This is a genomic window from Campylobacter sp. LR291e, assembly GCF_008633915.1.
Lineage (GTDB): Bacteria > Campylobacterota > Campylobacteria > Campylobacterales > Campylobacteraceae > Campylobacter_D.
The window spans coordinates 1-96,735 of sequence record NZ_VJNV01000002.1; the positions used below are offsets into that span (position 1 = coordinate 1).

The 96,735-nt window shown below is 29.6% G+C and carries 92 protein-coding genes and 2 pseudogenes; 38 read left to right on the forward strand and 56 right to left on the reverse strand.

The annotated features are described in order from the left end of the window. Window positions 1-37: 37 nt before the first annotated feature. Genes FMM58_RS00655 through FMM58_RS00680 form a run of 6 tightly spaced genes read right to left on the reverse strand, consistent with a single transcriptional unit; the run spans window position 38 to window position 4,276 of the window. Window positions 38-571, reverse strand: coding sequence for a hypothetical protein (locus FMM58_RS00655; protein ID WP_150180275.1), 534 nt, complete (start codon window positions 569-571; stop codon window positions 38-40). Beyond that, on the reverse strand, window positions 572-1,093 hold the full coding sequence (locus tag FMM58_RS00660) for a hypothetical protein (RefSeq protein ID WP_150180276.1): 522 nt from the start codon (window positions 1,091-1,093) through the stop codon (window positions 572-574). It abuts the gene before it with no gap. Beyond that, a complete protein-coding gene (locus tag FMM58_RS00665; protein WP_150180277.1) occupies window positions 1,090-2,124 on the reverse strand; it encodes a clan AA aspartic protease in 1,035 nt (344 codons plus the stop codon). Before FMM58_RS00665 ends, FMM58_RS00660 begins: the two co-directional genes overlap by 4 nt. Before the next feature lies 1 nt (window position 2,125). After that, the gene (locus FMM58_RS00670; protein WP_150141780.1) at window positions 2,126-2,755 is read right to left on the reverse strand and encodes a lysophospholipid acyltransferase family protein; all 630 of its coding nucleotides are present in this window, start codon (window positions 2,753-2,755) and stop codon (window positions 2,126-2,128) included. Then, a complete protein-coding gene (miaB, locus tag FMM58_RS00675) occupies window positions 2,739-4,037 on the reverse strand; it encodes a tRNA (N6-isopentenyl adenosine(37)-C2)-methylthiotransferase MiaB (RefSeq protein WP_150141779.1) in 1,299 nt (432 codons plus the stop codon). The genes FMM58_RS00670 and miaB overlap by 17 nt, the downstream gene beginning before the upstream one ends. Continuing rightward, the gene (locus FMM58_RS00680; RefSeq protein ID WP_150141778.1) at window positions 4,034-4,276 is read right to left on the reverse strand and encodes an HP0268 family nuclease; all 243 of its coding nucleotides are present in this window, start codon (window positions 4,274-4,276) and stop codon (window positions 4,034-4,036) included. The genes miaB and FMM58_RS00680 overlap by 4 nt, the downstream gene beginning before the upstream one ends. Window positions 4,277-4,392: 116 nt before the next feature. Between FMM58_RS00680 and nusA the strand changes: the two genes are divergently transcribed. Then, a complete protein-coding gene (nusA, locus tag FMM58_RS00685) occupies window positions 4,393-5,475 on the forward strand; it encodes a transcription termination factor NusA (protein WP_150141777.1) in 1,083 nt (360 codons plus the stop codon). Here nusA and FMM58_RS00690 read toward each other — a convergent pair. The 10 genes from FMM58_RS00690 to mqnE form a co-directional block, all read right to left on the reverse strand. Next, window positions 5,472-5,762, reverse strand: a complete 291-nt coding sequence (locus FMM58_RS00690; protein ID WP_150180278.1) for an alpha-2,3-sialyltransferase — start codon at window positions 5,760-5,762, stop codon at window positions 5,472-5,474. The genes nusA and FMM58_RS00690 overlap by 4 nt on opposite strands. A gap of 20 nt (window positions 5,763-5,782) precedes the next feature. After that, complete coding sequence (locus tag FMM58_RS00695) at window positions 5,783-6,028, reverse strand: hypothetical protein (RefSeq protein WP_150141775.1); 246 nt, start codon at window positions 6,026-6,028, stop codon at window positions 5,783-5,785. Between the two features lie 290 nt (window positions 6,029-6,318). After that, window positions 6,319-6,567 (reverse strand): hypothetical protein, encoded by a 249-nt coding sequence (locus tag FMM58_RS00700; protein WP_150141774.1) that lies wholly within the window; start codon window positions 6,565-6,567, stop codon window positions 6,319-6,321. After that, complete coding sequence (locus tag FMM58_RS00705) at window positions 6,560-7,285, reverse strand: glycosyltransferase family 2 protein (RefSeq protein ID WP_150141773.1); 726 nt, start codon at window positions 7,283-7,285, stop codon at window positions 6,560-6,562. Before FMM58_RS00705 ends, FMM58_RS00700 begins: the two co-directional genes overlap by 8 nt. After that, a complete protein-coding gene (locus FMM58_RS00710) occupies window positions 7,282-8,802 on the reverse strand; it encodes a capsular biosynthesis protein (RefSeq protein WP_150180279.1) in 1,521 nt (506 codons plus the stop codon). Before FMM58_RS00710 ends, FMM58_RS00705 begins: the two co-directional genes overlap by 4 nt. After that, window positions 8,799-9,182 (reverse strand): HAD-IIIC family phosphatase, encoded by a 384-nt coding sequence (locus FMM58_RS00715; RefSeq protein WP_150141771.1) that lies wholly within the window; start codon window positions 9,180-9,182, stop codon window positions 8,799-8,801. The genes FMM58_RS00710 and FMM58_RS00715 overlap by 4 nt, the downstream gene beginning before the upstream one ends. Then, window positions 9,179-11,242, reverse strand: coding sequence for a hypothetical protein (locus FMM58_RS00720; RefSeq protein WP_150180280.1), 2,064 nt, complete (start codon window positions 11,240-11,242; stop codon window positions 9,179-9,181). The genes FMM58_RS00715 and FMM58_RS00720 overlap by 4 nt, the downstream gene beginning before the upstream one ends. 79 nt (window positions 11,243-11,321) lie before the next feature. Beyond that, window positions 11,322-11,759: a phosphoribosyltransferase gene (locus FMM58_RS00725; RefSeq protein ID WP_150141768.1), complete on the reverse strand. Its 438-nt coding sequence runs from the start codon at window positions 11,757-11,759 to the stop codon at window positions 11,322-11,324. Window positions 11,760-11,766: 7 nt separating this feature from the next. After that, a complete protein-coding gene (locus FMM58_RS00730) occupies window positions 11,767-13,083 on the reverse strand; it encodes an NCS2 family permease (RefSeq protein WP_150150965.1) in 1,317 nt (438 codons plus the stop codon). 3 nt (window positions 13,084-13,086) lie between these two features. Continuing rightward, a complete protein-coding gene (mqnE, locus tag FMM58_RS00735; protein WP_150141766.1) occupies window positions 13,087-14,151 on the reverse strand; it encodes an aminofutalosine synthase MqnE in 1,065 nt (354 codons plus the stop codon). A gap of 154 nt (window positions 14,152-14,305) precedes the next feature. Here mqnE and FMM58_RS00740 point away from each other — a divergent pair, with 154 nt between their 5' ends. Then, window positions 14,306-16,606: a nucleotidyltransferase gene (locus tag FMM58_RS00740; protein ID WP_223810289.1), complete on the forward strand. Its 2,301-nt coding sequence runs from the start codon at window positions 14,306-14,308 to the stop codon at window positions 16,604-16,606. A gap of 2 nt (window positions 16,607-16,608) precedes the next feature. Next, window positions 16,609-18,405, forward strand: coding sequence for a glutamine--fructose-6-phosphate transaminase (isomerizing) (gene glmS, locus FMM58_RS00745; RefSeq protein ID WP_150141765.1), 1,797 nt, complete (start codon window positions 16,609-16,611; stop codon window positions 18,403-18,405). An 11-nt stretch (window positions 18,406-18,416) separates the two neighbouring features. On the opposite strand, the gene FMM58_RS00750 is transcribed toward glmS, so the two are convergent. Beyond that, window positions 18,417-18,887 (reverse strand): ankyrin repeat domain-containing protein, encoded by a 471-nt coding sequence (locus tag FMM58_RS00750; protein ID WP_150141764.1) that lies wholly within the window; start codon window positions 18,885-18,887, stop codon window positions 18,417-18,419. 43 nt (window positions 18,888-18,930) lie between these two features. Then, the gene (locus FMM58_RS00755; RefSeq protein ID WP_150141763.1) at window positions 18,931-20,355 is read right to left on the reverse strand and encodes a catalase; all 1,425 of its coding nucleotides are present in this window, start codon (window positions 20,353-20,355) and stop codon (window positions 18,931-18,933) included. 411 nt (window positions 20,356-20,766) lie between these two features. On the opposite strand from FMM58_RS00755, the gene FMM58_RS00760 reads away from it, so the two are divergent. From FMM58_RS00760 to FMM58_RS00770, 3 genes are read left to right on the forward strand one after another with little or no spacing between them, the layout of a single operon-like run. Then, on the forward strand, window positions 20,767-21,432 hold the full coding sequence (locus FMM58_RS00760; RefSeq protein ID WP_150180300.1) for a VacJ family lipoprotein: 666 nt from the start codon (window positions 20,767-20,769) through the stop codon (window positions 21,430-21,432). A gap of 10 nt (window positions 21,433-21,442) precedes the next feature. Continuing rightward, window positions 21,443-22,012 carry a phospholipid-binding protein MlaC gene (locus tag FMM58_RS00765; RefSeq protein WP_150141762.1) on the forward strand — a complete coding sequence of 190 codons (570 nt, stop codon included), beginning with the start codon at window positions 21,443-21,445 and terminating at the stop codon, window positions 22,010-22,012. A 1-nt stretch (window position 22,013) separates the two neighbouring features. Then, window positions 22,014-24,440, forward strand: a complete 2,427-nt coding sequence (locus FMM58_RS00770) for an efflux RND transporter permease subunit (protein ID WP_150141761.1) — start codon at window positions 22,014-22,016, stop codon at window positions 24,438-24,440. A 76-nt stretch (window positions 24,441-24,516) separates the two neighbouring features. On the opposite strand, the gene rdgB is transcribed toward FMM58_RS00770, so the two are convergent. Continuing rightward, window positions 24,517-25,122: an RdgB/HAM1 family non-canonical purine NTP pyrophosphatase gene (rdgB, locus tag FMM58_RS00775; RefSeq protein WP_150141760.1), complete on the reverse strand. Its 606-nt coding sequence runs from the start codon at window positions 25,120-25,122 to the stop codon at window positions 24,517-24,519. Between the two features lie 109 nt (window positions 25,123-25,231). Between rdgB and FMM58_RS00780 the strand changes: the two genes are divergently transcribed. Beyond that, the gene (locus FMM58_RS00780) at window positions 25,232-26,548 is read left to right on the forward strand and encodes an MFS transporter (RefSeq protein ID WP_150141759.1); all 1,317 of its coding nucleotides are present in this window, start codon (window positions 25,232-25,234) and stop codon (window positions 26,546-26,548) included. A 1,165-nt stretch (window positions 26,549-27,713) separates the two neighbouring features. On the opposite strand, the gene FMM58_RS00785 is transcribed toward FMM58_RS00780, so the two are convergent. Further along, complete coding sequence (locus FMM58_RS00785) at window positions 27,714-28,355, reverse strand: putative metalloprotease CJM1_0395 family protein (protein ID WP_150141758.1); 642 nt, start codon at window positions 28,353-28,355, stop codon at window positions 27,714-27,716. A gap of 103 nt (window positions 28,356-28,458) precedes the next feature. Between FMM58_RS00785 and FMM58_RS00790 the strand changes: the two genes are divergently transcribed. Beyond that, window positions 28,459-28,824, forward strand: coding sequence for an HIT family protein (locus FMM58_RS00790; protein WP_150141757.1), 366 nt, complete (start codon window positions 28,459-28,461; stop codon window positions 28,822-28,824). 68 nt (window positions 28,825-28,892) lie between these two features. Then, window positions 28,893-29,459: a YceI family protein gene (locus FMM58_RS00795; RefSeq protein ID WP_150150970.1), complete on the forward strand. Its 567-nt coding sequence runs from the start codon at window positions 28,893-28,895 to the stop codon at window positions 29,457-29,459. 13 nt (window positions 29,460-29,472) lie between these two features. Here FMM58_RS00795 and FMM58_RS00800 read toward each other — a convergent pair whose 3' ends face one another. Continuing rightward, the gene (locus FMM58_RS00800) at window positions 29,473-30,414 is read right to left on the reverse strand and encodes a hypothetical protein (RefSeq protein WP_150141755.1); all 942 of its coding nucleotides are present in this window, start codon (window positions 30,412-30,414) and stop codon (window positions 29,473-29,475) included. A 95-nt stretch (window positions 30,415-30,509) separates the two neighbouring features. On the opposite strand from FMM58_RS00800, the gene FMM58_RS00805 reads away from it, so the two are divergent. Beyond that, window positions 30,510-31,301 carry an alpha/beta hydrolase gene (locus FMM58_RS00805; protein WP_150139454.1) on the forward strand — a complete coding sequence of 264 codons (792 nt, stop codon included), beginning with the start codon at window positions 30,510-30,512 and terminating at the stop codon, window positions 31,299-31,301. Here FMM58_RS00805 and FMM58_RS00810 read toward each other — a convergent pair. The 7 genes from FMM58_RS00810 to FMM58_RS00840 form a co-directional block, all read right to left on the reverse strand. Continuing rightward, a complete protein-coding gene (locus tag FMM58_RS00810) occupies window positions 31,298-31,906 on the reverse strand; it encodes a M48 family metallopeptidase (RefSeq protein WP_150180281.1) in 609 nt (202 codons plus the stop codon). The two genes, FMM58_RS00805 and FMM58_RS00810, sit on opposite strands and share 4 nt — an antisense overlap. Then, the gene (locus tag FMM58_RS00815; RefSeq protein WP_150139458.1) at window positions 31,907-33,223 is read right to left on the reverse strand and encodes an MATE family efflux transporter; all 1,317 of its coding nucleotides are present in this window, start codon (window positions 33,221-33,223) and stop codon (window positions 31,907-31,909) included. Continuing rightward, window positions 33,223-34,395, reverse strand: a complete 1,173-nt coding sequence (locus tag FMM58_RS00820; RefSeq protein ID WP_150139460.1) for a metal-dependent hydrolase — start codon at window positions 34,393-34,395, stop codon at window positions 33,223-33,225. Before FMM58_RS00820 ends, FMM58_RS00815 begins: the two co-directional genes overlap by 1 nt. Continuing rightward, window positions 34,392-35,288, reverse strand: a complete 897-nt coding sequence (locus FMM58_RS00825; protein ID WP_150180282.1) for an NAD(P)H-dependent glycerol-3-phosphate dehydrogenase — start codon at window positions 35,286-35,288, stop codon at window positions 34,392-34,394. Before FMM58_RS00825 ends, FMM58_RS00820 begins: the two co-directional genes overlap by 4 nt. Before the next feature lie 78 nt (window positions 35,289-35,366). Continuing rightward, complete coding sequence (locus FMM58_RS00830; protein ID WP_150139464.1) at window positions 35,367-36,296, reverse strand: ribose-phosphate pyrophosphokinase; 930 nt, start codon at window positions 36,294-36,296, stop codon at window positions 35,367-35,369. A 58-nt stretch (window positions 36,297-36,354) separates the two neighbouring features. Next, the gene (locus FMM58_RS00835; RefSeq protein WP_150180283.1) at window positions 36,355-37,146 is read right to left on the reverse strand and encodes a CheR family methyltransferase; all 792 of its coding nucleotides are present in this window, start codon (window positions 37,144-37,146) and stop codon (window positions 36,355-36,357) included. A gap of 1 nt (window position 37,147) precedes the next feature. Continuing rightward, complete coding sequence (locus tag FMM58_RS00840) at window positions 37,148-37,702, reverse strand: CheB methylesterase domain-containing protein (protein ID WP_150180284.1); 555 nt, start codon at window positions 37,700-37,702, stop codon at window positions 37,148-37,150. 163 nt (window positions 37,703-37,865) lie between these two features. Between FMM58_RS00840 and rpiB the strand changes: the two genes are divergently transcribed. The 10 genes from rpiB to FMM58_RS00890 all read left to right on the forward strand — a co-directional run bounded on the left by rpiB (window position 37,866) and on the right by FMM58_RS00890 (window position 48,310). Continuing rightward, entirely contained in the window at window positions 37,866-38,303 is a 438-nt protein-coding gene (gene rpiB / locus FMM58_RS00845) for a ribose 5-phosphate isomerase B (RefSeq protein ID WP_150139470.1), read from the forward strand. Next, the gene (locus FMM58_RS00850; protein ID WP_150139472.1) at window positions 38,300-38,641 is read left to right on the forward strand and encodes a coiled-coil domain-containing protein; all 342 of its coding nucleotides are present in this window, start codon (window positions 38,300-38,302) and stop codon (window positions 38,639-38,641) included. Before rpiB ends, FMM58_RS00850 begins: the two co-directional genes overlap by 4 nt. Further along, entirely contained in the window at window positions 38,638-39,186 is a 549-nt protein-coding gene (locus FMM58_RS00855) for an adenine phosphoribosyltransferase (RefSeq protein WP_150139474.1), read from the forward strand. The genes FMM58_RS00850 and FMM58_RS00855 overlap by 4 nt, the downstream gene beginning before the upstream one ends. A 49-nt stretch (window positions 39,187-39,235) precedes the next feature. Beyond that, the gene (locus tag FMM58_RS00860) at window positions 39,236-39,880 is read left to right on the forward strand and encodes a DedA family protein (protein ID WP_223810132.1); all 645 of its coding nucleotides are present in this window, start codon (window positions 39,236-39,238) and stop codon (window positions 39,878-39,880) included. Then, window positions 39,870-41,321, forward strand: coding sequence for a leucyl aminopeptidase (locus FMM58_RS00865; protein WP_150139478.1), 1,452 nt, complete (start codon window positions 39,870-39,872; stop codon window positions 41,319-41,321). Before FMM58_RS00860 ends, FMM58_RS00865 begins: the two co-directional genes overlap by 11 nt. Then, window positions 41,318-42,421 (forward strand): redox-regulated ATPase YchF, encoded by a 1,104-nt coding sequence (gene ychF / locus FMM58_RS00870; RefSeq protein WP_150139480.1) that lies wholly within the window; start codon window positions 41,318-41,320, stop codon window positions 42,419-42,421. The genes FMM58_RS00865 and ychF overlap by 4 nt, the downstream gene beginning before the upstream one ends. Beyond that, window positions 42,418-43,791, forward strand: coding sequence for a cation:dicarboxylate symporter family transporter (locus FMM58_RS00875; protein WP_223810133.1), 1,374 nt, complete (start codon window positions 42,418-42,420; stop codon window positions 43,789-43,791). Before ychF ends, FMM58_RS00875 begins: the two co-directional genes overlap by 4 nt. A 53-nt stretch (window positions 43,792-43,844) precedes the next feature. After that, window positions 43,845-47,366: an acyl-[ACP]--phospholipid O-acyltransferase gene (locus tag FMM58_RS00880; protein ID WP_150139484.1), complete on the forward strand. Its 3,522-nt coding sequence runs from the start codon at window positions 43,845-43,847 to the stop codon at window positions 47,364-47,366. Window positions 47,367-47,378: 12 nt separating this feature from the next. Then, window positions 47,379-47,792, forward strand: a complete 414-nt coding sequence (locus FMM58_RS00885; RefSeq protein ID WP_150150976.1) for a cyclophilin-like fold protein — start codon at window positions 47,379-47,381, stop codon at window positions 47,790-47,792. 248 nt (window positions 47,793-48,040) lie between these two features. Further along, on the forward strand, window positions 48,041-48,310 hold the full coding sequence (locus tag FMM58_RS00890) for a zeta toxin family protein (protein ID WP_150180285.1): 270 nt from the start codon (window positions 48,041-48,043) through the stop codon (window positions 48,308-48,310). On the opposite strand, the gene FMM58_RS00895 is transcribed toward FMM58_RS00890, so the two are convergent. The 5 genes from FMM58_RS00895 to hemH all read right to left on the reverse strand — a co-directional run bounded on the left by FMM58_RS00895 (window position 48,271) and on the right by hemH (window position 50,394). Continuing rightward, window positions 48,271-48,489: a hypothetical protein gene (locus tag FMM58_RS00895; RefSeq protein ID WP_150180286.1), complete on the reverse strand. Its 219-nt coding sequence runs from the start codon at window positions 48,487-48,489 to the stop codon at window positions 48,271-48,273. The genes FMM58_RS00890 and FMM58_RS00895 overlap by 40 nt on opposite strands. 13 nt (window positions 48,490-48,502) lie before the next feature. Beyond that, complete coding sequence (locus FMM58_RS08585) at window positions 48,503-48,661, reverse strand: hypothetical protein (protein ID WP_190317914.1); 159 nt, start codon at window positions 48,659-48,661, stop codon at window positions 48,503-48,505. A 212-nt stretch (window positions 48,662-48,873) separates the two neighbouring features. Further along, window positions 48,874-49,074, reverse strand: a complete 201-nt coding sequence (locus FMM58_RS00900) for a hypothetical protein (RefSeq protein WP_150180287.1) — start codon at window positions 49,072-49,074, stop codon at window positions 48,874-48,876. A 1-nt stretch (window position 49,075) separates the two neighbouring features. Next, entirely contained in the window at window positions 49,076-49,261 is a 186-nt protein-coding gene (locus tag FMM58_RS00905; protein WP_150180288.1) for a hypothetical protein, read from the reverse strand. 233 nt (window positions 49,262-49,494) lie between these two features. Continuing rightward, window positions 49,495-50,394: a ferrochelatase gene (hemH, locus tag FMM58_RS00910; protein WP_150139495.1), complete on the reverse strand. Its 900-nt coding sequence runs from the start codon at window positions 50,392-50,394 to the stop codon at window positions 49,495-49,497. A gap of 128 nt (window positions 50,395-50,522) precedes the next feature. Here hemH and alaS point away from each other — a divergent pair, with 128 nt between their 5' ends. From alaS to FMM58_RS00925, 3 genes are read left to right on the forward strand one after another with little or no spacing between them, the layout of a single operon-like run. Further along, on the forward strand, window positions 50,523-53,069 hold the full coding sequence (alaS, locus tag FMM58_RS00915) for an alanine--tRNA ligase (protein ID WP_150180289.1): 2,547 nt from the start codon (window positions 50,523-50,525) through the stop codon (window positions 53,067-53,069). Continuing rightward, window positions 53,066-54,997, forward strand: coding sequence for a penicillin-binding protein 1A (locus tag FMM58_RS00920; RefSeq protein WP_150139499.1), 1,932 nt, complete (start codon window positions 53,066-53,068; stop codon window positions 54,995-54,997). Before alaS ends, FMM58_RS00920 begins: the two co-directional genes overlap by 4 nt. Further along, window positions 54,994-56,130 (forward strand): hypothetical protein, encoded by a 1,137-nt coding sequence (locus FMM58_RS00925; protein WP_150180290.1) that lies wholly within the window; start codon window positions 54,994-54,996, stop codon window positions 56,128-56,130. The genes FMM58_RS00920 and FMM58_RS00925 overlap by 4 nt, the downstream gene beginning before the upstream one ends. A 58-nt stretch (window positions 56,131-56,188) precedes the next feature. On the opposite strand, the gene FMM58_RS00930 is transcribed toward FMM58_RS00925, so the two are convergent. The 4 genes from FMM58_RS00930 to FMM58_RS00945 form a co-directional block, all read right to left on the reverse strand. Next, window positions 56,189-56,497, reverse strand: coding sequence for a hypothetical protein (locus FMM58_RS00930; RefSeq protein ID WP_150180291.1), 309 nt, complete (start codon window positions 56,495-56,497; stop codon window positions 56,189-56,191). A gap of 118 nt (window positions 56,498-56,615) precedes the next feature. Further along, entirely contained in the window at window positions 56,616-58,103 is a 1,488-nt protein-coding gene (locus tag FMM58_RS00935; RefSeq protein WP_150180292.1) for a DASS family sodium-coupled anion symporter, read from the reverse strand. A gap of 224 nt (window positions 58,104-58,327) precedes the next feature. Further along, window positions 58,328-58,864, reverse strand: a complete 537-nt coding sequence (locus tag FMM58_RS00940; protein WP_150139505.1) for an iron transporter — start codon at window positions 58,862-58,864, stop codon at window positions 58,328-58,330. Continuing rightward, complete coding sequence (locus tag FMM58_RS00945) at window positions 58,861-60,939, reverse strand: FTR1 family protein (RefSeq protein ID WP_150180293.1); 2,079 nt, start codon at window positions 60,937-60,939, stop codon at window positions 58,861-58,863. The genes FMM58_RS00940 and FMM58_RS00945 overlap by 4 nt, the downstream gene beginning before the upstream one ends. A gap of 246 nt (window positions 60,940-61,185) precedes the next feature. On the opposite strand from FMM58_RS00945, the gene FMM58_RS00950 reads away from it, so the two are divergent. Beyond that, on the forward strand, window positions 61,186-61,461 hold the full coding sequence (locus FMM58_RS00950; protein ID WP_150139508.1) for a hypothetical protein: 276 nt from the start codon (window positions 61,186-61,188) through the stop codon (window positions 61,459-61,461). 34 nt (window positions 61,462-61,495) lie between these two features. Here FMM58_RS00950 and FMM58_RS00955 read toward each other — a convergent pair whose 3' ends face one another. From FMM58_RS00955 to ciaB, 9 genes are all read right to left on the reverse strand, one after another. Beyond that, window positions 61,496-62,368 carry an N-carbamoylputrescine amidohydrolase gene (locus FMM58_RS00955; protein ID WP_150180294.1) on the reverse strand — a complete coding sequence of 291 codons (873 nt, stop codon included), beginning with the start codon at window positions 62,366-62,368 and terminating at the stop codon, window positions 61,496-61,498. Next, on the reverse strand, window positions 62,365-63,252 hold the full coding sequence (locus tag FMM58_RS00960; RefSeq protein ID WP_150180295.1) for a cation diffusion facilitator family transporter: 888 nt from the start codon (window positions 63,250-63,252) through the stop codon (window positions 62,365-62,367). Before FMM58_RS00960 ends, FMM58_RS00955 begins: the two co-directional genes overlap by 4 nt. After that, a complete protein-coding gene (locus FMM58_RS00965) occupies window positions 63,249-64,226 on the reverse strand; it encodes an agmatine deiminase family protein (RefSeq protein ID WP_150180296.1) in 978 nt (325 codons plus the stop codon). The genes FMM58_RS00960 and FMM58_RS00965 overlap by 4 nt, the downstream gene beginning before the upstream one ends. A gap of 86 nt (window positions 64,227-64,312) precedes the next feature. After that, a complete protein-coding gene (locus FMM58_RS00970) occupies window positions 64,313-64,504 on the reverse strand; it encodes a hypothetical protein (RefSeq protein ID WP_150180297.1) in 192 nt (63 codons plus the stop codon). Further along, on the reverse strand, window positions 64,501-65,181 hold the full coding sequence (locus FMM58_RS00975) for a F0F1 ATP synthase subunit A (RefSeq protein WP_150180298.1): 681 nt from the start codon (window positions 65,179-65,181) through the stop codon (window positions 64,501-64,503). Before FMM58_RS00975 ends, FMM58_RS00970 begins: the two co-directional genes overlap by 4 nt. Before the next feature lie 157 nt (window positions 65,182-65,338). Continuing rightward, window positions 65,339-66,403, reverse strand: a complete 1,065-nt coding sequence (locus FMM58_RS00980; RefSeq protein ID WP_150180299.1) for an NAD(P)-dependent alcohol dehydrogenase — start codon at window positions 66,401-66,403, stop codon at window positions 65,339-65,341. Between the two features lie 129 nt (window positions 66,404-66,532). After that, entirely contained in the window at window positions 66,533-67,435 is a 903-nt protein-coding gene (cysK, locus tag FMM58_RS00985; protein WP_150139521.1) for a cysteine synthase A, read from the reverse strand. A 90-nt stretch (window positions 67,436-67,525) separates the two neighbouring features. Next, window positions 67,526-67,816: an HU family DNA-binding protein gene (locus tag FMM58_RS00990; RefSeq protein ID WP_150139523.1), complete on the reverse strand. Its 291-nt coding sequence runs from the start codon at window positions 67,814-67,816 to the stop codon at window positions 67,526-67,528. A gap of 99 nt (window positions 67,817-67,915) precedes the next feature. Then, a complete protein-coding gene (gene ciaB / locus FMM58_RS00995) occupies window positions 67,916-69,754 on the reverse strand; it encodes an invasion protein CiaB (protein WP_150139525.1) in 1,839 nt (612 codons plus the stop codon). Window positions 69,755-69,810: 56 nt separating this feature from the next. On the opposite strand from ciaB, the gene FMM58_RS01000 reads away from it, so the two are divergent. From FMM58_RS01000 to argH, 5 genes are all read left to right on the forward strand, one after another. Further along, entirely contained in the window at window positions 69,811-70,218 is a 408-nt protein-coding gene (locus FMM58_RS01000; protein WP_150139527.1) for an acyl-CoA thioesterase, read from the forward strand. Between the two features lie 112 nt (window positions 70,219-70,330). Then, window positions 70,331-71,674: a sodium-dependent transporter gene (locus FMM58_RS01005; protein ID WP_150139529.1), complete on the forward strand. Its 1,344-nt coding sequence runs from the start codon at window positions 70,331-70,333 to the stop codon at window positions 71,672-71,674. 86 nt (window positions 71,675-71,760) lie between these two features. Further along, window positions 71,761-73,542, forward strand: a complete 1,782-nt coding sequence (locus FMM58_RS01010) for a biotin/lipoyl-containing protein (RefSeq protein ID WP_150150991.1) — start codon at window positions 71,761-71,763, stop codon at window positions 73,540-73,542. Between the two features lie 2 nt (window positions 73,543-73,544). Beyond that, window positions 73,545-75,119 (forward strand): phosphoenolpyruvate carboxykinase (ATP), encoded by a 1,575-nt coding sequence (pckA, locus tag FMM58_RS01015; RefSeq protein ID WP_150150994.1) that lies wholly within the window; start codon window positions 73,545-73,547, stop codon window positions 75,117-75,119. 9 nt (window positions 75,120-75,128) lie between these two features. After that, a complete protein-coding gene (argH, locus tag FMM58_RS01020; protein ID WP_150139535.1) occupies window positions 75,129-76,517 on the forward strand; it encodes an argininosuccinate lyase in 1,389 nt (462 codons plus the stop codon). Between the two features lie 111 nt (window positions 76,518-76,628). Here the strand turns inward: argH and FMM58_RS01025 are convergent, their stop codons facing one another. Together FMM58_RS01025 and FMM58_RS01030 are read right to left on the reverse strand one after the other, a co-directional pair. After that, window positions 76,629-76,862, reverse strand: coding sequence for a hypothetical protein (locus tag FMM58_RS01025; RefSeq protein ID WP_150139536.1), 234 nt, complete (start codon window positions 76,860-76,862; stop codon window positions 76,629-76,631). A gap of 111 nt (window positions 76,863-76,973) precedes the next feature. After that, window positions 76,974-77,597, reverse strand: coding sequence for an antibiotic acetyltransferase (locus FMM58_RS01030; protein WP_150139538.1), 624 nt, complete (start codon window positions 77,595-77,597; stop codon window positions 76,974-76,976). A gap of 264 nt (window positions 77,598-77,861) precedes the next feature. Between FMM58_RS01030 and FMM58_RS01035 the strand changes: the two genes are divergently transcribed. The 6 genes from FMM58_RS01035 (at window position 77,862) to der (ending at window position 85,864) form a co-directional block, all read left to right on the forward strand. Beyond that, the gene (locus tag FMM58_RS01035) at window positions 77,862-78,365 is read left to right on the forward strand and encodes a ubiquinol-cytochrome c reductase iron-sulfur subunit (RefSeq protein WP_150139540.1); all 504 of its coding nucleotides are present in this window, start codon (window positions 77,862-77,864) and stop codon (window positions 78,363-78,365) included. Window position 78,366: 1 nt separating this feature from the next. Then, window positions 78,367-79,617, forward strand: a complete 1,251-nt coding sequence (locus FMM58_RS01040; RefSeq protein ID WP_150139542.1) for a cytochrome b — start codon at window positions 78,367-78,369, stop codon at window positions 79,615-79,617. Further along, window positions 79,617-80,741: a c-type cytochrome gene (locus FMM58_RS01045; protein ID WP_150139544.1), complete on the forward strand. Its 1,125-nt coding sequence runs from the start codon at window positions 79,617-79,619 to the stop codon at window positions 80,739-80,741. The genes FMM58_RS01040 and FMM58_RS01045 overlap by 1 nt, the downstream gene beginning before the upstream one ends. 121 nt (window positions 80,742-80,862) lie before the next feature. Continuing rightward, window positions 80,863-81,648, forward strand: a complete 786-nt coding sequence (locus tag FMM58_RS01050; protein WP_150139546.1) for a sulfite exporter TauE/SafE family protein — start codon at window positions 80,863-80,865, stop codon at window positions 81,646-81,648. Between the two features lie 44 nt (window positions 81,649-81,692). Next, window positions 81,693-84,509, forward strand: a complete 2,817-nt coding sequence (gene uvrA / locus FMM58_RS01055) for an excinuclease ABC subunit UvrA (protein WP_150139547.1) — start codon at window positions 81,693-81,695, stop codon at window positions 84,507-84,509. After that, entirely contained in the window at window positions 84,506-85,864 is a 1,359-nt protein-coding gene (der, locus tag FMM58_RS01060) for a ribosome biogenesis GTPase Der (protein ID WP_150139549.1), read from the forward strand. The genes uvrA and der overlap by 4 nt, the downstream gene beginning before the upstream one ends. Window positions 85,865-86,229: 365 nt before the next feature. Here der and FMM58_RS01065 read toward each other — a convergent pair whose 3' ends face one another. From FMM58_RS01065 to FMM58_RS01095, 7 genes and pseudogenes are all read right to left on the reverse strand, one after another. After that, entirely contained in the window at window positions 86,230-86,601 is a 372-nt protein-coding gene (locus FMM58_RS01065) for a hypothetical protein (RefSeq protein ID WP_150139551.1), read from the reverse strand. A gap of 220 nt (window positions 86,602-86,821) precedes the next feature. Beyond that, a complete protein-coding gene (locus FMM58_RS01070) occupies window positions 86,822-87,100 on the reverse strand; it encodes a hypothetical protein (protein WP_150139552.1) in 279 nt (92 codons plus the stop codon). Beyond that, window positions 87,093-87,859, reverse strand: a pseudogene (locus FMM58_RS01075) (site-specific DNA-methyltransferase). The gene FMM58_RS01070 and the pseudogene FMM58_RS01075 overlap by 8 nt, the downstream one beginning before the upstream one ends. Continuing rightward, window positions 87,849-88,685, reverse strand: a pseudogene (locus tag FMM58_RS01080) (DNA-methyltransferase). Before FMM58_RS01080 ends, FMM58_RS01075 begins: the two co-directional pseudogenes overlap by 11 nt. A gap of 132 nt (window positions 88,686-88,817) precedes the next feature. After that, entirely contained in the window at window positions 88,818-89,933 is a 1,116-nt protein-coding gene (gene ftsZ, locus FMM58_RS01085) for a cell division protein FtsZ (protein ID WP_150139554.1), read from the reverse strand. Between the two features lie 12 nt (window positions 89,934-89,945). Further along, window positions 89,946-91,334 (reverse strand): cell division protein FtsA, encoded by a 1,389-nt coding sequence (gene ftsA, locus FMM58_RS01090; protein ID WP_150139555.1) that lies wholly within the window; start codon window positions 91,332-91,334, stop codon window positions 89,946-89,948. Beyond that, complete coding sequence (locus tag FMM58_RS01095) at window positions 91,328-92,833, reverse strand: peptidylprolyl isomerase (RefSeq protein ID WP_150139557.1); 1,506 nt, start codon at window positions 92,831-92,833, stop codon at window positions 91,328-91,330. The genes ftsA and FMM58_RS01095 overlap by 7 nt, the downstream gene beginning before the upstream one ends. 167 nt (window positions 92,834-93,000) lie before the next feature. On the opposite strand from FMM58_RS01095, the gene rsmH reads away from it, so the two are divergent. Both rsmH and FMM58_RS01105 read left to right on the forward strand, forming a co-directional pair. Beyond that, on the forward strand, window positions 93,001-93,930 hold the full coding sequence (gene rsmH / locus FMM58_RS01100) for a 16S rRNA (cytosine(1402)-N(4))-methyltransferase RsmH (RefSeq protein WP_150139559.1): 930 nt from the start codon (window positions 93,001-93,003) through the stop codon (window positions 93,928-93,930). Next, on the forward strand, window positions 93,924-94,877 hold the full coding sequence (locus FMM58_RS01105) for a hypothetical protein (protein WP_150139561.1): 954 nt from the start codon (window positions 93,924-93,926) through the stop codon (window positions 94,875-94,877). The genes rsmH and FMM58_RS01105 overlap by 7 nt, the downstream gene beginning before the upstream one ends. On the opposite strand, the gene FMM58_RS01110 is transcribed toward FMM58_RS01105, so the two are convergent. Then, complete coding sequence (locus tag FMM58_RS01110) at window positions 94,865-95,365, reverse strand: hypothetical protein (protein WP_150139563.1); 501 nt, start codon at window positions 95,363-95,365, stop codon at window positions 94,865-94,867. The two genes, FMM58_RS01105 and FMM58_RS01110, sit on opposite strands and share 13 nt — an antisense overlap. Window positions 95,366-95,461: 96 nt before the next feature. Between FMM58_RS01110 and FMM58_RS01115 the strand changes: the two genes are divergently transcribed. Then, on the forward strand, window positions 95,462-96,325 hold the full coding sequence (locus FMM58_RS01115; RefSeq protein ID WP_150139565.1) for a D-amino acid aminotransferase: 864 nt from the start codon (window positions 95,462-95,464) through the stop codon (window positions 96,323-96,325). The last annotated feature ends 410 nt before the right edge of the window (window positions 96,326-96,735 follow it).

Genomic DNA, 96,735 nt, shown 5'->3' on the forward strand with positions numbered 1-96,735 from the left:
AAAATGTATTATTAAAGCTTAGAAAAGTTTTTTTAATTTATTTTATGGCTGAGTAAACCTTTGCATTAAAATGTATGCTAGTTGTAGTTTTTTGAGCTTTCATAATAAGAGGTGGGCTTATCTTAACTAGACTTTCAAAATTTTTTAAATTATCTAAAAAATCGTATAAATTTTGTGGTTTATCCATACTTGCATCAATGCTTATATTATTTGTTAAATAAAGTTCGTTTGTATTTTCAAGCTCTTTCATAACTACATTTTGAAAATATTTTTCTAAGAATTCTCTAAAATGCACAGGGTTAAATTTTTGTTCAAATTGCGAAAAGCTATGGGCATTTGCTTCTTTTAAATCATTGATTCTTTCTTGATTAAATTGCAAATTGGCTTGTTCTTCTTGCAAGGTGGCAAGGTGGGAATTTTCTAATATATTTAATTCTTTGAAATTTTTAAGGGTAGGCAGTAATAAAAATAAAATCAAGGCAAAGCACACGGTTATAAAGCTTAAAATACAAATGATTAATTTAAGTGTATTTATATCATCAAGGCTTTTATCGTTTAATAATTCTTTCATTTAATCCTCTTCAAGTATTTGCTTTTTATTAATGCTAACAAAGCGATACCAGCCATTTGTTAGCTTATAATAACTAGTGTAAGTTTCATCAAACACACTTCTTAAAGGCGTTTCTAAAAGCAAGGAAAACATTTCTTTTGTAGGGCTTACTCCACTTAAAGTTAGGGTATTTTGCTCCCAATCAAAGCTATCAAGCTTTATAGAATCAGTTCTTATAACCATATCAAAAAGATTTTTAAGGCTATTTTTCATTATCTCATTATGTTCGTTGTATTTATTAGCTATTAAATTTTGTTCTACTAAAAGCTCGTATAAGCTTTGTGCCTTTTTAATCTCTTCTTTTGTGTGAATGGTTTCTTGTTCTTTATTGTAAATTCCATTGTGTGCAAGTCCTATTCTAATGACATAAAGCATATAAATGGCAAAAATAAAAAGTATACTAAGGCTAAATAAGAAAAACCATATCTTACCAAAAGAGGTTAAAAGTGGTTTATTTTTAGCTTTTGTAAAACTATAAGTCATTTAAGTTCCTTTTGCATAAGCTCTAAAAGCAAATCATAGGTATTTATCTCTTTTACACTTGGACTTACAAAAATTTCACCTTCTAAAAAATCAAGTGCACCTTGCAAAATAGGCTCACTTGCAAAGATTAAAAGCTTATCTATAAAGCTTCCTTGATATCTTTCATCCTTATAAAATTCTTCTAAATTTTTAATGATATTACGGCAAAATTCCATATCGTTACTAAATTGATTAAGCTCGTCAATTTCTATTTTCTCATCGCCAAAATCCACTTTTACATTGGTATCATCTTCATTTAAAACATCATCAAGTTGGTCAAGTTGTGCTAACTTATCATCTAAGGTCTCGTCAAAATTATCCAAATTTAAATCAATATCTTTTTTTTCTTCTTTTTTATCTTCGATTTTTTCATCATCAAGCCCACTTAAATCAATATCATCAAGTATTGTCCCTAAATCACCATCTTCATCAACCATTTCTAAACCGGCCTCATCTTCTATAAAATGGTATTTTCCTATTAAAATTTTTCTATCCTTGCAAATGAGTAAGGACATTATTTTTTTATGTTTAAATACATATAATATTGTTTTTCCCGGGTCAATATCACTTCTTCTAACACAATAATACAAAAGTGCCAAAGGCGAAAAGATAAAGTCAAGCTCTCCACTTTTTTCAAAAAAACTATCAAAATAATCAATATGTTCAGTAGCAGTATAAATAAAGGCATTATTCAAAGGCATAGTTTTAATGCTAATCTTTCCAACGCCAAGTTTTTCAAATTCCTTTTCATCAAGAGTCATTGCTAAGCCTTGTTCTTTGCTATCTAGCAATAAACCAGTATAATGAAAATGAAATCTCTTGCTTAAAAGTTTAAGGTGTTCTAGGAATTTATCTTCTTTATCAAAGCTTTTTTCTTCACTAGTAAGGATATTATTTGAACGAAGTTGTATGGCTTTAATAGTAAATTTTTCATCATCAAGAATAACTGCTACAAAAAGTTGAGGTAAAAATTGTCTAATAAAAGATAACATTTTATTCCTTAAAACTATCAAGTTGATAAATTTTTTTAAATTCTTTTTGTATCAACTGCTTTGCTTGTTCTTTTTCAAGCCCAGAAATATCCAAGGGCTCACTTAAACGATAAACAATCCTACTAAAAGGCTTTGGTAATATCATTTTATCCCAACTTTTAAACTGCCAAAAATTACTTGACTCATAATTTAAAAGCCTTATTTTAACATTTTTTTTAAGTGCAATCAAGACGGCCCCATCTGATATGCTATGAAAAGGACCCCTTGGTCCATCAGGAGTTATTACAAGGTCGTTTTTTTCATCTAAAATTTTAAAAGATTCTTTGATAGCTTGTTTTGCTCCCTTAAAAGTGCTACCCCTAACGCTATTTAAATCATAAAATTTTATAATATTGGCTATCCTTTGTCCATCTTTATGGTGAGAAATCATCACATAAGCCTTTTTATCTTTTATTCTAAAATGCCTAAATGCAAAGGGCATAAGGGCAAGTCGCCCATGCCAAAATAAAATAACACATGGCTTTTCATCTATTTTTTCACCCCTATAACTTTTAATGCAAGTTAAAAAAATTAACCATTGAAAAAATACTATAACTAGCGAAAGCAAGGTTTCTTTAAATGATTTGACCATAAAAAACCATACGCCCTGCTTGATTTATTTTAACTCTTTTTATCTGTCCTAAAAATTCAGTATTTTTATGTACTTGAACTAAAAAATTATTATCCGTTCGTCCTATTATATTTTCATCTTTTATCTCTTCAAAAAGCACTTCAAATTCTTTATTTTTCTTAGTAGCTACTATCTCATCTAAAATTTGAGTATGTCTATTTTGCAAAAAACTTAATCTTTGAGAGGCTATGTTTTCAGGAATTTGATTAGTCATTAAAGCAGCCTTTGTTAGTGGTCTTTTTGAGTACTTAAAAGAAAAAATTTGTTCAAAACGAATCTTTTCTAAAATATCTAGGGTTTTCATAAAATCATCATCATTTTCACCAGGAAAGGCTACTATAATATCTGTTGAAATACTAACTTTTGGGCACATTGAACGAAGTTTTAATGCCCTATCTAAGTACCATTCCCTTGTATAGCCTCTTTTCATGGCCTTTAATATAGAGTTTGAACCACTTTGCAATGGCATGTGCATACTTTTACAAATTTTATCATTTGTACTGAAGGTATGTAAAAATTTATCATCCATGTGTAAGGGGTGAGGGCTTGTAAATCTTATTCTTTTTAATTCTTCAATTTCACTTAAACTATTAAGTAAATCCGAAAAATCCATTTTTTTATGAGTATTTGCAAAGTGTTTTCCGTAATTATTTACATTTTGCCCTAACAAAAAAATTTCTTTAGCACCATTCTTGGTAGCTTTTTGTGCCTCTTTTAAGATTATTTCATAAGGGATTGAAATTTCATCTCCTCTAGTATGAGGAACTATGCAATAAGTGCAGTGTTTATCACAACCTATGGATATATTTATGTAGCTTTTATAAGGACTATTTCTAAAATCAGCAAAGGCAAATTCGCTTTCATCATAATTTATATCAACGCCCAAAAATTTAGGCGTTTTAACTGCCTTTGTAATCTTAGAAATATTTCTTGCCCCAAGTACAAAGTCAACATAAGGGGCTTTTTTAAAAATTTCAGCACCCAAATGCGAGGCCGTACAACCACAAACACCGATTTTTGCGTCCTTTTTTTTCACCTTTTCAAAGCTACCTACCTCTGAAAATAGTTTATGTACCGGCTTTTCTCTAACCGAACAAGTGTTTATAAGTATTAAGTCAGCCTCTTTGATATCTTGGGTTAAGCTATAATTTTCTTTTTGCGTTAACTCAGCTATGATATGTTCGCTATCTCTAACATTCATAGCACAACCTAAGGTTTGAATAAATAGCTTTTTAGAACTCAAAGAATATGTACCTCATACATATAATCATTTGCATCAAGCCCATACTTTACAATTCTATGATATACGCTCAATCCTTTTTTGCTAAAATGTTCGACAAGGGCAATTAATTGCTTATGTGTATTGTCCCTATCAAAATAAAAAAACTTTTGTCCTTCTTTTTCTACTGCTTCTTCAATCTTTTCTAAGCTTATAGTTTTAGGCTTTTCATTGATTAAATTTCTTGCTATTTTTAACTCCATATCATATCCTTGACTTCTTTTAAATTTGTGATTTTAGCAAATTTTACTTTTAATTAAACTTATTAAAGGTATAATTTGAATCTTCTTTTGAAAATTTCCCAAAAAGGTATCAAAATATGGAAAAAACCACAGATATCATCGAGTCTATTGCCAATGAAAAAAATTTAGACTTACAAAGTGTTAAAGAAAAGGTAATAATAGCCTTAATAAACACTGCAAAACGCATTTACGGGCAAGAATATGATTTTTTTGTTGATAAAAAGAATTTAAATTTGTATCAAAAAATCACAATTGTTGCTGATGATGATGAAAGGATTGTAAATAATCCTGAAAGTTTTATCGGTTTAAGTAAGGCTAAAAAAGAAGCTGGTGATGTTGAGATAGGGGACGAGCTTACCTATGAGTGTTCTTTGGAAAATTTAGGAAGAACTGCTGTAAATACCTTGCATAAAGAATTAGAATATCACATTCAAAGGCTTTTAGAACAAACTATTTATGATAAATATAAAAGTCGTATTGGCGAAATGGTTTTTGGCGATGTTATACGCGTTGATAGTGAAGAAAATACCTATATAGAAATTGATGAATTAAGGGCTTATTTACCTCGCAAAAATCGCATAAAGGGTGAAAAATTTAAGGTAGGAGATGTGGTTAAGGCTGTTATTAGATTTGTTTATATTGATAAGGGAATTAAGATAGAATTAAGCCGTACTAGTCCAAAATTTTTAGAAGCACTTTTAGAAGCTGAGGTGCCTGAGATTAAAGATAAAATGGTAAGCATTGTAGCAAGTGCTAGAATTCCAGGAGAAAGGGCAAAAATAGCCCTTTTAGCAAATAGTGCTAGTATTGACCCGGTTGGTGCTGCTGTTGGTGTTAAAGGCGTTAGGATAAATGCAGTTAGCAAAGAACTTCATAATGAAAATATAGATTGTATTGAATTTTCAAATGAAAAAGAAATTTTAATAGCAAGGGCACTAGCCCCTGCCATTGTATCTTCGGTAAAGATTGAAGATAATAAGGCAATAGTTAGCTTAAACACGGAACAAAAAAGCAAGGCCATAGGTAAAAATGGTATAAATATAAGACTAGCATCTATGTTAAGTGGCTATGAAATCGAGCTTGTAGAGATTAAAGCCAATCAAACAAAAAATAACGAAGAGGCCATGAAAAATTTAGAAGCCTTATTTAAGAATGTTTAGAATTTATTTTGCTTAAATTTTTTTCTTATCTTAGGCACATCGATAAGGATAAATTTGATAAGCCCCCATTTGCGTTTGCAAGCTTTTAAAAAGACATCATCAAGCAAATAGGATAAGTGTTTTCTAAGCTTTAAACCTTCTTGATAATCGCTATAATCTTGTAATTTTGGCAAGGTAAGTTTAGGATTTATTTTTATATTTGCTTGATATTTTTTATCTATTTGTTTATGTTGTAAATATATTTTTATGAGTTTAAAAGGTAGGATAAAAATATTATTATGCACCATTGCAAAGCCTAGTTTATAGCTTAACCTACTTTTAATTCTTCGCACAGCCCCATTAAATTTTTTGCCTCATATTTTGCAAGTCTGTCAAGTTGAATTAACATAAATATATTTTCACAATTAAAATATTTATAAGTTGCTATATGTCCATGATAAGGCTTATAAGTTAAATAATAATTATCTACTACAAAAAATTGAGCAGTTTCAAAGGCACCCCAAAAACTTATCAAACCTAAATCAACAAGCTTGAAATTTTTATATAAAATCAAATAATAAGCATATATTAAGTGTTCAAAATCATACCAAGTAAGTTTAGTTAAATTTTCATCGATTTTTGTTAACTTAAAAAAATGTTTTAAATGAGAAGTTTTGTAAATAAATAGGTTATGAAATCACATGTAAAGCCTAAGGTTTATATTTGCGTAGTTTTTATGTTTAATGAAGTATTTTACACAATGTGAGCTTATTTTGTGATTCCATATATTAGTTTTATTACCATATAAAATTTTTTCCTTAAAAAAGTTTTCACACATTTTTAATAAATTTATATTTTTTATAATCAAGCTTTCAGCATCTTTTTAGAAATTGCAACAGCACTTTTATGTTCTATATCAAAGCCAAATATAATGCTAATATATTTTGCATTACAATCAAATTTCTTAAAACTATCTGCTTGTTCATAGCTTGAAAATACAAAGGCTAAATCAGCTTGTTTATCTAAATTATATTTTAAAAATGAGACTATAAATTCGCCATCTTTTTTAAAATATGGGGTGGGTATAGGCATTAAAAAACATATTTTATTCATATTTATCTTTTAATTTTTCATACTCATCAGGGGTTCCACAAAATATAATCTCATCTAAATTTATTTTAAAATATCTTATATCTTTTCCCTTTTCAATGAGTTTATTATACATAGGGGCTATGTAAAATTCATTCTTTGTAGTTTCTTTATCTTTATACATTTGCTTAAAAACACTTAAAAAATCACTAGCCTTTTTAAAATAATAAAGCCCACTACTACAATAATTTGAAATTCTTTCCTTTTCTGTAGTTTTGGCTACTTTATTTGAGCTTTCATCACCTGGTAAAATAAAACTCCAATGTTCCCCACTAGCACAAAAAACTTCTAAATAGCCATCAATTTTTGATAAATTAAAATCAGGCAGGGTAAAATTTGGGCGAAAGGTATCTATATTAAAGATTAAAATTTGACCCTTAATCTTTGCTTTTTTTATGCCAAGGGCTACGGTGTGAGCTTGTCCTTTGGTAGTTTTTTTAAGTTTTACTAAACCATAGTTTAAAAGTCCTAGCTTTTTACATTCTTTTTTTATAAATTTTTCACTCTCATTAATATCTCTATAAATAAATAAAAACCTAGCTATCCCAAAATAAGCCTTAAAGCCTTCAATTACATGTGAAAAAACGCTTTTATCATCTATTAAAAGTTGATATTTTGGTAACTTATAACCAAACTTTAAAAAACGACTACTAAGCCCTGCCATAGGAAAAATAATGGTCATTTATCATCCTTTAAAAAACGCTCATACAATAAAAAGGCATTGGCTAAAAAGGCAAACTGCCTTTCTTTGCTATCACTATGAAGAGGTAACATTGATAAAAATAAATGTATCATAATGGCTAGTATTTCTTCATTTATATTAAATATTTCTTTAAAATTTTCTTGGATATCTTGTAAATCTTCATCAACTTGTATAGAAAAATTAATTTTAAAATTATCAAAACTACACTCATAAAAACCAGCTATTATAAAATCATAAAGCCCTAAAACGCTATGGGCTAGTTTTGCTAAATCGTAGTTTTTATCTCCATAACTTGTGATATTTAAATCAAAATCCATGCCTCTTGGGTCATAGGTTTTTATTAAATTGCTTCTAAAATCATACATTATATTCGAAAAGCAAAAATCTCCATGTATCAAGCTTATATCTTGCTTTGTGTTTAAAAATTTGTTTAATTTATCAATCAAAGTTAAAACACTATCATATTTTTTACCATTTATAATTAAGCTTTCATTTAGATTAAAATTATTATTCTTGGCAAAGGTGTTTAATCTTTGTAAAGTTTTTTCTTTGTAGTTAAAATTAATCTTTTTTTCACTTTTATAAGAATGAAGAGTGTTTAAAAAGGTTTTTAAAGACATAAAAATTTGTTTATAAACAAAGCTCGGTAATTTTCCGAATACAAAAATTTCAGCTAAGGTATTATTATATAAATATTCTAAAAAATACTTATCACCTCCTTTTAAAAAGCGAGGCGTGTATATTAATAATTCCTTTGGTAAATTCTTAAACCACGCACTTTCAGCCCTTATTTTTTCAAGCCATTTTGAACTTTTTTCTAGGTAGTTATTTTCAATGTGTATTGAGTTAAAACTTCTACTAGAACTAATGATTTTTTTAGAATGAAAATAACTAGTAATCAAACCAAAATCAAGCCAGGTATCATTTTGCATAAGTTTAAAGGGATATTGTTTAGAATAAGTTTTTAAGCCCTTTATAAAATTATATTCATTTTTTACTATTTCTTTAACAAGTACCCTTGGAAATTGAACAAAAAATGCCCCACATATTGCTAAATTTTTATCATAATTTTTATCTATAACGCTAAATTCATCATCTAAAAAAGTCCATTCATAATTATCCTTTGGCCGGGCTACTTGAATGGAATTTACAGGACAATCAAGGTTTTGAAAAAAGGTATCACCATGCAAGATAAGTAAATTTTCATTTAAATTATAAAATAAATTTATACAATAAACTATACTTTCTCCAAGACTTAAATTTTCATTTGCAAAGATTAAATTTATATTTAATTCTTTTAATTTTTCTTTATCATAAGGAGAAATTTTAAAATTTGAGGGCAAAGAAAGATAAATAGGCATATTAAATTTGGCTAAAAGCCTTGCTTGATACTCATAAAGCCTTTTATTGCCAAGTGGTAAAAATGAAGGAACGGTTCGTCCAAATTCTAAATTAAAATCAGAAGAAGAATATTTTGCGGAAGTAATTAATATCAATTTTTATCCTTTTTTATATCTAAAAGCTTACAAATTTCATCATAATTTAAATTTTCAAACTCACTAGGTCTTATAGCCTTATCATCCACATAAAAGCCCTCTTCGCCACACCAAGGCTTTCCAACTATTATCTCATCATAAATAATATTATTTTTTTCAAGCCATTCAATGATTAATGGCAGGGTGCTTTCTCTTATCTTTTTAATATTACCATTAAAACTTTTCATATTTCTACTTGTAAAAATGATAATCTTAAAGCCCATTTTTTTATATTCTACAAGCTTATTTGCAAGTTTTAAATTTACTCTTTTATTTTCGTATGAAACCTCTTTTTCATCTATGGTTAGGGTATTGTCTAAATCAATTAATAAATTTTTCATAGTCTTTCTTTATGTTTTTTTAAAATGTTTCTTACTTCAAATAGGAATTTTATATAACCACCCTTAAATTTATTTTTATTTGCCTTTATTAAGGCTTGACCTAATTTATAACTTAAATGTTCTTTACATTTTAAGCTCTCTTCATAGTCTTCATATTTTTCAATGGGTGTTAAATGTTTAAGTTTTGATTTTTTATGTATATCAGCAATATAGCTTAATACATAAGGCATCCTTATAAATCCCATTAAAGAATGAGAATTATCTATTATAGCTTTGCCAAGCTTATAGGAGAGTTGATTTTTAACCCTTAAAACAGCTCCCTTTGTAGTATGTAAATTTGGGTTATAAAACTTTGGGTTATAAAACTTATCAAAAGGAACTTTTGCGTTAAAGGCTAGCTCAAAAAAATCCCAAATATCCTTACGATTTTTAAGATTTTCATTTGCATTTAAAAAATCTTGCAATACTTCTTTGCTAATGTCTGGTTTTTTGATATTTTTTAAACATATGGTCCAATTTGTTGGAAGGGTCGAATATTTAAGGAAAATATCACAAATTGCTATATGCCTATACAAAATAAAATGAATTGAATCAATATTTGGAATTTCTTTGATATAGGCTAAACTTTTTGTTTTTTTAATATCATCATATAAGCTCAATGTTTTTACCATAGTCTTTCTTTGTCCAAAGAAAAAATTATCACCTACCATGCCATTAAAACAGGATGTATAAAGTTCATTTTCTTTTAACCTTAAAAGACTTTGTGTTTTTGGAATTTTTGTCACCACTATATCAGGTCTTAATCTTATAATAAAATTGTATGTTATATTATTTTCTTTTTCATAATTTAAAATTTGATTTAAGCCTTCTTTCCAGCAATAAAGCATTTTGTATATATTTAATTGTGTTTTTACATTTGAGTTTTTATATCCTTTAATTTCTTTTTCAAAAATTTCTTCTTCATTTAATATTAAGATATCTTTTATATTTTGTATTGTTTTAAATATGTTTTTATTTGTTTTTAATGGCATACTTGTAGTATCTAATTTTTTATAAGTATTTGGCATATTGTTAATTAAAAAAGAAGTTTTTTCAATGTCCTTTGGATAAACAAAACCCGTGCATATTCTACCTACCCAACTCATATGAGAATGCCTAGCATGGCAAAGCCCAGGATATTCATAATGCTTATCCCAAGTACAAACAAATGCATCAGCATTTAAGTTATCAATGAAAGTCTTATTAAATTCCTTAAAAATCTCTTCATAATTTCCTCTAATTTGCCCTGATATTAATACAGCTATTTTTAACGGCGAATTTAAGGGTTTTTGTTCTAAATTAGCATAAAGTTTTTGTTTTTGTAAATAAAGTTCGTTTAAACTAGGATAATTTTGCCTTAAATTTTCATATATGATTTTTATAAAAGGAAGTTCTATATCATTTGTATTGTTTTGGGCTATTTCTACGAATAATAAATTAAGTAAGCGAGAAAAATTATGGTCTAAAAATGCTAAGTTTTTTTGATTATAAAAATATAATAAAAGCTTTGTTAAAAAATATTGCTTTGTCAAGGTTTCAAGCTTGGTATTTGCATACATAATAATGATTTTTTTAAAAATCATTTCATCTAAGCATTTTGCCTTTATTAGTTCATTTATTGCAAAATTTAAAACCAAGGTCTTAAGACCCCCCCCATAACATAAATCAAGCTTTAAAAGCTCATTTAATGGGCTAAATTGTTTTGTTAGGGTAAGATAATATATATTTGATTCTATGTTATTTTGCAATTTATCATTTTCAATTTTTTCAAGTGTTGTTAGAAAATTTAATATATTTTTAGCTTCTTCAAAACCTATATATTTTTTGTCAATTAATGCTTGAATGTGTTCTTTGCTAAGCCTTAAAACTAGTTCTTTAAGTTCTATAATTTTGCCTGTATTTGCTAAAAAATTTATATATTCAAGTATTAAATTTTCATCTTTTTGATAGTATTTTTCATATAAATTACAAGTTTTTTCAAAATTCCATTCTTGTTTAGCCATTTTTATAGATTTTCGCATAAATATCCTTTAATTGTGAAAGCTTAATTATAATTGTAAAATCTTTAATCTATTTTAAAAAATTTCCGTTTTTTTAAATTTATGCCCTTATATCCCAGAAAAAATCTATCCATTCCTTTGTTTTTTTGACCTTAAAATCAGGCTTAATGATAGCTGCTTTTTTGTAAAAAATAGTGGCTATTTTAAATTCTATTAAGGGGTATTTTTCTTTTAATATATTATTAATTGCTACTAAACTTTCTCCACTATCTACTATATCATCGATTACTAAAACCCTTTCAAAGCCACTTAAATCAGGGATATTAAAGATTTTTATATTATCTAGTTTATTTGTATCATCATAGTGGATTGAATTTATGCAAAATAAAGAGCGGTTATTTAAAATAACAGCTAAGGAATGTGCTAAACTCATACCCCCTCTTGCAACAGCTACCAAGGCTTGAGGATTAAATTTTTTAATATCCTTTGCAAGTGTTTTAACATCCTTTTTAAATTCATTAAAGCTATAAAATTTCATATTTTTCCTAATTAAAAAATTGTAAGATAAAAACTGCTAGACAAATCAAGCTAATGATTAAAATACCAGCATTTAAGTCTTTAAATTCTCTTTTTAAAATTTTCATTATCAAATAGCCCATAAAACCAAAGGCAAAACCTGTAGTAATTGAGTAAGTTAAAGGCATCATAATTATAGTAAAAAAGGCAGATACGCTAATACTTGAATCCTTAAAATTTATGTGTTTAACTTCATCAAACATTAAAATTCCAACCACTACTAAAACAGGATAAATAGCATTTGCAGGAATAGCCTTAAAAAGAGGCAAGAAAAAAAGGCTTAATAAAAAGCAAAATCCAACTACAAATATGCTTAAACCAGTCCTAGCCCCACTTTCAACCCCCGTTGAACTTTCTATAAAAGCAGTCACCGTTGAGGTCCCCATTAATGCTCCACAAGTTGAAGCTGTTGCGTCGCTTAAAAGTGTTTTTGAAAGCTTTTTTTCGCCATTTTTACTTTCAAAAATTCCACCCCTTGCCCCAACGCTTGTAATAGTGCCTATACTATCAAAAAGCTGGGTTATAAAAAAGGTTAAAATGATAGGCAAAAAGGCTAAATTTAAAACTGATTTTATATCAAGGGCTAGAAAAATTTCACCAAGCCCACCATTTTTACTAAAATTTGGCAAGGAAAAAATTTCACTAGGCAAGCTAGCATTATTTATATTAAAGACCCAAGCTATAATAGAAGCACTAAAAATAGCTATTATAAAAGCACCCTTTAAATTTAAACTTCTAAAAAAAAGTATTAAAATAAGGCTAAAAATGCCAAATAAAACCCCGCTATCTTTAAAATCTCCAAGCCCTACTAAAACTGCATCATTTTTTACCACAATACCCATTTGTTGCAGTCCTAAAAAGGCTATAAAGGTACCAATCCCAGCACAAATTGCATATCTTAAATCAATAGGAATACTTTTAATAATCCAAAGTCTAAATTTAGTTAAAGCTAAAAGTAAAAAGATAAAACCAGAAACAAATACAGCTCCCAACGCACTTTGCCAAGGTACATTTAAGGCTAAGCACACAGAAAAGGCAAAATAAGCATTCATACCCATTCCAACACTCATAGCAATAGGGGTATTTGCGTAAAAGGCGTTAAAGATACAAGCAAGGGCAGTTATTAAAGCAGTAGCACATATTAATGCATCAAAGGGCATTCCTGCACTACTCATAATATTTGCATTAACAGGGATTATATAAAGCATGGTTAAAAAAGTGGTAATACCGGCGATAATTTCAGTTTTTACATCGCTTTGATTTTCTTTTAACTTGAAAAAATCCATTTATCAATAAACCTTCAACTCGTTATAAAGGCTATCTCTTTCAACAGGGATTAAATTTGAAGTTTTAATAAGTTCTAAAAATAGGTCTAAACTAGCCCCATTAGCACTCTTTGCTCCACCTGCACTTTGAATGCTTTCTTTTTCTATAGTGCCATCTAGGTCATTTGCTCCAAATTCTTGTGCTACCATAGCCAAATTTAAGCCCATAGTAGCCCAGTAAGCCTTGATATTTTTTATATTATCAAGCACTAGTCTAGAAATTGCTATAGTTTTTAGAATTTCTTCGCTATCCATAATTTTATTTGCCTTTAAAAAATTGTTATTACTTTGCCAAACAAGAGGTATAAAGGCATTAAAACCATTTGTTTTATCTTGCAATTTTCTAAGTCTTAATAAATGGTCGCTTCTGTGTTTTTTTTCTTCAATGTGTCCAAAAAGCATAGTAGAATTACTTTTTTTATTTTTATTATGCCAAAGTTCGTGTATTTTAAGCCAGTTATCGCTACTTACCTTACCATGACAAATTTTTTTACGAATTTCTTCATCAAAAATTTCAGCACCCCCACCAGGCATTGAATCAACACCATATTCTAGCATTTTGTCAATAACTTCTTCATAAGACATATCAAAGCGACGTTTTAAAAAATCAATCTCAGCGGCAGTCATTGCTTTAATGTGTAAATTTGGATACTTTTCTTTAATCATTTTAAAAATTTCTAAATACCATTGCCAAGAACTATCTTTGTTGTGTGCTGAAACTATATGAATTTCTTTTGTACCTCTTTTAACCGTTTCATCAACTATACTCATAATCTCTCCATAATCCATTTTATAAGGATTTGGATTTTTACGATGTGCTGAAAAAGCACAGAATTTACAAGTATCAGCACAAATATTTGTAGGATTTATGTGGCGATTTATATTAAAATAAACCTTTTTTCCGTGTAAGGCCTTTCTTTTTTCGTGGGCAAATTTAGCTAGTTCAAAAAGGTCTAAGTCCCAAAGTTTATTTACATCCTCATCTTTGATTCTCTCGCCTTTTTCAAGGGTATTTAGTAAGCTTTTCATGTATTTTTCCGTGTTAAAATGTGAAGATTTATTATAAGCTTTCTTATATAAAAAAAAGTTTATAAAAAAGTCAATTTCAAAGATAAATTCGCTAAAATAAATTTTTAAATTTTATAAAGGTTATGTTTTGATTGAAAGTATTGAAAAGTTAAAAATGGAGCTTAAACTTTATAAAGCCCAGTATTTTAAGCATTTTTTAAAACAAGGTTCTTTTGCCTTGCATCATTGTAAAGAAATGGATAATTTTATAAAAAAAGCCCTTGATATAGTGCTAATAAACTGCTTTGAAAGCTTTTTACCACCAAATGATAAAATCCCTCTTTGCATAATAGCAAATAAACAATATGCTAAATTTAGCCTTTGTGCAAATGAGGTTTTGCCATTGCTTTTCATATACAAGGATGTTGAGGCCTATCATATAAAATCAATCATTAAGGCCTTAATAGTGGTTTTAAATGATATACATTTACAAATTGATTATGTCATAATAGAACTTGATGGCTTAAAAAATATAGCTAAAAATGAACTTAAACAAAATATCATTCAAACACGTTTTATATGCGGTTGTAAGCCTTTATTTAAGGATATTAAAGAATGTTTTGAAAATGCCTTAAAAGAAGAAAAAGAACATTTTGCAAGTGAGTTGTTAAATAAGCTTAGTTTAGATGCCCTGCCTTTTTTAAAGCAAGAATTTGATATAAAAAAGGATTTTGGTGGCTTAAATACTCAAAGAAATTTGGATGATTTATTAACCTTATTTAAAAATTCGCCAAAAAATTATGCCTTAAATTTCATAGATGAAAAGGATTTAAGTGAGCTTCGTTTGGCAAGTGATTTTTTAATGTCTTTAAAATCGGCTATGAATTTACAAGCAAATAAAGATGAAAATATTTTTTTATTAAATAATATACAAGAAATAGCCCAGCTAATGTATAAAAAGGATAAAAAGAATTTAAAGGCAAGTGAAATTTTAGTACAAAAGGCCTTGCAAAGTATGCACACGGTGGCACTTTATTCTGCTTTTTTGGCCTTTAAAATACAAAATAATAATTTAAATAGTGATTATAAAAGTTTTATTGATGCCTTAAATTATTTAGTCTTGCTTGAAGATAAAGAACAAAGCTTTGATATAAATTTTGTATTTAATCTTAAAAATTTAGTTTTTCATAAAAAAGATATGCAAAAGGCTATGTCAATGTTTAAACAAATTTTATATAAAAAACATAGTTTTGATATAGTTAAATTACTACTTGATACGGGTTTTTTAAAAGAACTTTTTAAGCCCTTTATGAATGCAAGATTTTTAATAGATGAAGAAGAAGAATATAGCTTTGATATACAGGCTTTGCTTACTTTACAAGCCTTTGAACAAAGCGATGAGGGAATTTTTATCTCTTTAAAAGATGAAGAAAAATTTATTATAAAACTTGTTATTTTAATGAGTGCAATTAGTTATGAAAATGAAGTTTCTCTAGCCAGTATTTTTAGAAATTATGTAATGAAATTTAATGTAAAAAGTGAGAATTTAGAACTTGGTTTAAAGCTTTTAAAAAATTATAATGCCCTTAAAAATATGGTAGAAAAAGAAGATATTTTTAATCCTTTGATAATTTGTAATCTACTTTCAAGACTTGAAAATCAAAAAAGTTTAGAACTTTTAAATTCACTCACAAAGCTTAAAGCAAGGGTTTTAAATAAGCATATCTTTTTTTTTAAGGGCTTAACAAGATTGTTTGAAAACGCTAAACAAGGCTTTGAGGATGAAAATTTACTAGATGAAACTACAAGGCGAGTCAAAAAAGAATTAACACTAAAAAGAACGAAATTCTTTCTTGATGCAGGTGAGTATTTGCAAGATAAAATTTTACATATAAAATCAAATTTATTTATCATTAAAAATAGCTTTGAAGACATAGTAAATATAGCAAAAATAGCCAAAGAAAATGAGTTAAAATTTTGGTTTAGTAATGAACTTAACTTAAATTTGCAAGTTGTTGCAAGTAAGGGTTTTAATTTTGAAGTAATCTTACTTGCCTTATCAAATTTAAATCTTATTTTTATGAATTTCTTTGAGTTATATGATGATAAAATTTATCTAAAATTTGAGTATGATGATGTCATCAGCATAGAACAAAGAAATAAATTAGCACAGCTTTTAAATTCAAATTTAGCAAATTTTCATAAAAGAAAAATTAAAAAACCATTGATTAAAAAAGATGAATTAAAATTTGACTTAAATTATTCAAAAATTTATGCAAAATTAAATTTAAATGCTAAGGACCAGCAGGGTTTAGTGGCGTTTTTAATGAGTAATTTTAATAAATTTAATTTAATTCTTTGTGCGGCAAAGATACAAACTATACGACAAAGGACTAGAAATACCTTTATTTTTCAAAAAAATGAGGCCTTGCTAAATAATGCAAATGAGCTAATAAATTCTTTAATAAGTGAGTGAAAATGTGCGGAATCGTAGGTTACATAGGCAAAAATGAAAAAAAAGAAGTGATTTTAAATGGGCTTAAAGAACTTGAATACAGAGGTTATGATAGTGCTGGAATGGCCGTTTTAAAAGATGATGATTTAAGTTTTTTTAAGGCTGTTGGAAAGCTTGAAAATTTGGCAAATAAATGTAAAAATTTCACAAGCGATGGCTTTGGACTTGCAATAGGGCATACAAGATGGGCTACGCATGGAAAACCTACTGAGATAAATGCCCACCCTCACCTTGGGCAATATTCTTGTATTATACATAATGGTATTATAGAAAATTATAAAGAATTAAAAGAAAAACTAGAAAATAAAGGCATTAGTTTTTTAAGTCAAACAGATACTGAGATTGTCGTACAACTCTTTGAATATTATGCAAGGGAAGAAAAGGACGCATTTAAAGCATTTACAAAATGCGTTAAAGAGTTAAAAGGGGCTTTTGCTATTTTGTTAATTACTAAAAAAGATAAGGAAAAAATATTTTTTGCAAAAAATGCTGCCCCTTTGATAATAGGTAAAAAAGAAGATGAAAGATTTTTTGCCTCTGGCGATGCAGCTTTGATAGGACTTTGCGAGGAAGTTTGTTATTTAGAAGATTTAAGTTATGGTTATGTAGATAATAAAAAAATAGTACTTTTTGAAAATGACAAAGAAAAAAGTATAAGCTTTTCTAAGCTTCATTCTAATAAATTATACGCTCAAAAAGATGGCTTTCGCTTTTTTATGGAAAAAGAAATTTATGAACAAAGTCGCGTTTTAAGCGAGGTTTTAATGGGAAGAATTGATGGGGGGAAGGTTATATTTGATGAGCTTTTAAACAAGGATTTAAGCAAATTTGATGAGATTACGCTTTGTGCTTGTGGGACAAGCTATCATGCAGCCTTAACTAGCATGTATTTATTTGAAAGAATAGCTAAGATAAAGGCAAGGGTTGAAATAGCAAGTGAATTTCGCTATAGAGAGCCTTTAATAAAACAAAATAGCCTTTTTGTAGTAATTTCTCAAAGTGGAGAAACAGCTGATACCTTAGAGGCCTTAAAGATCGCAAAAAAGGCAAATGCTTTTACCCTTGCAATTTGCAATGTGGATAATTCAAGTATAGTAAGATTAGCTGATTTATCCTTGCTTACAAGGGCTGGTATTGAAAAGGGGGTTGCTTCTACAAAGGCCTTTGCTACACAAATTTTAACCCTTTGGATGTTAGCAATTTATATAGCACAAAAAAAGGATTATAAGGTAGAAAATGAAATTAATGCCCTTTTGCATACGCCAAATTGCGTTGTAGTAAAGCAAGAATTGCACGAAAAAATTCATCGCCTTAGTAAAAGATATCTTGATGGACATGGCTTTTTTTACATAGGAAGAGATATTTTTTATCCATTAGCTTTAGAAGGGGCGTTAAAGCTTAAAGAACTTTCGTATTTACATGCAGAAGGCTATCCAGCCGGTGAAATGAAACATGGACCTATAGCCTTAGTAGATTCAAAACTTTATACTATAGTTTTAATGCCTGAGCATTGTTTATACGATAAAACTCGTTCAAATGCCCAGGAACTAGTGGCACGCGATTCAACGCTTTTAACAATTTCTCCTATAGAATTTGATTTAAGCGATGATTTTATAAAGATAAATGAACAAAGTCATCAAATGTGTGAATTCTTTGAAATGATGATAATAATACAACTTCTAGCTATGGAAATTTCAATTCGCCTAGGAAACGATGTAGATATGCCTAGAAATCTTGCAAAGAGTGTCACGGTGGAGTAAAAAGTGCAAAGCTATTTTGCACTTTTTATAAGTTTTAAGAATTTTAAGGAACAAGTTTTTAAAAAGCTTTTTTTAGAATGTTTGATTAAATAATTAGCTACTTCTTTTCGCCCAAACATAATAGCAAAAGAAAAGGGCGTCATACCTAAGCCATTGTTTTCATCGATATTTGCCCCATATTCAACAAGCAGTTTTACCATATCTAAATGCCCTTTAAAGCACACACCAGCTAAGGGAGTTTGTCCTCTATCATTTTTTTCATCCACATTAGCACCCATTTGTAAAAGCATTTTAGCTACATTTAAAGCATTATTATAGGCTGCTAACATTAAAAGTGTATCGCCTTTATGAGTTTTTAAATTTATATTCAAACCAGCATCTAGCATTATTTTTAAATTTCTACTATCATCGTTTCTTGCGTAATCAAAGGCCATTGCACAAAGCTGACTAAACCTTTGTTCTTCTTGAACGCTTAAAATCATCTTTACTCCTTTTTAATTTTGCCACTAAAAAAGTGGCAAAAAATTATTTTGAAAGTGCGTCTTTAACGCCCTTTGCATAGCTTGGGTCAATTTTTTCAAAATGCCTTAAAGCCCTATCTATAATCACTCCATCAACGCCTTGCATAGAATCAGCTATATTGCTAAATAATGCTTTCTTTTGGGCTTCGTCCATGATGTTATATAACGCCCTTGGTTGTGTATAAAAATCATCATCCAAAGGGGCATATCTTTGTGCCTTATCGCCTATATTTAAATCAGGTTCAAGGTACTTTTTATCTTCTTTTGGACTTTCAGCAAAACTATTTGGCTCATAATAAGCACCACAATTTTTATATTCATCAAAATTCATAGCACCTGCTACATTATAGGTATTTATTTCAACCCTTGGGCGATTTACAGGGAGTAGGTGATAATTTGTTCCTATTCTGTATCTTTGGGCATCTGGATAGCTAAAAATTCTAGCTTGAAGCATTTTATCAGGGCTAAAACCTATACCATTTACTATATTGCTAGGACTAAATGCTGCTTGTTCTACCTCGTTGAAATAATTTTTTACATTTTTATTAAGCACCATTTCACCGATATCTATTAAAGGTACTATGCTGTGAGGCCAAGTTTTAGTTAAATCAAAAGGATTAAAACCAAGTTTATCAGTTTCATTTTCGCCTAAAATTTGAATTTGTACCTTCCATTTTGGAAAATCACCCCTTTCAATAGCTTCTACTAAATCTCTTTGATGACTTTCTCTATCCTTTGCTACTATCTTAGCTGCTTCTTCATTAGTTAAATTTTTAATGCCTTGTTGAGTTTTAAAGTGAAATTTCACCCAAAATCTTTCATTTTTAGCATTTATAAAGCTGTAAGTATGTGAACCAAAGCCGTGCATATGGCGATAACTTGCAGGGATACCTCTATCGCTCATTAAAATAGTAACCTGGTGTAAGCTTTCAGGGCAAAGTGTCCAAAAATCCCAAGCTGCATTACTTGAACGCAAATGAGTTCTTGGGTCTCTTTTTTGAGAATGTATAAAATCAGGGAATTTATAAGCATCTCTTATGAAAAAAGTAGGGGTATTGTTACCTACAAGGTCCCAGTTTCCTTCTTTTGTGTAAAATTTAATAGCAAAACCTCTAACATCTCTTTCTCCATCAGCCGCACCTGCTTCTCCAGCCACGGTTGAAAAACGTATAAATAAAGGTGTAACTTCATCTTTTTGAAAAATTTTAGCCTTAGTATAGGCTGAAATATCCTTTGTGATTTTTATCTCACCATAAGCACCACTTCCCTTAGCATGAACTGTTCTTTCAGGAATTCTTTCTCTGTTTTGATGTGCAAGTTTTTCAAGCAAAATATAATCTTGCAACAATAAAGGACCCTTATTGCCAGCACTTAACGAATTTTGATTATCCGCAACTATATTACCAAAATCATTTGTTAATGTTCTCATTTTTTCTCCTAAATAATAAAAATTATTGATTGAAAAATTATATCACTTAAAAATAAAAATAATATTAAATAATAAAAATTATTGATTATAAAAATAAATTATTTTAAATGTCATATTTTTTGTGATATTTGGCTTAAAATTATATAATTTAATATTATTTTAAAAAAGTTAGTATATAATGATTTTGCTGTTTAAACATAAATGGCTACTTTCCTTTCGTTATACATTCCTTGTATTTTAACATTGTGTGTAGTTTTATAGCTACACACTTTTTTATACTATGCTTTATTAATCAAAAATTATTATAATGTTTAGTTTTAAATTTTTAAAAGGGTAGTTTTGAAAAAAATTTATATAGCTTTTTTATGTAGTTTTGCTTTATTATTATGTGCTTGTTCTACTAAGGAAGCAATTATAGAAAATAACACAATCATAAGTGAAAATGAATTTGATGAATTTGAAGAAGAATTTGAACAATACGAGATAAACGACCCCTTAGTAGGATATAATAAAATGATGACTAGCTTTAATGTAGCCCTTTATACTTATGCTTTTCGCCCCGTTTTAAAAGGCTATGAATATGTTGCACCAAAGCCTATTAGAACAGGGGTTAGAAATTTTTTTAGTAATCTTTTAGGGCCTTTAAGAATAATCAGTCAAACCCTGCAATTTAAATTTGACAAGGCAAGTGATGAAATAAAACGTTTTTTAGCAAATACTATTTTAGGACTTGGTGGAATTTTTGACTCAGCTACTGATATGAAAATTCCAAAACACCCAGGCGACATAGGAACAGCCTTTGCAAGTTGGGGGATAAAAAGTGGTTTTCATATAGTTTTGCCTATTTTAGGACCTAGCAATTTAAGGGATTTAATAGCCTTGCCCTTTGATTGGTATCTATCGCCAACTGCTTATTTAGATGATGTTTGGTTGAGATGGGGGATTAGTGTTTATGGTTATGGTAATGAGTTGTCATTTAGAACAGATGAAATTGATGAAATTTATTATAATACGCCAAATTTATACCCATTTTTACGCGATGCTTACGAACAAAGTCGTATAGAGCTTAGCAAATAAAGGAGAAAAAATGAAAAAAATACTATTATTTTTAAGTCTTAGTTTGGTACTTTTTGGCCTAGAACTTAATAATATAGAAAGTGTTATGCAAACAAATATAGATAAAAGTTTGCAAATTTTAAAACAAACTCAAGGGGACAAAAAACAGGCTGCAAGTACAATATTTGCAATATTTGATGATATTATTGATTATAAATTAATGGCTAGACTTAGTCTTTCAAAATATTATAAAAATTTAGACTCGGTCCAGCAAGAAACCTATAATAAGGCTTTTGAAGAAAGTCTTAAAAAAAGTTTTACTGATAAACTTAGTCTTTATAAGGACCAGACTTTAAAGGTTAAAAAAGGCGAGTTAAAAAATGAAAAGAGATATTTTTTAACTAGTGCTATGGTGATTGATGGAGAAGAAAAGAATGTAGTTTTTAAATTTTATAAGGAAAATAATGATTGGTTAATTTATGATTTTGATGTTTTAGGTATTAGCATAGTTCAAACCTATCGTTCGCAATTTGGAGATATCTTAGAAAATGAAAATTTTAATGCCTTGTTAAATAAATTAAATACGATTATCATAGAATAAAATGTTAGCTCGTATCCTTAAAATTCTAATAAATAACGCAAAAATAACCTTTTTTGCGACCTTAGCACTCTGTCTTTTTTTAAGCTTTTTTGCCTTCAAATTAAGCGTTGATGCAAGTGCTGAGAGTTTACTTTTAGAAGATGATAAGGATTTAAAGGTATTTAGGGAACTTTCAAAGCATTATAAAAGTGATAATTTTTTAATGTTAGCCTTTAAGCCAAGTGATGAAAATCCATTTTCAACGCAAAGTTTAAACGAGCTTGAATCCTTGCATAAAAGCTTAGAAGAAATTTTTCAAGTTAAAAAGGTTTTAAGTATCATAAATGCACCCCTGTTGCAAAGCACAAATGAAAATGATTTAAAAGAACTTTTAAAGCATATTCCTACTATAAGGGATGAAAATATAAATTTCAAAAAGGCTAAGGATGAAATTTTAAATAGTCCTTTTTATAGATTAAATTTAATCTCAAAGGATTCTAAATTTTTGGGTTTAATTATTTATTTAGAACCTGATTTAACCTACGCAAATTTGATTGAAACAAGGGATAGTACTACAAATGAAAATGAAAAGGCAAAGTTAAGACTGGCAATTAAAAAGCATCAAGATAAACAAAGAGAACTTGACAAACAAACCCTTATAAGTATTAAAGAACTAGTTAAAAGTTATGAAAATAAAGGTCACACGCTTTATTTAGGTGGCATAAATATGATAGCTGATGATATGATTGCTTACATAAAAAGTGATTTAGCACTTTATGGATTGTCTTTAATATTCTTGCTAGGTTTTGCCTTATGGTACTTTTTCCGTTCTTTTTATTTTATAATACTGCCATTATTTATTTGCTTTATATCTTTAAGCAGTGCAAGTGGACTTTTTGCATTATTTGATTTTCAAATCACGGTTATTTCTTCAAATTATGTAGCCCTTGTTTTAATCATTACACTAAGTGTTATAGTGCATTTAATAACGCATTTTGTACAAACTTCTAGTAAGTACCCAAACGCAAAATTAAAACGCGTAGTACTTCAAACCTTATTAGCAAAGGCAAAGCCTAGTTTTTTTGCTATATTTACTACAATTATTGGCTTTTTATCTTTGATTTTTTCTAATATCCAGCCTATTATTCAACTTGGTATTATGATGAGTATAGGCATTGCTTTTTCACTTATTTTAAGTTATCTTTTTTTAGCAAGTATGCTTGTTTTATTTAATATTAGAATTTACAGATACAAAGATTTTAACGCAAATTTTTTAAATTTTTGTGCAAATGCTAGTTTAAAATATAGAAAAATGATTTTTCTACTAGCTATTATTGGCGTATTTATTGCACTTTGGGGTATTAGTTCTTTAAAGGTAGAAAATTCGTTTGTGAATTATTTTAAGGATGGCAGTGATATAAAAAAAGGCTTATTAGTCATTGATAGAAATTTAGGTGGTACCATTCCCTTAGAAGTAGTGATTAATTTTGAAGAAGAGAAAAAAGAAGATTTAAATAATGAAAATTTAGACTTTGAAAGCGAATTTAATGAACTAGCAAAGCAGGATACTTATTTTTTCAATGCTAAAAAAACGCGTATTGCAAAAAAGGTGCATGAATTCTTAGCGAATAAAGAATTTGTAGGTTCAATTTTAAGCTTAAATAGCCTTTTGGAACTTGGTAAAAAAGTAAATGATGGCAAGGAGTTAGATGATTTTGCCTTAGCTTTTTTAAATGAGAATTTGCCAGGTGAGTTTAAGCAAGAATTATTATCTTCTTATGTTAGTATTGAAAATAACGAACTTCGCTTTGTAATGAGAATAGTTGACTCAGATACTAAGCTTAGAAGAAATGAATTTTTATTAAGCTTAAATGATGAGTTAAAAGAACTTTTAAAGGATGATGGGGTTAAATTTCAATTAACAGGCATTATGCTTTTATATAATAACATGCTACAAAGCCTTTTTGCGTCGCAGTTTAATACGCTTTCCTTTGTGATTTTAGCTATTTTTGTGCTTTTCGTGCTTATTTTTAGAAATTTAAAATTAGCCCTTATTGCAATCTTAGTAAATGTTATACCTTTAAGTATAGTTTTTGCCTTAATGGGAATTTTTGAAATTCCTCTTGATATAATGAGTATAACAATAGCAGCTATTGCCATTGGAATAGGCGTTGATGATGCCTTGCATTATATTTATCGCTTTAAAGAAGAAATAAAACACAAGGGTATTAAATACTCAATTAGAACAACACATCTAGCAGTGGGCTCAGCCCTGTATTATACAAGCATAAGCATCATCTTAGGCTTTAGCGTTATGCTAACTAGCAATTTTATACCTACTATTTATTTTGGAATTTTGACTATTTTTGTAATGTTTTTGTTATTAAGTGGAAGTTTATTTTTACTTCCAAGCTTTTTATCAACCCTTACAAAGCCAAAAAGATATTAATCAAAATACATACTAAAGGCTGTTACTACAACAAAAAGCACTATTACTATAAGCATATATTTTATAAATGTAGTCATTACATATTCCTTTTTAATTTTTTAAGTATAGGCTTTGCAACCTTTATAGCACGACTTCTGTGTGAAATTTGATTTTTTTCATTTTCACTTAGCTGGGCTAGGGTTTTATCGTAATTATCAGGTATAAACATACTATCATAACCAAAGCCATTTTTACCCTTTTGCTGAGTGATTATTTTACCATAAAGAAAGCCATGAGTTGAAAAATCTCCAAATTTAGAACTAATGGCTATAGCACAACAAAAATACGCCTTACTTTCACTAAGCCCTAAGGTTTCGAGTTCTAAGGCAAGTTTTTCCTTATTAGCCTTATCATCTTTTACACCAGAAAAACGGCTTGAAAAAATTCCAGGTCTTCCATGCAAAATATCAACACAAAGCCCACTATCATCACTTAAAACGACAAATTTTTCTTTGTCTTTAGGGGTTAATAGATTAAAAATTGCCCTTGATTTTATTAAGGCATTTTCCTTAAAAGAAGTACCATTTTCTTCTATATTAAATTGCCCTGAAAGTTCGTTTAAAGAATAGCATTTATAAGACTTTAAAAGTTCTTTTAATTCTGCAAATTTGTGTGCATTATTGGTTGCTAAAATAATCTTCATTGTCTCTCCTATGAAATTTTAAATCTAATCTTAGCTAAAAAGACTTTAAATCTTAATAATGAGTTAAAGCATTTAATAGTAAACTTATATTTTTTAAATAGGACAAAAAATGTTAAAAAATATTTTCATCTTATCTTTTATAGTAGCTACTAGATTTTTTGGGCTTTTTATAGTTTTGCCTGTGCTTAGTTTATATGCTTTAAATTTAAAGGGGGCAAATGATTTTTTAATCGGTATGCTTGTTGGAATTTATGCTCTTACTCAAATGCTTTTACAAACTCCCTTTGGTATGTTAAGCGATAAAATAGGGCGTAAAAAAACTATGCTTTTTGGGCTTTTAATATTTATAATAGGTTCTTTGGTATGTTCTTTTGCAAGTGATATTTATATGATGATTTTTGGACGCTTACTTCAAGGAAGTGGAGCGATTGGGGCTGTGGCTACTGCTATGATAAGTGATTTTGTACCAGAAGAAAAAAGAGGTAAGGCAATGGCTATAATGGGCTCGTTTATAGGAATTTCCTTTGCTACCTCCATGCTTATAGCTCCTATAATGAGTGCTAAATTTGGACTTTCAAGCCTTTTTGATTTAAGTGCAATATTAAGCTTTTTATGTATAATCTTGCTTTTTGCTTTTTTACCAAAGGAAACAAAAATCATCCACCACAATGAAAAAACGCCACTTTTGCACCTTTTTAAAGATAAAAATTTAGCCCTAATGAATTTAACAAATTTTATGCAAAAAATGCTTATGAGTTTAGCTTTTTTAAGTATTCCTATAGTTTTGGTTAAGGGTTTTGGTATCTTTAAAGAAGATGAACTTTATAAGGTTTATATCTTAGCAATGCTTGCAGGTTTTTTTGCTATGGGCTTGGCTGGAAGTTTAGGTGAAAAAAGAGGGCTTAGTAAGCAAATTTTAATACTTGGCGTTTTATTTTTTATATTAAGCTATGTACTTTTTGTTGTGTGTTTATTGGCAAATTTTAGTTTAAGCATAGCAAATGGTGTTTTTATCGTTGCTGTTGTTATATTTTTTATAGGTTTTAACTTACACGAACCTATTATGCAAAGCTGTGCTTCTAAATTTTGTAAGGTTAATGAAAAGGGGGTTGCCTTAGGCATTTTTAATTCTTTTGGTTATTGTGGAAGTTTTATAGGCGGACTTTTAGGAGGGCTATTTTTTAATAATTTTGATATTTTATGTATCATACTAGCCTTTTTTTCTATCATTTGGCTTATTTTGCTTTGTTTTTTAAAAAATCCAAGCGAGTTTAAAAATCTTTATTTATCCTTAGATACTAAGTTAAATTTAAATAATCAAATTTTAGGCATAGTTGATATTTATAAAAATACAAAATATTTAGTTATAAAATTTGATAGTAAAATAATAAATGAGATCAGCTTAAAAGAAATGTTAAAAATTTAGTGCAACTAGCTTTTGTGCAAATAAAAATATAGCTTTTAATCTCTTTGAAAAAAGTATAATAAATTTCTTTTATCACGAAAAAAAATTTGCAAAAAATTATAATTAAATTATATGATAAATGGGAAAAACTAGAAATTAGTGAAAAATTAAATAATGACGATAGACAGGAAATATTATATAAACTACAAAGACAATAAGGTATAGTGACAATAAAGGTGTTTTAATTAAAAATTATGATATAAAACAATATTTTTCTCATACAACTTTGTGGAATCAAACGGATTTTGTAGATGTGGAAAATAAAATGGCTAACAATTATTATCTTGGTAATATAGGTGATGTTAAACTTGATTTTTGGGAATTAAAAGATTAAATATGAAAAAATTTTTATTGCTTTGTGTATTTTTAGTTGTTAATGCAAATGATATTAACAACACATAAAAATTTGATGAATATAATAAAATAGCTATAAAAATGGGATTTATATACAAGGTAGATAGAGAGTAATATCCATATGAGAAAAAGGTAAAACTTTCCAAAAAAATTGGTTTAGAATATTGTATAAAAGGCGATTATTTTGAAAAAGAACTTTATAATTTAAATTTGGTTTTACAACATATATATACTAATACATATATTTATTATACTAAAAAAATTGATTTTTAGATACTTAAATAAGGTATATTATGAAAATTATTTTATTAATTTTTTACACTTTTTCTTTTGCAATAGCTATTGAAACTATGAATGTGTTAGAAGAGTATAAATAACCATATGCATATGAACAACGAGTTATAGCTTTAAAAAAAAGAGGTTTTGAATATTGCTTAAAACTTATTAAAAGTAATTATTATCCATTGTTATCAGATGATATATATCAAATTAACAATTATTTTTTAATTAAACATTTTGAAACTAAAATAGGTTTAAATAATAAAGAATGGTTAAATAACGATAAAAATAAGTTTAAAAAATTTATTTGGAAATTAAGATTGTCAGTAAATATGAAAAATACATATTCTATGCAATGCCTTGATATATATAATAATTCAAAAGAATATCAAGACGAGATTGAGCGTATAGTTAAAAAATATTATAAAAATTGTAAGTAATATAAAATCTAGAAGTATATAAATAAAAAAATTTGCAAAAAACAAACAATAAACTAAGACGCTATATTTAAATTTGAGCCTATTTCTTTGTTTTGTGTATAAGCACTAAATACATAATTATTTTTTGCTAAATTTGAAATAGTATAGCTTGAAGTCGTTGAAGTGTTTATTTTTTCGGGTGTATCTACTTCAAAGCCTTCTTCTTCGTTTGAATTTTGTGTATCCTTTTTTTCCTCAAGTTCGGCCTTTTGTTCTTCATTTTTTTGAACCCTTGCCTCACTTTCCATTTTTAAGGCATCATTTGCCACCCTATAATCTTGTGGACTAGGGTCAGCCGGTGCCATGGCAGCAGCATAAATTTTTCTAGCATTTACTATAGTTTGTTCAGGTGTTCCACCTTTTTTCATACTAATAGGTACCTCACCAGCCACCGCATACATTTGATTATCAGGTCCCTTTTCATAGCTATAATTTGCACTACCAGTAAGCCCTCCACCAGCTGCTTGATGTGCTGCTTCGTGTGCTCTTACTTCTCTATCTATTTGTTGCAGTTCTTTAACCTGCCTTAACTCGCTATCATTTAACTCAACGCCGTTTATTTGCGTGGTGTCTTCTTGGTTTGTAGAATTTGTATCTTCTAAATTTTGTGAATTGTAAAAAGAAAAGGTATTATAAAGATTTGAATTAATTTGCATTTTTTCTCCTTTTCTTTGATTTTTAATCATTTTACTTTAACTTTGCTTAAAAATTTATACAATTTTTTGTAAAATATGTCAAATTTTTAACAAAGGATAAAAGATGATTTATGAAAATAATTTTTTCTACATAGAAAAAGAAGAGTCTCAAATTCCATGGCTTAAAATTTTTACAAAGAAAGAATATAAAGAACTTAGCCATTGTCCAAAAAAGGTCCAAAAAAAGCTTTTTAAGCTTGTTTTAAAAGCAGAAAAAGCAATGCTAGAATTTTATAAACCTGATAAAATCAATATAGCATCCTTTGCAAACTATGTACCAAGGGTTCATTTTCATGTAATGGCTCGCTTTAAAGATGATGCTTTTTTCCCAGAATGTATGTGGGGAAAGCAGCAAAGAGAGATTAAGTCTTTAAATTTGGCTGATTTTAATGATTTTGTATCATTTTTGCACAAAAGGCTTAAAAAATAATTTTTGTTAATTTATAATTTATATTGCAAGGTTAAAATTACATATAATTTTCAAATTAAGGAGAAAAAATGAAAAAAATTTTACTTAGTTCGCTTGTAGCGGTTAGTTTGCTTAGTACTTCGCTTTTAGCAAAGGAATATAGCCTAGATAAAACTCATACTGATGTTGGTTTTAAGATTAAACACCTTGGTATTAGTAATGTAAAGGGAAATTTTAAGGATTATTCTGCAGTTATTGATTTTGACTCAGCGAATTTTACCTTTTCAAAACTTGAAGCAAATATTAAGGTAAATTCTATTAATACAGAAAATACTTCAAGGGATAAGCACTTATTACAAGATGATTTTTTCAAAGAAAAATCTCATCCAGAAATTAAATTTGTTATGAAAAAATATGAAAAAATTAGCAATGAAAAGGGTAAGATGACAGGGACCTTAACCATGATAGGTGTTTCGAAGGATATTAGCTTAGATACTGAGATTGGTGGTGTTGCTAAGGGAAAAGATGGCAAAGAAAAAGTAGGCTTTACCCTAAATGGTAAGATTAATAAAGATGAGTTTAATCTTGCAAAAGATGCTAGTACTTTAGGTAGCGAAGTAAGCCTTAGTATAGAGGTTGAAGCTAACGAAAAATAATTTTTACAAAGACTTAAAGTCGTTGCTTTAAGTCTTTTAAACTTTGTGTTAATTCCTTTGTGTTATTGCTCCAAACTATTTTAAAATCTAGCTTAAATTTTTCATCTTCTATGCTAAACTCTTTATTTCTAAGTAAGGATTCTAAAAAAGCTAAGTGTTTTAAGGCCTTGTTTTGATTTTCAAAAACTAATACAAAATCATCATCACTTACAAAAATTTTTGTCTTAAATTTTCTTAATACCTTGCCAAGTTGCCTCAAAATAAGCCTTTTGTAAGCAGTTTGTACATAATCAAATTCATTAAAATGAAGTAGGGCAATTACAAAATTTTCTTTATTTTTTAGGTAGTATCTTAGCATTTTTTGATTGGGTAATTTTGTCATTTCATCATAAAAAAAGGCCTTATATAGCTTAAAAATCAAATACACAAAAAAGACAAAACTTGCAAATTCAAAGTACGAACAAAGGCTTAATCTTGTATATAAAAATTGAACAAAGGCTAAAATATAGGCTAGTAATAAATAATACTGCATACTTTTAATACATCTTGCAAGAACTAAAAAAGCCATTATTGAAAAGATAATAAAACCAAATTCGCTAAGTGGGGTAAAAATGCTTAAATTTATGATTTTTACCTTTGAAATTTCACTTAAAAAATTGGTATTCTTGCTTAGAAAAATGCTAATAAACATAAAGACAATCAAGCATAAAAAATTTATTAAATTTTCTTTGCAAAATATGATTTTATTTTCTTTGCTAAGGCATAAAAGTCCAAATAAAAGTGGCAAGAAAGTAAAATTAATTAAATGTGCTTGATAAATGCTCGTGTAAAGATAGGTACTTTTTGCTATTAAAAGTCCAAGGCTTATAAAAAAAATGCGAGTATAAAGAAAGTAAAAGGCTAAGCAAATAACGATAAAATCAAAAATCAAGCTAAAATTTAATACAAAATTCAAAGACTTTCCTTATAAAAAACATATTTTATAATAAAAAAGCTAATATTTTAATATTGTAATAAATTTTGCTATAATCAACTTTTTTAAGGAGAAAAATGTATAAAATTTGCTTTTGTTTAATACTTCTTTTTACTTTTTTAAATGCAAAACCAAAGCAAGTTATAGAAGAACTTTCTAAAAATGCTTTTTTGAATTTTGATATTTTAGCACCTGTAAAATTAAGTCATCATGGGCAAGATTATGAAATTTATATTGCTAAGACTAAAAAAGAGGCAAAAAATTATAAGGTATTGTATTTTACAGACGCAGATGCCTTTTTTCCAAGTTTTTTAAATTTATACGATAAAAACGATGATTTAATCTTAGTAGGCATAGGATATGGTAAAAATTTAGCCTTTCATAAACAAAAAAGAATGAAAGATTATACGCCAAAAATAAGTGGCAGCGAAGTTGGTGGAGGAGATAAGGAATTTTTAGTCTTTTTAAAAGAATTTTTAATGCCTTATATTAAAGATAATTTTGCTATAAATGAAAATTACCAAGGATTTTTTGGTCATTCTTTTGGAGGCTTATTTGCCTTAAATACCTTACTTAAAGAAAGTTCTTTATTTACTCATTATTTTATAATTAGCCCATCGCTTTGGTGGGGAGAAAGTGCTTTTTTACCCACAAAATTAAGTCTTTTAAATTGTCCAAATATCTTTTTAGCAAAGGGTAGCTTAGAAAAAAACACGCATTCTTTAAAAGATTCAAAAATAAATATTAATGATTTAGCCACAAAATTAAGGCAAGATAGTAAGTGCACAATAAATTTGCATATCTTTGAAAATGAAAGCCATGGTAGCGTTATAAAAAAGGCCATGAAATTTAGCCTAGATAATTTTTAAAATTCCTTTTCAATTTGTCTGTATTCTGGCATAAAATTTTCTATAAAGGCATAAAATTCTTTGCTGTGATTTGGAAATTTAATATGGGTTAATTCGTGTAAAATAACATATTCTATACATTTTAGGCTCTTTTGCATAAGCTTAATATTTAAATTTATATAGCCTTTTTTGTGATTACAAGAACCCCAGCGAGTTTTCATTGTTTTAATGCTTAAATGCGTGTAGTTTAAATTAGTCAATCTAGCATATTTTTTAAGATAAAAAGAAAAAATAAGTCTTGCATTCATTTTTAAAAATGCGTTTAAATGCCTTTTAGATGGGCTATTTATGCAAGTTTTATTAAAAAAAGTTTTTTTAAAAGAAGGGTTAAAATTTAATTCATAGCACTTATTTAAAAAATAAAAATTTTCATCCTTTTTATAATTTTTTTCTACATTTTCAAGCCAAGTTTTATTTTTATCTAAAAAATTATAAACTAATTTTTGAGAGGTTTTTTTAGGGATACTTAGATAAAAAAAGCCCTCGTTAAATTTCAAATGCAAATACTTAATAGGCTTGATTTTATAGTAAAACACTCGCCCTTCATAAAAAAAACTTTCTAGCATTTATACAAGAACCTTTCCTTGCCATTTTTTACTTTTCCAACGATAAGAATTTGCAAGTCCTCTAAAAAATTCATCAGCACAAAAACCTATCCAAATGCCTAAAATTCCAAGATTCATATTAAAGCATAAGAAAAAGCCAAGTGGCAATGAAACTCCTATCATAAAGATTAAGCCACTAAAAAATGGAAATTTTGCATCCCCGCTTGCCCTTAGGGCATTTACCATTATGATATTAAAGGTCCTTGATAATTCTAAAAAGATTGAGAGTGCAAAAAGTGGTATCATAATCTTTCGTAAAGTCTCATCAAGTTTTAATAAATCCATAGTAAAATCTTGTAAAGCAAAATTAAGCACAGCCACAACTCCACTTGCTAACAAGCTTAAATACAAGGCCATCCAGGTATGTTTATAAGCTATCTCATTGTATCTTGCCCCTACTAATTTTCCTATTATTATCTCATTTGCTATGCTAATTGCTTGACCTATTAACATTATAAGCATAGAAATTTGAAAATATATAGTTTGAACGCTTAAATTTTCTTTTCCTAAACTTGCTACAAAGCTAAAAGCTATGGTGTATTGGACTATCCATATAAGATTTTCACCAGCTGAAAAGCCACCTATATTAAAGATTTTTTTAAGAATTTCTTTTTCAAAGGCTATCATTTCTTTAAATTTAAGATAAATTTTAAGTTTAAAAATAAGTATTAAAAGTAGTAAACTTACTACCACAATTCGCCCTGCTATGTTTGCTAGGCCAACCCCAAAGAGTTCTAAATTTGTATAGTGAAGTACGAAAAAATTGCCAATAACAATTACTATATCCATTAAAAAGCCAACGCACATAACCCAGTAAGCAAGATTGTAAACTCTTACAATGGCTGCTAAAACAATGGCTATAGCGTCAAAAAACAAACAAATTCCAAGCATATGCAAATAAATAGTACTATCTTTCATAAGCTCATTTGGAATTTGCATAAGTTTTAACAAAATTTCACCCTGCCACACTATAAAAAAGGCACAAGTAAAGCCAAGTAAGGCATTTAAAAAAAGGCTTTGATGAATCACCTTTCTTGCTATTTGTTTATCCTTTGCCCCTATTGCTTGTGCGATTACTACGCTACAACCTATGCTTAAAAAATTAAAGATTGTAAAAAATAAATCTGTTATTTGATTTCCAGCCCCCATTGCCCCGACTAAGAAATTTGAGTAATGAGAAACCATAGCTGTATTTATGATTAAGGATAAAATTTTAGATAACATATCCCAAAAAATAGGAATGCTAAGCTGTCTTAATGAGAGTTGTTTTTTAGGCATTAAAATACCTTTTTGCCATTTATAAAATGAGCCCTCACCTCTCCAAAAATTTTATCTTTTGCATATAAACTGCTTGAATTTAAAGTTAATTTTTTATTTTCATCAAAAAGTACTAAATTTGCTACCTTGCCAACTTCTATTTTTCCACTATTTAAACCAAGAAGTAGGGCAGGGTTAAGGCTTGTGATTTTACAAAGTTCTTCCCAGCTAAAATTATTATTTTTAATCAAAAAGGTATAACAAAGGCTTATAAATTCGCACACACTATGAATTCCAAAGGCTGCCTCATCAAAGGATAAATCCTTTAAGCTTATGGATTTAGGAGAATGTAAAGAGCTTAAAAAGCTGATTTTGCCATTTTTTAGAGCATTTTTTAGAGCCTTTGAATCGGCTTTTGAGCGAAGTGGAGGTAGTATCTTTGAAGAGGTATTAAAGTCATCACACGCACTATCATCTTTAATTAAATGGTGTATACTAGTCATTACAAGTTCGTTTTCTAACAAATTTAAAGAATCTTTAAGGGTAATAATATCAAAAATCACCCTTGCCTTATAAAATTTAGCAATTTCTTTTATCTTGGCTACCTCGCTTGTTTCAGCCACCTCGCTAATGCCAACAAGACCTAACTCAAAGCTTTTTTCACACTCATTCATAACCCCATTATCATCAAAATCCATATTTAAGCATTGGGCGAAAATAGGGACATTTTTCATAAAGGCATATTGTGCAGCCATTCTTAAAATATTTGCATTAAAACTACTTTGAAGTTCGATTCCAAAGGCACCTTTATTTATAAGAGTGGCTAAATTTCTAAATTCATTTTCTTTATTTAAAACCTTAATACTTGCAAAAATTTCTATCTTTTTTTGCCTTAAATTTTGTAAAAACAAGGCAAAACTTTCTTCATCAAAATACATTTCATCTCTTAAAACTATGCTTGAAATTCCACTCTTTAAGCATTCATTTTCTAAAAGTTCTAAATTTTCAAGGCTAAATTTATTATTTTTAAGATTGATATTTAAGTCTATAAAAGAAGGGATTAAAGTTAAGCCACTAGCATCAAAACTTTCACCTTTTAAGGAATTTGCAGGGGCTATTGTACTTATAAGTCCATTTGAAATTTCAAGGTCTTGTTCTTTTTTTCCATAAATTTTTGCATTTTTTATAATCATTTTTTATCCTTTAGCAAAGTACTTAGAGCGTCCTTTACATTTTTACCATTTAAAACAGCAACTACTTCATTTACAATAGGCGTATAAATATCATTTTTTTTAGCTAATTCTTGCAAACCATAAGCAGTTGGGATTCCTTCTATTACTTCTTTTAATTCTTTGATAATCTCATCCTTGCTTAATCCTTTACTAAGCATTAAACCACAGCGATAATTCCTTGAAAGCGTACTAGTTGCAGTTAAAAATAAATCTCCGGCCCCACTTAATCCTAAAAAAGTTTCTTCTTTAGCTCCAAAGAATTTACCAAATCTATGCATTTCTATAAGACCTCTTGATATCAAAGAAGCCCTAGCGTTATTGCCAAGATTTAGGCCATCACTTATTCCACTAGCAATGGCTAATACATTTTTATACGCCCCACATATTTCAGCTCCCTTTATGTCGCTATCAATATAGGTTTTTATATAGCTTGGGAAAAAACTAGCAAATTTTTTACAAAGTTCTAAATTTTCACCACTTATAACAAGGCCACAAGGAAGTTTTTGCATAACCTCGCTTGCAAAAGAAGGACCACTTAAAACGCAAAAATTTTCTTTATCTACAAATTTTAAAAATATCTCATCTAGGAAAGAATTAGTACTTATATCAATGCCCTTTGAGGCAAGTAAAATTTTTTGATTTTTATTTTTAAAATGTTCTTTTAGCCAGGGTAAAATTCCTTGAGTACTTAGTACAAATATTAAAAACTCGGCCTTTAAGGCCTCTTCAATACTAACAAAGTCCTTTATATTTTTTTTAGAATATGAAGTAATTACACAAGAATAATTTTCATTAATTGCATTTTTTAAGGCAAGTCCCCATTTTCCAGCACCGATAATTGCGATTTTATCCATAAATTTAGCCTTGATTTTTTAATCTTAATTTTAACAAAGTTTTATTAAAAGTTAGGTTTTAAGTATAAAAATTTACAATTAAATAAATAAAGAATTCACGCTTTCATTATGATAAATTCTTCGTATAACCTCGGCAAATATAGGAGCTACGCTTAACACCTTTATATTTGGTAGTTTATTTTTTAAAGGAATGGTATCAGTTACTACTATTTCATCGATAATGCCCCTTGATATTCTATCGTAGGCTTCTCCACTTAAAACAGCATGGGTACAACACGCCATAACAGATTTTGCACCCTTGTTTTTCAAAGCCTGTGCAGCTTTTACAATGGTACCAGCAGTATCAATTATATCATCTACTAAGATAACATCCTTATCTACAACGTCCCCTATTATATTCATAACCTCGCTTTCATTTGCCCTTTCTCTTCTTTTATCAATTATGGCAATATCAAGCCCTAAATTCTTTGCTACGCTCCTAGCTCTTGCAACTCCACCTATATCAGGGCTTCCTATAATGGCATTATCAAAATGCTTTGATTTTATATAATCATTAAAAATTATACTCCCATAAAGATTATCAACAGGAATGTCAAAAAAGCCTTGAATTTGCCCGGCGTGTAAGTCTATAGTAACTATTCTATCAATACCAGCAGATTCTATTAAATTTGCTACTAATTTTGCAGTAATAGGCACTCTAGGATTTGCCTTTCTATCTTGTCTTGCATAGCCAAAATAGGGCACTATTGCAGTGATTGAATTTGCACTTGAGCGTCTAAATGCATCAGTTAATATTAAAAGTTCCATTAAATTATCATTTGCAGGGGCACAGGTACTTTGTATTATAAAAACATCCTTTCCTCTAACGCTTTCATCGATTTGAACGCTTATTTCTCCATCGCTAAATCGTTTAATCCCGGCATCACTTAAAGGAAGTGAAAGATATTTTGCTATTTGTTTTGAAAATTCAACATTTGCTGTACCTGAAAAAATTCTATAACCACGCATTTAAAACCTTAAAAATAAAATCGCCAAATTCTAGTAAAAGAAAAATTAAATTTTGCTTTTAAAAGGTAATTTTTTCATAGTAGCTACCCTTTATAGAAAAAACCTTTTTAAAATAATCACTTTCTGGAATCAAATCAGCATTGCCCACATAAAGTCTACCTCTATCAGTTAAAAGCTTGTGAAATTTTTCTAAAAGCTTCATTCTTGATATATTATCAAAATAAATAATCATATTCCTAGAAAGTATAATGTCAAATTTTCCAAGCTTTTCAAAATGGCTATTAAAGACATTGCAAAGTTTAAAATGGCAAGTACAAAGCTCATTTTTTTTAATGCGAAATTCCTCATTTTTTTCTTCTGTAAAAAAACGTCTTTTTTCACTTTCGCTTAATCTTTGTAAGGTTCTCCCTTGATATAAGGCAAGTTTGGCCTCGTTAATTACTTCTGTGTTTATATCTATGCCTACAATGTGTAAGTCTTTAAATAAAATTTGAGCTGCTAGTATGGCTAAGGAGTAAACCTCTTCACCACTTGCACATGGTGCACTTAAAATATTTACACTTTTTTCAAGGCTTTTTGCGTATTTTATGATTTCTTTTAACTGGGTTAATTCCCTTAAAAAATAGGTTTCGCTAATGGTTACAAAATCAATTGTTTTTTGTTTTAAATTTTTATTTACCCTAAGTCCACTTAAAAATTCATCAACACTTCTTACACCTAATTCATTTACAAATTTATCTAGCTTTAAAGCTATAATATTTCTTTTGTCATTTAAATCAATGCCACTTATATCATTAACAATCTTAATAAATTCATTTAAATCTCTATCATTAAAAATAATTTTATCCATATTACTCGCTTTCTACAAAATGTAAAATTTCTCTTTTTAATTCTTTTAAACTCATAGGCATAAGTTTAGGATTTAAATCCTTTGCCCTTTTTGGCATACCATAAACAACGCAATCTGCTTCATTTTCACAAAGGCATTTAACCTTGGCATTGTAAAGATTAAGTAAGCCATGAGCCCCGTCATCTCCCATTCCTGTCAATAAAATCGCAAGGAATTTATGAGCACTTGCATAATGAACTGCTGAATTAAAAAGCAAATTAATATTTGGCTTAAAATTTGTTTTAGTATCGCTAAAACTAGCACTTAATGTTAAAGAACCACTTAAAATAGTATTTGTTTGACAAATATAAATTCTATTTTCTAAAATTTCCTTATCATTAAGCAAGGCTACTTCATTTAAGGCATCTTTGTCAAATTGATTAACAAAAGAAGGGATAAAATCAGGCTTCATATGTTGTGCTATAATTACGCATGTATTGCCTATATCAATGTCCTTTAACAAAAATTTAAGTTGGTTTGGACCACCAGTTGATGAACCTATTAAGATAATTTTCATTGTGTTTTCTTTCAAAGAAATTTAAAGTTTTATAAAAATGTGTATTTTATCACATAAAATAAAATAAAGTTTATTTTTGCAAGTTTTTTAAAAGAAAATAGCTATTTTTATACTTTATTGTGTTAAAATTCCAAAGTTCTAAGATAAATTTTTTGGATAAGACATGTTAAAAGATAAAATTTACATAGCAAGTGACCATGCTGGATTTGACTTAAAGACCCAAATTTGCACATTTTTAAAGGATGAAAATTTAAATTTTAAAGACCTTGGAACTAATAATAAAGAAAGTTGTGATTATCCTGATTTTGCTCATTTACTAGCTAAAAATATAGATGAGACAAGTTTTGGCATTATAATTTGTGGCTCTGGAATAGGCGTTTCAATAGCTGCAAATAGACATGAAAATATAAGATGTGCTTTATGTAGTGAAAGTTTAAGTGCAAGATTAGCAAGAAAGCATAATGATGCTAATGTACTGGCCCTTGGAGGTAGATTAATAGGCATTAGTTTAGCTATTGATATTATTACAAATTTTATAAATACACCCTTTGAAAATGGACGACATATACAAAGAATTCAAAAAATCGAGGTAAATAAATGAATCATCCCGTGGCAAATTGGCTCATTTTAACAGTGCTTGTGTGTGCGACAATTTATCTTGTCGTAATGTTGTTTTATTATAAAACCTTGCTTAATAAAGAAAAATTCTCAAAAGATTTTATTAAAAATAATCTTGATGATACTGAAATTATCATTAGAAAACTACAAGTTCAACTTCAAAGAAGTTTAGGAAATATAGATATTTTAACTGAAGAACTTAACAAAATCAAAGCGGATTTAACCTCTTTAAGAACAAGGAATTCACAATATCGCTTAGAAAATGATAAGTTAAGACAAAGAATCAAAGAACTAGAAGCTAAGATAGAGGCCCTATTATGAAAAAACTTAATAAAAATGGAAAACAATATTTACTCAGTAGCATTAGAGTTGTGTCAAATTTTCCCATTGAAGGTGTGCAGTTTCGCGATATTACCACGCTTTTAAATGATAAAGATGCCTTTATGTTTTTACTTGAACATTTAAAAGATTACTATGAAAAAAAAAGGATTGATTTTATAGTAGGCGTTGAAAGTAGGGGTTTTGTTTTAGCAGCAGCTTTGAGTGCTAAGCTTAGCATCCCTTTTGTTCCAGTTAGAAAGCCAAATAAACTACCCTTTTTAAAATTTTCTTGCGAGTATACCTTAGAATATGGACAAGAAACACTTCAAATTCACCAAGATGCCTTTCGTGGTATGAAAAATCCAAAGGTTTTATTAATTGATGATGTGCTAGCTACAGGAGGTACTGCAATTGCAGGTTACAATCTTATAAAAAAAGCAGGTGGAGATTGTATAGGGGCTTGTTTTTTAATGCATTTAAGCGAATTTGATGGGCTTAAAAAGCTTTCAGAATATACAAAAGTTTATAGCGTTTTAGAACTTTAAAGGAGTAGTTTTGAAAAAAATCCTTATACTTTTAATATTAATAATTTTAATTGCTTTTTTATATTTTTTCTTTGGCAAGGATTTTTCTTTAGAAGAGAGTTTGGTTAGAATTTGGAACGAGCATGTTGAAAACTGGGGTTATGTGATTTTATTTTTTTGGAGCATTTTAGAAGGAGAACTTGGCTTAATCTTTGCAGGACTTGCAGCACATGATGATAAATTAAATACTTTTATAGCCGTTTTTGTAGCCGGACTTGGTGGCTTTGTGGGGGACCAAATTTATTTTTATATAGGAAGATACAATAAAAAATTCATACAAAAAAAGCTTAAAACTCAAAGACGCAAATTTGCCATTGCACATTTACTTTTACAACGTTTTGGCTGGCCAATAATCTTTGCCCAACGTTATATGTATGGTTTTAGAACCGTAATTCCTATGAGTATAGGCATCACTAGATATAGTGCTAAGAAATTTGCCATTATAAATTTATTTTCTGCTTGGGTGTGGGCTGCTATTACCATACTTTTAGCTTGGTTTTTTGGAAAACAAATTTTAGATGCTTTAAAATGGGCTAGTTCGCATTGGTATTTGGCAGCTGTGATTGTGATAGTATTTTTATGTACTATAATCTTTGGCTTTAAACAATTGGAAAAAGCCATACTTAAAGAAAAAAGGAAGAAAAATGAACATTGAATTTAAAAATGCAAAACTTGACAAAATCAAGGCTGATTTTGAGATAAATTTTGTACAAGAAAAAAATTTAAAGCCATTTAGTGCTTATAAGAATTTTTTTAAATTAGCTAATTATAAGGGCGAGGGTGTTTGCTTTGATATGAATTTAAAAAAGGTCTTTGTAGAATTAAAAAGCCTTGAACACGAAGACATAAGACTAGCTTTTTTTAATGCTATAAAAGCCATTTGTAAACTAAATATTAAAAGCGTTAAAGCCCCTTGTATAATCAGTGGTTGTACTGGTCAAAGCTTTGCTAGTATGGCTGAGGGAATTTTATTTGCAAATTATGATTTTGATAAATATAAAAGTGAAAAAACACCTTCAAGCCTTGTAAATGTTTTTATTGCCAATGATGAGATAAATAAAAAAGAAGTTGATTTAAATAAAGGAAAGATAGGTATTGAAAGAGGAGTTATTTTAGCAAATGCTACAAATTTTGTAAAGGATATAGTTAACGAGGTCCCTGAAATTTACACCCCTTTAAAAATGGCAGAAGATGCTAAGAATTTAGCTAAAACTCATAAAAATATTACTTGTAAGGTGTATGATGAAAAATTCTTAGAAAAGGAAAAAATGAACGCCTTTTTAGCTGTAAACAAGGCCTCCATTCACCCTCCAAGACTCATTCATTTAAGTTATAAACACACAAAGGCTAAACAACGCGTAGTTTTTGTGGGTAAGGGCTTAACATATGATAGTGGTGGACTTAGCTTAAAGCCAAGTGATTATATGCTTACAATGAAGGCTGATAAAAGTGGCGCAGCAGCTGCTATGGGTATTATAAAGGCAGTTTGTGAGTTAAATTTAGAACTTGAAGTACATGCTATTTTAGGTGTAACTGAAAATATGATAGCAGGAAATGCTTATAAGCCCGATGATGTTTTAATATCAAGGGAAGGCGTAAGCATAGAAGTAAGAAATACAGATGCTGAAGGTCGTTTAGTTTTAGCTGATTGTCTATCTTATGCGCAAGATTTAAAGCCTGATTTATTAATAGACATGGCTACTCTAACTGGTGCTTGTGTAGTAGGGCTTGGAGAGTACACAAGTGGAATTTTAGGCAATAACGAAGAACTTCAAAATGCCTTTTATCAAAGCTCAAAAAGAAGTGGGGAATTTACTACTATTTTACATTTTAATCCTTATTTAAAAGAACTTATAAAATCAAAAATTGCCGATGTTAGTAACACTGCTTCAAGTCGTTATGGTGGGGCTATTACAGCCGGTTTATTTTTAGATAAATTCATACGCAAAGAATATAAAGATAAATGGCTACACCTTGATATAGCAGGTCCTGCTTATACTGAAAAGGCTTGGGGTTATACAAGCTTTGGAGCTGGAGGGGCTGGAGTTAGAATGTGCGTTGCTTTTTTAATGTCTTTACTAAGGGCTAAAAAATGAGTTTAGCCGTTGGTATAGTAGGTTTGCCAAATGTTGGTAAATCTACTACCTTTAACGCATTAACAAGGGCTCAAAATGCACAAAGTGCAAATTATCCATTTTGTACCATTGAACCTAATAAGGCCATGGTTGAGGTACCTGATTCTAGGCTTTTTGAACTAGCTAAGATTGTAAAACCTGAAAAAATTTTACATTCTTTAATAGAATTTGTAGATATTGCAGGGCTTGTCAAGGGTGCTAGTAAGGGCGAGGGTTTGGGTAATAAATTTTTATCTAATATAAGAGAAACGGAGTTAATCTTACATATTGTTCGCTGTTTTGATGATTCAAATATTACCCATGTTGAAGGAGAAACTGACCCTATTAGAGATATTGAAATCATTATTACAGAACTCATTTTAGCAGATATTGAACAACTTAGTAAAAAAATAGAAAAATTAAACAAAGAAGTAAAGGCAAATATAAAGGGTGCTAAGGAAAGTTTAGAACTTGCAAATTTGCTTTTAACGCATTTAAATAAAGGACTTAGTGCTAATTGCTTTGAAGAAAAAGAAAGTGAAATTTTTAAAAGTTTAAATAAAGAATTAAGATTGCTTTCGGCAAAAAATGTAATTTATGGTGCAAATGTCGACGAAGAAAGCATTAGTAAGGATAATGAATATGTAAAAAAGCTTAAAGAATATGCTAGCAAAGAAGGAAACGAGGTTATAAAACTTTGTGCTAAGTTAGAAGAAGAATTAGTAGTACTTAGCAAGGAAGAAAGCCATGAGCTTTTAGAGTCTTTGGGGGCTAATGAAAGTGGTCTTGAACAAATCATAAAAAATGCTTTTTCTAAGCTAGGGCTTATTAGTTATTTTACTGCTGGGGAGATTGAGGTTCGTTCTTGGACTATAAAAAATGGCTTTAAAGCACCAAAGGCAGCAAGCGTTATACATAATGATTTTGAAAAAGGTTTTATCAAAGCAGAAGTTATTAGCTATGATGATTTTATAAAATTTGGTGGAGAAAGTGGGGCAAAAGAAGCAGGAAAACTTCGCCTTGAAGGAAAAGATTATATAGTTAAAGATGGCGATATTATACATTTTAGATTTAATGTATAAATTTAAATTTTTCAAAGGAAAAGAAAATTAAAACTTTATATAAAAGTCTAGCTTTTTGGGTGATATTTGGCATAATAGCAGGTATTGTTTTAGGGCTAATTGATAAAGAAATAGCCATTGCTTGTAAGCCTGGGATGGATTATTTTATTAAGGCTTTGAAAATTTTAATAGGCCCTATTATTTTTATTACTATAATACTTGGAATTATAAGCCTTGAAAGCCTTAAAAAAGTAGGTAGTATAGGGGTTAAGGCTTTAATTTATTTTGAAGTAGTAAGTACTATAGCCCTTGCCATTGGTATTTTTATGGCAAATGTTATGAAACCTGGCACAGGCATGAATTTAGATGCAAATTTAGTAGATGCAAGCTCAGTTATACAATTTACAACTCAAACGAGAGAAATTAGTGCAAGTACCGAGATTATCAATATCTTAAAAGAGGCCATTCCCCAAGGATTAATAAGCCCATTTTCTGAAGGTAAAACCTTGCAAGTTTTGGTACTTGCTCTTTTAAGTGCTATTATTATTTCTTTATTAAAGCCCGATGAAAAGGCATATATTCAAAAATTCTTTGAAATTTTACAAAGTTTTGTTTTTAAAATTTTACAAATTATAATGTATTTTTCGCCCATTGCTGCCTTTAGTGCCATGGCCTTTTTAGTGGCAAAATATGGGCTTAGTTCTTTGGTGAATTTAGGATATTTATTATTTGTAATGCTTATATCTTGTTTGATTTTTATCTTTGGGGTAGCCGGGGCGATTTGCTATTTTGTAAGGGTAAATATCTTTAAATTTATGTATTTTATATCAAGGGAAGTTTTAATAGTCTTTGCTACAAGTTCAAGTGAGTCAGCCCTAGCCCCTTTAATGAGAAAGCTTGAAAAGGCTGGAATTTCAAAGGCCACGGTGGGGCTTGTTTTACCTACCGGGTATAGTTTTAATTTAGATTGTACTAATATTTATTTGTCAATGAGTTTAATCTTTCTAGCACAGGCCTTTAATGTGAATTTATCCTTAACGCATGAAATTTCAATAATCCTTGTTTTAATGGTGGCCTCAAAGGGAGCTGTTGGCGTTACAGGTTCAGGCTTTATAGTACTTGGTAGTACCCTTGCTGCACTTGGTACTATGCAAATTCCAGAAGCAAATAACGGGGCAGGGGCAATGCTTGCTGAGGTCTTGCCAGTGGCTGCAATATCTGTTTTGTTGGGCGTTGATAAGTTTATGTCTGAGATGAGGGCTGTTGGAAATTTGTGTGGTAATAGCGTGGCTGCTTTGATTGTTGCTATTTGGGAAAGACAAATTGATTGGGACAAATTTAATTATGCTATAAATCACCCTGAGGAATTTCACAATGCAGGGCTAAGTTAAGAAAAATTTATTATATTTTGCTAAAATCATTTTATATTTTTTTAGGATAAATAATGAAAGAAGAAGTTTTTTTGAAAATTCGTGGAATTTTACCCTTTTTAAGTGTGGCTTTTTTAAATGCCTTTGTGGATTTGGGACATAAAATTATCATTCAAAATACCATTTATAAAAGCTATGAAGGAAGTACTCAACTTTTTTTAACAAGCATAGTAAATGCCTTAATCTTACTTCCTTTTATTTTGGTTTTATCGCCATCCGGATTTTTAGCCGATAAATTTCCTAAAAATTTAATAATGAAATTTTCAGCCCTTTTTTCTGTATTTTTAACCATTTTAATATGTGTAAGTTATTATCTTGGTGCCTTTTGGTTTGCCTTTTTTCTTACCTTTTTAATGGGAATTCAATCAGCAATTTACTCGCCTGCAAAATATGGCTTTATAAAAGAATTAGTAGGAAATAAGCTTTTAGCCATGGGAAATGGTAGTTTAAATGCTACAAGTATAGTTGCTATTTTACTAGGAATGGCTTTGTTTTCTTTGGGGTTTGAGTATTTTTATGATATAAATTCTATTCAAGCAGATACTATTTTAACAGATATCGCCCCCCTTGGTTTTGTGCTTATCTTTTTTGCACTTTGCGAATTCTTACTTACCTTTAAACTACCAAAATTAAGGCAAGTAAATAAAGAATTAAGTTTTAATAAAAAAGATTATATAAAGGCAAAGCTTTTTATTAGCAATATCAAGCTTATTTTTAAGGATAAAGTTATTTGGCTTTGTGTTATAGGTATTGCTATGTTTTCTTCTGTTTCTCAACTTTATCTTGTTAGCTTTCCTGTTTTTACAAAAAATGTTTTATTAGAAGAAAATACCTTTTTTGTGCAAATTTCAATGGCCTTTGCTGGACTTGGTGTAATAGTTGGTTCTATAATTGCCGGTAGATTTTCTAAAAATTATATAGAACTCGGTCTTATTCCACTTGGGGCACTTGGCGTTTTAATAATGAGCTTTTTAATGCCTTATTTTTCAAGCTTTTATATTTATTCTTGTATATTTTTTATCTTTGGAGTTTGTGGGGCATTTTTTATAGTACCACTTAATGCTTTAATACAATTTTACGCAAAGGAAAACGAACTAGGCAAAATTCTAGCAGCAAATAATTTTATGCAAAATCTAGCTATGATTTTACTACTTGGCGTTGGGCTTTTGTTTTCTTATTTTAATCTATCTGCCTTGCATCTTTTTTATTTAATTAGCCTTTTATGCTTATTTGGGACCATTTATGTAGTGTTTAAACTACCCTTTTCTTTGGTTAGAATTTTAGTTAATATAGCCTTTTTTCAAAGATATAGGCTTTTAGTTGAAGGCTTTGAAAATATACCACAAAAGGGCGGGGCACTGCTTTTAGGCAATCACATATCTTTTATAGACTGGGCCATTATTCAAATGGCAATTCCTAGAAGAGTTTATTTTGTAATGGAAAGAAGCCTTTATTCTAAGTGGTATATTAAAATTTTCTTAGATAAATTTGGCGTTATTCCTATTTCAAATACTGGCTCAAAGGAAAGTTTTAGGCTTATTGCCTTTCACATTAAACAAGGGCACTTAGTTTGTTTGTTTCCAGAAGGGGTTATTTCTCGCCATGGTCAGCTTAATGAGTTTAAAAGTGGATTTGAGCATGTTTGTGAGAATTTAGAAGAAAAGGATGGCTTCATTTTACCATTTTATATAAGAGGGCTTTGGGGAAGTAGTTTTTCAAGAAAGGATGAGGAATTTTCAGTTAGCAATAAAACTTTAAGTAAAAGAAATATAGCTATAGCCTTTGGTAATAGTTTGCCAATACATACAAAAAAAGACATAGTAAAGGCTAAGGTTTTTGAACTTTCTTTTATGGCGTGGAAATCTCAATGCGAGGCCATGCATACAATCGCTAGGGCTTGGATAAATAGTGCTAAGAAAAATCTTTCAAAAATCGCACTAATTGACCCTATAGCTAAGGCAATAACTTATAGAAAAATGTTAGGTCTTTCTTTAATGCTATCAAATTTAATCAAAAAAAATACTCAAAAATTTAATATAGTTTTAAAAAGAGGAAGTTATGCCCCGAAAGAAGAATGCGTTGGAATTTTACTTCCTGCTAGTTTTGCTAGTACGCTTTTAAATCTTTCTGTTTTACTTGCAAATAAGGTAGTTGTAAATTTAAATTTTACTTCAAATACCCTAAATTTGGCTATAAAAGATGCAAATATCTCTCAAATTTATACTTCTAGGCTTTTTTTAGAAAAATTACAAGATAAAAATATAACTTTAAATTTTGAAGATGGTGTTAATTTAGTTTATATGGAAGATATTTTTGAAGATTTTAAAAGGCAAAAAGGTAAGGTTTTAATGTATTTAGGCCTTGTTAGTATATTGCCTAGTTTTTTATTGAAAATGATTTTTTCTCCTTCAAAAAATAATCTTTCAATAGCTGCGATTTTATTTAGTAGTGGAAGTGAGGGAACTCCTAAGGGGGTAATGTTAAATAATCGCAATATTTTAAGCAATATTGCCCAAATTTCAGATGTCTTTGGCATAAAAAATAATGATGTGATTTTATCATCCTTGCCACCATTTCACGCCTTTGGCTTAACCGTTACTACCTTTTTACCACTGCTTGAAAATATTAGAAGTGTAACCCTGCCTGACCCTACTGATTCAATGGCTATTGCAAAGGCTGTTGTAAAAAATAAAATTAGCATAATGTGTGCAACTTCAACCTTTCTTGGAATTTATGCAAGGAATAAAAAGCTTGAAAGCATAATGTTTGAAAGTTTAAGAATCATAGTAAGTGGGGCTGAAAAGCTAAAAGATGAGATAAGAACTGCCTTTGAAATGAAATTTAAAAAAAGTATATTAGAAGGCTATGGGGCTACTGAAACAACGCCTGTTGCAAGTGTAAATTTGCCAAATAAATTTGACCCTGATTTTTGGATTTTACACAGAGCAAGTAAGGAAAAAAGCGTAGGAATGGCACTACCTGGAACTGCTATTAGGATAGTTGAACCTGAAACCTATGAAAGTTTAAGTGCAAATAAAGATGGACTTATTTTAATAGGTGGTCATCAAGTAATGGTTGGGTATTTAAATAATAAAGAAAAAACGGATGATTTTATAAAAGAGATTGATGGAATTCGTTGGTATAATACTTGTGATAAGGGGCGTTTGGACGAAGATGGCTTTTTATATATTGTAGATAGGTATTCTCGCTTTGCAAAAATCGGTGGAGAAATGATTTCTCTAACGCATTTAGAAGAAGAGTTAGCTAAAATTTTTAATACTGATATAGTTAAATTTTGTGCTACTAGCTTAGAAGATGAGAAAAAAGGAGAAAGTATAGTTTTATTAATTGAATGCGAGGATGAGCATTTTAAAGGGATTTGCGATACTATTAGAAGTGCAAATTTACCAGCTATTTTAAAGCCAACTTTTTATTTTAAGGTTGAAAGTATCCCTGTACTTGGTTCTGGTAAAACTGATTTTAAGGGCGTTAAGGAATTAGCACTTAGGGCAAAAAATGAAAAAAATGAAAATTAATAAAGCTTAAAAATGAAAAAATTAATTTTAATAGCTTTATTTTTTTGTGTTATGGTTAATGCTAATGAAAAGGAGATTTCAACAATGAAAGTTAAGCTTAATGATAAGATTTTTAGTGCTACTTTAGAACAAAACGAGGCAGTTAATGCCTTTACTCAAATGATGAAAAAAGCCCCTGTTGTGATCAAAATGTGTGATTATGCTGGTTTTGAAAAGGTTGGGTCGCTTGGTAGAAATTTGCCTACTAGCAACACTCATATAACAACAAAGATAGGTGATATCGTCCTTTATAATGATAATCAAATCGTAATATTTTATGGTTCAAATTCTTGGGATTATACAAAAATAGGTCATATAGATGAAGTAAATAATCTTAAAGAAACATTAGGCAATGGCGATGTTGAGGCTAGTTTTTGGCTAGAATAAGCCTTTAAATGCGTTTATTAATGATATAAAACTATAATTACAAAAATAAAAAAGAAAGGATAAAAATGGCTACTTTAATCGAAAAGGATGTTTGTAGGTGGTGCTATTGCTTTAATAAAAAATACTAACGAAACAAATAAGCGATATAAAGAAACTTTAAAAAATATAAGAGAAGAATTATATATAACTTCTTGTGAAAAACTAGATTTTAATTATTATGTTACAACTATTAATAATATAAAATCTTTATGTGGATTGATAAAATTAATTTATCTCAAGAACAAATTGATGAAGTTTTTAACGATATTCTTGCAAATAAACATAGTGTTGTAAGCAATCCTAAGGGTTTTGTACTTGGTGGTCAACCTGGTGCTGGTAAGTCAAATTTAATAAAAATAGTTAAAAATGAGTTAGAGGGTAATGTCATAGTAATGAATGGTGATGATTTTAGAAAATATCACTCTGATTATAAAAATTTTCAACTACAAGGTAGTAAAGATTCAGCTCCTAAAAGGTGAGCACTTGCCCCGTCCTCACAGTATACACCCTTGCTAATTGTATGTTTTCTAAGTTCTTTAATATTACCTAAAGTATTGAAAAATTCGGTCTTGTTTTGAAAGTCAAATTTAAAGCTATGACAGGTTTCACAATGCGAACTTGCAGGTTGAAACATTAATTTATCTATTTGTAAAACCATAAGAATTTGTACCCTATCTATTTGAACCAGGCGTACCTTGTATGTCAAATTCTTCTATAGTAGTTGGAAAACCAGGAGAAAAAGAAGCGATTTGCTTAGCAATCTCAGGGGTTATGTTCTTAGCCCAAAGCCTTGAAAATTGATTTATGCAGATCACTAATTTACCAGTCAAAGAGCTTAAATTTCCTTCTTCTACATGATAACTAGTTATTTATCTAAAAAGCTATGTTTTGCCTAGGTGTATCTATGATAATATAAACATCATCTGGATAAATTCCTTCTGGCAAAATATTAGACTCAGCTCCATACATTTTTCTTTTTGTGTCCCATCAATTTCTTCAATCTCGTGTGGAAAATGAAGCATTTTTGAGTGCCTACTTCTTTTCAAGTAGCATATTGTGCAGGGTGGCATTCTCCACATTTATTAGGTCCTACGAATTTATTAGGATAATCTAAAATAGATTCAAAACCTAAACGATAGGTTACATAAACAATTTCTTGATTATTCTCATTTGCATAATCCTTATCGTCTCCAAAATCAACAAATTCTTCTTGTCTATCGCTAATGGCTATTTTGCCAACCAACCTACCCTCTTTTTATATTTAAAACAAGGTGATTTTTCTTAATGTAGTTGTAAAAATCTTTTTCTTGTTCTACATAATTCTTTAAGGTTCTAGGCTTTATGCCATCACCTTGTGGAGTTGTAGGATTTGCATGTAAAAGCTCACAATAAAGACCCAAACTAAGCAATGTATAAATAACGCGTTTCATTTTTGCTCCTTTTTAAATTTTATCAATAACTTATATAAATTGATAAAAAAATTCATTAGTATTTTATTAACTTTTTTCTTTATTTAAAGCTTAATTTTTTTGAAATAATGAAAATTTTTGATTTTAATAGGAGTAAAAATATAAAATATCATTTTAAAAAATCTATTTTAAGAAGAAATGATTAATATTTTTTAAATTTGTACGCTTTATAAAAAAAATGAATTTTAAATACTTTATAAATAAGAAAGTATAAAATTAATAAATTCCTTGCTATCATTTGGACAAGCAATTACTTTATAATCCTTTGTAGCAATTTTTCTATATTCAATATCTAGTTCAAAGATACTTTCAGAACAATCTATACAAAAAGAAATAGGGTAAATCAAGGCCTCATTTTTTAAATTTGCTAATATATCAGCAGTATTTGGACCAAGCCATTTTACAGGCCCAAGGCGAGATTGATAAGAAAGAATAAACTCATCAAATTCATCTTTTAAAGCATTTTTTAATATATTAAAATGCTCATTTACATGCCTTTCGTATAAATCACCCTTTTTAATAATAGAAAGAGGCAGGGAATGGGCTGAAAAAATAATACTTTTGCAATCAAATTTAGCCTTTTCTTTTAATATATGAGAAACAATCATCTCATTATAGGTAGGATTTTTATAAAAAATATCAAGTTCTTTGATTTTTGCCTTTATATTTAGACTTGAAATTTCATTTTTTAAAACTTGCAAAGAGGTAGTAACTGTGGTTTGAGAATGGTGAGGATATAAAGGAAAAAGAATAATCTCATCATTTTCATTAAAATGATACTTGCTTAAAATATCCTCGGCAAAGGGTTTTACATATAAATTTATAAAATCAAAGGTAAAATCACTATCTATTTTATTTAATTTTTCGCAAAGTTGCTGAGTAAGTCTATTTAATGGAGATTTACCCCCTATTTGTTTATAATTTTCTTGCATAGGCTTTAATCTAGCCTTGGTTATAAAAAAGGCTACAATACTTCTTAAAAATTTATTTTTAATGCCTAAAATATAGGGGTCATTAAACATATTTTTTAAAAAAACTTCACAATCTTGTAAATTCGTAGCCCCACCCATATTTAAAAATAAAACAAGTCTCATATTTTTCCTTATTTTTAGCTATTTAAACGATAATTTAACATAAAAATTTTAATTCATTTTTACTTAAATTAAAGTAATTTTGGTATTATACTCCTTTATAATTTTTTAGAACTTTTTAGGAAAAATATATGGATATTAGAGCTGAGTTTTTAAATTTTTTTAAATCAAAGGACCACGAGATTACGTCTTCAAGTAATCTAGTCCCAGATGATGCAAGTTTATTATTTACAAATGCAGGAATGGTGCCTTTTAAAAGCATTTTTACAGGAGAATTACCATGTCCTAATCCACCTAGAAAAACTAGCTGTCAAACTTGTATAAGAGCAGGTGGAAAGCATAATGATCTTGATAATGTAGGCTATACAGCTAGGCATCATACCTTTTTTGAAATGCTTGGGAATTTTAGTTTTGGGGATTATTTTAAAGAAGAGGCCATTTTTTTAGCTTGGGAATTTGTAACCAAGAATTTAGGTTTTAACAAAGATAAACTTTATGTAAGCATCCATAATACAGATGATGAAGCCTTTGAGTTATGGAAAAAACACATAGATGAGCGTAGAATTTATCGCTTTGGGGATAAGGATAATTTTTGGCAAATGGGAGATATAGGACCTTGTGGGCCTTGTAGTGAAATTTTTTATGACCAAGGTGAAGAACATTTTCACTCTAGTGAAGATTACATGGGAGGAGATGGCGACCGCTTTTTAGAAATTTGGAATTTAGTCTTTATGCAATATGAAAAAGATAAAAACGGCAATCTTAGCAAACTCCCTAAACCTAGCATAGATACAGGCATGGGACTTGAAAGGGTTGTAGCTATAAAAGAAGGTAAATTTAGCAATTTTGATTCATCTTTATTTATGCCTATAATTAACGAACTTTCTAACATTTGCAAGGCAAAATATTTTTATGAAAGTGGGGCAAGTTTTAGAGTAATAGCTGATCATATCAGGTCTAGCGTATTTTTACTAGCACAAGGCATAAGCTTTGATAAAGAAGGAAGAGGCTATGTTTTGCGTAGAATTTTAAGAAGAGCGTTAAGGCATGGTTATTTGCTTGGCTTAAAAGAACCCTTTATGTATAAATTAGTTAAAGTAGTTTGTGAGCTTATGGGTTCTCACTATACTTATTTAAATGAAAAAAAGGACTTTGTAAAAGAACAAATAAAGCTTGAAGAAGAAAGATTTTTAAGCACTATTGATAATGGCATTGAAATTTTTAATGAAGAATTAAAAAAGACAAAGGATATTTTTAGTGGCGAGGTCGCCTTTAAATTATACGATACTTACGGCTTTCCTTTGGATTTAACTGCTGATATGTTAAGGGAAAAAAATCTTAAAGTTGATGAGGAAAAATTTGACTTTTTAATGAATGAACAAAAAAATCGTGCTAAGGCCTCTTGGAAAGGAAGTGGGGATAAGGCAGTAAATGGCGACTTTAAAGCCTTGCTTGAAAAATTTAAAGAAAATTCTTTTATAGGTTATGATAACTTTGAAAGTAATAGTAAAATTTTAGCCCTTTTAGATGAAAATTTTAAAGAAGTATCTAATCTTAAAAAAGGAGAATTTGGCTGGGTAATGCTTGATTACACTCCATTTTATGCAACAAGTGGAGGTCAGGTTTTTGATAGTGGTTTTATTAATGAAAGTAAGGTTTTAGATACTCAAAAATTTTTTGGGTTAAATTTAAGCAAGATAAAAGCTGTTAGTGATTTTAAAATAGGGCAAAGCGTACAAGCTATTATAGATAAAGATAAAAGAGAACAAATTGCAAGGCATCACTCAGCCACTCATTTGCTACATTTTGCACTTAGAAAAATTTTAGGTTCTCATATTAGCCAGGCTGGTTCTTTAGTGGAATTTAATAAATTAAGATTTGATTTTACACACGCAAAAGCACTTAGCAAAGAAGAACTTGAAAAAATAGAAAATTTAGTAAATGATATGATTGTAAATTCCAGCGAGGCAATCTTAGAAAATATGCCACTTGAAGAGGCTAAAAAAAGTGGGGCGATTGCTTTGTTTAATGAAAAATATCAAGGTGTAGTTAGGGTTTTAACCCTAGGTGAAAGTAAGGAACTTTGCGGGGGAACCCATATAAAAAATACAGCCCAAATTGGCAGTTTTTACATAGTAAAAGAAAGTGGGGTGAGTGCTGGGGTTAGACGCATTGAAGCAGTTGTTAGCAAGGCAGCACTTTCGTATGTAAAAAATTTTATGAATGAGTTAAATTGTTTAAAAGAAGAGTTAAAAACAAATGATATACAAAGTGCCTTTAACCGCCTTAAAAATGAGAATTTAAAGCTTAAAAATGAGCTTAAAAATATGGGTGAAAATAGCTTTTCGGTTAAAAAAATTAAAGATATAAATGTATGTGTTCAAAATGTCAAAAGTGGTGATATAAAGGCCATGATAGATGATTTTAAAAATAAATTTGAAAAGGCAGTTATTTTGCTTATCCAAGAAAGCGATGAAAAAATAAAACTTGCAGCAGGGGTTAAAAATGCTACTATCAAGGCTGGTCAATTAGTAAAATTTGCTGCTGTTATACTTGGTGGAAATGGTGGTGGCAAAGATGATTTTGCCACGGCTGGTGGAAAAGATTTTTCTAAGATAAACGAGGCCTTAGAACAAAGTTTAAGTTTTATAGAAAATGAATTAAAAGGCAATGAATGAGAATTTTAACCTATTTTTTAAGTTTTATCTTACTTTGCGTAATAGCAGTTGTAGGATTTGGGACTTATTTATTTACAAGCATTGATACAGATGGTTATACCTTTAAAGAATACAAACCTTCTCTTTCTACTCAAATTTTTGATAAAAATGGGAAGTTAGTAGCAAATATCTTTGATGAAGAACACCGCTTTTATGTAAAATATGAAGACTTGCCATCTCGTTTAATTGAGGCCTTGTTAGCTATTGAGGATACTTCATTTTTTGAACACAATGGAGTTAATATAGATGCGATTTTTAGAGCCCTTATAAAGATTGTAAAAAGTGGGGGGCGTACTATGGAAGGGGCATCAACTCTAACTCAACAATTTATTAAAAATACAGAATTAACGCCTGAAAAAACTATAAATAGAAAGCTTAAAGAAGCATTACTAGCGTATAAAATGGAATTTACACTTAACAAGGAAGAAATTTTAGAAAGATATTTAAATTATATATTTTTTGGACATGGTTATTATGGTGTTAAAACAGCAGCCCTTGGATATTTTCGCAAGGATTTAAATGAGTTAAGCCTTAAAGAAATAGCTATTTTAGTGGGCTTACCAAAGGCCCCTAGTAGTTATGACCCTACAAAACATTTAGAACTTTCAATATCTCGTGCAAATAATGTAGTACAAAGAATGTATAATCTAGGCTGGATTTCAAAAAGTGAGTATGAAAATTCAATAAGTGAAATTCCTATAGTTTTTAACGATACACTTACTCAAAATACTGCACCTTACGTGGTTGATGAGGTGATTAAAGAACTTAGTCCAAAATTGCAAGATTTAAAAAGTGGGGGTTATCAAATTCATTTAAATATTGATTTAGATGTGCAAGAAATGGCTCAAAATGCACTTCGCTTTGGTTATGATGAGATAGTAAAAAGGGATAAGGATGCAAATTTAAGCACACTTAACGGGGCAATGGTTGTTGTAAATCATCAAAATGGAGAGGTTTTAGCACTTGTTGGTGGGGTAGATTATGAAAAAAGCAATTACAATAGGGCTACGCAAAGCACAAGGCAGCCTGGTAGTTCTTTTAAGCCTTTTTTATATCAAATAGCTGTGGATTTGGGTTATTCTACCATGAGCGAGGTGGCTGATATTTCTCGTATTTTTGAAGGTGGAGCAGGTGATAATAAGGACTGGATTCCAAAAAATTATGGAAAAGATGTGGGTGGATTTATAACCTTAAAACAAGCTCTAACTAGTTCAAGGAATTTAGCTACTATAAATTTAGCCCTTGATATAGGTATAGATGTGGTGCATTCTAAGCTTGTAAATATGGGCTTTGAAAATGTGCCTGCTGATTTGTCAATAGTACTTGGAAGTTTTGGAATTTCGCCTTTGGAATTTTCTAAATTTTATACTATGTTTGGAAATTATGGCAAGATAGTACAACCTAATATTATTAAAAATGTTATAGATCAAAATGGAAAAACTATCTTAGAATATAACACAAATTCCTATAAGGCAAGCGAGGAAGAACAAGCCTTTTTAGTACTTGATATGATGAGAAATGTCGTAGAAAATGGTACTGGTCGCAATGCTAGGGTAGGTGGCATTGAAATAGCAGGTAAGACAGGTACTACAAATAAAAGCGTGGATGCTTGGTTTTGTGGGATAACGCCTGAGATTGAAGCATTGATTTGGTATGGCAATGATGATAATAAGCCTATGCGTTACACTGAAGGTGGGGCAAGAACTTCAGCCCCTGTTTTTAGAGAATTTTTAAGCACTTATTTAAAGAAATTTCCAAATGCAAAAAGGCATTTTAGCACCCCAAAAGGCGTTAGAATGGGTACTTTTAATGGAAAAACTGAGTATTATACTTCAAAATCGCCCTTTCCAAAGCAAAATCCTACCTTAAATGAGGAGATATTATTTTGAAACAAATGCAAAGTTATAAGGATGATAAAAATAACATTATATATTATGCTTTATATAAAAATTTAGATGAGATATTAATTAATTCTAAGTTTGAATTTAGTGGAAGTGGCAATATAGTTTTCTTAGATGAAAATGCAAAATTAGAAAATTGTACTATTTGCTTAAAACAAAATAATATATTTTTTATGGGAAATTCTTTTTTGAAAAAAAATGTTATAGTTATGTGGCAAGATAGTCTTTGCTATATAGGGCATCATAATTATTTTAATCCACATGGACAAGGCAGAATTTTTATTATTTCAGCAAAAACAAATGTAATAATAGGCAATTTTAATCTTTTTTCTATAAATATTTGGTTTAGGACCTCTGATCCACATTTAATCTATGATAAAAAAACTAATAAAAGAATAAATCATACTAAAAGCATTTTTATAGGTGATAATGTATGGGTTGGTCAAGATTGTGCTTTTTTAAAGGGTGTCTTTGTGGCAACGGGTGCTGTGATTGGAGCTTGTAGTGTATTATCAAATAAGACTTATTATTCAAATACCATAAATGCCGGTGTACCTTGTAAGGAGCTTAAACAAAATATATTTTGGAAAAATTTCTGCGATCAAGATTGGGACGATGAAACTAGTAAAAAATATGAATTTAGTGTGGATAATAATTTTGATTTTAACGAGAATGAATTTTTAGATCCAAAAGAACTAGATAATAAATTATTAAATTTAAAGGATATAAGAGAAAAATTTGATTTTGTGTACGAAAAACTTTATTTAAATATGGATAAAAATCGCTTTTCTTTAACTTCTCCTTTAAAAAATGAGTATAGAGGAGCAGTTTTTAGGGTAAAAAATATGCTTTCTTATAAATTAGGGGCTTGTTTGATAAGTAATTCTAAATCATTTAGTGGGGTAATTGCCTTGCCATTTAAGCTTTTAAAAATTGCAATTAAAAATAAAAGGCAAAGTACTTTTTATAATAATTTAATCAACATACACCCAAAATTCATCTTGCCTGGCATTGAAAGTTATAGCGATTATAAAGAAGCCTTGCATTATAAAAATCATCTTTCTTATAAACTTGGCTTTGGTCTAATAACTTCAAGTAAACGCTATTGGGGGGGGGATTAGTAAAATTCTTTCTTTATGATATTTTTAAGATTTATAAGGAATTTAAAAAAAAATAAAATTATTTTTTGCGTTTTTTAATGCTTTGTTTATCTAAATATTTTTTTATATTATCTTTAATTTTTGGTAGATAATTGTGTATCGTTTTAAAATTTAAGTTTTTATAGTCGTTAATAGCTGTATTTCTAATAATCTTTAAAGCTATTAAGGCTTGTAAATTTTGCTTATCTAAAATTGTATTTATAAAAACAAAAATATTTTTTTCTATATTTTCATAGCATACTATTAAATGCATAACAACAGCTGGTTGAGTTTTTATCTCATCGTTTAAGGCTTTGTAAATATCTTTATCACAAAGTTCTAAAATCATTTCAATTGTTTTAAAGTATTTTGTATTTTTTCTAAATTATTTGTCGTAAATTACCTTTTTTTGTAAAGTGTTTTATAATTAAAAATTTAAAAAATACTAGCCTTTAAAGGCTAGTAAATTAATGCAAGGTTAAAGAAGGTAGGATATATTTAATCCAAGGAATTCCAACTACTATATAAATTGCCATAAAGATTATCGCAAAAATAGCCCCGAGTTTAAAGAATGTAGGACCTTTTATATAGTGGCTTCCATACCAAAGTGGAGAACAACCCGTACCATATGGAGTGATAATACCCATAAAACCCATAGGCAAACATAAAATAAGCATTGTTTCAACTACATTTAAATTTGGTACGGCGTGTGCAATAGTTGCAAAAATAGCAATCATAGCAGTAACAAAGGCAGTACCTGATGCAAAGCAATATCTAAAAATACTAAAGCTTAAAAGTAAGATTATCATAGCCCAGAAGGTATCAAGATTAACCAAGTATTGTTTTAAGATATTTCCAGCCCAATCTAAATAACCAACATTTTTAAGACCAGCAGCCATAGCAACAAGAGTTCCAAACCACATTAATGTATTCCAAGCAGGTTTATTTGATAGAAAATCTTGCCAATCAATTACCTTTGTAGCAAACATTAAAACTATAACGACAAAGGCTGTAGTAGTTGCATTTATAGCAAAGATACTTCCACCAACCCAAAGGATAAGGCCGATTAAACAAATTAAAACCATAAAAATTTCGCCTTTGCTAATCTTACCTAGTTTTGCCCTTTCTTGATTTGCCCATGCTACAACCTCGCTTGAACCTTTGATTTCAGGTGGATAAATGATATAGCAAAGTAAAGGCGTGATTAAAAATAAAATTACACCAACAGGGGCAAAGGCTATTAACCAACCAGTCCAGTCAACTACTTGTACTCCTTGTTTTTGAAGAAGTGAAAGGGCCAATGGGTTAGGGGCTTGTCCTGTTAAAAATATAGAACTTGAAACACAACATGTAGCAACACCTATCCAAATAAGATAAGAACCTATTTTGTGTGGATTTTTATCAGGCGTACTATCAAACATTGTAGAAATAGCCGAAACTATAGGATAAACTGTGCCACCACTTCTAGCTGCATTACTTGGTATAAATGGGGCTAAAATGCCATCAATTATAGCTATAGCATAACCAAGACCAAGGGTAGAATTTCCAAGCTTTGCAACGATTGCTAAGGCTAATCTTTTACCAAGGCCAGTTTTGTTAACCCCAATACCTATGGTAAAGGCTATAAAGATAAGCCAAACAACTGAATTTGAAAAACCACTTATTGCCCAGTTAACGGCAACAGCAGGTTTTATAGCAGCATTTTCAGCACCACTTCCAACAGGTCCTACCTTAAATAAGGCTGCAACTGTAATTGCTATAACACCAATTAGGGCTGATGGTATAGGTTCTAAAATCAAGCCTACAATCAATGCAAAGAAAATAGATGCATAAAGCCAAGCATTAGAACTAAGTCCCCAACCACCATTTAACTGAGAAATTCCATACAAAAGAAATCCTAGTACTATAGGTGTTAAAAGCTTAAAATAAAAAGTGTAATTTAACTTTTTATCCACGTTTTTCTCCTTAGGTGAATTTGTGTTATTATTAATAAATTACGAATAAAATGATAAATCAAATTTTTTAAAAAATAGCTTAAAATTGTATTTAAAAGTCTTTAAAAATAGGTTATGAAGTATTATTTTTTAGTTATTTAAAACAAAAATACAGTGTTAAATTTTTTAAAAATAAAAATAAATAAAAATTAAATTTATAATACTTGGCATAAAGCCAAGTATTATTATTTTGGAGTGCCTGTATATTTGAATTTATATTCTACCTTGAAAGGTTCAAACCATTTACCAACACCTGTTTCTTCATCAACATGACGACCAAAACCTTGTTTTTCTGGATTTGTTATAAAATAGGTTAATTGATAATTGCCTACGCCAAAACCACCACTCTTATCTTTTTCCATAGCTATATTTGCACCATAGTGAGGACCATCATCAGCAACCATAGGCATTAAGGTTCCTCTTTTTACTTTGCCTGTGTCAAGATTTTTAAGCTCATAAGCAATGGTTAAATAAGGCATCCAAAAGCCTTCTGCAAAACCATTTGGATTGTTTTTAATAGCGTGAATATCAGCTTCTAAGTGAATATCAGCTAATGATGCTGCTAAATCTATACCACGAGGTTCCATATCAATCGGTTGTAAATAAACAGCGGCAATTTCCATGCCGTTTAACTCAATAGGGTCACCAATTGGCACTTCACCAGCAAAGGCTCCCATTCCCATAATCGCTGCCATACCAGCAGCTACAAATAATTTTTTCATTTTATTGCTCCTTTTTTTGAGATTTTATGTGTTATTAAAATGCCAGAAACTAGCAAAATTAAAACCAAAATTTGAGGTATTAGTGTTTCATAATAAGGATAAATACCAAATGTTGTTATAGGTTCAAATTTAAATGGTGTTAATGTTGGTATTATCACTTTACCTTCGATAAGCTCGGCGATACCTTTGCCTGTGAAGATGAAAACCATATAAAAAATAATATATGAAACAACATAGAAAAATTGTTTTACAGGGATACGAATAGCCCCTGCCTTCAATAGAAAATAAAGTGCCACTAAAATGACAATACCCACTCCAAGCCCTACAAATACGGCTGTGTAATCTGTACTAGTTTTTGAATCTATTAATAATGCTTGATAAAAAAGAACCGTTTCGGCCCCTTCCCTATAAACTGCTAAAAATACCGTAAACCAAAGTGTTTTAGCCGAATTATTTGAAATAGCCTCTATGGTTTGGTCTTTAATAAATTTAACCCATTTTTTATTATTTGCATTTGAAAGTAGCCAAAAGCCTACATAAAATAGTAAGGCGACGGCTATTAGCATGGTAACGCCTTCTATTAATTCTCTTTTTTGTCCTGCATTTTCCTTAAATATCCAAGCTACGATAAAGGCCGTTATAAAACTTAAAATTACCCCTGTAAATAGGGCAGAATAAGCTATATTTAAGCGATTTTTATTGCCACTTTGAATAAGATAAGAAACTATAGCAACCACTATTATTAAGGCCTCTAAACCCTCTCTTAAAATGATAACTAAGGACCAAATGAAAAGAGAATAAGGGCTTGATTCTTGTATTAAATCTATGCTTGATGAAATGGCTGAGTTTAATTCATCAAAACAAGCACTAAGTTCGTTTTTATCAACATTTGCCCTAATCAAAGCAACGCCTTTTGAAAAAAAGGCTTCTATCTTAAATTTTAAATTACTATCAACTGCCCCGATTTTACTTTCCATGCCACTAGCCTCAAAGATATCTAAATAGACATTTTGCAAATCATCTATAATAGAAACGCTAAAGCCATCATAATCTTGTAAAATTTTATCTAAGGCTATTTTTATATCATTTGCAACCTTTGTATAATCCTTACCAGCGTTTGTATCTTTAAAGCCTACTAGTTTTAAGGTGCTAAGCTCGTTTTCAGGAAGTTTTACAAAGGCATCAAATAATTCTTCTTCAATACTTGAAAGATTATCTCTAAATTCTTTTTCATCTATATTATTTTCATTCATTCTAGATATAATTTTTCTAATGCCTTGTTGAATTTTTTGATCACTTTTTGCCCCAACAAAGCTATTAATAAGTACTTCTATCTTAGTGTTTCTATAATCATTAAACAAAGCATCATTTAAAAATTTCTTACTTTCTTCTATATTATTTGCATGAAAGGCACTTGCTGCTTGGCTAAATTTTGTAGAGATATTATCAAGTATAAATTGTAATCTCATATCCATAGCAGCTGCAGCTTGTAAATCAGCTTGTACAGAGTCGTTTGTATTATCTATATTTTGCGATACTTGATTGTTTGAATTTTCTTGTTTTCTAAGTTCTTCTACGCTAATTCCCATCATTTGAGCTATCATTAATTCAGCCTCGGCCTCTCTTTTTTTATTTTCCTTAATAGAAGAAATCTCTGCTGCAACCTTATCGTAATTTGTATCACTAGCCTCAGCCTTTAAACGAAAGCCCTTTTGTAAAATAGGGGCTACTTCATCTAAATCATAACAAAGACTTTCAACTAGGGCGTTTATTTGAACTATAGGGGCGTTATCCTTATATAAACGACGCAAATTTACAAATTTTCTTTCCATTACTATAGCTTTTTTACCTATGTTTCTACCTATGGCACCTTCTAAATTTTCAAATCTTTGAAAATAAGCATCTTCGCTAAGTTTTTTGGCCTTAGCCCAATCGCCACCCTTATAAAATTCAACGCTTTGTTTAAGAATATCTTTTATATCATTTGCCTCATCTATGAAATTTTCAACTCTAGCAAGGGCTAAATTTGCAAAAAAAAGTAAAAATAAAAATATAATTTTGTGTGCAATTTTCATTTATAAAAATCCTTAATAATATTTATTATCAATATTTTTGAGAAAGTATAATATTTTTTTTATAAAATAATTCTTAAAAATTTTTCATTTTAAATATAAAATTTAAACTATAAAATAGGGCTTTAAGATTAAAATGTATTAAAAAAAAGAATAAAATTATAAAATGATAAGATATATAAAAATTAACTTTTAAAAAATGGAATGCTTTTTGCTTGTATTTTTGAAAATCTTTAAAAAGGAGAAAAAATGCAAGTAGATGATAGTACTCTTGTAAGTTCGTTGTTTAGTACTAGCACTAAGATTAAAGAAGAAGAAAGTAATGCTGATGAATTTCAAGCACTTTTAAATTCTTTAAAAAATGAAGAAGAAGAAAGTAGTAGCGATAAAAGTACTTTGGTAAATGAGGACTTAGACCTTGATAGTGCGATTGATAACTACACCTTTAACGCTATTGAAAAGGCTAAGCAAGATAGGTATGCCCAAATTGAAGATGACATACTTAAAAAGCTTTTAGAACTTTGATTTTAAACACAAGGCAAGAATTAATATTGCCTTGTTAATCTATAAATCTTTTTGTTAAATCATTATAAAATTCAATTCTTCTATCTCGTAAAAATGGCCACCACCTACGCATATTTTCACATTTATTTTTATCAATTTCTATTACCTTAACGCATTCATTTTTAGAATCTGCTTTGAATAATTCTTCTCCACCAGCCCCAAAGGCAAAAGAAGAACCCCAAAATCTTATACCCTTACTAACTCCACTTTTATCTTTTTCAAAGCCCACTCTATTAACAGCTACCACAGGTAAGCAATTAGCAATAGCATGTCCTCTTTGAACCCCAATCCAAGCTTCAAGTTGCCTTTGTTTTTCTTCTTTGCTATCATCATCAAACCAACCAATAGCAGTAGGGTAAATTAAAATTTCAGCACCCTTTAAAGCCATTATTCTAGCTGCTTCTGGGTACCATTGGTCCCAACAAATTAACACCCCAAGCCTCCCAAGACTTGTATTTATAGGCTCAAAACCAAGGTCTCCTGGAGTAAAATAAAATTTTTCACAAAAATTTGGGTCATCAGGAATATGCATTTTTCTATATTTTCCAGCTATATTTCCATTTTTTTCAAAGACAAAGGCACTATTATGATAAAGTCCAGCACTTCTTTTTTCAAACAATGAAGTAATTAAAACAATCTTATGTTTTTTTGCTACACTTGCCCAAAATTCAATATCCTTTTTATAATCATTTGCAAGGTCGAAAAAATCCACATTTTGACTTTGACAAAAATACTCGCTTTGGTGTAACTCGCCAAGGCAAATAAGTTCTGCCTTATCTTTAACGGCTTGTTCTATAAATTCGCAAGTTTTTTCAATGGTAAGTTTTTTGTTTTGGTGAAATTTTTGTTGTATTAAGGCTATTTTCACTTTCTTTTCCTTTCTGCTTCTTGGTCATCATATGGGTCAAGGTGAATTTGAATATCCCATTTTTCATTTGTAAAAATCTTACGAATACACTCTTCAAACGTATCTGAAATTTTATGGGCTTCTAATAGGGAAATTATAGGACAAAAAACCAAATGAACGCTAAGATAATTTATATCAGGTGTTTTTCTAGTTTTAAAATCGTGAAAAGAAATTATTGATTTATTATCTTCAATAAGCTTATAAATAGCTTGAATTTTCTCATCTTCTAAGGCTACGTCCATTAAAAAGGCTAATGCTTTTTTAATGATTTTAAAGGCACTAAAAATTGTATATAAGCTAATAATAATGCCAAAAATTGAATCAATGATATAAAAATTTGTAAAGTATATTAAAAATAATGCTATAAGCGTACTTAAATTCGTTAAAAAATCACTTTTATAATGCAAACAATCGCTTTCTATAACAAGACTTTTTGTTTTTTTTGCTACCAAAGTTAAAAAAAATATAAGCAAAAATGTTATGATTAATGATATAAGCATTACATAAATACTAAGCGATAAATTAATAATTTCTTCTTTGTGATAAATTTTATATATGCTTTCATAAAAGATAAAAATGCCTATACATACTATAAAAACGCCCTCTAACAGCCCCATAAGTGCTTCTATTTTACTAAAACCAAAATTATATTTTGAATTTGGAGATTGCGAGCTTTTTTTAAGTGTTAAAAAATTAAAGGCTGAAATAGCAAAATCCATCATAGAATCAATAGCACTAGAAAGCACAGCAACCGAACCACTCGCAAGTCCTACGCCAAATTTAATCAAGGTTAAAATAAGGGCACAAATACTAGCTATAATGGTAGCTTTTTTAGCTAAGTTCATTTTTGTCCTTTAAAAAGATTATTACAAGCACAATGTAAGGACCCATTTTGTCTTAAAAATACCCTTGCATCAACTCCTATTATTTGTCTATTTTTTATCACTTTTTCTAAATTTTCCTTAACGATTAAATCATTTTTATCATTATAAAAAGGTACAATCAAGGCATTATTTATAAAAACAAAATTTGCATAACTTGCCCCAAGTCTTTTATTATCATAAAAAATAGGCGAGGGTAGGGGTAATTTTACTAAATTAAAACCTGTTTTTAAAAGTTCATGTTCCATAGCTTTTAAGGGCTTAAAATGTATATCTTTTTCATTCTCACAAATTGAGTAAGCTATGGTATTTTCATCTATAAAACGAGCTAGTGTATCTATGTGATGGTCTGTATCATCGCCTTGTATAAAGCCATTTTCAAGCCAAATAATGCGTGAAAGCCCGAAAAATTCTTTTAAATGAGTTTCTATTTCTTTTTGATTTAAATGAGAATTTCTATTTGAATTTAATAAACAATCTTTTGTAGTAAGTAAAACACCTTGTCCATTAAAATCAACACTGCCTCCTTCAAGGATAAAATCAATATCTTTAATATTTTCCTTAAATTTATCCTTGAAAAGTTTTGAATTTAAGGCATTATCAAGTTCACTTTTAAATTTATTACCCCAAGCATTAAATTTAAAATTAAGCACCTTTATAACATTGTTATCTAAAATTTCAATAGGACCATAATCTCTAATCCAAGTATCATTTGTATCGCAAATAAAAAATTCTATATTTTGCATATGTTTAAATGGCTTAAAATCCTTTTCACTCGGGGCTATTAATAAAACTTTTTGAAACTTACTCACATGGTTTATAAAATTTTCATAGGCTTTTAAAATTTCATTTAAATAAGGCTTCCAATCCGTTTTTTCATGTGGCAAGGAAAGCATTAAGTATTCTTGTTTGCTCCATTCAGGGATAGCTTTTATCATTTATATACCTTTTTTGATAATAAAAAACTAATTTTAACATTTTTTATTTTTTTGTCAAGTGTTTTCAATAAATTTAATATAAATTTTTAATTTTGTTTTAGTTTATTTTTCAGTTCGTGATTTTCTAAAATGAGAGTAAAGATTAAGGCTAGAAGAAGACCAGGGGTTATACCCATGCAAAGATAAAAAAAAGAATTGAATTTAAAAAATAAAAATAGGGCTCCAAAAAGCATTAAAGCTAATGAAGCACCCTTAAAAAATTCAAAAAGATATATCAATGACCTTCCTCTACGACAGTCGCACCTGCTAAATAAACATAGGTTAAAATCATAAAAATGAAAGATTGTAAAAATGCCATAAAGGTTAAAAGTACATAGGCTGGAAGTGGGGCTATGTAAGGGACAAGTGCTAAAATAACAGCTAAAAATAAATCATCACCCTTTATATTACCAAACAAACGAAAGGAAAGTGAGATAACGCGAGAAAGGTGAGATACGATTTCAATAGGAAACATTAAAGGGGCTAGGAATTTAACCGGACCCATAAAATGTGCAAAATAAGGCATAAAACCTTGAGTTCTAATACCTTCAAAATGGTAATAGCAAAATACGATTAGGGCAAGTGGTAGGGTTAAATTTAAACTAGCACTAGGGGCTTCAAAGCCAGGAATTATACCTATAATATTGCTAAAAAATATAATCATTCCAAGAGTAGCAACCAGGGGAAGATATTTTCTAGCACCCTTTTCATCGCCCATTGTATCGCGTCCCATTGATAAAATACCCTCTAAAAAGGCTTCTCCTAAATTTTGAGTAGTTCTTGGTATAAGTTGCATAGAATGAGTAGCAAATTTAGCAATAATAACAGCAATTAGAGCAACTAAACCTAGGTGAAAAAAGTAAGTAAAGGTGTGATTTGCATCAAGCAAAGAACTAAATAAAAACAAATCTTTCATAATTGTCCTTAATAAAAATCTATAAATACAAGGATTTTAAAATATTTTTGCTTATATTTTTATGAAAATCTTAAAAATTGCATACAATATAATTATGTGAGTAAATTTTGATACAAAACCCTTATCTGTTAAATTTATAGATAAGGGTTAAAAATTTTTAATCTTGCTTACTCATATCAATAACATATCTAAATTTAGCCTTGCCTGTAAGTAAATTTTCCCAAGCTTTGTCAATTTCATTTGGCTGTATTAATTCAGTTTCTGGATAAATTTTATGTTTAAGAGAAAAATCAAGCATTTCTTGAGTTTCTTTCATACCACCTATCATAGAACCATAAACTTTTTTTCCAGCCTTATATACTAAATCAGTTATGTTAATTTTAGGGCTTACTTCATATGGAGGAAGTCCAACTATAGAAAGTTCTCCGCCAAATTTAAGTAAATTAATATAATCAATAGGATTATAATTTGTAGGAATGGTTGAGATTATTAGGTCAAATTTTTCTTTGCATTGATTAGGGTTTGTGTATAGATTACTAACCCCAAGGGCTTTTGCATCATCTTTTTTATTATCATTTCTTGCAAAAACACTAACACTTGCACCCATTTTTACAGCATATTTTACAGCCATCATTCCAAGACCTCCAAAACCAGCTACCCCTACCTTGCAACCTTCTTTAATCTTTGAAAATTTTAAAGGAGAATAGGTAGTAATTCCTGCACAAAGCAAGGGTGCTACCTTTTCTAGTGGGGCATCTTTTGGGACACTTACTGCAAAGTGTTCATTTACTACTATATTATTTGAATAGCCTCCATAGGTGTTTTTATTGTCGTTAAAAATATCAATGCTATTGTATGTAAAAATAGTTTTTTCGCAAAATTGTTCTTGGTCGTTTTTGCAAGTTTCACATTCTTTACAACTATTTACCATACAACCCACACCAGCATAATCACCAATCTTAAATTTGCTAACATTTTTGCCAACCGCTACTACCTCTCCTGCTATTTCATGCCCTGGAACGCAAGGATAATTTGCCTCTCCCCATTCACTTTTTGCTGTATGTATATCGCTATGACAAATTCCAGCGTATAAAATTTTGATTAAAATATCGTTGTCGCCGATTTTATGGCGAGTAAATTCAAAGGGTGTAAATTTAGCATCCTTTGAAAGCATTGCATAGCCTTTACTTGCAATAAGTCCTGAATCTAAAATATATTTCATAAGTTCTCCTTTTTTAAAGAATTTATCAAATTATATATCATTAGATTAACTATCAGTCAAGGAATTTTAAAATAAATTTTTAAATTTGTAAAAAATTGTGAGTGAGGCTAGTTAAAACTAGCCTTAAAATTAAAAAGCAAATAAATCAGTAGAAAGATATCTTTCGGCTGTATCATTTAACATAGTAACGATATTCTTGCCTGGATATTTTTTTGCTAAAAGTGTGGCTGCGTATACATTTGCACCACTTGAAATTCCTACCATTAAACCACTTTTTGCAAGTTCTTTTGCTGTGTTTATAGCATCTTCATTGCTAACGGTTAGTATTTCATCTATAACATTTCTATTTAAGATATCAGGGACGAAATTTGCACCTATACCTTGAATTTTATGACCTCCAGCTGTTCCTTGGCTAAGAAGAGGAGAAGATTGTGGTTCAACTGCTATTATTTTTATATCAGCATTTTTTTCTTTTAAAATTTCACCAACACCACTAATAGTACCACCGGTACCAACACCTGCTACAAAAATATCAACTTGTCCATCTAAATCATTTAATATTTCTTGTGCAGTTGTGCGTCTGTGAGCATTTTTATTAGCTAAATTTGCAAATTGAGATGGGATAAAGGCGTTTTTATTTTGTGCTAAAAGTTCATTAGCCTTTTCAACAGCACCTTTCATACCAAGACTTGCAGGAGTTAACTCAAGTGTAGCTCCAAAAAGTTGCATAATTTTTCTTCTTTCTATACTCATCGATTCAGGCATGGTAATGATTATTTTAAGTCCTAAATCTGCACAAATCATTGATAAAGCTATACCCATATTACCACTAGTTGCTTCAATAATCAAGCTATCTTTATTAATTTTACCCTCATCAAGTGCTGTTTTTATCATAGAATAAGCTGGTCTATCTTTAACAGAATGACTAGGATTAAGAAATTCGCATTTTGCAAAAATATTTGCACCAAATTTTTCAAGCCTTATTATAGGTGTATTGCCTATAAGCTCACTAACCTTGCTATATATTTTCATAATATATCCTTTGAAAAAATGTATTTTATAGGTTTTAAAGAAATAGATTGAATAAAGACAGAATGGGCTAGAATAAATCTAGCCACGAGCTTATTTTTTCTTGCCTTTTTTAGCAACTGCTTCTTTTAGGTTTTTACCTACTTTAAATTTAGCTACTCTTGTGGCAGGAACTTTGATAGTCCTTCCTGTGCTTGGAACTCTAGCTTCTCTTGCAGCTCTTTCAGCTGTTGAAAAAGTACCAAAACCAATGAAACTAATGGTATCACCCTTAGTTAAAACCTCGGTGATAGTAGAGATAACGGCATCTGTAGCAGTTGTAGCATCTTTTTTTGTTAGCCCAGCTGTTTGAGCAACTTTTGCGATAAAATCTGCTTTAGTCATAAAAAGCTCCTTCTTTTTGATTAAAAACGCCATATTCTAGCATATTTTTCAATTTATATCAAGCAAAACATAAAATTTTTTAAAAAAAAATTAATATTTTTAGTTATTTTTGCTCCTATAATATTCAAATTCTTTACTTTCATCGATTTCATTACCAATTTTTTCGTATAAATTATAATAAAATTTAACAAATTCTTTGCATTCTTCTTCTATGGGTAGATAAATATCATCTTCTAAAACACAAAAACGAGATAAAAATTCACTAGCATCAAGCCTTAAGGTATAATGTTTTGCCAAATTATGGTAATTTTTCATACAAAGCATTTTAAAGCTTTCATAGCTTTCATTATCAAATTTTATATTTAAAATTTTATTTTTAAAGCTTAATGTTTTGCTTTCAAAAAGTAAACTAAGATGGATTAATCCTTCTGTGTAATAAGGCTTAACTTCTTCTACTCTTTGCCAAGAGATTAAATTTATAGCCCTTTTAATTAACTCATGAAAAACTGGCATTTTAAGCTCATCTTCTTCATGATAGAAAAAATTTACAAGCCCACCAGTTGTAGCCTTGTATTCTTCTATATTTTTAAATACCCCACTTTGATTCATAGCTTTTTCGCTATCTTGTGTTATAAAAAAAATGTGTCCAAATTCATGCCCTATAGTGCTTACTTCATAAATTTTTTTCCAAAGTCTTTCATTAAAAAATAAAATATCTCGTCCATATTTTAAAAATTCTTTATCAAAAATTTCACTAGCAAGTTTCATAAAGGGCTTAGTTTTGCTATTTTCATAAACAAAATTTAAAAATGCAAAAATCTTTTTTCCACCATTTGCACTTACAAATTCATCATTTGGTACAACTTGTGCAGAAAACAAGCCTTTAAGCTCAGCCCCATAGTAAATTAAAGGCATACAAATATAAAGTTGAGTCTTATTTATATTATGCAAAACTTCTTCTTTTAAATTTGTATCATTAATGCCTATATTTTCATATACCCTTATAAAGCTTTCCTTTATACTATCGCTAAATTTCAAAGCATCAAAATCGTTTGCATCTTCAAGGCGAATATCCCATTCTAGCGCCACTGCATGAGTGTAATTATCTTCATAATATTCTAAGGGGTGACCAACTTGCAAGGGTGATTTTACTTTAAGCCAAGCAAATTCAGCATCTTGCCATGCTTTAATTATATTTTCATCATTTTTTTCACAAAAGGCAAGTTTAAGTTTTTGAAAATATTCAATATAAGCTAACTCATCATCTGTTTTTGCATATTTATTAAGATTTTTAAGCATGATATCAAAGGCATATTCTAATCTTAAAATTTCATTTTCAAAATACCTTGCGTAAGGTACAAATTTCCATAAATTTCCTATTTTAATAAGCACTCCATAACTTCTTTCACAAATTTCACCTTGTGGGGTCAGTTGATAAAGCTTATTTTGTCTTAAAAATTGCAAGATCTCATCTAAATTTTTAAAAGCCTGTACTAGATATTTGTTATTTGTTTCAATGATTTGCTTAGTCCAAGCACTTTCAAAATCATTTATAATTTTTCCTATATTATGAACGCCTTGTATTAAATTTTGATAAAAATCATTTAAAAGTCCTTCTTGCTTTGCATCATCTATTAAATTTTGGTGTTCATTTTCATAAAAATTCACAAGTTCTTTATAGATTAAATGTTTTATTTGAGCAATCTCTTCTTCATTTTTTCCATTTTTTTCAAGTTCTTTTACCAAATTTTCTTCTTTTAAATCAACCACCCTACGAAGTATGGCTAAAACACTACTTTTTTCCTTTTTTAAATTTGCAATATCTAAAAGCTTATCTATAAACTCGTTCTTTTCATTACTATCTAAAAGTTCGTATAAGCCATTAATTTTTTCTTTTCTTTTTTTTGCTAAATTTGCAAGTTTTTTAAAATTATTCATAATTCTCCTTTACTTTTTTTAATTATAATTCATTTTTTAAAATAAGGAGTAAAGAAATGAAAGATATGGGGGAGCCTAAATTAAAAATTGTTGCTATGCCAAGTGATACAAATCCTGCTGGTAATATTTTTGGTGGCTGGATTTTATCTCAAATTGACCTAGCAGGAGGAATTGCTGCAAGGGAGTTAGCACCTGAAAGGGTAGTAACTATTTCTATGGATAAGGTAGTATTTAAAGAACCTGTCTATATAGGCGATATTATTTCTTGCTATGCAAAGATTATTAAGGCTGGTAATACCTCTATAACAGTTCAAGTAGAAGTAACAGCCCAAAGGGTTGATAATATGGGTTGTACTTCTTGTCTAGCAGTAACTTCAGCAAATGTTATTTATGTAAGCGTTGATAGACACGGCAATAAAAAGGCTATAAGTGAAGATTTAAAGCGAATTCATGGCTTTTTATAAAAGATTTAGTAATCTTAAAATTCTCATTTTTAAATTCTTAAAAAATTTAAATTGATATTGTTTATTAAGAAAAATTTTGTTTTAATTAACAAATTTTTTATGGAGTTAAAATTTGAGTGCAAAATTTTCTAAAATAGGCTTTATTTTAGCTGTTGCAGGTTCTGCTGTAGGACTTGGTAATGCTTGGAAATTTCCTACTCTTGTAGGACAAAATGGAGGTTCTGCATTTATACTTTTATACTTAGTTTTAACACTTTGCGTCAGTTTTGTTATTTTTTTAGCAGAACTTAGCATGGGTAGGTTAAGTGAAAAAGACCCAGTTAATGCTTATAAAACACTTGCCCCAAGCCATAAAAATGCGTGGGGTATAGCTGGTTTTATGATGATAGGGGCGATTTTTATAGTATCCTTTTATAGTTTGGTTATAGCATGGATTCTTCGTTATTTATATCTTAGTTTAAGTGGAAATTTACCCTTAGATTTACAAAGTAGCATAGCTAAATTTGAAAGCTTTATAAGCCAGGATTTTTTAAGTCAAATTCTTTGTTTTACTATAATTTTTTTTATTATTTTTTATGTTGTATCAAAGGGTATAAAAAACGGCATTGAAAGGCTAAATGTATGGATGATGCCTAGCCTTTTTATCTTGCTTTTATTTCTTCTTTTTTATGCTTGTAGCAAGGATGGCTTTTTACAAGCCTTTAATTTTTTATTTGTGCCTGATTTTTCAAAAATAAGCGTTGATACCATAGTTCAAGCCTTAGGACTTGCTTTTTTTAGCCTTTCTCTTGGTGTAGGGACCATTATTACTTATTCTGCAAGCTTGCCAGAGGGTTCAAATTTCATACTTAGTACCCTTAGCATTATTTTTATTAATGTCTTAATAGGGCTTTTAATGGGACTTGTAGTTTTTACCTTTATCTTTGAATTTGGGGCAGACCCTACTCAAAGTGGAGGAGGATTAGTATTTATATCACTTTCAACACTATTTTCTCAATTAGGAATCATAGGTCACATTATAGCAGCACTTTTTTTTATAGCCTTAATTTTTGCAGGGATTACTTCTGCTGTATCAATGATAGAACCTTTCGCTTTTTATTTGATAAATAGCTTTAAAATGAGTAGAAAAAAAGCCCTTTTTTATATAGGCGTGGTAGTTTATATTTTAGGAATTTTGTGCATATTATCTTTTTTAAGTGTTACAAATCATAGCTTAGAATTTTTTGGAAAAAATGTTTTTGATATTTTGGATTTTCTATCAAGCGAACTTATTATGCCACTTGGTGGAATTTGCGTTTCTATCTTTGTTGGCTTTGTTATGAAAAAAGAAGGGCTTATGATACTTTTTAGACCATTTATGTCTAATTTTTTCTTTGAACTTTGGTATTTTATTTTAAGATTTATAGCCCCTTTAGCTGTTATTATTGTTATGATAGCCGTTTTGATAAAGAGTTAAATTTAAGTGTTTTATTAGAAAAATTTATAGAATTTATAGTATAATCGTAAAATTTTTGTAAGAATTTAAAGTACAAGGATTAATTTATGGCTAAAAAATATATAGATGTGATGGATACAAGCTTTAGAGACGGCTTTCAATCCGTTTTTGGGGCTAGAGTTTTAATGGATGATTTTTTCCCAGCCGTACAAGCTGCCAAAGAAGCTGGGATAAGACACTTTGAATTTGGTGGAGGAGCTAGATTTCAAAGCCTATATTTTTATCTAAATGAAGATGCCTTTTTAATGATGGATAAATTTAGAGATATTGTAGGACCTGATGCAAATTTGCAAACACTTGCAAGGGGTGTAAATACAGTTACCCTTGATACAGGAAGCAGAGAGTTAGTTGACTTACATGCTAAGCTTTTTGCAAAACATAGCACTACTACTATTAGAAATTTTGATGCTTTAAATGATGTTAATAATCTAAAATTTAGTGGAGAATGCATTACAAAACACGGCTTAAAACACGAAGTTGTAGTTACTTTGATGGATTTACCTCCAAATTGTAAAGGGGCACACGACGTGGAATTTTATGAAAGAATTTTAAAAGAAATTTTAGATGCACAAATTCCATTTACTAGCGTTTGTTTTAAGGATGCAAGTGGCACTTCAAATCCTCAAAAGGTTTATGAAACTATAAAAATGGCAAGAAAACATTTGCCTGAAAATATGCACATAAGATTACATACACACGAAACAGCAGGGGTAAGCGTGGCTTGTTATTTAGCAGCCTTAGAAGCAGGGGTTGATGGCATTGATTTAGCAGCAAGTCCTGTAAGTGGGGGCACAAGCCAACCTGATATTTTAACCTTGCTTCATGCCGTAAAGGGTAAAAATTACGACTTAGGTTTAGATGAAGAAAAAATTTTAAAATATGAAGAGATTTTTTGTGATTGTATAAAAGATTATTTTGTACCACCTGAGGCTGTGCAAGTAAGCCCATTGATACCTTTTTCACCTATGCCAGGTGGGGCTTTAACTGCAAATACTCAAATGATGAGAGACCATAACCTTTTAGATAAATTTCCACAAGTTATTAAGGCTATGCGTGAAGTAGTTGAAAAAGGTGGTTTTGGCACAAGTGTAACTCCTGTTAGTCAGTTTTATTTTCAACAAGCCTTTAATAATGTAATGTTTGGGCTTTGGCAAAAGATTGCTGAAGGTTATGGAAAAATGGTACTTGGCTATTTTGGAAAAACTCCTGTTAAGCCTGATGAAGAAGTTATTAAACTAGCAGCTAAGCAGTTAAATTTAGAACCTACCACAGAGCTTGCCATTGATTTAGCCGATAAGGATGAAACAAAGAGTATAGCTTATACAAGAAAGCTTTTAGAAGAAGAAGGAATAGAACCAAATGAAGAAAATATCTTTATAGCAGCAGCTTGTAAAGATAAGGGACTTGCATATTTAAGAGGGGATGCAAAGGTAAATGTTCGTAAAATTTCAACTATGCCAAAACCTGTTGCCCAACACCTTGATAATAAATTCACCGTTTCAGTTAATGGTAATAAATACCATGTTGAAGTAAGCGAGGGCTTTGATAAGGATGTAAATGTTAAAAATATCCAAAAGGTAGATGAGCATGAAGAAGCTGGTGAAAATGCTATTGTCGCTGGAAATTCAGGTAGTGTATTTAAGATAAATATTAAGAATGGTGATAAGGTAAGCACTGGACAAGTTATTATGGTTTTAGAGGCTATGAAAATGGAAATGGAAGTAAATGCACCAAGAGATGGTGTGATTAAGATTGTAAAAGTAAACATAGGAGATAGCGTTGGTGATAGCGATATCGTAGCAATTTATGAAGAAGAAAACAAGGATTGATTATGAATAAATTTGATGATTTAGGTTTAAGTAATGTTAAAAAAGTTTTTCACAATTTAAGTTATGATGAGCTTTTCAAACATGAGGTGCAAAATAACGAAGGAGAGTGCACTAAGAATGGTACTTTTAGCGTTGATACGGGAATTTTTACGGGTAGAAGTCCTAAGGATAAATACTTTGTAAAGCAAGACCCTTCGCAAAAATATATAGCTTGGGGCAAGATTAATCAGCCTATTTCAAAAGAACTTTTTGATGGGCTTTTAAAAAAGGCAAAAAATGCTTTAAGTAATAAAGATATTTATGTACAAGATGCTTATTGTGGTGCTTCTATTCAAAGTCGTAAAGCTGTTCGTTTTGTAACCGAGATAGCTTGGCAAGCACATTTTGTAAAAAATATGTTTATTAGACCTAGTGAGCATGAACTTCACAATTTTGAGCCTGATTTTATCGTTTATAATGCTTGCAAGTGCGTAAATGATGATTTTAAAAAGGATGGCTTAAATTCTGAGGTTTTTGTTATCTTTAATGTAGAAGAAAATGTCGCTGTTATAGGTGGTACTTGGTATGGTGGCGAGATGAAAAAGGGTATTTTTTCTATGATGAATTACTGGCTACCTCTTGAAAATAAACTTTCTATGCATTGTTCTGCAAATGTTGGGGTAAGTGGCGATACTGCTTTATTTTTTGGGCTTAGTGGTACTGGAAAAACTACACTTTCAACTGACCCTAATCGTAAATTAATAGGCGATGATGAACATGGCTGGGATGATGAGGGCGTGTTTAATTTTGAGGGTGGTTGTTATGCAAAATGTATAAATTTAGACCCAGATAACGAACCTGAAATTTATGGGGCTATTAGAAGAGATGCCTTATTAGAAAATGTAGTTTTAAAGGCTGATAAAAGTGTTGATTATAACGATGATTCTAAGACTGAAAATACTCGCGTTTCTTATCCTATAGAACATATAGGAAATCATGAAAAAAGCTTAAAAGCAGGGCACCCAAAAAATATAATTTTTTTAACAGCTGATGCCTTTGGAGTTTTGCCTCCTGTTAGTAAATTAAGTAAAGAACAAGCAATGTATTATTTTTTAAGTGGTTATACAGCTAAAGTAGCAGGAACTGAACGTGGTATAACTGAGCCTCAAGCCACTTTTTCTGCTTGTTTTGGTGAGCCTTTTATGCCTTTGCATCCAACTGTTTATGCTCGTTTACTTGGTGAAAAAATAGATAAACACCAGGTTAGCGTTTATTTAGTAAATACCGGTTGGAGTGGTGGAAGTTATGGAGTAGGAAAAAGAATGAGTATAAAGGCAACTAGGGCTTGCATTAATGCTATTTTAGATTCAAGTATTAAAAATTGTGATTTTGAAACCCTTGATGTGTTTAATCTAGCTATTCCAAAATCCTTACAAGGCGTTGAAAGTACGCTTTTAAATCCTATAAATACTTGGGAAGATAAGGATTTATTTGTTAAAACTAGAGATAAACTTGCAAAAATGTTTGTAGAAAATTTTAAACGTTATGAAGATGTTAAAGAGGGTAAAGAATATAGCAAATTTGGACCTAGCATTTAAGGGAAATTTATGAAAAATGAAATGTGGTCTGGACGTTTTAGTACTAGCAGTAGTGATTTATTGCAAGAATTTAACGCAAGTTTAAATATAGATAAAGAACTTTTTAAACAAGATATTAAGGGTTCTTTAGCCCATGCTAGTATGCTTGTAAGTTGTGATATTATAAATAAAGATGAGTTTTTAGCTATGGAAAAAGGCTTAAAACAAATTCAAAATGAGCTTGAAAATGATGAGTTTATCTTTGATATACAAGATGAAGATATTCATATGGCTATTGAAAAACGTTTGGGGCAGATAATCGGTACTGAAATAAGTGGAAAACTTCATACTGCAAGAAGTAGAAATGACCAAGTAGCTACTGATTTTAAGCTTTTTGTTAAGGAAAGTCATTTAGAACTTTGTGCATTATTGCAAAATCTTATAAAAACTATATTAAGCCATGCAAAAAGGCACAAAAATACTATTATGCCAAGCTTTACACACTTACAACACGCCCAGCCAGTGAGTTTTTCTTTTTATATTTTAGCCTATGCCTTTATGTTTTTAAGGGACATAAAAAGACTTGAAAATTCCTATAAAATGACTGATTTTTCGCCACTTGGAAGCTGTGCTTGTGCGGGGACTAGTTATAAAACCGATAGAATGATGAGTGCTAAGATATTAGGCTTTAATGATATAATGGCAAATGCTATGGACGGGGTTAGCGATAGGGATTTTGCCCTTGATTTACTTTATGATATAGCTGTTATTTTTACGCATACTTCAAGGCTTTGTGAAGAACTTATCTTATTTTCTAGTTCTGAATTTAATTTTATAACAATAAGCGATGCCTTTTCAACGGGCAGTTCTATAATGCCTCAAAAGAAAAATCCTGATGTTTGTGAATTAATACGAGGTAAAACTGGACGCGTTTATGGAAATTTAATCTCTTTACTAACCATTATGAAGGCCTTACCATTAGCTTATAATAAAGACATGCAAGAAGATAAAGAAGGAGTTTTTGATAGTGTTAAGAGCACTAAGCAATGCCTTATTATCTTAGATGCTATGTTAAAAGAAATTAACATTAATGAAGAAAACATGCTAAATGCTTGTAAAAAAGGGCATTTGTTGGCTACTGATTTGGCTGATTATTTAGTAAGGGTAAAGAATATCCCATTTAGAAAGGCCCATTTTATAGTAGGAAAAGTCGTGGGCGAGGCTGAAAAAATGGGTATTGATATAAGCGAGATTAAGGATTTACCAAGCATTGATTCAAATTTTGATAAAGACGCACAAGAGCTTTTAAATTTTCAAAAATCCTTAAATTTAAAACAAAGTGAGGGTTCAAGTTCTATTAAAAGTGTTGAAAAGCAAATTGAACTTTTGGAAAGCTTTTTACAAGCTAGAGAATTTTAGCCTTTTAAAGCTAATTATTTTTTATAAAATTTCTTTTTGATTTTATGCAAATCTATGATGATAAATTTGAATAACCCCCCCCCATTTATTATTATAAGCTTTGATTAAGCTTTATCCTAACTTATAGCTTAAATGTTCTTTGTATCTTAAAGCCTTGTCATGATCACTATATTCTTCTAACGACAGACGTTTTAATGAAGGATTTAAGCTAAGGGAGATTTCATAAAATTCTTGTTCTTTTTTATGGATTTTAGCATAATTTAAAAGTTTAAAAGGAAGTTTTATATAATCCTTTAAGCTTTTTGATTCTTGTATCATTAACTTACCAAGTTTATATGAAAGCATGTTTGTTACCCTTGTAATAGCTCCAATTGGTTTTTTTTATTTAAATTAAGAAGTGTATATTTTTTTGTTTTGGATAATTCAAGCAAATATTTAAAATGTATTTTTTTAGGCTTAAAATTTGTATTTGCTTATCTTCAATCCTTTTTTTACTTCATCTAAATAAACATTAATATCAGTTTTTAAGTTAATATTTTTAAAATCAACAAAATTATATAACCACCATTTAAACCTTAATAATCTTTGTATGGTCTTTTTATCAAAGCGATATTTTAATATCCTTGCAGGATTTGAACCTACCACAGCATAATGTGGAACATCTTTTGTAACTAAGGAATTTTGTGCTACAACGCAACCCGTATTTAAGGTAATACCGGGCTTTAAACAAGGATTTGTACAAAGATAAACATCATCTTTTACAATGGTTTTTGCTGGTGGTAGGACAAATTCATTATGAGAAGTGGTTTTAAACTCGTTATTGCCATATTTAAGATTATTATATTTAAATATATAAGCGTTCTTACCATAGGTAAAAGAAGAAGTAGATATTAAATTAAAGGGTGATGAGTGCGAATAAAATTTAAGCCCCAAGCTATAGAACAACATCTCCCAATCTCTAAATCGCTCCTTGATATAAGGGCATTTGAATAAGACATAAAGCCCATTTGGCATAAAATATGCCCATTTAATGATGAAAATTCTTCTATATAGCCATTTCTGGGATAAACAGCCACTCATAATCACAAAAGCCATTAATATTAAGTTTATTGCAAATATTTAACTCTTTTAAGGTCTTAATTATAAAATCATTATTTTTTATTTTTATCATTGTGTGTTTCTAAAATAAATTATGTTACGATTTTACAAACACTATTTAAACAAAGCAAATTTAAAGATTATTTCACTTTAAGCTTGCAAAAATTTTCAAGCAAAGATAAAATTTATTTTATTTTCGATAAACTACTAACTTAATAAATTTGTAAAAATTGAAAGGACGAGTTTATGGTTGTATCTGAAAGTAGACGCAGTTTTATGGGCGTTGCATTTGGAACAGTGGCAGCTGTAGGTGGTGTTTTGTCACTTGTTGCTATGAAAAAAACTTGGGACCCACTTCCTAGCGTTAGGGCGGCAGGTTTTACCACTGTTGATTTATCCGGTATGCAAGATGGCGAGTTGCGTACTATAGAATGGCGTAAAAAACCTATTTTTATTTTGAAAAAAGATGCTAGTATGCTAAAAAATGAAAAAAGAGAGGTTATGGTTGATAATGCAGCCTATACGGTTGTAATAGGGCTTTGTACTCATCTTGGTTGTATTCCAGCCTTTGTCCCGAGTGATGGCTTATTTAAATGTGCCTGTCATGGTGGCGAATTTGATGTAAATGGAGTTAATACCTTTGGTCCTCCACCAACCCCACTTGAAATTCCTCCATTTAGAATAGACGGAACTAAGCTTGTTTTAGGCGAAGAAGGTCCTGAATATCAACAAATGATAGCGGAGGTTTAAAATGGCACATATTAGAAAGGCTAATGGCATAGTTGATTGGCTAGATCAAAGACTTGCCGTTCATAAATTATTAGATGTTTTAATGAATAAATACTGGATTCCAAAGCAAATAAATTTCTTATGGGCTATGGGAGTTATCTTAACTACACTTTTTACAGTGCTTTTTATCACAGGGCTTTTATTGGTAATGTATTATAAGCCTGATACTGCACTTGCCTTTGATAGTGTAAATAAGACCATTATGCAAGAAGTTGAATATGGTTGGCTTTGGCGTCATATACACGGCGTTGCAGCTTCTGTTATCTTTTTGATTATTTATATTCACATGTTAACTGGAATTTATTATGGTTCTTATAAAAGAGGACGTGAGATGATTTGGATAAGTGGTATGCTTTTATTTGTCATCTTTTCAGCAGAAGCCTTTAGTGGATATATGTTACCTTGGGGACAAATGAGCTACTGGGCAGCACAGGTTATTACTAATCTCTTTGGTGGAATTCCATTTATAGGCGATGCTTTAGTTGTTTGGATTAGAGGAGATTACGCAGTAAGCGATCCAACACTTACAAGATTTTTTATGTTGCATGTGTGTTTATTGCCTATAGTAATTATTATGATTATAGCATTTCACTTTTATGCTTTAAGAATTCCACATGTAAATAACGAAATAGCCGAAGAACTAGACTTTGAATTAGAGGCTGAAAAATTTATATCAGGTGATACAAAAAATTCAAAAGTAATTCCATTTTGGCCAGGTTTTTTAAGTAAAGACTTTATGTATATTTGCTTGTTTATGATATTCTTTTTCTATTTAGTAAGCTTTAAATTTGGCTTTGCAATGGATCCTATTAATTTTGACCCAGCTAATGCACTTAAAACTCCAGCTCATATCTACCCTGAATGGTATTTTTTATGGAGTTATGAAGTATTAAGAGGCTTTTTCTTTGATATAGGTGGCATTAAGGCCTTTGATATAGGATTGGCGGCCTTTGGAATAGCACAAGTTATTTTCTTTTTATTACCTTGGCTTGATAGAAGTGATGTTGTAAAACCAGCCCATGAAAGACCTTTATTTTTCATATGGTTTTGGGTATTGCTTATAGATTTGATAGTCTTAACTGTGTATGGAAAATTACCTCCAACAGGTGTTAATGCATGGGTAGGTTTTTATGCTTCTATAATCTTTTTATTATTATTGTTAGTTGCCTTGCCTGTTATTACGATCATGGAAAGAAAGAAAGGGGCTAAATAATGAGAGAATTAAAAATATTTTGTGTTGTAGTGATATTTACTGCACTTGTATATTGGGGCGTTGAACCTTATGCACATTCTGTTTTAAGCCCTCATGTTGCACCTGCAAATTTTAATTTTGAAGAAGAAGATATTAATTTTGCAAAGGGTATAGTTAGCGATAAAGAAAAGCTTTTAGAACTTGCTAAGGCTGAAAATAACGAAACAAATATAGAAAATGCCACAAATGCTTTGCAAAAAGCACAAGAAAATTTAGCAAAACAAGAAGCCTTATGGGCTAGTGTTGCTAAAATAGACTTTACAAAGGGCGATTCTACTAAGGGTAAGGAATTTTTTGAAAATCAATGTTTTGCATGTCATGGTTTAAGTATTGATGATATTCCTGCAAATATTACAGACTCAGCCCTTGGTGTAATACCACCTGATTTAAGCACAGCAGGTATTATTTATGATGAGAAATTTTTAGTTGCCTTGATTTTAAATCCTAGTCTTGCTTTAAAGGTTGATCATAAATTTGGCGATGCCTTTATTATGAGTGCTTATAATAGCGAAATGTCAGGCGATAGCGAAGAAGTTGTAAGCGAAAATATAGCAAATTTAATTGCTTATCTTAAAGAAATGAGTATAAAGTCAACTCAAAAGCAAGAAAACGAGATTAAAGAGACTTTGGAGGCAAAATATGCTAAGCTTGAAGATGGGGCTCAAAAGGTAGCACTTTTTGAAAAGGAATTTTTATTTGAAAAAGATAAACATGCCTTTATCGAGGCTTGTGGACGTTGTCATGATATGAAGTATGATAATTTTATAAGTCCATCAGGTAAGGATGATTTAAAGGGTTATTTGGGTTCTTTACCACCTGATTTATCAATGATGATTCGCTCACGTGGAACGCAGTATTTAAATGATTTTATAAACAATACTCAAAAATTACTTTCAGGTACTGCTATGCCAAGGGTTGGGCTTAATGAACAAACACAATTAAGAGTTGTTTCATACCTTGAAAAAGTAGGAGATAGCAAGAAAGAAGAAAGAGAAAGCTTAGGAATTTATATTATGATTTTCTTTGCGATTTTAAGTATCTTTGCTATAGGCTTTAAACGTAGCGTTTGGTCAAAACTTCATTAATTTAAGCCACATTTTGTGGCTTAAATATCTTTTATTAACTTTTAACATACAAAATTTTTAAATTTAAGTTTAGTTTTTAGGGGTAAAATTAACACTTTAAAAAAAAAGATAGGAAATTTAAATGAGTATTATGGATATACCTTATTTTTTAATTGGAATCATATCAGGCATAGCCTCTGGTTTATTTGGCATAGGTGGAGGTATGATAATAGTGCCCTTTATGCTTTTACTTGGTGAAAGTTCTCAACATGCCGTTGGAATTTCAGTAGTACAAATGATTTTTGCATCTATTTTTGGTTCGTATGTAAATTATAAAAAAAAGAATTTAAATTTAAAAGATGGTCTTATAGTAGGGCTTGGAGGTTTAGTAGGGGCTGCTTTTAGTGGTCAGCTTTTAAGATTATTAAGCGATGTTTCTTTAACTTCTATTTTTTTAGGCGTAAGTTGTGCATTTTTCTTAAAATATGCCTTTGGTATAAAAGAGCACCCTCAACAAACTAATATATCAGTTCTTGCTAAAAATATTGTTTTGCTTTGTACTGGTGCTTTTACGGGAATTTTTGCAATATCTTTTGGCATAGGTGGAGGACTTTTAATAACGCCTATTTTGGCTTATTTTTTAGGATATAATAGCAAAAAGGTAGTTCCTGTTTCTTTATTTTTTGTTATACCAGCTTCATTTGCTGGGACCTTTTCTTTTGTAAAATCAGGGGTTATTGATTATTCTGTTATAAATTCTGGCATAATAGTAGGCATTGCCTCAATGATAGGCGTTTTTTTAGGCATTAAAATCATAGAAAATATGAAAATTTCATCTCATCGTAAAATTTTACTTTGTATATATGTACTTTCAATTTCTATGACCACCTTTTCATTGCTTAGAAAACTTGGCATTATCATAATTTAAAATTTTGTGTTAAAATCGAAATTTAGCTTGAAAAAAGGCATAAAATGGAAGATATCATAAAAATTATCGGTGCAAGAGAAAATAATCTTAAAAATATTGACCTTGAAATTCCAAAAAATAAGCTTGTAGTTTTTACAGGTCTTAGTGGCTCTGGTAAGTCAACTCTAGCTTTTTCAACCCTTTATGCAGAAGGGCAAAGACGTTATATTGAAAGCCTTAGTGCTTATGCAAGGCAGTTTTTAGACAAGGTAGGAAAGCCTGATGTTGACAAAATCGAAGGGCTTACTCCAGCTATTGCAATTGATCAAAAAACTACTTCTAAAAATCCACGCTCAACAGTTGGAACTATTACTGAAATTTATGATTATCTTAGACTTTTATATGCAAGAATAGGTATTCAGCATTGCCATAATTGTGGTAAAAAAATTTCAAGTATGAGTTCAAGTGATATTGTAAATGAAATTTTAAAATTGCCATTAGGTGCTAAAATCATTATTTACGCCCCTTTGATTAGAGAAAAAAAAGGTACCTTTGTGGATTTATTTGAGTCTTTAAGACACAAGGGCTATGTTAGGGTGCAAGTTGATGGGGTTATGGTTAGATTGGATGAAGATATAGAACTTGCAAAGACTAAAAAACATACTATAAAACTTGTTATTGATAGGCTTGAGATTAAGGACGATTTATTATCTCGCTTAGCTAGTGATATTGAAAAAGGCTTAGAAGAGAGTTTTGGAGAATTAGAACTTGAAATTTTAAACGCTGATGAGTTTAATCTTAGCCCGAATTTACATTACAGCGAACATTATGCTTGTTTTGATTGTAAAATTTCTTTTAATCCACTTGAACCTTTGAGTTTTTCTTTTAACTCCTTAAAAGGTGCTTGTGAGAGCTGTGATGGGCTTGGTATTAGATATAGCCTTGATATGAAAAAAATTATCAATGAAAATCTTAGCTTAGAAAGCGGAGCAGTTAAGATAATGTATGGCTTTAATAAGAGCTATTATTATAAATTCTTACTTGCATTTTGCGAACAAAATTCAATAAATACTAAAATTCCTTATTCTGAGTTAAGCGATGATGAAAAAAGGCTTGTTTTATATGGCAATGCTAAGGAAATCAACTTTTTTTGGAAAAAACATAGGATTAAAAAAATCTTTGAGGGCGTGGTAAAGATTGCTTATAATATACTTAAAGATGAGCGAGATTTGGCTGATTTTATGAGTGAGAAAATTTGTAAGGATTGTAATGGACATCGCTTAAAATTAGAAAGTTTAGCCGTGCAAGTTAGTGGTAAAAGACTTGGTGAAATTTTAGATATGAGTATAGAAGATTGTGTTAATTTTTTTAGTAATGAAAAGAATTTTTCGCATTTAAGCGAACAAGAACAAATGATTGCAAGTCCTATTTTACATGAGATTAATGAAAGGCTTTATTTTTTATTTGATGTGGGTCTTGGTTATTTAAGCTTAGGTAGAGATGCAAGGACGATTAGTGGTGGGGAAGCCCAAAGAATTCGTATAGCTAGTCAAATAGGTAGTGGTTTAAGTGGGGTTATGTATGTTTTAGATGAACCTAGCATAGGTTTGCATGAAAGAGATACTTCAAAACTCATTAAAACCCTTAAAAATTTACAAGCAAAGGGCAATACCTTAATAGTAGTAGAACATGATAAAAAAACCATTGAAAGTGCTGATTTTATAGTAGATATTGGCCCCTTAGCTGGTAAATTTGGAGGAGAGGTTGTTTTTAGTGGAGTGTATAAGGATTTGCTTAAAAGTAATAGCGAAACTGCTTTATACATGAGAGGGCTTAAGCAAATTTCTTTACAGCAAAATAGAAAACAAAAAATATGGCTTGGGCTTAAAAATGTAAATATTAATAATATTAAAAATTTAAATGCCAAATTTCCTTTACAAAATTTGGTTGCAATCACTGGTGTTTCAGGTTCGGGTAAAAGTTCTTTAATACTTCAAACCTTACTTCCTTTTGCACAAGAAGCCTTAAATCACGCAAAAAAGGTTAGAAAGGTAGGTGGGGTAGAAATTGAGGGCTTAGAATATTTAGATAAGGTAATTTACTTAGACCAAAGTCCTATTGGAAAAACGCCTCGTTCAAATCCTGCTACTTATACTGGGGCTATGGATGAGATTAGAAATCTTTTTACTAATACAAAAGAGGCAAAAATGAAAGGCTATAAAATAGGGCGATTTTCCTTTAATGTCAAAGGAGGTCGTTGTGAAAAATGTCAAGGGGATGGTGAGATAAAAATAGAAATGCATTTTTTGCCCGATGTAATGGTGATTTGTGATGCTTGTAAGGGTAAGAGATATAACGAGGCTACTTTGGAGATTAAATATAAGGGTAAGAGTATAGCTGATATTTTGCATATGAGTATTTTAGAGGCAAATGAATTTTTTAAGGCCGTGCCTAAAATTCGCCAAAAGCTTGATACGCTTGTAAAAGTAGGGCTTGATTATCTTACACTTGGGCAAAATGCTACAACTTTAAGTGGAGGAGAAGCTCAACGCATAAAACTTGCAAAAGAACTTAGCAAAACAGATACGGGCAAAACCCTTTATATACTTGATGAACCTACCACTGGTTTGCATTTTGAAGATGTTAATAAATTAATAGCAGTTTTACAACATTTAGTAGATATGAATAATTCTGTTTTTGTAATAGAACATAATTTAGATGTTATTAAAAATGCTGATTATATAGTGGATATGGGGCCAGAAGGTGGCGTTAAGGGTGGCAAGATTATAGCACAAGGCAATGTTGCACATTTGATAAAGGAGCGTAAAAAAAGCTATACAGGGCATTATTTAAATTTAGAATTAAATGAGAATAAAAAATGAAAAATATTATAATCATAGGTAAACCAAATGTAGGTAAATCAAGCTTATTTAATCGTTTGCTTAGAAAAAGAATTGCTATAACAAGCGAAATTTCAGGCACTACAAGAGATATTAATAAGGTCAAAATTCAAATAGGTTCTAAGTCTGCTTTTTTGATTGATAGTGGAGGGCTTGATGAAAGCAATATTTTATTTAAAAAAGTACAAACCAATACACTAAAAATGGTACATGAAAGCGATATTATACTTTATATGGTTGATGGAAAAAAATTGCCAGATGATGAAGATAGGAAAATTTTTTATAGTTTAAAAAAGCTAAATAAGCCTATGGCACTGCTTATAAATAAGGTTGATAATAAAAAAGATGAAGAAAGGACTTGGGAATTTGCAAATTTTGGAATAAAAGAAATTTTTAGCCTTTCTGTTAGTCATAATATAGGCATTGATGAACTTTGTACCTGGCTTGAAAAATTCTTAGATGATGCAACTTTGGTCGTTGATAATGATGAGTGTTTGGAAGATTTTTTAGAAAATTTAGATGAAAAAGATATAGATGAAAATCATATAAAAGTAGCCATTGTTGGCCGTGTTAATGTTGGAAAATCAAGCCTTTTAAATGCTTTAGTAAAGGAAAATAGAAGTGTGGTAAGTGAGATTGAAGGAACTACCATTGACCCTGTAAATGAAAGCATTATTTATAATAATAAAACTATAGAATTTATCGATACAGCTGGTATTAGAAAACGTGGTAAGATAGAAGGGCTTGAAAAATTTGGACTTAATAGGACACAAAAAATGCTTGAAAATGCACATATTGCCTTGCTTGTTTTAGATGCATCACAAGGCTTTAACGAACTTGACGAACGTATTGCTGGGCTTATTTCAAAGTATTTTTTAGGCGTTATCATAGTGCTTAATAAATGGGATAAAAGTACTTTTGATTTTGATAAGGTAAGTAAAGAATTAAGACTTGATAGATTTAAATTTCTTGCCTTTGCCCCTATTATAAGTGTGAGTGCTTTAAGTGGTAAAAGAGTGCATGTGATTTTTGAAAAAATATTAAATGTCTTTGAAAATTTTATTCAAAAAATGCAAACCTCAAAGCTTAATGAAATCATACAAGAAGCTACTAAAACTCACCCTTTACCCCATGATAAAGGAAAACTTGTAAAAATTTATTATGCTACCCAGTATGAAATCGCCCCTCCAAAAATAGCCCTAATTATGAATCGCCCAAAGACCTTGCATTTTAGTTATAAACGTTATTTGCAAAACAAGCTTCGCTCTCATTTTTGCCTTGAAGGCGTTCCTTTGATACTTGCTACTAGAAAAAGAGGGGAAAAAGAAGAAAATTAATAATTTTATATAAGTTTATTATTATAATCTAGTAATGTTTTTTGTAGTGAAGTATCGTATTTTATATTTTCATCAGCTTTTAATTCTACACTATAATCTGAAAGACAAGTACGGCATTTTGTCTTTAAGGGAAAGTCTTATACAAAGTCTTCCTTTTTTGTTTATACTTAATGTTTTATGTGACTTTGCATCTATGTATATTAAATTTTTTCAATTATCAATGGCCTTTAACATTGCAATATCTTTTATTAGATAAAAAGGGATTATGTAGTGAAGTTCGAACTGTTCGTTCTTATTAATTTTATGATTTTTAAAATATTCTTTTTTTTACCAAAGGACTTCTTTTAAATTTAATTTTTTCTCCATTAAATTTTTTTTCTTATAGTAATACTTTTTCTTTCTTTATCATATTCTAAAACACCAAGCATATTTAGATTTTCAAAAATAGTTTGGGTTCCATTGTTCCAGTTATGAAAATCTCTTTTATTGATTTTATCACCTGTGAAGTTTTTAGGATTGCAGTAATTAGCTATATGTTCTATAGCAATCTTTTTTCTAGCCCTTAAATTTCTAAATTCATTTATGTAATTTATAATCATATCTTTTGTTAGATTTTTACCATTATAATTTTTGCCTAAAAAAGACACGAAAAACATAAATTCATATTCATCTAAATAAGCATGATTTAAAGAATTTATAATATCTACAATATCTTCTATGTAAGTTGCCAAATACATTTGTTAAAGCTATGCCTAAAGACTTTAGCTAATCAAGTTCGTTTTTAGCTTGTAAAAATTCCATCCCACTATCGCTTATTTGAACATATCTATATCGATACCTTTTATCTGGTTCGCAAATTTTCATTTTTTAGTAAATCTTTCAATAAAGCCCATTCTATGCAAATTTACAAATATTATTTTTATCATTCCCATATCAGTTATACTATAATTTATTTTATTAAGTTTTATATTTACATTTTAGAAATTCGGTAAAAGCATATTCTTCTTTTTTATATATGTAGTTTTCTTTAATATCACCTTGAGTGGTATAAAGTAAACCATATTTTATTAGTTCATTTAATATTATTTTGATACATTCCTTATCCCAGCGATAATGTTGAAATTTATGAGTTCCACGATAATCATCTCTTTTAAGTCTTTCACATAAAAATTCCCAACAAGATAAATTTGGATAAACGTCATTTAATTTTTCTTTTAAATCGTTTAAATCACTCATATATAAAATCCTTTAATTTAGTATTTAAATATTTTTTATTCATTTCACAGCCTATAAAATTTCTTTTAAGCTCTAAGGCTGTTAAACTTACGATACCTGAGCCACTAAATAAATCAAGTATTAAGTCACCTTCTTTACTACTTGCTTTAATCATTCTTTTTACCATTTGTTTTGGTTTTGGTGTTGGGTGTTTTAATTTTTGAGTTTTGCCATTAATCTTTTCTACATGTCTTTGAGAACTTATCTCCCATACATCAGGGCATAATTTACCATTATTATTTGGAAACCATCTTTTGCCATTTTTTAATATCCCCTTAGTTTTTACATGTTCTATTCTTTGCGTAGATTCATAAGCTATCCTAATGCTTTCATTATCAAAATAATATTCTTTTTTATCCATTGTATAAAAAAGAATGCTTTCTTGGTTATTGTTATATTTTCTTTTATTTGCATTAAATCCATCTTTTTTATACCAAGTTATCCAGTTTTGAAAATTTGCTTTATTTTGTAAATAATTAAGCATTAAGCCACAATTATAAGGAGTATTAAAGATATAAAATTAGCATTCTTTTTAAGTTTTATTAGCATTAAATCAAGCCATTTAAAGGTAAATTTTAAAAATTCATTCTCATTTTTAAAACTATCCCATTGAGCTTTTTTTAAACTATAAGGTGGGTCAATTATAGCTAAATCAATGCTATAACCTTGCAATGATTGCAAAAAGTCAAAAACATCTTTTATATAAATTTTATTTTTCATTTAATTTATCCATTATTACTTCTTTATATTTTTCATAAAGTTCATAACCTATAAAATTTCTTTTTAAAGATTTTGCAACTACTAAGGTAGTACCACTTCCAGCAAATGGGTTTAAAACTATATCTCCTACAAAAGAATAAAGCTTAATAAGCCTATAAGCAATCTGCTTTGGCATAATAGCAGGGTGTTTTCCGAAGGCTGGGTTATTTTTATTTGGTATGGTTATATTCCAAATTTGTTTTGTATACTCAAGCCATTCTTTTTGACTTAATTTACTTACTTCTTTTATATTGTTAGGAATTTTTTCTTTATTTTATCTATCTTTTACATAAATAGTGATAAATTCTGTTGTGTTTTGGGCGTAAAAATTTCTAGGATAAGGATAAGAACCAAACATAAGTTTTTACTTGAATTTATCCTATTCCAAATGTAAAGGTCCATTAAAAAAAATTGTGTTTTGTGTAAAATTTGATGTTGAATATCGCTTTGTAAGTCAAAAATATGTCTGTTGTAGTGTGTGTTTAAATCTTTTTTAAGCATAGGCATTAATGGAATATTAATGCAAAGTTTGCCATTTGGCTTTAAAACCCTAAAGCATTCTTTAAATACTAAACTAAGATTATTTAGATACTTTTTATAGTTATCATCCCCCCCCTATATCGCTTTTTAAACGAGTAGAATGAGCTATATTTTGATAGCCATTTTTTGAATAATCTTTTATATTAAAATATGGAGGCGAGGTTATGATTAAATGCACGGAGTTATTTTCTACTTCTTGAATTTTAGTACTAGACTTGTAAAAAACTTTATTTATATTATCTTTCATCTTTACTCACAATTTTAAAAAAAGGAAGATTATAGCAAAAAATTTTATATTTGTTAGATTTTTTATGGTTAAAAAATAAATTTTAGAGAGTTTTGAAAGTTAAAAAAAATCAAGGTAAAAATACCTTGAAATTTAGTCCATTTGCCTTCTTAAAAAGGCCGGTGTTTCAAGTTGAGACATCATTTCCTCATCATAGCCACCACTAACTTTTTTGATATTTATGTAAGGATTTTTAGCATTTTGTTTTTCTTCACTAGCTTTTTCCATATTTGCTTGACTAGCTCTATTTTCAAAGCCAGTTGCTATAATGGTTACTTCCACATTGTCTTCCATAGTATCATCAGTAGTAGTTCCAAATATGATTTTAGCATTTTCATCAACCAATTCTTGTACGCCTTCTGCTGCATGGGCAATTTCAAAGAAAGAACAATTAGAACTTGTTTTAAAATGCAATATAACGCCCTTTGCACCCTTTATATCCATACCATCAAGCAAAGGAGATTCAATAGCATTTGAAATAGCCTCATTTACCGCATTTTCACCTTTTGCACTACCTATACCCATTAAAGCTAAGCCCCTATGGCTCATAACTGTTTTAACATCGGCAAAGTCAACATTAATATCACCATTATTTAAAAGTATAGAAACCATTCCACGAACTGCATTTGTAAGTACATCATCAACTACTTTAAAAGAATCTTTCATACTTGCTTTTTTATCGATTAAACTAAGCAATTTTTCATTTTGAATCACAAGAATAGAATCACTTTCCTTTTTAAGTTCTTCAAGACCAACTTCTGCTAATCTTGTTCTAGGTTTTCCTTCAAATTTAAAAGGCATTGTTACTACTGAAACGGTTAGGGCACCAACTTCTTTTGCGGCTTGAGCGATTATAGGTGTGGCACCTGTACCTGTACCACCACCAAGTCCAGAGGCAATAAATACTATATCACTTTGTGCTAATGAAGCCTTTAATTCTTCAAAATTTTCTCTAGCACTTTCAGCACCAACTTCTGGCACCATTCCAGCACCACGTCCTCTAGTTTTCTTTTCCCCTAATTGAATTTTTGTTTTTGCTAATGAACTAGCAAGGTCTTGTGCGTCTGTATTGGCGACTATTAAATCTAGGTCGTTAAGACCCATTTTTATCATATGATTTATCATATTTCCACCACCACCACCACAACCGATGATTTTAATACTAACACCCAAGCCGTGTTGTGCTTCTTCAACTAAGAATTCGCTCATAAACCCTACTCCTTAAAATTGATTCATAATTTTATGCCAAATATTAGAAAACATTCCAGGCTTTTTTATCTTCGTTTCCTTAATGTTTAACTCATCTTTTAGCGTTATTGTATCATTTTCTTGTAAATTTTCATCAAAATTTTCAGTTTTTATCTCTATTTCTTCTTTTTTGGGTATTACTTCTTGCTTTATTTTATGGTTAAAATTCTCAATCTCGCCCTTATATCTTAATATTTCATTAGAGTCAAGTTCATAAGGAGTGAAGTGTCCAGCCCCATATAAACAAAGACCAATAGCACAAGTATTTTCAGGATTATCAAAAATTTCACTAAAACCCATAGCTAAATCTTTTCTAGCACTTGCAAGGCGAACAGATTTATTTCCAAAGATAGTAGGGGCTAATTCATCAAGCCCGGCAAGTTGCGTCATACCACCAGTTAATACAACTCCACCAGCCCCTATAACATCAGTATAACAATCATCACTTAGAATTTTTGCTAAAATCATTAAAGTTTCTTCTGTTCTTGCATAAATAACATTAGAAATAATTTCTAAGGATACTTCATTTACCTTTTTCTCATCGCCCATTGATGGAATTTGAATAAGGGCGTTAGGTTGTTGAGAAAGTGATTTATATTTTAATTTTATCTTTTCAGCTTCTTTAAGTGGAGTATGTAGTGCCATTGATAAATCTTGTGTTATGTTAATAGAACCAATTTGCAAACAATCATTATGCCTTATAGAATTTCCAGTGTGTACTACTATATCGCATATTGCCCCACCCATATCAATAAGTGCAACACCTAGTTCTTTTTCGCTATCATCTAAACAAGCAATAGCAGAAGCATAGCCTGAAAGGACTATATTATCTACCCTTAAATCCGCAAGTTCTACAGCTTTTTTAAGATTTTTAATATGTGATTCTTGAGATATTACTATGTGAGTTAATACCTCTAAGCGATTGCCGCTCATTCCAAGAGGATCTTCAACATGTTCTAAATCATTTACCTTAAAATTATAAGGCAAAACATGCACGATTTCATAACCACTTGGTAAATTTGCTGTGTGTTTTGCTGTAGTTACTGCCCTTTGAATAGCCTTTATGCTAATTTCTTGAGTTGGGATATTAACCACGCCCACGCTATCAACGCTTTTTGTGTATGCCCCAGATATTGAAATAATTACTTTATCATAATGAACACCTGACATCATTTCAGCGTTTCTAACGGCTTCTTCTATTGATTTGGAGGCAAGTTCTATATTTGTAATAGCACCCTTTTTAACTCCATTTGTTTTTGCCTTTGCAAAACCGATTATTTTTAAACCTTCTTCGTCTTTTTGAGCGACAATGGCACAAGTTTGTGTCGAACCTAAGTCAATTCCTAATATATTCATCAAGATTGATTCCCTTTGTAGTAAATTTTTATCGGATATGTTTTTTTAAGCTCTTCAATAAGTTCATTTTTAATTTCACTTGATTTTAAATTATCTAAGGCTTGAGTTAACATAGCTTGATATTGTTCTATTTTATTATCTTGTGCTTGTAATTTTTGTTTATTTATTCTATAAAGGGCTACCTTATCGTTATTTATAACCACATAAGAAGCATTTTGTTCGTTATTAAAAACGCCCATTAATAAACTAGCAAATTCTGCATCATTTAAAGAATTTACCTTTTCATTATCCCTAGTACTATCTCTAGTTACAAAGCCTATATTTATCCCTTTGAACGTTGCTAAATTTTGTTTAGCCCTTTCTTCAAGCTTATTTTTAATGCTTTGGCTTATATAAATAGGCAAAATCTCACTTCTAGCTTCTTCATAAGTTTTAATGCGAACTGGATTGCTTTTATTTAGCTTTATGATTAAATAGCCTATATTATCGTTATCTTTATTCCAAATAACAGGTCTTAGTATATCATCACTTTTTGCCTTTGCTAAAAGTTCTAAAGGGTAATAAACAGCGTTTTCATCAATGCTTATATTATTTTCAAATTCTATTTTTTTATCCTTTAAGGCTAGAAATTTTTCATTAGCTAAAGGTCTTGTTTTATCTAAAATATAATCTTTTATCACGTCTTCCTTTGCATTTTCAAAGCTCATAATTTTGCCATTAAAGTCTTTATACTTAAATTTATTATTTTCATCGTTGTAAAATTTTATAAGCTCTTCATCATTGTAATCTTTCATATCAGCAGTCACAAAAAAAGTAGAAAGTTCATAAGTTTTTGGCATTTTATAATCTTCTTTATGTTCATTCCAAAGTTTTTTAATCTCTTCTTCGTTTATATCCACATTTTGATTATTATTTGTTAAAACATCAATATTTAAAGAATCTTGCATAAAATAGCTAGCTGCTAGCATTTTAAGCTCTTCATCTGAATTTGCAATCTTAAAAATATTTGCTAATTTATCTATGGTAATACCCTTTGCAAGACTTTCTTCAAAGTCCTTTGCACTGATTTGATTGCGTTTTAAAATTTCATAGTAAAGATTTTTATCAAAATTACCTTGTGGGTCTTGAAATGCACTCAAATTTTTAAGTTCGTTTAAAATTTCACTTTCTAATGCACTAAGTCCTAAATCCTTAGCAAAGCTCAATAAAAGTTTATCCTCTACTAAAGAACTAAGTGCTAATAAATCAAGCCCCATTTCTAAGGCATTTTCTTCGCTTAAATTTCCATTGCTTATTTGATTATAAGTATTAAAAATTTGATTGTATCTAGTGCTAAATTCGCTAAAACTTATTTTTTCATTTCCTACAATGGCAACTGATGAGCTTCTATTTAGATTAAAATCATAAGCCCCCCAGCCTACAAAACCCGCACCAACAAAGGCTATAACACTAACCCAAATAGTAATAACTAGGTATTTTTTATGATGTTGCATCCAAGTAAGCATTGTTTTCCTTGACTAAATTTATAAATTTATAGTTTCGTATATTAGCTAATAAGTGTTTAAGTTTAGTTTAATTAAGGTTATTTTTTTAAATATTTTCTTTAAAATTGTGCATTTAAATACTTTTTCGTTATAATTAGGCTTTTAAACTTAAATTTTTAGGATTAAATTTGCAAATTTTACATATTCCTGTTTTGCTTGAAGAAGTAAAACAAAGCTTTGAAAATGTAAACGAGGGGCTATTTTTAGATTGTACTTTGGGTTATGGGGGACACAGCTATGCCTTACTTAAAGCACATTCTAAACTTAAATTAATTGCTTGTGATAAAGACGAGATAGCCTTAAATTTTTCAAAGGATTACTTAAAGGAATTTGTGGATAGAATTACTTTTTATCATTGTGATTTTAGGGAAATTTTAGATAAAATTGATAGTTCTAAATTAAGAGGAATTCTTGCAGATATAGGCGTTTCATCCTTGCAGCTTGATAAAAATGAAAGAGGTTTTAGCATAAGGTCTGATTATTTAGATATGAGAATGGATAAAAATTCTAAACTTAGTGCCTTTGAAGTGATAAATTCTTATAGCAAAGAAAAACTTACTAATATTTTTAAAGAATATGCCCAGCTAAATAACGCATTTTTTTTAGCTGAAAAAATTTGCAAGGCTAGGGTTATAAAAGAGATAAAAAGTGCAAAAGAACTTTGCGAGATTATAGGCTTTCAAAGGCAAAATAATAGACATATTTCACAAGCTATTTTAGTATTTCAAGCTATAAGGATTGAAGTAAATGATGAACTTAACGCCTTGAATGAATTTTTATTAAAGCTTGAAAAATCAAGGCTTAAAGAATGTGTTGTGGCTATAATTTGTTTTCATTCCTTAGAAGATAAGATTGTAAAAAATTTTTTTAAAAAATGGGAAAAATCTTGCATTTGTGATTTACGAGCTGTGAAATGCGAGTGTGGCAATAATCATAGCTTAGGGCATATTGTGAATAAAAAGGTTATTAGGGCTTCTAAGTTAGAAATAGAAAAAAATTCTCGTGCAAGTTGTGCTAAAATGCGTGTTTTTTATTTTAGTGGAAAAAATGAATGTTAGAAGATGATTTTTTAAAAGAAAAACAAAATATACGGGAAAAAATGCTTAAATATTCTCGTGCTATATCGCAAGGAAAACCGTTAGATGATGAATTTAATGAACTTTCTAGTGATGATATTTTAAGACGTAGATTTAAAAATAGGCATAAAACAAGGCATGATTATTTAGATGATGATGAAGAATTTGAAGATAGGGAAAAAAAGTCAAATATTTATTTAAAAGAAGATTTAATCAATGTAAAGCTTGAAGAAAGGCAGTCCTTAACAAATAAAATTTTTACTCAATTTAAAAAGAAAAAGGATAAAACAGAAAAACAAAGCGATAAAAAGAGACGCAATTTATTTGGTGTTTTTAGCAAAAATAGTAAAAAAGATAAAAATCAAAATTTAGTAAGTCAAAATACTAAAATTACAACCCAAGAGCCTAAAACAACTACAATTACAGAAAGTGAAGAAACTGCTAAAATTTTAAAACAAAGACATAATTATAAAAAGGAAGAAAAAAAAGAAAATATTAAAGAAACTATACAACAAAAAGATAAGCTAGAAGAAAAAAGGGAAGTTAAATCTTTAGAGATTAAACAAGATTTAGAGATTAAAGAAAATAATTTTGAAAAAAAAGAAGAAAAAATAGATATAAAAAATATTATCTCAAATAGCGAAGAAAACGAAAATGCTAAAAATACCTTGCTTGAGGGCTTTTCAAATGCCACTAAAGAAGATGCGAATTTAAATTTAAATCAATTGCTTTTTGTGGCCTTGTTCATAAGCTTTGTTTTGTTTTTATTTGTACCTCAAATTTACATAAGAAATAATATTTATTATTTAAGCCGTGAAATAGCCGTTTTAAGAAATGAAGAAAGCGTTTTAAATGAAGAAAATAAAGAACTTAAAAGAAGACTTGAAAATATGCGTTTTAAGAATCAAATTTTAGATTATTTAGAGTGATTTTCTACTATTTTTTCTAAGACGTATTTTTCTAAATTTGTTTTAGAAACTTCATCTTTTAGGGCTTGTTTATAAATTTCTTCAACTATACTTGAATATTTTTCATAAGCAAAACAAGGAAAATGATTGGCCCATGCCTTTAAAATCAAATTCTTAGACATAATTTTTCTAGTATATACCTTAAATATATCAAAGCCTATAAAAACGACCGCAGTTACCAAAATAGAACTAAGAATACTTATATGAAAATCCAAGCGAGTAAATAAATAATGCGTTATCAAAAGTAGGGGCACTAGTATTAAAAAGCATAAAATTCCATAGTAAATGTAAGCATTAAGCATTTTAAGCTTAAAATTTAACTTAGCATAATCTACAAGCATACCTTCATTAAATAAAGCATTAGCTTCTAATAAATCCTTTAAAAGCACGGGTTGTTCTGAAATTTTAAAGATAAAATTTAAGCTAAATTGTGTGAATTTATTTGCCATTTCTTACTCTTAATTTAAAAATAACTAGGTATAATTATACAATTTTTGTTTTAATATTTAGTGAATTTAACATATTTTTTTAATTAAGGATAAATTATGATGAGTGAAAAAGAAATAGTTTTTTTAAATGGTGAGTTTTTAAAAAAAGAAGAGGCTAAGATTAGCGTTTTTGACAGGGGATTTATTTTTGGTGATGGAATTTATGAAGTAGTACCTGTTGTTAATGGTAAAATGGTAGATAAAGAAGATTTTTGGGAAAGATTTTTTCGCTCTTTAAAATCAATAAAACTAGAATTTCCTTATGAAAAGCTTGAATTTGAATATATTTTACAAAATTTAATTATTAAAAATAATGTTAAAGAAGGTGGCATATATTTGCAAGTTACAAGGGGCGTTTCATCTAGGGACTTTGCTTTTGCAAAAAATATTAAACCAACTATTATGTGCTTTGTTTTTGAATGTGAAATTTTAAATAATCCTTTGAAAGATAAAGGAATTAGCGTTGTAAGTGTTCCTGATTTGCGTTGGAAAAGAAGAGATATTAAAAGCATATCTTTGCTTGGTCAATGTTATGCAAAGGAAATGGCAGTAGAACAAAAGGCAGACGAGGCCTTTTTAGTAGAAAATGGCTTAGTGAATGAAGGGTCTAGCTCCTCAGCCTTTATGATCAAAGATAAAACCCTTATAGTCAAACCTATATCAAATGAAATTTTAAGTGGAATTCGTAGAAAAAATATCTTAAAATTTGCAAAAGAATTAAATTTAAATGTAAATGAAAGGGCCTTTAGTATAGGAGAAGTTTATAAGGCAGATGAAGTATTTATATCAGCTGCTACTATTTTAATACTGCCTGTAATTAGTGCTGATAAAAAGCTTATAAACAATGGTAAAATAGGAGAATTTACTAAAAAACTTAGAGAAAAATATGTTCAAAATATCTTAGAACAAGTAAAAAATTAAAAGCCTATTGTAATATTTTTTGTATATGGAGAAATAGCTTCTTGTAAAGACAACACCTTACTTTCCTTATATATGTTTGCGAAATGTTAAGCAATAAAGAAACTTTTTATATCAATAAAGAAAACACAGATAATAAAAATTATGTTTATTTATTGACGAATATAAAAAGGTGTAAGAGTTTATAGATAAATATAATAAAATCAATGATAAATTCAAAAAAACTTGTCCTACCAAGGAATATCCAAATGTTTATAAGGTGCCAATAGCTGATAATGAATTATTAATTAGCCATACAGTAGCATATTTAAAAGGAAATTTCTTTGTAGATAAAAAAGGGACTAATATTAGCCTTAAACTTATTGCGAAAGAAGAATTTAAATTGAAAAATTACTAAAATTAAGATACTGGTG

What these genes read in the sequence shown, in the direction of transcription:
- FMM58_RS00655 (WP_150180275.1), bottom strand. Translation starts at nt 571, where the DNA reads ATGAAAGAATTATTAAACGATAAAAGCCTTGATGATATAAATACACTT.
- FMM58_RS00660 (WP_150180276.1), bottom strand. Translation starts at nt 1,093, where the DNA reads ATGACTTATAGTTTTACAAAAGCTAAAAATAAACCACTTTTAACCTCT.
- FMM58_RS00665 (WP_150180277.1), bottom strand. Translation starts at nt 2,124, where the DNA reads ATGTTATCTTTTATTAGACAATTTTTACCTCAACTTTTTGTAGCAGTT.
- FMM58_RS00670 (WP_150141780.1), bottom strand. Translation starts at nt 2,755, where the DNA reads ATGGTCAAATCATTTAAAGAAACCTTGCTTTCGCTAGTTATAGTATTT.
- FMM58_RS00680 (WP_150141778.1), bottom strand. Translation starts at nt 4,276, where the DNA reads ATGGAGTTAAAAATAGCAAGAAATTTAATCAATGAAAAGCCTAAAACT.
- nusA (WP_150141777.1), top strand. Translation starts at nt 4,393, where the DNA reads ATGGAAAAAACCACAGATATCATCGAGTCTATTGCCAATGAAAAAAAT.
- FMM58_RS00690 (WP_150180278.1), bottom strand. Translation starts at nt 5,762, where the DNA reads ATGGTGCATAATAATATTTTTATCCTACCTTTTAAACTCATAAAAATA.
- FMM58_RS00700 (WP_150141774.1), bottom strand. Translation starts at nt 6,567, where the DNA reads ATGAATAAAATATGTTTTTTAATGCCTATACCCACCCCATATTTTAAA.
- FMM58_RS00705 (WP_150141773.1), bottom strand. Translation starts at nt 7,285, where the DNA reads ATGACCATTATTTTTCCTATGGCAGGGCTTAGTAGTCGTTTTTTAAAG.
- FMM58_RS00715 (WP_150141771.1), bottom strand. Translation starts at nt 9,182, where the DNA reads ATGAAAAATTTATTAATTGATTTAGACAATACCCTAACCATAGATGAA.
- FMM58_RS00720 (WP_150180280.1), bottom strand. Translation starts at nt 11,242, where the DNA reads ATGCGAAAATCTATAAAAATGGCTAAACAAGAATGGAATTTTGAAAAA.
- FMM58_RS00725 (WP_150141768.1), bottom strand. Translation starts at nt 11,759, where the DNA reads ATGAAATTTTATAGCTTTAATGAATTTAAAAAGGATGTTAAAACACTT.
- FMM58_RS00730 (WP_150150965.1), bottom strand. Translation starts at nt 13,083, where the DNA reads ATGGATTTTTTCAAGTTAAAAGAAAATCAAAGCGATGTAAAAACTGAA.
- mqnE (WP_150141766.1), bottom strand. Translation starts at nt 14,151, where the DNA reads ATGAAAAGCTTACTAAATACCCTTGAAAAAGGCGAGAGAATCAAAGAT.
- FMM58_RS00740 (WP_223810289.1), top strand. Translation starts at nt 14,306, where the DNA reads ATGGAGCTTAAACTTTATAAAGCCCAGTATTTTAAGCATTTTTTAAAA.
- glmS (WP_150141765.1), top strand. Translation starts at nt 16,609, where the DNA reads ATGTGCGGAATCGTAGGTTACATAGGCAAAAATGAAAAAAAAGAAGTG.
- FMM58_RS00750 (WP_150141764.1), bottom strand. Translation starts at nt 18,887, where the DNA reads ATGATTTTAAGCGTTCAAGAAGAACAAAGGTTTAGTCAGCTTTGTGCA.
- FMM58_RS00755 (WP_150141763.1), bottom strand. Translation starts at nt 20,355, where the DNA reads ATGAGAACATTAACAAATGATTTTGGTAATATAGTTGCGGATAATCAA.
- FMM58_RS00765 (WP_150141762.1), top strand. Translation starts at nt 21,443, where the DNA reads ATGAAAAAAATACTATTATTTTTAAGTCTTAGTTTGGTACTTTTTGGC.
- FMM58_RS00770 (WP_150141761.1), top strand. Translation starts at nt 22,014, where the DNA reads ATGTTAGCTCGTATCCTTAAAATTCTAATAAATAACGCAAAAATAACC.
- rdgB (WP_150141760.1), bottom strand. Translation starts at nt 25,122, where the DNA reads ATGAAGATTATTTTAGCAACCAATAATGCACACAAATTTGCAGAATTA.
- FMM58_RS00780 (WP_150141759.1), top strand. Translation starts at nt 25,232, where the DNA reads ATGTTAAAAAATATTTTCATCTTATCTTTTATAGTAGCTACTAGATTT.
- FMM58_RS00785 (WP_150141758.1), bottom strand. Translation starts at nt 28,355, where the DNA reads ATGCAAATTAATTCAAATCTTTATAATACCTTTTCTTTTTACAATTCA.
- FMM58_RS00790 (WP_150141757.1), top strand. Translation starts at nt 28,459, where the DNA reads ATGATTTATGAAAATAATTTTTTCTACATAGAAAAAGAAGAGTCTCAA.
- FMM58_RS00795 (WP_150150970.1), top strand. Translation starts at nt 28,893, where the DNA reads ATGAAAAAAATTTTACTTAGTTCGCTTGTAGCGGTTAGTTTGCTTAGT.
- FMM58_RS00805 (WP_150139454.1), top strand. Translation starts at nt 30,510, where the DNA reads ATGTATAAAATTTGCTTTTGTTTAATACTTCTTTTTACTTTTTTAAAT.
- FMM58_RS00810 (WP_150180281.1), bottom strand. Translation starts at nt 31,906, where the DNA reads ATGCTAGAAAGTTTTTTTTATGAAGGGCGAGTGTTTTACTATAAAATC.
- FMM58_RS00815 (WP_150139458.1), bottom strand. Translation starts at nt 33,223, where the DNA reads ATGCCTAAAAAACAACTCTCATTAAGACAGCTTAGCATTCCTATTTTT.
- FMM58_RS00820 (WP_150139460.1), bottom strand. Translation starts at nt 34,395, where the DNA reads ATGATTATAAAAAATGCAAAAATTTATGGAAAAAAAGAACAAGACCTT.
- FMM58_RS00825 (WP_150180282.1), bottom strand. Translation starts at nt 35,288, where the DNA reads ATGGATAAAATCGCAATTATCGGTGCTGGAAAATGGGGACTTGCCTTA.
- FMM58_RS00830 (WP_150139464.1), bottom strand. Translation starts at nt 36,296, where the DNA reads ATGCGTGGTTATAGAATTTTTTCAGGTACAGCAAATGTTGAATTTTCA.
- FMM58_RS00835 (WP_150180283.1), bottom strand. Translation starts at nt 37,146, where the DNA reads ATGGATAAAATTATTTTTAATGATAGAGATTTAAATGAATTTATTAAG.
- FMM58_RS00840 (WP_150180284.1), bottom strand. Translation starts at nt 37,702, where the DNA reads ATGAAAATTATCTTAATAGGTTCATCAACTGGTGGTCCAAACCAACTT.
- rpiB (WP_150139470.1), top strand. Translation starts at nt 37,866, where the DNA reads ATGTTAAAAGATAAAATTTACATAGCAAGTGACCATGCTGGATTTGAC.
- FMM58_RS00850 (WP_150139472.1), top strand. Translation starts at nt 38,300, where the DNA reads ATGAATCATCCCGTGGCAAATTGGCTCATTTTAACAGTGCTTGTGTGT.
- FMM58_RS00855 (WP_150139474.1), top strand. Translation starts at nt 38,638, where the DNA reads ATGAAAAAACTTAATAAAAATGGAAAACAATATTTACTCAGTAGCATT.
- FMM58_RS00865 (WP_150139478.1), top strand. Translation starts at nt 39,870, where the DNA reads ATGAACATTGAATTTAAAAATGCAAAACTTGACAAAATCAAGGCTGAT.
- ychF (WP_150139480.1), top strand. Translation starts at nt 41,318, where the DNA reads ATGAGTTTAGCCGTTGGTATAGTAGGTTTGCCAAATGTTGGTAAATCT.
- FMM58_RS00880 (WP_150139484.1), top strand. Translation starts at nt 43,845, where the DNA reads ATGAAAGAAGAAGTTTTTTTGAAAATTCGTGGAATTTTACCCTTTTTA.
- FMM58_RS00885 (WP_150150976.1), top strand. Translation starts at nt 47,379, where the DNA reads ATGAAAAAATTAATTTTAATAGCTTTATTTTTTTGTGTTATGGTTAAT.
- FMM58_RS00890 (WP_150180285.1), top strand. Translation starts at nt 48,041, where the DNA reads ATGTGGATTGATAAAATTAATTTATCTCAAGAACAAATTGATGAAGTT.
- FMM58_RS00895 (WP_150180286.1), bottom strand. Translation starts at nt 48,489, where the DNA reads ATGGTTTTACAAATAGATAAATTAATGTTTCAACCTGCAAGTTCGCAT.
- FMM58_RS00905 (WP_150180288.1), bottom strand. Translation starts at nt 49,261, where the DNA reads ATGAAACGCGTTATTTATACATTGCTTAGTTTGGGTCTTTATTGTGAG.
- hemH (WP_150139495.1), bottom strand. Translation starts at nt 50,394, where the DNA reads ATGAGACTTGTTTTATTTTTAAATATGGGTGGGGCTACGAATTTACAA.
- alaS (WP_150180289.1), top strand. Translation starts at nt 50,523, where the DNA reads ATGGATATTAGAGCTGAGTTTTTAAATTTTTTTAAATCAAAGGACCAC.
- FMM58_RS00920 (WP_150139499.1), top strand. Translation starts at nt 53,066, where the DNA reads ATGAGAATTTTAACCTATTTTTTAAGTTTTATCTTACTTTGCGTAATA.
- FMM58_RS00930 (WP_150180291.1), bottom strand. Translation starts at nt 56,497, where the DNA reads ATGATTTTAGAACTTTGTGATAAAGATATTTACAAAGCCTTAAACGAT.
- FMM58_RS00940 (WP_150139505.1), bottom strand. Translation starts at nt 58,864, where the DNA reads ATGAAAAAATTATTTGTAGCTGCTGGTATGGCAGCGATTATGGGAATG.
- FMM58_RS00945 (WP_150180293.1), bottom strand. Translation starts at nt 60,939, where the DNA reads ATGAAAATTGCACACAAAATTATATTTTTATTTTTACTTTTTTTTGCA.
- FMM58_RS00950 (WP_150139508.1), top strand. Translation starts at nt 61,186, where the DNA reads ATGCAAGTAGATGATAGTACTCTTGTAAGTTCGTTGTTTAGTACTAGC.
- FMM58_RS00960 (WP_150180295.1), bottom strand. Translation starts at nt 63,252, where the DNA reads ATGAACTTAGCTAAAAAAGCTACCATTATAGCTAGTATTTGTGCCCTT.
- FMM58_RS00965 (WP_150180296.1), bottom strand. Translation starts at nt 64,226, where the DNA reads ATGATAAAAGCTATCCCTGAATGGAGCAAACAAGAATACTTAATGCTT.
- FMM58_RS00975 (WP_150180298.1), bottom strand. Translation starts at nt 65,181, where the DNA reads ATGAAAGATTTGTTTTTATTTAGTTCTTTGCTTGATGCAAATCACACC.
- FMM58_RS00980 (WP_150180299.1), bottom strand. Translation starts at nt 66,403, where the DNA reads ATGAAATATATTTTAGATTCAGGACTTATTGCAAGTAAAGGCTATGCA.
- cysK (WP_150139521.1), bottom strand. Translation starts at nt 67,435, where the DNA reads ATGAAAATATATAGCAAGGTTAGTGAGCTTATAGGCAATACACCTATA.
- FMM58_RS00990 (WP_150139523.1), bottom strand. Translation starts at nt 67,816, where the DNA reads ATGACTAAAGCAGATTTTATCGCAAAAGTTGCTCAAACAGCTGGGCTA.
- ciaB (WP_150139525.1), bottom strand. Translation starts at nt 69,754, where the DNA reads ATGAATAATTTTAAAAAACTTGCAAATTTAGCAAAAAAAAGAAAAGAA.
- FMM58_RS01000 (WP_150139527.1), top strand. Translation starts at nt 69,811, where the DNA reads ATGAAAGATATGGGGGAGCCTAAATTAAAAATTGTTGCTATGCCAAGT.
- FMM58_RS01010 (WP_150150991.1), top strand. Translation starts at nt 71,761, where the DNA reads ATGGCTAAAAAATATATAGATGTGATGGATACAAGCTTTAGAGACGGC.
- pckA (WP_150150994.1), top strand. Translation starts at nt 73,545, where the DNA reads ATGAATAAATTTGATGATTTAGGTTTAAGTAATGTTAAAAAAGTTTTT.
- argH (WP_150139535.1), top strand. Translation starts at nt 75,129, where the DNA reads ATGAAAAATGAAATGTGGTCTGGACGTTTTAGTACTAGCAGTAGTGAT.
- FMM58_RS01025 (WP_150139536.1), bottom strand. Translation starts at nt 76,862, where the DNA reads ATGCTTTCATATAAACTTGGTAAGTTAATGATACAAGAATCAAAAAGC.
- FMM58_RS01030 (WP_150139538.1), bottom strand. Translation starts at nt 77,597, where the DNA reads ATGAGTGGCTGTTTATCCCAGAAATGGCTATATAGAAGAATTTTCATC.
- FMM58_RS01035 (WP_150139540.1), top strand. Translation starts at nt 77,862, where the DNA reads ATGGTTGTATCTGAAAGTAGACGCAGTTTTATGGGCGTTGCATTTGGA.
- FMM58_RS01040 (WP_150139542.1), top strand. Translation starts at nt 78,367, where the DNA reads ATGGCACATATTAGAAAGGCTAATGGCATAGTTGATTGGCTAGATCAA.
- FMM58_RS01045 (WP_150139544.1), top strand. Translation starts at nt 79,617, where the DNA reads ATGAGAGAATTAAAAATATTTTGTGTTGTAGTGATATTTACTGCACTT.
- FMM58_RS01050 (WP_150139546.1), top strand. Translation starts at nt 80,863, where the DNA reads ATGAGTATTATGGATATACCTTATTTTTTAATTGGAATCATATCAGGC.
- uvrA (WP_150139547.1), top strand. Translation starts at nt 81,693, where the DNA reads ATGGAAGATATCATAAAAATTATCGGTGCAAGAGAAAATAATCTTAAA.
- der (WP_150139549.1), top strand. Translation starts at nt 84,506, where the DNA reads ATGAAAAATATTATAATCATAGGTAAACCAAATGTAGGTAAATCAAGC.
- FMM58_RS01065 (WP_150139551.1), bottom strand. Translation starts at nt 86,601, where the DNA reads ATGTATTTGGCAACTTACATAGAAGATATTGTAGATATTATAAATTCT.
- FMM58_RS01070 (WP_150139552.1), bottom strand. Translation starts at nt 87,100, where the DNA reads ATGAGTGATTTAAACGATTTAAAAGAAAAATTAAATGACGTTTATCCA.
- ftsZ (WP_150139554.1), bottom strand. Translation starts at nt 89,933, where the DNA reads ATGAGCGAATTCTTAGTTGAAGAAGCACAACACGGCTTGGGTGTTAGT.
- FMM58_RS01095 (WP_150139557.1), bottom strand. Translation starts at nt 92,833, where the DNA reads ATGCTTACTTGGATGCAACATCATAAAAAATACCTAGTTATTACTATT.
- FMM58_RS01105 (WP_150139561.1), top strand. Translation starts at nt 93,924, where the DNA reads ATGTTAGAAGATGATTTTTTAAAAGAAAAACAAAATATACGGGAAAAA.
- FMM58_RS01110 (WP_150139563.1), bottom strand. Translation starts at nt 95,365, where the DNA reads ATGGCAAATAAATTCACACAATTTAGCTTAAATTTTATCTTTAAAATT.
- FMM58_RS01115 (WP_150139565.1), top strand. Translation starts at nt 95,462, where the DNA reads ATGATGAGTGAAAAAGAAATAGTTTTTTTAAATGGTGAGTTTTTAAAA.